Genomic DNA, 115,343 nt, shown 5'->3' on the forward strand with positions numbered 1-115,343 from the left:
GCGGCGCTGCCGCCTCGCGCGGGCCGCGCCGGCGCCCCGCGCGCGCGCGCCTGGCGGCTGCTGCTGGCCGCAGCCGCCTCGGGCGCTGCAGCGCTAGCCCTGCTGTGGCTCCTCAACGCTGTACTGCTGCCGCCGACGGCAGCAGCACAGCAGAGCCACATTGGGCGCGCGCTGCAGCTGCTCCAGGAGGGCCGTCTCGATCAAATCGCCAATATCATCCTGCGCAAGCTTCAGATGAATTGGCATTTGATCAACGTCTCGGCCTGGAGCAAAGTGCTGATCACCAGCCTAATTGTCATAGCTGTGATCGTGTTCCGCCCCCGCGGCGTATTCCGCGGATGGCAGGACCGTTACCCGTGGTATATGCACGGGTTCACGGCCAACACCGTGGGCGCCTTGGCGGTGCTCCTCGTCAATGACTCGGGTGTTGTCGCCGCAGCGACCTTGATCGTTTACGTCGCAGTCCCGATGCTGCTCCTCCAAATGGACGAGTCCGCTTCGACAACTCAGCGCTACTTGCCGGCACCACCTCCGGTGGAACCGGAATAGATCGAACTTGTCTTCTAGCTACTCAATTACTTTCGTAAATGTGTCGTACTAGCATCAGCTTGGTTCTAGTTGCCTACATGACATGGCTACCCTGCACCGAGCCTTCGCAGCGCACAAACACGTACACACAAAAGTTACTAGTCCAGGTAAGCCAATTCAACTTACTCGCGCCACAAAAAGGTTACATTATAAAACAGGGCGATTAGGTGAAATCCGATTGCCCTGTTTTTTATTATTTTGTTGAAGTAGTAAACTTAAAACTCCTTGAGTTTGGCAGCAGGTGACTGAATTGATAAAAGAGAAGGAAGCTGCGGATTGCGAGCTTGCAAATCTGAAAGGTGATTTTCAAGCGCTTCAGGAGCTCAAGGATGAGTTGCTCCGAAAACAGAGGGAAGACCATGAGCGGGAGCCCTACAACCGAACAAACCTAAGAATGAAAAGCAAAAAGAATAGGTGCCCGAAGGCGTCATTTGTACTCATGCTCTTCATTTTCGATTTGCAGGACTCGTGTGCTTGCCTGATCAACAAGTTGTTGTGTGGATTTCGCCAAATTCGTGTATAAATTATTAGCTTGTTGATTTTGAGCCCCTAATTCGAATTGTTCAAGCTAGCCTTAAAGCCGCTAGAGTTTTTATGCAGAACTTATGCGGATTTGAAAAAACCAGCGCCTTACGTGTTGACGCTATCCTAGCTTTTTTCATGCATCAGGAATCGGTTCAGATCTCCATAAATGATTTTGTCGGAGTATCTTAGATGATTTTGTTGTTTTTTTCGAAAGGGTTCACAGAATACCGGATCCGTTTTTTCACCGCTTGGTTTTCTGTAGCACTTATTCCCTGTGTATATATAATGCTCGGTAACGAAACTGCCGTCCCTAAGGACTGCAAATTGCGGTTTATTTAAAGCAAACAAATCATTTCCAAAACCTAAGCCCTGCACGGAATCGCTGCCCAACAAATGGAGTATTGTCGGCTTAAGATCGATTTGCCCGGAAACCACACTCATTTTTCTTCCCTTTACGCCGGGAATGTGAATAACCAGAGGAACTTGCTGCAGCTGTACATGATCAAAAGCGGTTAGCTTTTCTTTTCCCAGAAATTCAGCCATCGCTTTACGGTGTTTCTTTGATATTCCATAATGGTCCCCGTAAAGTATAAAGACTGAATTATCATACAACCCCGCAGCCTTAATTCTTTTGAAAAAGTGTTTTAAGGCTTCATCCGTATATCGTACTGTTTCTATGTAGTGATTTAACGTTTTTGATTTTGAATTATATTGCGGGATCAGCCTGTCCTCAGGATTCAGCTCAAAGGGATGATGATTCGTCAGCGTGATGAGCTTTGCGTAAAAAGGCTGCGGCAATGTAAGAAGCTTATCCATAGATTGCTCAAAAAAAGGAATGTCCTTAAGTCCCCACCCTACAGAGTTTTTTTCGGTAATGTTATAATCCTCTGCTGAAAAAAACCGCTCATAGCCTATGGTTTTGTACATTTGATCGCGATTCCAGAATGTCTTATTATTCCCATGCAAAACAACCGGGTAATATCCATTCTTTTTCAACTGCTTGGGTAGCGAGTAATAACTGTTTTGACTATGCGTAAAGAATACGGCTCCGCTTGGCAGCGGGTAGAGCATGGTATCGATGATAAATTCAGCGTCAGAGGTTTTGCCATGCCCCGTTTGATGATAAAACTGATCAAAATAAAAGCTGTTTTTTATAAGGTCGTTTAGGAAAGGTGTAATCTCCTGATCAAATATTTTCTTTTCAAGCACGAAACTTTGCACGGATTCCATTGAAATCAGAAATACATTACGCCCTTTAGCCAAACCGTACATTTTAGGATCCAAAACATCTTTGGGCGCAGACTCTACATAGGTTTTAACGATTTCCAAGTCTTTACTACCTGCAGAAACGATTTTAGCTTTTATCCTTGCCGTGATCAATGTATCACACACGAGATAGTTGAAAGCGCCGATATTTTTCACCACGATTTGGCGGTCGAAAGTACGGGTCAGTAAATCCGGACGAATCTTATCCACCATCTTCAAGTTTAACGAAAACAGAATAACGGCACACGTAATCATACAGATAATATGGGTTCGGCTGACGCCAACACTGCGTCTGTTACTACGATATATCAATATGAATAATATCATAGAATCAACGAATACAAGAAAATCCGACGGTCGCAAAAGATCCAATATGCTCCCTCGCAATTGACTTAATTGAGTAGACCGAAGCAATACCGTCAAGGTTATGAAATCATTGAAAAACCGGTAATAAAGCATATTAACAAAAAGGAGAAAACCAGACATCATGCTTACAATAAGAATTGCGATATAAGAACGGTTTCTTACAAACGCTAAGCTTAGACCTAGCATTACCAATATGGAGCTGACCGGGTTAATGAAAAGAATAAGTTCCTGATACCAACCTGAGACGGGAAGGTCAAAGTGAAAACGGTGCGTGAGGTATGTTTTTAACCAAATCATGAGTACAGCCAAATATAATAAAGCATGCTTTAACGCATGGCGTTTTAAATCCGGTAAGTATTTCAAAGATACTCTCCCCCTTAAAAGAACTAGCATTTAGGGTTGACATTTTTTCTCAAAATATGCAGCCTGCTTTATGGTAATCATAAAAAGGGACAGTTGGTGTCTCGTGACACTTCTGGAAGAGTATGTTATATCTCGCCTTAGGAATAATAACAGGATCAAGCTCCTAATGTTTACGGAGGGACCATGACCCAACAAACGATGCAGTCGACCGCAGAATCAAAAGCTATCGCGTTTGCATTATTGTTGATAGCCAGTTATGTATCACCGTTGTTTATCCTTGGTGAAAACGCACATATTAGAGTACATGATAATCTGGATTCGAATATTGCCTGGTACAAGGTTCTTGTCCAAAGCGGAGAATGGTTCGGCAGTGTGAATGCAACCATTCCTCAGCTTATCAACGGTTTACCGCGAAATGCGTTAGGTACCGAATTTAGCGGTATCGTGCTCCTTCACGCGCTATTCCCGTCGATGCTCGCTTATGCGCTTAGTCAAACCATCACGCGTATTATTGCTTTTATCGGAATGTATCTGCTTCTGAAAGCACATTTGGTGAAGGAGCCGGAAACTTGGCCGATCCGGGTTTTTGTGGCGGCCGCCTTTGCTATTACCCCGTTTTGGCCGTCCGGTATGCTGAGTACGCTTGGTCATCCGCTGGCATTATGGGCATTTTTGAATATTCGCTCGCGCCGATCTTCGTGGCGGGAATGGTTAACCCTCGCTCTTCTGCCGTTTTATGCGAGTCTAGTGCTTGGCTTTTTTTTCTTTTTGTTTGCCATCGGTGTGCTTTGGTTCAGGGATCTGATCGTCAAACGGGATTTGAATCCGGTTTTTCTAAGCAGTATTGCTTTTATGACCGGAATGTTTCTCTTAATTGACTACAGACTTGTTTATTCCCTTGTATTAAACGATGCGACAAGCCGCAATGAGTTTTTGTCTTCACGTTTAGGATTATGGCGGTGCGTACGACTCACATTTAAAAATTTCATTTATGGACACCACCATGTGGCAACCATTCATAGCTTTGTCATTTTGCCGATAACCATAACCGTTTTTTTCATAACCGCATTGCGAAAAAACCGGGATCGGACTGAACGGGCTTTTCTCCTTCTGCTTGTAATAAACCTTGGGCTTTCGACTTGGTACGCGTTCTGGTTTCACAAGGCATGGCAGCCGTTGAAGGAAGAAATCAGCCTGCTGAACACTTTTAATTTCGCGCGATTTCACTTTCTTCGCCCTTTAATCATCTATGCCGGGTTCGCATTGGGTTGTACGATCCTGTGGAGAATGGGGCGTTTAGGCAGACGGGTTGCGATTGGATCCCTCTCTCTTCAAATGATCGTGCTGTTTATGTCCAATGAGGAAATCGTATACCGCAGCATCAATGCTCCGACCTTCCGCCAATTTTATGCCGTCAATCAATTCACGGACATACGCGAAACAATCGGATTGCCGATGAACGAATACCGGGTAGCGAGTATCGGGCTGCACCCGGCTATTGCACAATATAACGGTTTTTACACGTTGGACACCTACAATAACTTCTATCCGCTATCATACAAACACCGATTTCGTCAAATAATAGCAAAGGAATTGGACAAAAACTCCAAGCTGAAAACCTATTTTGATACGTGGGGTGGAAGGTGCTATATATTTGTCGACGAACTCGGAAAGAAATATGACTACCGGAAGAACTCAAAGAAAAAAATTCGCCATTTGCAGCTCGATACAAACAAATTTAAAGAAATGGGCGGCAGGTTTCTATTCTCTTCCGTTCCGATAATGAATTCAAGCGCCAATCGTTTAAGACTGCTGAATGTATTTGATAACCGAAATTCCGCATGGCGTATCTACGTATACGAGGTGATTTAATAAATCTGGGAGGGAGGCTTGCTCTCGATGAAACTACCGGTACTCACGATTGTCGTCCCTTGTTATAACGAGGAGGAAGTGCTTGTACAAACGTTCCTGGAATTGCGCGGGGTTCTCAATCATTTAATGCAAGAGCAGCTAATAGCGTTAACCAGCAAGCTGTTGTTTGTAGACGATGGAAGCAAGGATCGGACGTGGTCAATGATTACAACTGAACATGCTAATCATCCGGAAATCACCGGCCTAAAGCTGGCCCGGAATTTCGGGCACCAAAAAGCGGTGCTTGCGGGTTTGGAAGCTGCGTGCGCTCACTCCGACTGTGTCATCTCAATCGATGCCGATCTACAGGACGATATCAACGTCATACGTGATTTTGTGCTCAAGTTCCACGAAGGCTTCGATATCGTTTACGGCGTACGCGCCAGCCGAAAAACCGATACTTGGTTTAAACGGGCATCGGCACTGGCTTTTTATCGGATAATGACCCGGATTGGTATCCGATTGATTCCCAATCACGCAGATTTCCGATTAATGTCCAAACGTGCAATATTGGAATTATGCCGTTACAGTGAGACGAATGTATTCCTGCGGGGTATCGTGCCATTAATCGGTTTCACGATGACGAAGGTTTATTATGATCGAAAAGAGCGTTTTGCGGGACGTTCTAAATACAGTTTAAGAAAAATGCTGTCATTTGCATTAGATGGAATCGCATCATTCAGCGTGGTTCCGATCCGTTTCGTAAGTTCTGTTGGTTTTGTTTTACTTATTGTGAGTATCGTTGCAGGTGCCTACGCACTCATTCAAAAGTGGTTCGGAGAAACAAAAGCAGGATGGACTTCACTCATGATCTCCATTTGGTTTCTGGGAGGTCTTCAGCTGCTCGGAATAGGTATTATTGGGGAATATATTGGAAAAATCTTTATCGAGGTCAAATGCAGGCCGAAATATGCGGTCGACATTGATTTATATTCCATTATGTTCGAGCCCGTTCTCCGTTCGCCAATTTCAGAAGGCGCTTCGTCAATACCAAGAGCATAATGCAGGTACGAGTCCTGCTATCCCTGCCATGGGCGCAGCTCAGTTGGGGTCCATTTACCTTGGACAGCGGCGCTGCCTGTAAAGCTGACTGTGGTGGGTTCGATTTTTTTGATTCCGGCGTAAAGAAGACCATCCCTTGGCGAGATAGCCTTCTAGCAAATGACGTGTACCCTAAGCTTGATCTATTAAAAATGCTCCACTTCCTGCGGTTTGCGTTTTCCCCAAGCCAGCTGATAGATGACTGACATGACAACCAGCGCCAGCAAAGTCGAGGTGAACAGGCCGCCGATAACGGTAATGGCCAAACCGCCGGAGATCAGGCTCGTCGACGAACCCGACAGCGCGACTTTTTATTTTGCAAATAAAGTGTTAGACCAAGTAAATAAAGTTCTAGACTACAAATTAAACAGGGTAAGCAATGAATCATCTTCCCTTCCCCAATATAAATTCCAACGTGGCCCGGAATGTCGTTTGAGGGGAACCTTTCAGGGACAAAGAAGAGCAGGTCGCCCTTACCGGGTGCTTGAGGCACCGTTACGGTTATGCGCCGAAACGTTTGGGATATGGTAACGACTTTCAGCCGTCGACCAAAGTCAACGGCTCCACTCCATCTAGCATACACTCCAAACTACCTACCCAACCAAACCCTCCCACTCCGCAAAAACTGACTCCAGCTGCTGTTTCGCTTCTTCCAGTTTGGTGGTAATATCCTGTACCATGACATAGTCGTTGTACACTTCCGGCTTGGTGAGTTCACTCTCAAAAGCAGCAATTTCCGCCTCCAGCCGGGTAATATCTTGCTCCAATTGCTCGACTCTGCGCTGACGGTTCCGCTCTTCGCGCTTTGCCTGCTTGTCCTGTTCATAATTGCCCGACTTTTCGACAGCGTCTGAAGCCTTGGCTGGCTTATCATTCGCTATTTTTTGCTGTTCTTCCGCCTTCAGCTCCTCAATCTCCTGCACTTTCTCCAAATATTCGTCGTAATTTCCCAGGAAATGATTCGCGCCGCTCGGGGTTAATTCTACAATCCGTTCCGCCATTTTATTCAGAAAGTACCGGTCATGCGATATAAAAAGCAAAGTGCCGTCGAAATCCATCAACGAAGCTTCCAGCACTTCCTTGCTGAATAGGTCCAAATGGTTCGTAGGCTCATCGAGAATCAGCACATTAGCCTTGAGCAGCATGAGCTTCGCCAGCGAGACCCGTGCTTTTTCCCCGCCGCTGAGCGCCGAAATGCGTTTCAACACATCTTCCCCGCTGAACAAGAAGTTCCCCAGCACCGTACGAATCCGAGCCTCCTCCAAATGAGGATAAGCGCCCCAAAGCTCTTCCAGCACCGTGTTAGTAGGATTTAACCCAGTCTGTTCTTGATCGTAGTACCCGATTTTCACGTTGGCCCCCCAACGGATACTTCCCGCAAAAGGCTCCCGCTGCCCAACCAGGCATTTCAATAGAGTAGACTTCCCAATCCCGTTTGGACCGATTAAGGCCACCGTATCGCTGCGTTTCAGATCAAATCCCACATGCTCGAACAGCTTCCGCCCGCCATCGAACACAACCGACAAATCCTGCACCGATAACACATCCCGGCCGGTCGTCTGCTCCACTTCAAAAGAGAAATGAGCCTTCTTCAACTCACCCATAGGCTTGTCCATCCGGTCCATTTTCTCCAGCGCTTTCCGGCGGCTTTGCGCACGTTTGGTCGTAGAGGCGCGGGCGATATTTTTCTGTACAAAATCCTCCAGCTTCGAAATCTCATCCTGCTGTTTCTCGTACATTTTCATTTCGATCTCGTATTCGGCCGCCTTCAATTCCATATAGCGTGTGTAGTTCCCGGCATAGCGTTTAGACTGGTGACGCTCAATTTCATATATCGTGCCGACTAACGCATCCAGGAAGTACCGGTCATGGGACACCACAAGGATCGCGCCGGGATAGGACCTCAAATACCCCTCCAGCCAAGTCAGCGTTGGAATATCCAGATAGTTGGTAGGTTCGTCGAGCATCAGTAAATCCGGTGACTGGAGCAAAATCCGCGCCAAAGCCAATCTCGTCTTCTGTCCACCGCTTAACGTGTGAATCAATGTGTCCGGAGCAAAATCCCCAAACCCCATCCCGTGCAGCACTCCCCGGATCCGCGCCTGAATTTCATACCCGCCTTGCTCCCGGAACCAGTCCGACTTCGCAGCATAGCGCTTTAAGGTTGCATCGTACTCTTTTTCATCGGCCAGCACTTCCGGTTCCGCCATCCGGGCTTCCAACTCCCGAAGTTCCTGCTCAACCGCAAGCAAAGGAGCAAACACATGCAGCATTTCATCCCAAATCGTCCTGTCCGATTGAAGCCCGCTGTTTTGCGCCAGATATCCGATTTTCGTTTCCTTGGCCTTAAACATCTCCCCGCTGTCGTAACTCATCTCACCCGCGAGAATTTTCAGGAAAGTCGACTTGCCCGCGCCGTTCACGCCTACCAGGCCGATCCGTTCCCGTTCCTGCACTTGTATCGATATATTCGTAAGTACGGTTTTGACGCCGTAACTTTTCTGTATGGCATTCGCTTGAAGCAGCATGCTTGGTTTTCCCCCTAATAAAATGCTTATATCTCAAGTTTACATGAATTTACGCCCGGTTGCGACAGCATTCGGCTTTAAAGTACAATACGGACAGGCTTTTCTCATGCTAAAATAAAACTATAACGATACTATCCGGACAGGAATGCACACGATGAGCGATTGGACTATAGACGAACTCAAAAAAATAACAAGAACCCGCATCCGAACCTTGCGCGCTTCCATGACAGCGGAGGAGCATGCCTCGAAATCGGAGGAAATTTGCTTACGTGTGATTAGGGATGTTGTGTCCATAATGAAGCCCGGTTCCACACTGTTTACTTTTATGCCCATGCCGGGCGAAGCGGATGTGACGGGGATTCTAGAGCATTGCTGGTCCAACGGAATCCCGGCTGCAGTGCCTAAGGTTGAGCCCTCGACCAGGGATATGACCTTTCATTACATTAATAGTTATGATGACGTACAAAAGGGACGCTATGGTATCCGCGAACCGTTGCCATCAACCCGGCTCGCCGAGCCGCTCTCAGCAGGTCTGCTGCTAGTGCCTGGATTGGCCTTCGACGCTGCGGGAAGAAGATTGGGGATGGGCGGCGGGTATTATGACCGTTTTATGGAAAAAGTAAAAGCTTCGGGCCTTCTATTTCCCGTGGCCGCACCGGCTTATGAACTGCAGCTGGTCGAAAAGGTACCTTTCGAAGCTCACGATCTCGTTGTGAATATGGTAATAACGGAAAGGAAATCCTACCATTTTCACAATTTCTCAACACCCGGTTGACAAGGCTGTTCGGGCATGAAACAATGTGGACAAAGTCACAAATTTTGTAGGAAGATTCTACAATGAAAGGGGACCGGGCTTATGGGTTCCGAACAGGGGTTCACGCATTTTAACGAACAAGGACGCGCCCGCATGGTGGATATATCGGAGAAAGAGATCACGAAGCGCGAGGCAACAGCCCGAACTACGGTAACGATGCATCCGGGAACGCTGGGTTTGATTAAGCAGGGAGGCATTGCCAAAGGCGATGTGCTTGCGGTTTCGCAAGTAGCCGGCATTATGGCAGCCAAGAAAACCTCTGACTGGATCCCCATGTGCCATCCGCTGCCGCTGACGGGTATCGATATTATTTTTGACGATAACGGGAATAACGAACTTTATATAGAAGCAACTGTGAGAACGACAGGGAAGACCGGGGTGGAGATGGAGGCTTTAACGGCCGTCTCTGCCGCTGCATTAACGGTCTATGATATGTGTAAAGCAGTTCAGAAGGATATGGTCATCGGGCCTACCCTGCTGACAGCCAAGTCGGGCGGCAAGAATGGGGATTATCGGCTAGGCAGCTGACATACGCATATCACTCACTTCGTAAACTTGCAGCTCGAATCTTCAGGGGAGGGAAAACGCATGAGTTGGAAAGTGGCTATTCTAACCGCCAGCGACAAGGGGTCGCGCGGGGAGAGGGAAGATACGAGCGCTCAAGTGATCCGCGAGCTTGTAGAAGAGGAACTTCAGGGCGAAATCGTAGAATACCGGATTGTGCCGGACGAAATGAACGAAATCAGCGCGGCGCTGATCGAAATGTCGGAGTATTATCAAGCCGATTTGATTTTTACAACAGGCGGTACCGGGCTCAGCGTACGGGACGTTACGCCGGAAGCTACCTTGAAAGTCATCGACCGGGAAGTGCCGGGCATGGCGGAAGCGATGCGCATGGCCGGGATGGAGAAGACGCGCCGGGCTATGCTCTCCCGCGGCATCTGCGGTTTGCGCGGGCAGACTTTGATTGTGAACCTGCCGGGCAGCCCGAAGGGCGTTGCCGAGAATTTGGCCGTCATTATGGATCAGCTGCCGCATGCGCTGCAGATTTTGACCGGGCGGATCGGGGAGCATTCTCATGAAGCGTGAGTCCATGCTGCGGGAAGTGAAAGTAGAAGACGCCATCGGCATGGTATTGGCCCATGACCTGACCCAGATTATTCCGGGGCAGTTCAAGGGCCGTCTTTTTCGTAAAGGACATGTCATCACCGAGCAAGATCTGCCGAACCTGCTGAACATCGGGAAAGAGCATATTTATATTTTGGATCTTCAGCAGGGATATCTGCATGAGGACGACGCGGCGCAGCGGATGGCTGAAGCGATCCAGGGGGCGAATATCGAGCTGTCGCAGCCCCATGAAGGGAAAGTGACGCTGAAATCGTCCATCCATGGTTTAGCCAAGATCAATAAATCTTTCATAGATGAAGTGAATGCTTTGGGCGAAATCGCCATGGCTACAGTGAAGACGAACACCGTTGTACAGCCGGGTCAGGCACTTGTCGGCACGAGGGTGATTCCTCTAATCGTGGAAGAGTCAAAGATATCGGAAGTTGAGAGACTAGCAGGGAACCACCGCTCCTCCTCGAGCCTTATCCAAGTAAAACCGTTTCAGCCTCTAAAAGTCGGACTTCTGACCACCGGCAGCGAGGTGTTTAAGGGCCGGATTGAGGACCGTTTTGGCCCGATCGTGAAGGAGAAAGTAGCTGCGTTCGGCTCTGAGGTGATAAAGCAGCGTTTCGCTACAGATGATCTCGGGCAGATTGCCGGGGAAATCCTCCGGTTTAAGGAGGAAGGCTGTCAGCTGATTCTTGTCACCGGCGGTATGTCGGTCGATCCGGATGACCGCACACCGGGAGCGATTAAGCAGACAGGGGCGGAGATCGTCAGCTACGGCACGCCCATGCTGCCCGGATCCATGCTGATGATGGCCTATCTCGACGGAGTCCCTGTAATGGGATTGCCCGGCTGCGTTATGCATGACCCCTATACTTCGTTTGACGTGCTGCTGCCGCGAATCTGCGCAGGCGAGATCATCGAACGGCCGGAAATTACGGAGCTTGGGTACGGCGGGATGCACGGTTGTTAACTGTTCATTGGTAAATTTTAATCGTTACAAAATCATGAAATCTATGTTTTTCTCCAGGAAATCGGATACAATGGGAGAATAGCAATGAATTTGAGGTTCATGGAGGAATTGATATGAGTAGCATAGGACCGACTGGTTTTATTTTATTGATAGTTGTAGCTTTACTGCTTTTCGGGCCGAACAAGCTGCCTGAACTGGGCCGTGCTTTCGGCAGAACGCTCCGCGAATTCAAGCAGGGCGCTAAGGACATTATGGATGACGATAACGAACCTCGCCGCCGTGAAGTCGGCCGCAATGATGTACAGAAGCTCGATGCTGAAGTAGTTTCGCAAGCCAGCCACAGCGAGAATACAAACAAAGACCGTAGATTACCGGAATAACTATAACCGATACTCCCCTTCCTTGAGACGATTACGACGGACGAACCCCGCTCGCCTGAGCCCGAGTTTGCCGGACGGTTCGCCTTGTCCGTGGAAGGGGATTGTTATGTCACGTGAAGAAGGCAGGTGAAAACATATGAGCCACATGGACGAAATGTCGCTGGTGGATCATTTAACGGAGCTCCGAACCCGGATCATCCGGGTACTGGCAGTGTTGGTATTGTCTATGATTGCCGGTTTCTTTGCTGCAGAACCGATTATTAAATATCTGATGGATTCGATTCCCGTCGGTACGATTAATTTGAACGCCCTTTCTCCATGGGACGGGATCAGCATGTATATGAAGTTTGCGTTCATCATTGCCCTCGTGATCACACTGCCGGTGATATTATACCAGGTGTGGTCGTTTGTCAGCCCGGGGCTTCGTCCGATCGAACGTTCCGCTACGCTGCGGTACATTCCGATTGCAGTGATCCTGTTTCTGGCTGGAATGGCTTTTGCCTATTTCGTCATTTTTCCGCTCGCTTTTAACTTTACATCTTCTGTAACCCGCAATTTGGAGTTAAATGAGATGTACGGGATCTCACAATATTTTGCCTTCATGTTCAATATTGTCCTGCCGCTGGCACTGCTGTTCGAGCTGCCTGTCGTCGTCATGTTCCTGACGAAGCTGAGGATCCTGAACCCGCGGGTCCTGCGCAAAATCCGGAAATTCGCTTACTTCATCCTGATCGTCGTAGCCACCGTCGTTACACCGCCGGACTTCATCTCCGACATCCTGGTCGCCATTCCGCTGCTGCTGCTGTACGAATTCAGCGTGCTCCTGTCCGGCATGATCTACCGGAAGCAGCTTGCCGAGGAACGCGAGTTTGAGGAAGAGTATGGGGAAGAGCAGCACCGCCATGAACAAACTCGCACGGGTCCGTCCCGTGGCGGAGATATTGTGAGCTAGATGGGAACCGCCTAGGTAATCATTTACGCTATTCTGCTGTGTGATTACGTTAAACTTGGTAAATTTAATGTCATGTAATAAAGTTCGACCGCGATTTTCCTTATCATGCTCTTACTCGTACACTATAAGGAAAAACGCGGTCGATGTTCTTCCAAGCACCTCCAAAAAACCACAAATAGAGTAATCAGACAACAGCACAAGGTAACTCATTACCGTAACACTTTATACAGCATAGAAACACACTAGCTTATTCTATTAAATCCATTATAATGTTACTAAGTGAAGCACACTGACCTCAACAGAGGAGCAGTGTGCTTTTTGTCATTCAAAGGAGGTCATACAATGCACCCATTAACCGAGGAATTTGTTCAAAAAATGGAACGCCAATTAACAGAACGAGGACAGTATCGTAACAAATTAGGCAAGGCTGAAATCATCTTTTTAGACGAATTATGGGGGCCGTTAATGAAATACAACTTCACCGGGCTGCAGGCGGAATATCCGTTTAAAGATTCTAAGAATGGGGAGCGCTTTGCCGATTATGTGTATGTTCGAAGCGGTGTGCGGTTAGTAATCGAGATAGACGGGTATACAACCCATGCACGAAACTTGTCTATTGGAGATTTTGAAGATCATTTGTCTCGACAAAACGAATTAATTCTCAGTGGATGGACCATCCTTCGTTTTGCTGCAACCCAGGTTTCACGAGATCCTATTACATGTCAGCGTGCGATATCACAAGCAATTGGTTACAGTTGGTCTCAAGCTCACGGAGAGATTTCCCATAACTCAGGACAATTGTGGGAAGCGAGAAGACGGTTAATCATCTTGCTGGCTTCCAGAAACGACGGACATATCGAAAGCAGACACCTCACCCAAGAATTCCACATCACCACCCGCACCGCCACCAACTGGCTGCGACGCTTCGCACAAGAAGGACTCCTACTCCCAGTCGCACCCAACAAACGGACAACCTCCTACCGCCTAAGCTAACCTAAGCATGTAACCAAGCATATCCCCCCAAATTTTGGACAGAATGATGAAGGTTGACCCGGGGCATCTCCCGTAATATGAAGATTTTTATAAAAAATGCCTATGGGCACTTGAAAACTGATGAGAAATTCCGTATTATAAAAATTGTTATTAGCACTTAACCGAATTGAGTGCTAACAAAATCCGACACACTTCACAAAACCAAATTAACCAAATTTGAAGGAGGCACATTTCTCATGATTAAACCGTTAGGAGATCGCGTAGTACTTGAAGCCGTTGCTAAGGAGGAAACCACAGCGTCCGGTATCGTTCTGCCCGACACAGCGAAAGAGAAGCCGCAAGAGGGTAAAGTTGTTGCCGTAGGCGCAGGTACTCTGAAAGATGGCGTACGCGTTCCTCTAGAAGTGAAAGAGGGAGACCGTGTAATCTTCTCCAAATACGCCGGTACCGAAGTGAAATTCGAAGGCCGCGAACTTTTGATTATGCGCGAAAGCGATATTCTTGCCTTACTTGGTTAATCGAACGTAACCTACTTAGGCACTGGAAAGCACACATAAGCTGTCCGACACGGCGGCTCACTATAATAATATAATTTAGGGAGGCATTTCCTCATGGCAAAAGAAATCCGTTTCAGTGAAGACGCACGCCGCTCCATGCTGCGTGGTGTAGATGCTCTGGCTAACGCAGTAAAAGTAACTTTGGGACCTAAAGGACGCAACGTCGTTCTTGAGAAAAAATTCGGCAGCCCGTTGATCACAAACGACGGTGTTACGATCGCCAAAGAAATCGAACTGGAAGATGCATTCGAGAACATGGGTGCTCAGCTGGTTAAAGAAGTAGCAACTAAGACTAACGATGTAGCCGGCGACGGTACAACTACAGCAACAGTTCTGGCTCAAGCGATGATCCGCGAAGGTCTGAAAAACGTTACTGCAGGCGCTAACCCAATGGTTCTTCGCAAAGGGATCGACAAAGCGGTTCGTGCAGCTGTAGAAGAACTGAAAAACATCGCAAAACCAATCCAAACTTCCCAAGAAATCGCACAAGTAGCTGCCATCTCCGCTGCTGACGATGAAGTCGGTCAACTGATCGCTGAAGCTATGGATAAAGTCGGCAAAGACGGCGTTATCACTGTAGAAGAATCCCGTGGATTCGCTACTGAGCTTGAAGTGGTAGAAGGTATGCAGTTTGACCGCGGATACATTTCTCCATACATGATTACTGACACTGACAAAATGGAAGCTGTTCTGGAAGATCCGTACATCCTGATCACAGACAAGAAGCTGACTAACATTCAAGAAATCCTGCCAGTGCTTGAGAAAGTCGTACAACAAGGCCGTCCTTTGCTGATCATCGCTGAAGATGTAGAAGGCGAAGCACAAGCTACTCTGGTAGTAAACAAACTGCGCGGAACATTCACTTGCGTAGCGGTAAAAGCTCCTGGCTTTGGCGACCGCCGCAAAGCAATGCTGCAGGATATCGCTGCACTTACAGGCGGCCAAGTGATTACAGAAGAGCTTGGATTGGATCTGAAATCCACTACTGTAGAGCAACTGGGACGCGCTCGCCAAGTTCGCGTAACTAAAGAAAACACCATCATCGTAGACGGAAACGGCCAACCGGCTGACATCTCCGCACGCGTAAACCAAATCAAAGCACAACTGGAAGAGACTACTTCCGAGTTCGATAAAGAGAAGCTGCAAGAACGTCTGGCTAAATTGGCTGGCGGCGTAGCAGTTATCAAAGTCGGCGCTGCGACTGAAACTGAGCTGAAAGAGCGTAAACTGCGCATCGAAGATGCTTTGAACGCAACTCGCGCTGCCGTTGAAGAAGGTATCGTAGCCGGCGGCGGTACTGCCTTGGTGAACGTATTTGCCGCAGTTGCTGCAGTTCAAGCAGAAGGCGACGAAAAGACAGGCGTTAACCTGATCCTTCGCTCCCTGGAAGAGCCGGTTCGCACGATCGCAGCTAACGCTGGTCTGGAAGGCTCCGTTATCGTTGAGCGCCTGAAGAAAGAATCCTCAGGCACTGGCTTCAACGCTGCTACCGGCGAATGGGTGAACATGATCGAAGCAGGTATCGTTGACCCTGCGAAAGTAACTCGTTCCGCTCTGCAAAACGCAGCTTCCGTAGCAGCTATGTTCCTGACAACTGAAGCGGTCATCGCTGATAAGCCAGAGCCTAACAAACCAGCTATGCCAGACATGGGCGGCATGGGTGGAATGGGCGGCATGATGTAATCCATCATTCCACTAAATAGAACCTTCCGTAAGTTATCTAACTTACGGAAGGTTTTTTTATTTTCTGCGAGTCCAATGGACTATAATTTCTCTTAAAAAATTTATCGAACCATGTCGAAATGCCGATATAGTTTATGAGACTATAGACATGGAGAGGAATGGAATTACATGAAGTGGTTTACCAACAGGAAATTAACATTTAAGCTGGCATTTATGATCGGATTGCTGCTGATCGTCGCTTTTGGCAGTATCATCGGGTTTAATTTGAATTTAATTTATAAGAACAGCGTTCGAATTGGAGAGTCCGATGCCAAAAACACAACGAGCCATCTGAGTGCCGATGTACAAGCGAATTTGACGCAAGTGGAAGAGAAACTGAATACCTTCCGGAACGTGATGAAAACTGCTAGGACAACAAATGCTTTAAGCAGGGAAGAGATTGTGCGGATGCTCCGGTCCGAGCTGTCGATGAATGATCAGCTGATCGCCGTTTATACGGTATGGGAACCGAATGCTTTTGACGGAAAAGATGCTAGTGAGGTGCTTAAACATCCTTACGATGATGCTACGGGGCGTTTTGTTCCATACTTATCGAGCGCCGGCGGACAAATCCGGGCCGAACCCACCCTGGACTACGACAAAGAAGGGGCGGGGGACTTCTACTTAATTCCGAAGAAAACCAAAGAAACCGTATGGATCGAGCCTTATATATATCCTGTGAGCGGGGTCGATACCTTAATGACTTCCATCGTGCTGCCGATTACGGATGTGAACAATAAATTTGTAGGTATTATCGGCGGGGACATCGCATTGAATACACTGCAGAAAAATATCGAGAAATTAAAGCCGAAAGGCGGCTACACGACCATGATTTCCGCAGGCGGACTCTATGTAGCGAACGGGTCTTCCAGCAAATTGATATCAAAGCCATACACAACTACATCTGCTAAGAAGGCACTTTGGACTGAAGTCAAAAAAGGCAAAGTCTCCGGTTATGCCAACGATATAGGGGGCAAAGACACACTGCGCGTATTCGTTCCCATTGCGATCAAAGGCGTGGATGCACCGTGGTACATAGAGTCCGTTATACCTAAAAAGAATATTTTAGATACGTATTATCAAAGCTTGGCGTTATCCCTGACCATTTCCATAATCGCTTTAGCTATTCTGGGGGCTGTCATCTTTTGGATCATTCGATATTTTGTGATCCGCCAGGTGCAAGAGGTCATTGTGATATCTGAAAATATGGCGAAAGGGGATTTTACAGGGAAGCTGATAGTGAAAAATGAAGATGAATTCGGCTTTATGGCAAGGCATTTCAATACGATGATTGACAACCTGCGCAACATGATCCGAACCTTAACTGAACACTCCATGTCTCTTGGTGCGACTTCTGAACAATTGACAGCAAGCGCGGAACAAACCGGTAAGGCAGCCGAAACGATTTCTTCCTCTATACAGGAAGTAGCGGCTAGTTCGGAAGCTCAGGAAAATGATGCCCGGGAGACGGCAAGGTCGATGAACGATATGGCCATCGGGATTTCACGAATTGCTGAATCAGCTTCGCTCGTTTCGGAATCCGCCAGCGATGTAACCGCCAAAACGACGGCAGGTAATACAAATATTCAACAAGCTATCGAACAAATGGAAGTGGTCAATCAAAATGTCCAAGAGAACACTGAGATTATTCAGAAGCTGAACGAGCAGTCGTCTGTGATCGGGCAGATTACCGATGTAATCAGCAATATTAGCGCTCAGACGAATTTGCTTGCTCTAAACGCGGCTATTGAGGCTGCACGTGCGGGTGAACATGGAAAAGGCTTTGCTGTTGTAGCTTCGGAAGTACGAAAGCTGGCGGAACAATCCGGCGATGCTTCTGCGAAAATTGCGAAAATGATTGAAGAAATTCAATCCGAAACCCGCAAAGCTGCGGCTACAATGCAGCAGGGAGCAGTTGAAGTTAGCAAAGGTGTCGATATTGTAGCGGTAAGCGGGGAATTGTTTAGAGCCATTTTGGACGAGATGAACCACGTAAACTCGCAAGTCCAGGAAGTCTCTGCAGCAGCCGAACAAATGAGTGCAAGTTCTGAACAAGTCCTTGCCACCGTGGAACAGTTCACCCACATCGCCCAAGGCACTTCCGAAAACTCACAGAACGTAGCCGCCGCCTCCGAAGAACAGTTAGCCACGATGGAGGAGATTACGGCCTCTACGGCACATCTGAACGACATGGTTCAGGAGCTGTTGGAAATGGTATCGAAGTTTAAGGTGTAAGAGAGATAGGAATACAAAAAAGCCCGGAACCAAAGGTTCCGGGCTTTCTCATTCACTTACTACTCGATGAAACCAACATTAGTCAGGAAGCGTTTCAGCATGGAAGCTGCTTCAGCACGTGTAGCGTTAGCTGTTGGGCTAATTTTGTTATTAGATCCAAGAACTACGCCAGACTTAACTGCTACAGCTACTTCAGCTTTCGCCCAAGTCAATTTCTTAGCGTCAGTGAAGGAAGCAAGTGCACTTGCTTGCTCAGCACCAGTAAGTTTCACTTCTTTGCCAGCGTAAGCCATCGCGCGAACTACCATTGCTGCCAGTTCTTGACGAGTGATCAGAGCGTCTGGTTTGAATTTACCTTTACCGTCGCCTACGATGATACCAGTTGCTGCAGCAGAAGTTACGTCAGCGGAGTACCATTTGCCAGCTACAACATCTGTGAAGCTGTAAGTGTTGGCAGCAACACCGTAAGTGTTAGTAGTTACGGAGTCAAGACCAAGGGAACGTACAACCAGTGCCGCGAATTCAGCACGAGTGATATTGCGGTTAGGAGCAAACGTGTCAGCAGCTACGCCTTCAACTACCAGCTTGTTAGCCAGTACTTCAACTTCAGCTTTAGACCAGTGTTTTGCAAGGTCGGAGAAAGTTTTGTTGGCTGTTACTACTGCATAAACGCTGTTACCAGTACGTTGGAACGTAGCTTCAGTTGTACCAATTGTGGAAGGAACGAATACCCATTTCTTAGCGGCAGCATCCCAACGAACAACAGTAGCGGACTTAGCTGTTCCGGAAGTAATAGCAATTGTGCGTTTCACATAAGTTTTGCCGAAAGAAGTTACATCAGCAGTCTTAGTTGCGCCTACAGCAGCGATGTTGAAGTCAACAAGCGCGCTTGCTGCTTTCAGACCTTGAGCTGTTGCAGCATCCAGACCTGCTTTTGCATCAGCATCGGACAGTTTCTTGATAGTCACTTTAATGGACTTCAGATCTTCGCCAAGCTTCTTAGCTAGAGCGTTGAAATCAAGTGCTGCCAGAGGAAGGATGTAAGAACCGTTAGCGTTTGTTACTACAAGAGTAGCGCCGGGGATCTTAGCAGCTTCTTTCAAAGCATCTACTGGAAGAGTAACGGAGTCACCGGAGAATTTCACAGTTACTTTCGTTACGCCGTTCTTGAATGCGTTAGTCAACTCGCTGGAAGTTACGTTGTCAGTAACAACGATTGTGCCAGGAGCAGTAGGTGGGATAATGATGATACCGCCGCCACCGTTGTTATTGGTAACCGAGATTTCTTTATAAACATCGGAATAGACGCTTTCATCTACAGTTTTCCAAATGAACGGGTTCAAGAGGATTTTACCTGTATTTGGAGTTTTGATTACGTCGTTAAAGGCGTAATATGTATTTCCATATACGGAATCTCCAACTTTACTAGCGTAAACAACGCCAAGAACATTTTTGTTCTCGTCATAAACGTTTACGTATACGGATTGACCAACTGATACATCACCATCAGTGTAATAAACAGTACCGCTGACTTTGTTAGTAACAGTATCGTATTTCACATCATCTTTAAAACCAGTTGCAGCAAAAGCAAGAACAGGCGCAAGCGCCGTAAGCAGCATTAGAAATGCTAGAACTCCGGAAGTCTTCTTAAGTAGTGCTTTGTTAAACAAGGTTGTTTCCCTCCTAAATGCCTTCTTTAAATTTTGTTTGCCTTTATTTACCATTATTTTCTTTCACCTCCTTCAATTGGTAAACATGATAATAATCAAAACTAATTCTACCACTATCAATATATAATTAACAACCCAAAATTTAGGTGTTAACTTAATAGTTCGTGATTATTTTACTAGATTAACTAGGTTTTGAATCTCTTGCTCTTCTTGCTTACGTGTATCTTCCGTAGTATTTGCAAGTAATGTATCATAGATTGCCGTGTCTTTTTGCCCAAGTTTGATAGTGGCAGCAAGATACCATTTAGCCATAACGCGGTTTAAACCATTTGTATAGTCCGTTGATAAGGAAGGTTTGATCAGATCAATAGCTCCCTGGTAGTTCTTATGGGTAAACTCTATTTTAGCTTTCGTTAAACTTAGAGAGGGAGTAATTCCGAATACCCGGCCTCGAAGCTGTTCCTTCGGCAGTTTTTCTAGTTCCTTAGTTTTTGCCTGCACCACATCCATGACTTCAAATATTGGCTTCAGCTTATCATTGTCAGGGTTACCGGTATTTTGAGTCTCTGTCAAATAGAAAGTAAATAAAGTTTCCGCTTTACGCTCATAGAGACTAATTTCCCAAGGGAAATCTACCAGACCTTTGTTTATTACATTGATTACTTTCTCTTGATCACCCACAAGTTGGGCCTGCCTATATGTACGTTCGAATAATAGACGGTCATGAGGCTCCAAAGGTTCCAACTTCTCAATTAATTTTTCGGCTTGTGCCAAATATTCGGCTTGCTGCGTTTGAGTGTAGGCCTGCTGAACGAAATCAATTTTAGTGTTTATAAAGTAAGGATTGGTTGGCTGGCGCTCAATTGCCTTGTCTAGGGGAACCATGATTTCTTGCAGCGGACGCTGTTGACTGACAAGACCCATAGCACTGCTGAACGTATTGTTCGCCGATAAGTTACTGATGAACATAAACATGAATACTACAGATAACAAACTGACAACTGAAGGATAAATCCATCTCACGCTAGGGTTGGATACTTTTTCCTTAAATGTATTCGGGAGGGATTTTGTTTTTGAGACCATGGCTCCTAAACTAATAAATAAAAGGCAGCCCATGTAAACATAGCTCATTTCAAAATCAATCACACTATGAACCAATAGAGTAACAGCAATGATATAAAATACGAAATGTAAATCCTTGAGAGGAGTATGTTTTTTGGCCTTCGTAAAGGCTTCATCTTCTTCGTTATTTAGGTAATTCTTCACATAGGTAAATATTACCCAGGCTAGAAACCCGAGAAACACCAGGAAGCCAACGATGCCTACTTCTACAAGGTACTGCAAAATGAAATTGTGCGCCTGTTTACTGGAATAAGGATTGTTCTGATATTTTTGATATAAAGCTGACCAACCGCCGCCGCCAGCTCCAAACACCGGATAATCTTTAATAATCTTTACTGCATCGCGATAAAAGGTTTCCCGTTCCAATACACTATGAGTATTAAAGTTAATAGACTGAATCCGAACTTGCATCGTCTCCGGCAGAACTTTGACAAACCCGCTGTTACCAAATAATAAGAAAATTCCGAGTCCTCCTAAAGCAACAGCCGCAATAGGAACACCGATCTGCGAATACTTAAGAGAAGATATACGCTTCAATTTACTCTCTAGCCATGGAGCTGCAAACTTTTGAATGGCAAAAGAGACAGCCGCCGCAACAACCGACATTAGGATTACACGCCACCAACCCGCAATAGATAAGGAGTTAATGATGGAATAAGTCTCAGCTGTTTTACCCTGAACAGTAGGTAGAACCTTATTAGCGATCTCAAGACCGATGGAAGTTATTTTAGAAGAGATTGCTACAGAGAGAATCCCGGCAACCGTAAGGTGAAGTATAAACAGTATCTGTCTATGTACAGTTAGAAACGGCAGGATCAACAGTATAATAAAAGGAGTTACAACGATACCGCCGCGGGATAAAGTCAGAAGAAAAGACAGCATTACAGGTACAAGCATGAAGCCATGAAACAGAATACTGGAAGCCTTCGTGGAACGAACCACCATAAATGCACCGCAGAACAATACGGCCATCAAGAATGCAGCATAAGCATTTGCATATTGAAATACCGACGTAAGACGGATCCCTTGCTCCAACATCACCGCATCACGATAATAATGATTACCGAAGAAAGTAAGCAGACCAAACCAGGTAACTACGTATCCGGACAAGATAAACATACGTTGGAGCAACGAGGCACCTAAGTGTCTCTGGGCAAAATAAAGTCCCATAATGAAGAAAATCGCATACATTACGTTGATATAAACAGACATGATCGCAAAGTGGTGAGAAGCTGCATTCATCAAACTGATTATATATGTTCCAGGGATTAGCCAAATGGCTATGCTAAACAAGTCCCTAGTAGAATGAAAATTCCAGTGATAGAAGAAGTACAATCCGACAAGCAGCAAAATGATGGAAGCCCAAATTAACGCAGAGAAAATCGGTTTCTCATACGACACGGTGTCCCCGTTAAATAATCCCGCGTAATAGGGAGCAATAAATAAGAAAAGTCCGATAAATCCCATGACACACCAATAAATAATCGATGACTTTTCTTCTACCGGCTTTTGCAATTCTGGACGGCCGGATCGGTAATCCAATGTTGTGTTCATAACAAGCCCCTTCTGGAAAAATTGTGATGAATTTCAAGTAAAAATTTTATCACAGATTGTCGGATTGGGGAAATAAAAAGAAGATATATTACCGTAAGTGACACAGGTAAAGCTAGCAGTAAGCTGACTTATAGTAGGAGTAGCTTTCATTATACAAACTTTTCCTAAAGTGGGATTGTTGACATGGTGCTTATATTGTCGAATAATAGAGGATGGCGCGAACTAGCTTAGGTTTTTAGGAGGCATTTATTATAATGCAGTTTATTTACGAATTAAAGAATAAAGAGAATTATCGGTTATTGTATGAGATGTCTAGGAAGGACCTTTATATTAAATACTCCGGTTCAAATTTGGGCCTAATGTGGGCTTATATTCAACCATTTTTAAGTATTTTAATATTTTGGTTTGTTTTTCAAGTAGGCTTTAAAAGCGCTCCCGTAGATGATATCCCTTTTATACTATGGTTTATTACAGCAATCGTTCCGTGGTTCTTTTTTTCTGATGCATTAGCAACTACTACTCCTTCTGTAGTTGAAAATAGTTATCTAGTTAAAAAAATCAATTTTAAAATAATATTAATGCCACTAATTAAAATATTTTCATCCCTAATAATACATATTTTCTTTATAATGTTTCTATTTATTATTTTTTTACTGTATGGATTTAACCCGGACCTATATACGATACAAGTTTTTTATTACTTACTATGCAGCACATTGTTGATTACTGGCCTCTCATTAATAACATCATCTTTAATGGTGTTTTTTAAAGACATTAGTCAGATTGTCTCAATGGTGCTGCAATTTGGTTTTTGGTTAACTCCTATCTTTTACTCTATAACCAATATTCCAGAGAAATATGTAACTTTTGTAAAGCTAAATCCATTGGTTTATATAGTAAATGGTTACAGGGACACATTCATTTACAAGAATTGGTTTTGGGAAGACACCAATCTTATGCTCTATTTCTGGGCAATTACAATTTTGATTTTAAGTTTTGGTGTTTGGATGTTCAAAAAGCTGAAGCCACATTTTTCAGATGTGTTATAAGGAGATTTAGAGATGAGTGAATACGCTGTAGAAATAGAGCGCGTTTCCAAGATTTACAAACTTTATAATAAGCCTTCTGATAGAATCAAGGATACATTTAACGTCAGAAAAAAGAAGTACTTCACGGAGTTCAAAGCACTGGATAATGTCTCCTTTAAAATTAAAAAAGGGGAAACAATAGGGATTCTAGGTAAGAATGGCGCAGGGAAATCAACACTTCTTAAAATGATAACCGGGGTTCTTCAACCCACTGCAGGCGATATAACTGTAAGAGGAAAAATATCTGCTTTACTTGAGTTAGGGGCAGGATTCAACCAGGAATTATCCGGCATGGAGAATATATTTTTGAATGGAACATTGATGGGGTTTACAACTGAGGAGATGGAAGCAAGATTAGACTCTATTTTAGGGTTTGCTGACATCGGGGAGTTTATCCATCAACCAGTAAAAACTTACTCCAGCGGTATGTTTGCAAGACTTGCATTTTCGGTAGCTATTAACGTTGACCCTGATATACTTATAGTCGATGAAGCATTGTCGGTTGGGGATGTCGCTTTTCAGACTAAATGCTTTAAAAAATTCAGAGAATTTAAAGAGCAAGGAAAGACAATTATCTTTGTATCACACTCTTTAGACAGTGTGTTAAAGTTTTGTACTCATGCCGTAATTATTCACAATGGAAAAAAAGTAGAAGAAGGGCAACCAAAAGCAATGGTTGACATTTTCAAAAAAATTCTGGTGAATTTGTACGATTTACAAGATGAATTAAAATTAAATAAAACAACGGAAATAAAGACATTCCAAGGAGAATGGAAAACCAAATTCACGCTTAATAAAGATGTATTGGAGTACGGCAGTAAAGAAGCCGAAATTGTTGACTACGGTATCTTTGACTCTCTTGAAAATCCTACAAACCGTGTTATTAGCGATGAAACGATACTAATAAAAATGAAAGTACATTTTCAGAAAGATGTGAAAGAGCCCATATTTGCTTTCACAATTAAAGATCTAAAAGGAAATGAACTTTCAGGCACTAACACCATGTTTCAAAATATTGATACCGATTTATACCTGGCTGGAGAAGAAGCAGAGATCGTATTTACGCAGAAATTAAATCTTCAAAATGGTATATATACTTTATCATTAGGCTGCACTGCATTTGATGAAAATAACCTGGTTGTTTATCACCGTTTATATGATGTATTGTCTTTTGAAGTGATGATATACAAAAATATCGTTGGAATTTATGACTTAAATTCTGATATTGAAGTGAAGAAGCAAACATAGCTATTAACTTATAGGCAGGTGTACTAAAAATGAAAGTAATATTACTGTCGGGCGGTTCAGGTAAAAGACTCTGGCCCTTATCGAATGATTCCAGATCCAAACAGTTTTTAAAAATGCTGCGTACTAAGGACGGCTCACTAGAGTCTATGGTACAGCGTGTATGGGGGCAACTAGAGAGATCCGGCTTATCTGAACATAGCTATATTGCGGCTAACAAATCGCAGTTGGATATTCTGCAGAATCAACTCCCAAAAAATCTAAGATACATTGTAGAGCCGGAAATTAGAGATACGTTTCCGGCTATTGCTTTATCAGCAACCTTTGTTCTGAGCGAGCTTGGGGCAGCGTTAGAGGAGACTGTAGTCATTCTTCCTGTTGATCCTTATGTAGAAGATGATTTCTTCGAAAAATTAAAAACTTTAGATGCTGTATTGCAACAATCCAATGCTGATCTCGCATTAATAGGTGTTAAGCCAACTTTCCCTTCTGAGAAATATGGCTATATTATTCCTGCTGGCAACGAGAACGCAGCCTATAGCAATGTGCTTAGTTTCTCAGAGAAACCAAATCAAGCAAAGGCAAATGAACTTATCAGTAATGGAGCATTATGGAATTGTGGAGTTTTTGCATTTAAATTAAGATATCTTATTCAAGAGTTGAATAAAAGAGGGATAGCTACAAATTACAGGGATTTATCGGAACAATATAAAAGTATGCAAAAAATAAGCTTCGATTACGAAATCGTTGAAAAAACCCAAAGTATTGTAGTTCAGAAATACGAAGGATATTGGAAGGATTTAGGAACTTGGAATACGTTGACAGAAGAGATGGATGCAGATTTGATCGGAAAGGGAATTGTATACGAAAGTGTGAACACCCATGTAATCAATGAACTCGATGTTCCTGTTGCGGTTATGGGTCTGCAAGATGTGGTTGTTGCTGTAAGTCCAGATGGAATATTGGTGTCGGATAAAGAGACCAGCCCCAAGATTAAGGATGCGCTCAATGGTTACTTGCAAAGGCCTATGTACGAAGAAAAGAGATGGGGTTACTATAAAATTCTTGACTATCGGACGTTAGACACAGGCGAAGAAGTTATAGTGAAGAGAACATTTATTAAAGCCGGCTGTAATTTAAGTACACATAAGCACGTAAGAAGAAATGAAGAGTGGACGGTTATCTCCGGTGAAGGTGAATTTTATTTAAATGACCAAGTTTTCCCACTACTTACCGGCACACATCTTAAAGTTACAGCTAATCATATTCACTCAGCAAGAGCCATAACTGACTTAGAAATAATTGAAATTCAGCGAGGCTTTGATATTAATGAGGGTGATATTATCAGGGAGTCATTGAACTGGCCTGTTAATGTTGTTGTTGGTGGATAGTTTATGAAGATTTCACCAAAGGTAACGATCCTGCTCTCAACATTTAACGGAGATGCTTATTTGGAACAATTACTTGATTCATTATTAAGCCAAGATTACGAAAACTGGAGAATGATTATCCGGGACGATGGTTCTTCTGATGAAACCTTGAGCATTGTTTCTAAATATAGTAAAGATTACCCTGATAAGTTCGAACTCAATATGATAGAGTCACGTAATGTAGGAGCTGCACAAAGTTTCGGGCTGTTGCTTAGCTATGCCATTCATGCAGAATACGTTATGTTTTGTGACCAAGATGATATCTGGCTTCCTAGTAAGATCTCATCAACTCTTAATGCAATGCAGCACGCCGAGCATGTTTACGACGGGCCTATACTTATTCACACGGACCTGACAGTTACAAATGCAGAACTTGAGAAAATCGACTCATCCTACTGGGCATACCAGAACATTAATCCATCAAGAGATAAACTAAATTATCTTTTAGTGCAGAATGTTGTAACTGGGTGCACCGTTATGATAAACCGGAAGCTTGTTCATTTGGTGAATCCTCTTCAACAAGGCGTAATCATGCACGACTGGTGGATCGCACTTGTAGCATCAGCTTTTGGAAAAATAGAGTATATAAAAGAGCCAACGATCCTTTATAGGCAACACTTGAAGAATGAAGTAGGTGCCTCAAGATATTCGGTACTAAAACAACTGCAAAAATATAAGATAGCTTCGAAGCGTATACTTATGTTAGTGAAACAGGCTATTATTTTTGAAGACACTTACTCATCTGTTTTAACTAAGCAACAATTACAGTTGCTTAGTACGTTTAGTAACATTATAAAGACTAATCGTCTACAAAGGGTCATGGCGATCATTAGGTACAGTTTGTTAAAGACGGGGTTTATTAGAAACTTCGGTTTCTTATTAATATTAATAATCATCAATAAAGAAGCACAGAAGGTGTATAATGAAATCCACTAAATGGCTACTGTTTTGGGTTATGATACTGATGGTTCTTTTATTGCCTGATGTAATTTATGCTGAAGCAAATGTGCCTTTAAAGGTAACCTATATTGAGAACACCACTCCAGCAAAAATGAGAGTAGGGAATCAAACCTTAATCAAACTAAAAATCATGAATACAGGAAGTGAAGTTTGGAATAAGGATGAGTATTTTATTTCTTATCATTGGCTGGCTACAGACGGTTCACCAGTGATGTACGAAGGTCCTCGGATTAAACTAAAGCACGATGTTATACCTGGGACGGATATACAAACTGACATACGGATCGTTCCTCCAGCAAAGGAGGGGGCTTATATCTTGCAATGGGATATGGTTCATGAAGGGGTCACATGGTTTTCTAAAATCAGCAAAGATAATACAGACCAATATCAAGTTACAGTTGTAAAAAACAATGTTAGAACATTTTGGTTTATTTTATTTGGTATCTTACTGCTATCCTATTTCTTTATTCTAAAAAAAATTAGTAAATGATGAGGTGCGATGATGAAAGGAATTATCCTTGCGGGTGGAACAGGTTCAAGGCTATACCCGCTTACAAAAGTAACGAATAAACACTTATTGCCTGTCGGTAAATACCCAATGATATTTCATTCCGTGGCTAAGCTTAAGGAAGCTGATATAACAGACATACTTATCGTAACCGGTAAAGATCATATGGGGGATGTGGTCAATTTATTGGGAAGCGGAACGGATATGGGAGTAAGCTTTACATATAAAGTACAGGATGAAGCAGGTGGGATCGCACAAGCTTTAGGCTTAGCAGAACAGTTTGTTTGTGGAGATCAAATGGTAGTTATCCTAGGGGATAACGTGTTCTCCGACTCTATCTCAGAATATGTAAGTAACTTTAGAAACCAACAACATGGCGCTAAAATCCTTATACAAGAGGTACATGATCCAGCAAGATATGGCGTTCCAAGTTTAGAAGGTGACCGGATCGTTTCTATTGAAGAAAAACCTAAGCACCCTAAAAGTAAGTATGCAGTAACCGGAATTTATATGTATGACAGCAGTGTATTTGAGATCATTAAAACACTGAAGCCATCAGGCAGAGGAGAACTTGAAATAACTGATGTTAATAACGCCTACATCGCTAATGCTCAGCTTTCATATGATATACTGCAGGGTTGGTGGACCGACGCCGGAACTCATGCCTCCTTATCGAAAGCTAATGAATTGGCACAAGAAATTAAGTTTGGCGACGAGTTCGGTAAATTAAAATTATAGGAGAGAATCACTTTGAATGTAATAGAAACTAAGCTCCCCGGAGTTGTTATTATCGAGCCTAATGTTTTTGGGGATCATCGTGGTTTTTTTATGGAGAGTTACACAAAAAGTAAATTTGACGCATCAGGCATTAATTATAATTTTATACAGGATAATCATTCGCTGTCAGTTGAAGCAGGTGTCTTGCGGGGACTCCATTACCAACTAGCACCTAAGGCTCAAACTAAGTTAGTCAGGGTAGCTAAAGGTGCAATATATGATGTTGCAGTAGACATTAGAAAAGACTCCCCTACCTTTGGTCAATGGGTCGGAGTTATTTTAAGTGAAGCTAATAAAAGACAGTTGTTGGTCCCTAAAGGGTTTGCTCATGGATTCTGTACCATCGTACCAAATACTGAAGTTCTCTATAAAGTAGATGAATATTACTCTCCGGAACATGATCGTGGATTGTTGTGGAGTGACTCAACTTTAGCCATTCAATGGCCGACCAGCAATCCTATTCTTTCTCAAAAGGATGAAAAACACCCGTCTTTACATGACGCGGAATTATTCTGATTGGAGGCAGTACATTGAATATATTAGTTACAGGTGGCGCGGGCTTTATTGGGAGTAACTTTGTACATTATATGCTAAATAAATACCCAGAATATCAAATTATAAACCTGGATGCACTGACTTATGCCGGGAACCTTGAAAGCTTAGTTTCCGTCAACCAACTTCCTAATTACCGGTTTGTTAAAGGCGATATTACTGATAAAGCCCAAGTTAATTCTATTTTTGAACAGGGTTTGGATTACGTTGTTCATTTTGCAGCTGAATCGCATGTGGACAGAAGTATTGAGGGACCTGAAGTTTTCACGGTCACGAATGTTATTGGCACACAAGTATTATTGGAGGCAGCACGATCTTTTGGGATTAAGAAGTTCGTTCATGTTAGCACTGATGAAGTTTATGGTACGCTAGGTGAAACAGGGTTATTTTCCGAGGAGACTCCGTTAGCGCCGAACAGTCCTTATTCAGCAAGTAAAGCGGGTTCTGATTTGCTGGTTCGAGCTTATCATGAAACATATCAACTCCCTGTAAACATCACCCGTTGTTCTAATAACTATGGACCTTATCAATTCCCTGAGAAGCTTATTCCGTTAATGATTTCAAACGCTCTTAACGATAAGCAATTACCTGTATATGGGGATGGATTAAATATAAGAGACTGGCTATATGTTGAGGATCATTGCAGTGCCATTGACCTGGTATTGCACAATGGAGTAATTGGTGAAGTCTACAATATTGGAGGGAATAACGAAAGAACCAATATTGATATTGTAAAAACAATTCTCCAGCAGTTGGGTAAACCTGAAACTCTTATACAATACGTTCAAGACCGTTTGGGCCATGATCGAAGGTATGGTATAGACGCTACTAAAATTCGGACACAGTTAGGCTGGGAGCCTAAGCATAACTTCGACACTGGAATTAAAGAAACGATCAAGTGGTATTTAGATCACCAGCAATGGTGGAATAGGATCCTTTCTGGTGAGTATAAGCAGGATTAAAAGGAGATTAAACTTATGAAGGTGCTTATAACTGGTGCTAATGGACAGTTAGGCAGAGAATTAGTTGAATATTTGAGTGGAAATAATGAAGTTCTTGGTTTTGGCAGGGAAGAGCTAGATATAACCTCACTTGAGAGTGTTTTTGAAATAGTTAAAAACGAAAGTCCAGAAGTAATTGTTCATTGTGCTGCATTCACAGCTGTTGATGATGCAGAGCAATACCCCGATTCGGCATATTTAGTTAACGCTGTAGGAGCAAGAAATGTAGCAATGGCCGCAGAACAACAGGGGTCTAAGCTTATTTATATAAGCACTGATTATGTATTTAACGGTCAAGCGACGAATCCCTATTGCGAATATGACAATACGGACCCACAGGGGATATACGGAAAGTCTAAGCGTGCTGGGGAAGTGAATGTTCAGACCCAATGCAGGAAGCATTTTATAGTAAGAACATCCTGGGCTTATGGGAAATATGGGAATAATTTTGTGAAGACAATGATTAGACTCTCCAAAGAAAAAGAAAATCTGAAGGTAGTTGCCGATCAAATCGGGTCACCTACTTGTATTGAAGATTTGTGTGAATTTTTATCGGAACTAATGAAAACTGAGAAATATGGTATTTACCATGCTTCTAACACAGGTGTATGTTCATGGTATGAGTTTGCACACGCTATATTTGAAGAGATAGCTGCAGATATAAGTCTGCAGCCTTGTGCAACTTCGGACTTCCCACGCCCGGCCAAAAGACCTGCATACTCGGTTATGGAACATAGAATGATTAGAATTAATGGCTTTAAAGAATTCAGACATTGGAGAGATGCTTTAAGTGCCTTTCTTAGTCAAAATATAGAAGAAGGCGAGAGGTGAAATAGTGTTTGAACAGCTTGGTAATGTCAAAATAAATTTATCTTATTTTACAGGTGAGAATAACTATAGCGATGGACCGATTGAAGATGAACTTTTGGAAATTGTCCAAAGCAAGAATGAGATAAATGTTTTGAAACATGATCACAGATGGCCCGTTCTATATCATTTATCGCCAACACGTGAAAATCTTTTAGAGTGGTTTGAATTCAATAAAGACAGCAGTGTGTTGGAAATTGGAGCTGGATGCGGTGCATTGACCGGTATTCTATGCCAGAGGGCACGTAGAGTAACCTGTGTTGAGCTCTCCCATAAAAGGTCATTAATTAATGCGACTCGAAATAATTATTCCAATTTAGAAATTATAGTTGGTAATTTAAATGATATTTCTTTTCATGAAAAGTTTGATTATATTACCCTAATCGGCGTATTGGAATATGCAGGTAAATTTACTGTCGGTGACCGGCCCTATCATGATTTTCTTGAGAAAATTCGCTCTCTCCTAAAACCGGGAGGAACCTTAATTCTTGCAATTGAAAATAGATTAGGAATCAAATATTGGGCCGGGGCAAACGAAGATCATACGAATGTCATATTTGACGGAATAGAAGGTTACCCTAATGATCTCGGGGTGAAGACATTCACTAAAAAAGAATTGTCTGATCTTATGGAAAATACCGGATTTAGTAAGCTTCAGTTTTATTACCCTTTCCCGGATTACAAATTACCTACTCAAGTTTTTGCGGAAGGACACATACCTGCTAAGCTTCAGATGCCTGAGAATGCACCGAACTATGACTCAGAACGTATAGTATTATTTAATGAGAAACTGGCTATTCAAAATTTGGTAAATGGTGGGATGGCTGAAGAATTTGCAAATTCATTTCTTGTAATATGCGAAAACTAAGGGAGACCTTGAGTAATGAGAACTATTTATGCGAAATACAATAGAGAACGACTTCCTAGATATCAGTTAGGGACTTATATATTAGAGGATATAAACGGAAAATACGTTAGAAAAAAAGCACTTACTCTTGAAGCAAAAACACACTTAGAAACGATATATTTGAATTATAAGAAATTAACTGTAGAATTCCCCGAATTCCCCATTGTTCCTACTTATAACTTTGATGAGTATCTCCAATTTGACTTTGTGAACGGCCCAAGTTTAGAGGAGATGCTTTATAACGGTCTTTTTAACAAGGACTACACAACCTTTAAAGGTTTATTAATAGAGTATATGGGGTTTTTGACCAAATCTAGCTTAGAGGATTTATCAGAAATAGACGAAACAAGGTTCTCTGAAATTTTTCAATGTAGCTTGTCTGTTCAAGGGTTAAAGTATACAAGACTCTCGAATATAGACTTAACATTTGATAACTTGATAATCTCCCAGAATCGTTTCGTAATGATTGATCTGGAATGGGTATTCGATTTCCCTATCCCAATTAACTTTTTGTTGTACCGGAGCCTACATTTCTTCTACTCTAAGCATTACGACGACAAAGTTATAAGTTTATCTGAAGTTTTAGCTGACATGGGTATTTCTGAAGAGCAGGTCGAGTTATTTGATCGGATGGAAAAAGGATTCCAAAGTTATGTAATGGGTACGGATTACAGTTATGCTTATGCAAAGCAATATCTTAAACCCACTCACACTTTAAATGATTTAAACCAACGCTTGATAGCATCTGAAATAAACAAAAGCCAAAACGAAAAAGAACATATTAAACTTCAAGTTGAAATTGAAAGACTTGAGAGGATTAATAAAGAATTTAACATTGGCTTTATTAAAAAACTCGATCAACAATCTCATTTGAAATCAAGAATTTCAGAGCTAGAATTACATAGCTTTAATTTGGAACTAGAATTGAATAGCCTGCTTAAGATGAAAACTGAATATGAAGAAGCCAGGGAATATTATGAACAAGCGGCGTCACATTCCAGGGACTATATAGATAAAACTAATCATTTACTGCCTAAAAGAAGCGTAAAAAAATTATTTGACTGGGGATTGGGTTACAAGCAGCATCTTCTCCTATTGCAACAGGAGAATCAAGCGTTACGATTGCAGATCGATAGCTGCAAGAAAGAACAGCAAATAAAGAGTTTGTCTCATGAATCAAACATGGTCCAATTGAAAGACCACATCGAGCATATGGAGAATAAACATTCAGAGTTGCTATTGAAATCAAATCACTTTGAAGTTGAGTTTGAAAAGCTTTCAAGATCTAATCACCAACATTATATCCTCTCTGAAGAGTTTAGAACACTTTATGAGAAAGAAAAGCTTGAAACACAGCATTATAAAATCTTGTTTGAGGAACTACAACAGAAGTACCATCTAGCAGTTGATGAATTGAAAAAATACAAGTAATTAGGGAGATTCTATGACTACTAAAGTTCTTGTGCTGAATCCATATATGCCAACTCTAGGCGGCGGAGAAAAGCACATGGGGTATTTGTGCAAATATATAGAGGATTACTATAATGATGTACAAATCGATATCCTTGTTCATAACTATAACAATGTTGATATCCATGCATCAGATTATATTACTATCGAAGATGTTAAGCGTCGGTTTGACCTAACATTGACAAAAACATCCTTACTTAAAATTGATTTAAAACATCCAAATTCGTTAAAAGAGCACTTCTATAATAAAAAGAAAATAGAAGATATTTCTGCTAGATACGACTTGTTTATAAACTTTATGTATCAGAGCAAGCATATCGGCAAAGCAAAGAAAAATATTTACTCTTGTATGTTTCCTGCAAAGAAATATGCCTTCAAAGAATGGCCCAAAAGATTGGCTGGAATGGTATTAGACTATAAATACAAGCAAAGCTATGATTGTTTCATGACAAATTCAAGTTTTACAAACCATTGGCAGCAGTATATTTGGAAAACCGGCAAAAGAAATAAGATTGTATATCCGCCCGTTTTCTCCGAAGAGACTTTAAAGAGTCGTAAATGGGGCGATAAGAAGAATATTATTTTATCCGTTGGCCGCTTTTTCGTTGGGGCTCATAATAAAAAACAGAATGAATTAGTAGATATCTTTATTAGGAATGCAGAGAAGTTTCCAGGTTGGGAGTTTCATTTAGCCGGAGCACTTTCGAACTACGAAGACGATCTCAAGTATGTCGAGATTATTCAAAATAAAATCAAAGGATACCCTATATATCTTCATCTGAATACACCATTCTCCAAACTCGAGGAGCTTTATTATAGTGCGAAGATATTCTGGCATGCGACTGGCTATCAAGAGCAGGATAATTTGTTCCCTGAGAAGATGGAACATTTCGGGATTACTACTGTAGAAGCGATGAGCTATGGTGTAATTCCTGTAGTTATTAATAAAGGCGGTCAACCGGAAATCGTGCAAGAGGGGAAAAGCGGATTTTTATGGGACTCGGAAGAAGAATGTATTCGTAAAACATTAAATCTTGTTAATAACGACGATTATAGACAGAGTTTAACTGAACAAACTTTTGAAAGATCTAAGAAATTTTCGATAGAAGAATTCTACTCAAGAACCAGAGAGGTATTAGATGGATTATAATATATCGATTGTAATTGTTAACTATAACGGCAAGAAATATATTGATGCATTATTTGACTCCTTTTTGAAGCAGGATCTTGCTGAACTCACATATGAAATTGTGTTTGTTGATAATAATTCGACAGATGACTCAATAAGCTATCTGGAGGATAACTATGCAGCCAGGTTCAATAATCTGAAAATTGTGAATTCAAAAGAGAACTTAGGCTTTGCAGGTGGGAACAATTTGGGGGTAGCTAATTCTTCTGGCGAATATATAGTTTTCCTCAACAATGATACTAAGGTAGAACCGGATTGGCTGCTTCAGTTATATGAATGTATTAGATCCCATAATGCCGGGATTGTTACTTCAAAGCTCATCTTTTTTTATGATTTTGTTAAGTTTAATGTACAAACTGCCGATAAATTTGAAATAAGTAATAGAGTTAGTATTAATGGTCATGAATATAAGCTAGATCCCAAGTTTTGCAAAAACATGTTAGTTTACGACGAACACTCAGTATGTTTTGGCCATTCTGAATTTTACTTACCACTACTTCAAGGCTCCGTTGATTATGATATTACTATCAATGCTATTGATGTAAATCAGGCCAAAGCAACACAAGCTACGTTCTCTTTAGGAGATGCTGCATTTGAAATTGGTAATAACATATTATTAACCGAGACTGATGTGGCTTCTCGTAAACTAAAGTTGCTACAAAATGTGGGTTCCGGCATCGATTCTAATTTCAACGGTTATGATATGGGGTTCTGTGAAGAGGACCATGGTCAATATGAACGTGTGTATGAGGTAGAGACGACTTGTGGCGCTGCCATGATGATGAAGAAGGATGTTTTCGAGAAGGTAGGCGGTTTTGATAATAACTTTTTTATGTATTATGAGGATACAGATTTAGCATTTCGAGTAAAAAGGCAAGGGATGAAATTGTTGTATTGTCCTACAGCAGTCGTTCGTCACATTCATACTGGCAGTAGTAAAGAGTGGTCACCTTTCTTTATTTTTCACGTGTATAGGAATAGGATGCTGTTTATATTGAAAAATTACAGCCGCAAAATATTTATAAAAGAATATTTAAAATTTATCTTTAGTATCTCTATAAATATAATAAGCAAGCAAAATAAAGAGATTAAAACTGCTAAATTGAATTCATTAAAATCTTTCATGAAGCTACTTCCTAAGTATTTGTAGGTTAATTATGTTAAAAAGGCTATCGAAAAATTGATATACTCGCCTATACTGTAGTCAGGTGAAATAATAAATCCTGTTACTGTAAGGGGAGTGTTTTTATGGATAAAGCAAAACATTCGAAGATGGGCATATCGCTGTTAAGGCTGCAACGAAAAAGGTTGGCATTTCGAAAACAAAACTGGCCAAGTCGAGACGATCTTATCGGGCGCATGGAAATAAGGGGCTAGAGGTTCATAATCGTAGTTATTCAGCTGAGCTTAAGATTCAAACGGTAAAAGACCATCTTGAGGGAGGATTGTCGCAATATTTGGTCATCGAAAAATACAATATTGCGAGTACCACTCAACTCGCTAATTGGATTAAGAAGTATAATGGTCATAGCAGCTTAAAAGCTTATTCAGGAGGAACATCAGCTATGACCAAGAGACGCTCTACAACGTGGCAGGTGAGAATTGACATTGTCTTGTACTGCCTTGCGAACGAACAAGACTACAAGAAGACCGCAAACCACTTCCAGGTTTCCTACCAGCAAGTATACGGTTGGGTCAAGAATTACCAAGCAGACGGCCAGGACGCTTTACAGAGGTCGTACCAATACAGCGGAAGAACAAAAGCTTGCTATGAAGAAGCTGGCATATGAAAACGAGCGCCTTCGTGCGGAGAATGCCTTCTTAAAAACGGAGAGCGACCTTAAGCCATGTACGGCGAGAGAACATTTATTTGGCTATTCAAGCCGATCAGCAAGTGGAAGCACTCAACATACAGCTTCTATGTTAGGTTGCAGGAATGCCGAGGTGCGCTATTATAAGTCTGATCGTAAGGCTAGCGCAGATGAAGAAGAGAACCGAGAACTGACGGAGATGATGATGGCGATGTACGAAAAGGTCGAGGGTATCTTCGGCTACCGATAATTAACACTACATATACGTCGCCAAACAGCTGCATTTTAAAGAGATGTTAGATCAAGCAGATATGAAACAGAGTATTCCCGAATGGGCTGTTGCATCGACAACAGGGCGATGGAATCCTACTGGGGGAGGATCACTTTTGATCAGCATAGGAAGGACATTGATTACTATAACATCTTTTTCTACAATTTCGAACGATTACAAAATAAACTAAACGGCCTATGTCCCATGGAATACAGGACGAAGGCCGCTTAAATGCTATTTATTTTTGTAAAGTCTACTTGACGGGGGGCAGTTCAAAGTCGTTATTTGGACGCCCTTTTTCTCAAACTGTAATACAAAGAGAAGCTATTCTTTAATAGGTTTGTGAACGTTATCAGCTGGAGTTCTCGTTATTATGAGCTACGTTACAGTGGAGTTTAAAGTACGTTTATAACGAAGTATTACCTGTATATAACGATAAACTGGCGCAAATTTACGCTGAAAGGTAAAAAGAAAACGGCCTGTTAGGACACCATAACTATGTACCTAATGGATTATTTAATGAGTGGAGCTTTTTATTCTTCTGAGTAGTGAGGGTAGCCGACAAATCCATGAAGTATTTTTCAACAAATAAGTACATAAAGAAGCCAAATGGTATAATAATTATAAAAGAAGCTACAAGCAAACGTAAAAAACTATCCAAACCCGTTACAGAGTTAATATAGTTTATTGAAGATAAATTCCCCATTATTGGAAGATGCCAAATATACACACTGTACCCGATAACTCCGAATACTCTCAAATAGGTATTGCTTAAAAAATTAGTGAGTTTTGAATTAAAGAAAAGAGCGTAAATAAATACTATTGCGAAAACAAGGTACAATAGAATATCGTAAGCGAAAGAAAATATATACCAACTAGCTCCCGTGTTTTTCTCAAATCTCCATTCATAGTAGGGGTAGCAAAGCGCAATGAAAAAGAAAGGTACAAGCCATATTAGAATTTTAACTATATTTAATAACCTATTTAGGTTCGTACTCATTATGCGAGATGTACAGAAAAAATAAAGACCAGCCAAAGCCATTCCGATAGCGAAATTATCAAAACAACCAATGATGTTATACTCAGTAATCATATAATATTTCCAATCAATTGCTGATGTATCAGGCACGTACAAATTAAAAACAATAATCCTATATAACAATACAATAATTATTGAGACTGGTAGCGCTATTATACTTCGCTTGCCTACAAACAATACACTTACAAAAGGCAATAAAATATAAAATTAAATTTCGTTTGCAAGCGTCCAAGTTACACCATTAATCATATACTCTGGAAAAAAACCTTGTAAGAATAAGAAGTTAATTAGCAGTGTTTTTACCCCTTGCGAAGATAATAATGATATCTGCGAGGTTAGTAGTATAGTTAAAATAATATAAACATAGTAAATAGGTATGATTCTTAAGGAACGCCTTATAATGTAATTTTTTATATTGGGCATGGATTTACTCTCATCATGACTTCTTACAAACGGTAAAAACAATAAGAAACCACTGAGGACGTAAAATAGGTCTACTCCGGCATGTCCCCAACTTATTAAAAAAGTTACATCGTGACCTGCATATATAAACTTACTACTACCCGACATCCCCCAAGCGTGATAAACAAAAACCATTAATACTGCAATAGCGCGTATCCCGTCTAATTGGGGTATGTGCTTACTTTTGTCCATCCCTAAAATCCTTTGAATTAGCTGAGCCAAAATATCTCCTCTTTCAATACGTTATGTACACAATAAGAATTTTTCGTATATTGGTAATTTCACTACCAATATTGAGTAGCCTTAAGAAGATTTTTACAAATATTTGTTTTTGTATAGTAACGCGTGCAAACGGTTAATATAGAAAACTTTAATATTGGACAGTATACTAATAATGATTATAGGCGAGATTACCCCGATAATTAGGAAATAAGGTAGCCCGGAATATAAAATTATTTTTTTTAATTCTATGGCCATAATTAAATGTAGATACATTATGTTTAATGAGTGTCTTCCTAAATAAGAAAATAGTCTAAACAATAATCCTTCCTTGCCTATTAAATAACTTATCAGAAATACTGTTCCAGTCCCAAAGAGAGGGATTATAGCATCTAATATAGTATTGTGATAACTGTGCTGTTTCAAATCTAGAAAGTATGAGAATTGTCCATTTTTAACGTTAGAAATAGTAAATAATAAACCAACCACGCATATAAGCCCTAAGGTAAGATTATTCATATGATTCTTCAAATAATATCCACAGGAGAAGAAGAATAGTGAGAATAATGACACGTCTATATTTAGAGGGATTTTAAGTTGGGGGAAAAATTTTGATTCAATGTGTGCTAAAATAAATAATAGAAATATTATAACGAGTCGAATCCAAGTTCTGGATGAAACCAGAGTTACAATATTGAAAAGTAACTGAGTAAATAATAGACAGGTAATGAACCATATCGGTGCATAATAACCATCTATATACCGACCACCGAGAACCACATTTTTAAGCTCTGTTATCATATCAAGATAATCGGAAGTAACAAATATACTCCTATAAGTATAAATTGATAGTATAAATAGGGCATAATATTTAACTTGGTCTTTACAGCGAGATGACCACCATAGTTTTAAATCAGTAATATTATTAACTTCTTTGTGAAATAATCCACTAAGTACAAAAAAAGCGGGCATATGAAACCAATAAATTAATGTATGGTAATCGGAATAAATTTGTATTGCTGCTGAATGAGCATAAACAACGAGTAATATTAATATGCCTTTAGATACATCCACCCATTCAGACCTCTGTTTACTTTGCATTATCCACCTCAGAAATTATAAATGATGCCTAATTATAACTTACAATGTTAATAGTTTAAATAATAAAATATCTTCACCGAACATCCAAATTAACAGAGACTTTTAATATACTGTCGTTTAATACACAATTTAGTAGTATAATGGATGCAACAAGACGTATCAGAGTGGTGAGTCCAAATGCTTAAGCTTAGCGTGATTATTGTGAATTATAATACGGCGGAACTGACGGTAGATTGTATCGCGTCGGTGCTGAAGTCCCGGATGGATAGTGAATACGAGATTATTTTGGTGGATAATGCCTCTTCGGACGGAACGGTTGCCAGGGTGAGAGAGCAGTTTCCTCAGGTTCGGGTAATCGTGAATGAGGACAATCTGGGGTTTGCGAAGGCAAACAATATCGGGATTAAGGTTGCCCAAGGGGAACATATTCTCCTGTTGAATTCGGACACGCTTGTGGAGACGAATACGCTGGACTATATGGCCAAATTCATGGATGAGAATCCGAAAGTGGGCGCAGCCGGATGTAAGGTGCTGTTACCGGACGGACGGTTGGATAAGGCATGTAAGCGCGGGTTTCCGACACCGTCGGCGTCATTCTACTATGCTTTCGGGTTCGCCAAATTGTTTCCTAAGGTGAAAAGGTTCAACCAATATCAGCTAGGTTATTTGAGCCCGGATGAGAAATATCCAGTGGATTGTCTGGTCGGAGCGTTCATGATGGTGCGGCGGGAAACGATCAATCAAGTGGGCCTGCTGGACGAAGAGTTCTTCATGTACGGTGAGGATATTGACTGGTGCTACCGCATGAAGCAGGCTGGATGGGAGATTTATTATAATCCCGCGGTGAAGATCCTTCATCTCAAGGGAGCCAGCAGCCGAAAGAAGCCGAAGAAAATTATTTATGAGTTTCACCGCGCGATGATTCTTTTTCACCGGAAACATTATAAGAATAAATATCCCGCGTTAGTCAACGGGCTGGTCTATGCAGGTGTAGGTACCAAATATTTGATGTCCCTGATGTTGAATCGTTTTGGGTCAGTGAGGTGAGAGAGCAATGGTTAGACAGAATCAGACAGTCTTTGCACAGCTGTATGCTGTTACGGATTTTATCGCCATCCAGGCGGTATTCGCGATATCCTACTGGCTGAAGTTCCAAAGCGGCTGGATTCCTTTCGAGCCTTCGCTTTCGTTCAAGCGGTACATGCTTTGGGCTATCGTCTATGGAATCGTGGCTGTAGCTACCGGGTTCCTGGTTGGTTTCTATACGTCTAAACGGCGTAAAAACTATGCTTTTGAGTTCTACAAGGTTATTCAAGTGAATGTCATCGGGTTGTTTGTGCTGCTAAGCATTCTCTTTGTTTACAAGGAAGTAGACGTGTCGCGTTCCTTCCTGCTGTTATTTATTATCAACAATATTCTTGCGTTAAGTTTCTATCGGTACTTACTGAAGGCCACCCAGCGAGGAATACGCCGCAAGGGTTATAATAAACAGTTTGTTCTGATTCTCGGAGCCGGTACGTTAGGCAAAAGATTTTACAACTCGGTCATTCATCATCAGGAGCTTGGCTTCGAAGTACTGGGCTTTCTGGATGATCATAAGACGGAGCATGATGCTGAAGATGGGAACTATAAGCCGATTCTCGGTACGATCGATGATCTGGAAGACTTGTTGAAAGTACATATGATCGATGAAGTCATCATCGCCCTGCCTTTGGATGCCCATAATAAATTTGGTCAGATTATCAATGTTTGCGAGAGGGACGGCGTGAAGACGCTGATTATTCCGGACTTTTTCGATTTCTTGCCTTCGAAACCGTTTTTTGATAACTTTGCAGGGATTCCTCTTATTAATGTAAGGGATATTCCGTTGGATGAGGTCAGGAACCGGCTGCTCAAGCGGGCATTCGACATTGTCTTCTCCCTGGCCGTGCTGATTGTGATTTCACCGTTGCTGCTTCTCATTGCTGTTGCTGTGAAGCTCGATTCGAAGGGGCCGATTATCTACAAGCAGGAGCGGGTAGGCCTTAACCGCCGAAACTTCCACATGTTTAAGTTCCGCTCCATGCGGACGGACTTCAACCATGTGTCAGAGACCGGCTGGACAGTCAAGGATGATCCGCGGTTGACGGGATTAGGGAAATTGCTCCGGAAGACAAGTCTTGATGAGCTGCCCCAATTTTTTAATGTATTGCGCGGCGATATGAGTGTGGTAGGCCCTCGTCCGGAACGCCCTTTTTATGTGGAACAATTCCGTGAGGATATTCCGAAGTATATGGTGAAGCATCATATCCGGCCAGGTATTACCGGATGGGCTCAAATGAACGGGCTGCGCGGTGATACCTCGATTGAGGAACGGATCAAGCATGACATTTTTTACATTGAGAATTGGACTTTTCTATTCGATCTTAAAATCATTTTGAAAACCTTTGTGAACGGGTTTGTAAACAAAAATGCATACTAAGGCTCCGGACTCCCGGAGCCTTTCGCACAACCGGAGGAGGATGCAGGATGATCGATATACATACTCATATTTTGCCGGGAGTGGATGATGGGGCGCAGACGCTGGAAGCTTCGCTGGACATGGTTCGTGCTGCTGCAGCAGAGGGGATTTCTGTCCTCATCGCTACTCCGCATCACGCTAATGGACGTGATTACAATGAAGCCGGTTTCGTAAGAGAACAAGTGGCTCTGTTAAATGAATCGATCCAAGCGGCTCAAATTCAGTTACGTATTGCGGCTGGACAAGAAGTGAGGCTTTATAACAATCTGCTTGATGATCTGGAGGCAGGTAAGTTGCAGACGCTGGATGATTCCCGTTATCTTCTTGTTGAGCTTCCTTCGTCGCGTGTTCCTAGAGAGCTGCCGGATGTTGTCTATGAACTGCTGCTCATGGGGATTGTGCCGATCATCGCTCACCCGGAGCGGAATGCGGAAATAGCGGCGAAACCGGAAACGATGCAGCAACTGGTTGATCAAGGCGCACTTGGCCAAGTGACTACACATTCTTTGCTTGGTACGTTCGGCAAAAAAATTCAGAAAAGCTCCTTTGATTTATGCCGTCAGAATCTGATTCATTTTGTTTCCTCGGATGCGCATAATCTTACACATAGACCCTTTTTGCTGCAAGATGCCTATGGTAAAGTAGCTGTAGAGTTGGGAGAAGGGTACGTCGCTTACTATAAGGATAATGCATCACGTATTTTATCCAATCAGCCGGTGGAGGCACCACATGTTGAGATGGCAAATGCCAAAGCATCCGGTTTTATGAGGAAGGTCCGCAGCTGGTTTAGTTAATCTGGTTTTGTGAGGGAACGGGCATGGATGACAAAGATAAAAAAACGGATCCGCTAAACAGCAGCCGTGGCATCATGACGGGGATTCTAGCAGGAATCGTGTTGTGGATTATCATACTAGCTGTAATCTATTTGTTTATAAGGTGAGGCAGATGGCAAAATCCGACATACTATTTCCATTTCCTATTATATAATTGGTCTATAGGGATAGGAGGTTGGAACAATGCCATTGTACAATTTCAGAGAGGTATGGACACCGTTGAGATTGCTTGGTATCCGGTTCTTTCAGGATGATGAGCAGAGATGGTGGCTCAAGATCGGATCGCGGACCCGCCGGCCTTTGCGTAGGTTTTGGGGATAGTCTGGAGTTAGAGTTTACTTCGTATATTTCATCGCACCGCTGCCTATAATGGTAAGACCAACCTGGTAAGTTGACTTATCTTATAGGAGGGGTCAGGCGTGAATGAGCATCAAACCTCAGACTCGGACGCAGGCTCGATCAGCCGGGGAATTGTTATAGGCGTTGCCCTTGGGATTGTGTTGTGGGCTATCATCCTCACTGCAGTTTGGAAATACTTGTTCTGATTATAAATAACCCCCAAACCTCTTGGATCCAAGGGATTTGGGGGTTTCTTGTGTTTCACAAGGTAGTTGAATTTCGTTGGTGTTATCGGGAAGCTGCGATCAATGCTTGTAATTCTTCCTGGGTAAAGCGGGACAAGATCTCGGCTTTAATCTGTTTCTTCTGTTCGGATGTCAGGCTGTCTTTTTTGCGGAATGCATCCATGTAGTGGACTACCTCTTTGGCGTTGAACTTACTCATGGCGTATTGGGTAGCTTCGTTCTTCGATTTAAAAGAGATCGTTCCGCTTTTGGAACCTCCGGCAGCTGGTTTTTGGGAATCATCGGTTTTGGAATTATTGTCGGCTGTTGTGTTCCCCTCTGCTTTGTCTCCTGCGGCTGCGTTCTCCGCTTCCTTTAACACGTCCTGAGCATCCGGGTCGTTAGCCAACTGATCGGCCATCTCCTGAATCTGTTTCTGTGTAGAAGGATCGTCCGCCATGTCTGTGATGACGGATGTGATCTTATTGGAGACATATATTTTACCGGCCCATAACCCCCCGCCAAGCAGAACGGCCAGCGATACCAGCGTGATCCATACTTTGGTGCTTCGTTTCATCTCAATTCCTCCTAATGTAAAATGCTATCTGTATATTATAAAGGAAATGAAAGGGTTGGGGAACTGACCGATAGACCTGTCTAGCAACATGTAAATTATGGCATGACTTTTGGCATTAGGCCATGAAATTTATCATGTTGAATGAGGTGAAGTGCTGCTTTTTACTTTGAAAATACATGACCTCCCGCAGGTTTGCTTAAGTTCTATTCTTGTTAAAATCCAATTGTAAGAAAAATAAGGAAACAAATGAGGATAGTACAAAACAAGAATCTACATTGGAGGGATTATTATGTCCGCAAGAAAATCAAGGTGGTTTGCCCTATTCGTGTCTATTACTATGATTCTGTCGCTGCTGCTGCTTTCAGCTTTCACAAAACATAACACGGGGCAAGAGGGCGGGGATGCAGCCGATCAAACCTCTGCAAAAAAAGCTTATTCCGATGAAGTACTTGTTAAAGAACTGCCAGGTTTCCAGAACGGTTACAGAAAGGTAAATGGAATCAAGATTCATTATGTGGAGGGAGGTAAGGGAGAGCCGCTGTTCCTTCTTCCAGGCTGGCCGCAAACATGGTATGCATTTCACAAAATTATGCCGGCTCTAGCAGAGAAATATCATGTTTATTCCATTGATTATCGCGGTATGGGCAGCTCCGGCAAGCCTGAAACAGGCTATGATAAGAAGACTATGGCTTCAGACATTTATGCGTTGGCTAAAGAGCTCGGCTATGAAAAAGTGAATATAGCTGGCCATGACATCGGGGCCACGGTTGCTTACGCTTTTGCAGCCAACTATCCTCAAGCCACGAAGAAACTAGCACTGCTGGACGCTTCTCATCCAAACGAGAACTTTTTGAAAATCCCGATCCTGCCTCCAAATGGCGTATACGATGAGAGTAATCCGGAACGTGCCAAGTTCTACTGGTGGTTTGCGTTCAATACGGTTCCTGAATTGCCGGAGCAATTGCTGCAGGGGAAACAGCTGGAGATCGCCTATAATTGGATGTACGATTACCTGGGTTATGACAAAACCGCCCTTTCTAAAAAGGAAAGAGAGATTTACATCGCCGCGTATGCCAAGCCTGGCGCGCTTCGTGCAGGCCATAACTGGTACAGAGCATTCAGGCAGGATATTGAAGATATGAAAACCTATCCTAAGCTGTCCGTACCGGTTCTCGGTATTGGGGGAGTGTCCGGTTACGATATGTTGAATTCATTTGTACAGGAACATGCAACGGACGGGAAAGCGGTGAAACTGGAGAAAACCGGTCACTGGATCTCGGAAGAAAATCCTCAGGAAACCATTCATCAGTTTACGGAATTCTTCAAGTAAACATAGAAAAGAAGCAGGATTGTTATATATATATCCACTAGGTTTAATTAACTATAGTTATAGGTATTTAGGTTTGGTTTTTCAGAACTTCTGCAGGAACGCTTCTTTGTTAACCAAGTTAAGGAACGGTTATTGCTGATTCTTCAGATAGGCGCCACGGAGCCGGCCCGGGGCGTACTTGACCTTCCTGAGGAGGAAAACAATGAAGAAGCGTGGAATCTGGTTGGCGGTTGCGGCATTGGTGTGTACGTTAGTAAGCGGATACTCAGCAGGTGCAGCGAACAACTACTCGTATTATTCTGTAGGCAGCACGGCGGATGTAACGAAGACGACGTCAGGCGGCATGGTGATCATGGGCGGAAGCACCGATGTGGATGCGGCGTTCCAATGGATGATTACTAAGTCGGGCGGCGGGGATTTCGTGATTTTGCGGACTACGGGCACAGATGCGTACAATCCTTACGTAAATGGCCTGGGCACTGTGAATTCGGTGGAAACGCTGATTGTAAAAAACAGAACGGGAGCCAACGACGATTTCATCTATAACAAAATCCGCAACGCGGAAGCTTTATTCATTGCAGGCGGGGATCAGAATACTTATGTGAATTATTTAAAGGATACGAAGGTCGAAACGGCAATTGCCGAGCTGAAAACGAGAGGCGTGCCAATTGGCGGAACGAGCGCGGGAGCTATGGTGCTGGGCGAGCATATTTACGATGCGCGGAACGGTTCGGTCTACTCCGACGAGGCATTGAGCGATCCGTATATCCGGTATATGACGTTCTCCAAAGACTTCAATAGTTTATGGAATTTGTCGGACACCATCGTTGATACTCACTTCGGCGCAAGAGACCGGATGGGGCGTTTAGTCGGATTTTTGGCCCGTAACATTGCGGACGGCTGGGCTCCGGGGAACGGAGCTAAGGGGATCGGAGTGGATGAGCAGACGGCTTTTGTAGTGGAGCCTAACGGAAGCGGGTATGTTCTCGGAAACGGCAGCGTGTATTTCCTGAAAACATCCCAGGCGGCAACGACTATTGCTTCCGGCACCCCGCTTGCCATCAGCGGAGTAGGAGTATACAAAATAGGGAGATCTTCCACCCAATCGTTTAACCTGAGCACTTGGACCGGCAGCGGCGGGACGTCCTATACGCTCAGCGCGGCGTCCGGTTCGCTGACATCGTCAAAAGGTTCTGTATATTAAAATGAGAGCTGCTCCTTCGGGGGCAGCCTTTTTTATTTTAGAATGGGGGAGTTTTGGTTTCATTTATGCATTTCTCCATTATAATTAGTTGCCGGTAAATGCGGTTGATCATCATGTGGAGCTTTGACAGGAAGCAGTGTCATGTTGATGTTATGTATAATCACGAAGAATAGAAATCCTGTTGGTTTTGGTCTTAACTGGATGTTGAAATAAAAGCCCAATTAGGTGGTTTAGGCCATTTTATAAAGATTTGAAGACATCAGACATAGTTTTATGTTATGTTATCTTACACAATTAAAATTCTCCTTCGTTTATGTGAAGGGATCGTAAAGTTGGCATGAATATTGCTGGTTAGATAAGTGACGATTTGGTGAACGTGATTTCAAAGTTGAAGGGCGGATGATACCATGCTAGCGGAAATGAGACTAACTCAAGAGCAAGCTATGAAGACGATCCTTACGGCGGAACTGCGCCAATCGGTGGCTATTCTCCAGATGCCGGGATATGAGCTGCTTCAGCATTTGCAGGAGGAAAGCAGGGATAATCCGCTGATCGAGCTGGAATATCCGTCAGAGCGGTTATTTTCCATGGGGGCATCCAAACGGGCTGGAAGCCGGCATGGGGAGGGCGGGTACGATCCGCTGCTTCGGGCCAAGGCGTCGGAAGAAACACTGGAGGCTCAACTGATCGGCCAGTTGAAGTGGCTGCAGCTGCGAAGCGACGTGTTTGAAGCGGCAGTATTTTTAGCGGGTAACATAAACGATCAGGGGTATCTGGACATCTCACTGGAAACGGCCAGCAGGGAAAGCCGATTTTCATTGGCTCTGCTGGAAGAGGCGCTTACCCGGCTGCAAGCTTTGGAGCCAGTCGGTGTAGGGGCTCGTACGCTGCAGGAATGTCTGCTGCTCCAAGTGCGGAGAGATGACCATGCACATCCGTTAGCGGAAATCATTATAGCCCGGTATTTGGAATCAGCGGCTTTCGGCAGATGCACTCAAGTTGCCCAGGAGTTACGGGTGTCCCCAACTGCTGTCGGCGAAGCGATGCAGTACATACGCACACTGGACCCCAAGCCCGGCTGCAGCTGCTGCCCGAACGACACGCACTACATTGTGCCGGATGCCTATATAGAGAAGCTGGACGGAACGTATACGATCCGGATGAACGAGAAATATTTGCCGAAGGTGACACTCAGTTCGTTCTATCACGGGTTGAAGTGGAATTTAGTCTGCAAGGAGACGGCGGCATTTTTGAAGGAGAAGGAAAAGTCGGCCGAATGGCTGCTGCGCTCTCTGGATCAAAGGAAAAAAACGTTGGTGCGTGTGATTGAAACGATTGTGGAAGAGCAGATGGCTTTCCTTGAGCGAGGGGACTCTTGGCTTCGCCCCATGAGTCTCAAGGTCATTGCGGAGAAGCTGGGCATGCACGAGTCTACCATCAGCCGGGCGGTATCGGGGAAATATGTGAAGCTGCCTGGGGGGATGTACGAGCTGAAGTACTTTTTCTCGGCAGGGTTGGCGACGTTTTCCGGCGAAGCTGCCTCTTCCCGCGGGATTAAAGCGCGCATCAAAGCGATGGTGGACAAAGAGGACCGGAAGAAGCCGTTGTCGGATCAACGGATGGCTGAGCTGCTGTTGGAGGAGGGCATCCACATCGCCCGGAGAACGGTTGCGAAGTATCGGGAGGAGCTGCGGATTCTGCCTTCCAGTGTGCGGAAGGAAGTGTAGGTTTTAAAGCCTCAGGGATGCAAGTTGGTAACAGATTTCGCTATGGTGCTGCCTAGTTACGCTAAAGTGTCAGTTACGGAGAGTAATCAGATTAAGAAGACAGCGATTTTCCTTGTCGGGCAGCTGCCGCCGCCTAATAAGGAAAATCGCTGTCACTGTTTCTGCAGAAGTGGTGAGTGGGATAGGTAGGGTCAAATGGTGCGGGCGGCGCATTATGGTGATGGATTTCCATGATATGCTGCCGAATTACTATATTTTCAGCGATATGGCGGGGAATAACGAAAATACAACCACGAATTACCATATTGCGTCGTGAAAACGTCGTATTATGGTAATTCATGGTCTTTTGCTAGGAGCTAGAGTTGAAAATGGGCTGTATTATGGTAATTTGGGTGCTAATTATGGTAATTGATTACTTTCAACGCTGAATGGGAGAAGCGGGGCAACTCGTCGCCTAAGTCACCGCCGAGAGCGGTACGCCCGAGGCGGTGAGCTTGTCGAGACCGGCCTGCGTCAGCTTGATGCCGGTCCGGCCGCGGCTGACGAGCAGGCAGCCCATCTGCTCGAGCAGCTCTACGCGGTGCCGGATCTGCTGCTCGGTGAGGGGCTTGCGGCTCTTGGCGGACTTGTCGGCAATCTTCTGCCTGCCGACAGGCTCGCCGGAGCGGTTGTACAGGTAGACGGTCTCCAGGATGAAGAGCATTTCCTCTTCATCCGACACCGCCGTCACCACCGCCTCGCCGCTTCCGGCTCCGCCGCCGTAGCCCCGCGCCCCCGAGCTGCCGCCCGGCCCCGGGCGCCCTCCGCCGGACGCACGGCCGTCCGAGCGGTAAAGCAGTTCCCCGCGCTCGCCCGCCGCGCTGCGCTGGAAGAAATGCTCCTCCGGGATGTCGTTCAACGTCACCGTTGTCCCGTCACAGACGGCAAGCATGTAATCCAGCGTATTCTTCAGTTCGCGGATATTGCCGTACCACTCATACTGTGTCAGCCGATGCAGCACTTCCGGCTGAATAACCACATTATCCCGGCCGCTCCCCCGGATAAAATGCCGGATCAGCCGGGAAATATCCTCTTTACGCTTGCGCAGCTCCGGCAAGTGCAGGTACAGCACTTTCAGGCGATGATACAAGTCCTCCCGGAACTTGCCCAGCTCAATCATTTTCAAGAGATCCTTGTTCGTAGCAGCGATGACGCGCACATCGATCGGGATGATTTTGCTGCCGCCGATCCGCATAATTTCCTTCTCCTGCAGCACCCGCAGCAGACGCGCCTGCAGCTTCAACGAAATGTCCCCGATCTCGTCAAGAAAGATCGTGCCTCCGTTGGCCTGCTCGAACAGGCCGGTTTTGCCGCCTTTTTTGGCCCCCGTAAACGCTCCGTCTTCGTATCCGAACAGCTCGCTCTCGATTAGATCCTCCGACAAGGCACTGAAGTTGATCGCAAGAAATGTCTGCTGGCCCCGGAGCGACTCGTTGTGAATCGCGCTGGCAAACAGCTCCTTGCCCGTCCCGCTTTCGCCCTCGATCAGCACGTTGAGATCGGTTTTGGCCAGCTTTTTGGCTACATCCTTTGTTTTGTTCAGCAGCGGACTGTCCCCGACGATATCCTGGAACGTATATTTGGCGACAAACCCTTTTTTGACGAGTTCCCGCCGGAGGGTGCGCTCCATTTTGATCGTCTCATGCATATCTTTGAACGTAACTACAATGCTGTCCTCCGTGGTCAGGTGCAGCCGTTCCACCATAAAATCGGTCTGGTTCAGCGTAAAGCACTGGCCCGTTCCGTCCACAGTAGTAGAAGTGATGTATCTGACCAGTTCGCCGTTCGTGATTACTTCGGACAACGGCCGCCCGATCGCGTAACGCGGGGACATGCGCAGCGCCGTTTCTAAAATTTCATTAAACACGGTAATGCGTCCTTTGCCGTCCACCGCCATAATCCCGTCATTCACTCCGTTCAGCACATGCTTGAAGTGGTTGTTCAGCTGACCGGTTTCGCTGATGGTTTGAGACAGCTTTTTGCTGAGCTCGATGATTTTGCCGGTAAAACGATTGGAAATTTCCCTTCCTACCTCGTCGGGCAGGCCGAACCAGCGGATGACGGTCGTGATGGTCGTGATGTCAATCAGCCGGGGTCCGATGTTAATCGTCTCCGTAACATATTCGGGAACCAGTTCAAATTCGCCGGGAGTAATGGCCAGGGGGACGCGCTGAAGGTTCTTTTTGCCGGGATAATAAGGAATATATTCGATATGATCAATGCCGAGCTCGATAAGGTTGGTAATGGACTCATGGACGGTTTCCGGAAAATCATTCACGTAGAGCGCTTTGGTGCCTTTGGGCAAATACAAAAGTTTATCGATATGTTCATAGTTCGTAATCCGGTCCGCGGTAAGGATGTGGCACCCTTCGCCGATGAACTCCGACACTTCGTCCTGAATGAGGTGGGTGGACAGCAGGACAAGCCGATTGCCGATCACGGCGGGAATGTTCTCTTCTTCCAGCGAGTAGCTCTCGACATCCACATAGTCCCCGATTATCAGCTGCAGCTGCGCGTGAAGCGTCTTCCGGGTCTCTTTAGTGCCAGTAAGTAAAGTTAAGGTGTGCGCGTTCATGAACGAGTTTCACTCCTCCGGATGCGTTTATGGGTGAACCAGTACTCAACCAATGATACCCATATCATAACAAAGTGTCAGGAAACCTATCAATCCTTTTTTTGTTGAAAAATGTATGCGCTTCATATCATCAGGTTTTAAACGGGAACGTGGTTTTGTGTTATGTATCCTGACGCGAGGAACAGTTGGCATCAATTTTGCTAATTACTCAAGTAGAAGAACTCTTGGCCCAGGGTCTCGGGTTTCTTGTCATAATTGAACTTTTTTGGGAGAAGGGGAGATGGGTTTTGAAACAACGCAAATGGCTGTCCGTACTGCTGGTGCTGATGCTTTCGGTGACATGGCTGTCGGCTTGCAGCAGCAACAACAACGCAAACACAACGGAGAACGCGCAAAATAAGGAGGGCAACAAGGCGGCGAACACGACCGAAACGAAGGACGCGGACGCAACCGCTGCAGAGCCTGCGCCTGAACCTGTGAAACAAACGCTGAACGTGGGGATTGAAGCGGAGCCGACCTCGCTGAACCCTTACAACTCGACAGACGGCAACTCGACCGGCGTCCAAGGCAGTATGTTTGAAGGGCTTCTCAAGCTGGACCAGAACATGAAAATTCAACCGTCTCTCGCTGCTTCCTATGAATTGAGTGCGGATGCCAAATCCATTACATTCACACTGCGTGAAGGCGTTACGTTCCATGACGGATCGAAGCTGACGGCGCAAGTGGTGAAGGACGCACTGGATTTTGTTCGCAACAAGGATAACCAGCAGGCCCGTGCAAGCTTTTTCAGTTTCATTGAAGACATTAAGGTTACGGACGACCTGCACCTGACGATTACTTCCAAAGATCCGAACTCCGCTATGGCTGCTTACATGACGCATTCCGCAGGTTCCATCATCTCGCCGCTGGAGCTGGACAAGAAGAAGAAAGACCCGAACTACAACCTCGACCGCACTCCGGTAGGTACCGGCCCGTTCAAGTTTGCGGAGTGGAAGGACGGCCAGTATGTGAAGGTGGTTCCTTACGACGGCTACTGGGATAAAGAACATACGGCAAAGCTCGAAAGCATCGTGTATAAACCGGTAACGGAAGCAAGCACTCGTGTGAACATGCTGAAAACCGGTGAACTGGATCTGGTGAAAAATGTTCCTTCCCTGAGCGCGAAAGAGCTCGAAGGCAACGCTGACCTAGACATCGCCAAAACGCCTTCCATGGACGTGTACTATGTAGGTGCGAATATCAAGAAGAAGCAGTACAGCAAAGTCGAAGTGCGCCAGGCTATGAACTATGCTATCGACAAAGATCAGCTGATCGCGCAGGTGGAGAACGGGTACGGCCGTATTGCAGACTCTGCGATTGCACCGAACGTGGTAGGTTACTCCGCGCAGACTCCATATGCGTATGATGTGGAAAAAGCGAAAGAACTGATGAAGAAGGCCGGTTTTGAAAAAGGCTTTGACGCTACGCTTTGGACCCGGAACGAAACGGAATTCATCGCTATTGCAGAAAACGTGTCCATTCAATTGAGCAAAATCGGCATTAACGCCAAAGTCGTTCCGCTGGAATCCGGTACAATGTTCGACAAGCTGGATGCAGGCAAAGAGCTGGATATGTTCATCGGCCGCTGGTCGCCAGGTACTGGCGAAGCAGACTGGGGACTTCGTCCGAACTTCCACTCCACACGTATCCCGCCGAACTATAACAACAGTAACTTCTACATCAACAAAGAAGTAGATAAGCTGCTGGACGAAGCCTTGGCTACTCCGGATGCAGCGAAAGCGCAGGAAATGTACGCAAAGATCCAAAAAATCGTATACGACGATGCGGCATGGACGTTCCTGTTCGAACCGGAATCCATTATCGGAAAACGCAAGAGCGTGGGCAATGTCGTTATTATTCCTAACGGTTATATCGATTTGAACAACGCAGTGAAGCAATAAGCTGTTCCGGCCGGGCGGTCTGGCGTTACGGGGTATGAAGCCTCTTGCGGTACGGCCGCCTGTGCGCCGGTTATCTTGAAATTTCAGAAAGAAAGTAGGGAGTCGGTTGCTGGTATATCTCGTAAAACGCGTTTTTGGCATCATCCCGATTCTTCTCATCGTCTCCATCCTGTCCTTCATGCTGATTCGTCTGACGCCTTCGGATCCGATCCGGATCATTTACGGCAACGACCTGGATAAAGCCACATATGAGAAGTATAAAAAACTGGAAGGCTTCGACGATCCGCTGATCGTGCAGTACGGCAAATATCTGTACGGTATGGTTACCCAAGGCGATTTCGGCACGTCCTACCGGACGAAGTCGGATGTAGCCGGGCAGCTGCTGGAAAGAGGCTGGTCTACGGTAGTGCTGACTATGGCTGCGATGGTATGGGCGATTGTGTTCGGCCTGCTGGCGGGCATTATTTCCGCAACAAAACGAAACTCGATATGGGACCGGTTGGGGATGGTATCGACCATCACGGCGCTCAGCGTACCCGAATTCTGGTTCGGTATGGTGCTTGTTCAAGTATTCTCCGTTCAGCTGGGCTGGCTGCCGTCGGGCGGAGCCGGGAGCTGGCAGCATCTCATTCTTCCTTCGTTGACGCTGGGACTCGGCGTAGCGGCTGTCATCGCCAGGTTTACCCGGGCGAGCGTGCTGGAAGTCATGAGGGAGGATTACGTCCGGACGGCCCGTGCCAAAGGGCAAAAAGAAAGCGTTGTCGTATGGTCGCACGTCCTGCGCAACGCACTGATTCCCGTCGTTACGATGACCGGGCTTCAGTTCGGCTTTCTGATCGGCGGGGCATCCGTCGTGGAGAGTGTCTTCGCTTATCCGGGGTTGGGCGCCTTGCTAGTCGATTCGATTTCCAGCCGGGACTATCCGGTCGTACAGGCGCTGATTCTGCTCTTCTCGTTTCAGTTCCTGATTGTCAATCTGCTGGTGGACATCAGCTACGGGCTGTTGAACCCGCAAATCCGTTATGAATAAAGGAGAGCCTACATGAAACCAACTGCAACTTCTCCTTCCGGGCAGGGGGTCCCCTTAGCCGGGGCTGCTGTCCATAAGAAAGATCAAGAGAAAGTGTATACGCCTTTCGGGGCGTTTCTACAGAAGTTTCTGAAGCAGCGGCTGGCGGTGACGGCAGGGATCGTGATCCTGCTGATTGTGCTGGTCGCCGTCTTTGCGCCGCTGCTGACGCCGTACGATCCGTCGCGTCCGGTGACGGATCAGTATGCTGAGCGCGGGATCGACGTGTCGTCTTTGGGCGCTTGGAAGGCCAAGGTGCTCGGCCGGATGAGCGACGGAACGACGGTGAAGGAGATCCCGCAGCTGACCGCCGAGAGCGGCAAGCGGGAAGTGGCCCGTCCGCAGGCGGAAGCCGGCGGCATCATGGTGCAGGCGGTGACCCGCGGCGATACGGCGATTGTGATCCGCAGCGGACAGGTGTCCGCTGTGGTAGAGGTCGGCGTATCGACGGAGGAGCGTGCACCTGTGCTGTCGCAGCTGACGCCGGCGGGACCGGCGGCGCCGCTCGAGGTTGGCGGCACCGCGAAGCTTGCGCTGAGCGGTGTGCTGACCGACGGCAGCCGCCTGGCCGATACGGCGGCTGTAGAGGGTTGGGCCGCCGATGCTTTCGGCAAGGGCGAGGCGGAGAAGCCCGCCGACAACGGCTTCGTGACGGCGGATACGGCGAAGGCCGCGCCTGGCGTGGCGTATGCTTCGCTTACGCCGCAGGTGGTCAGCGTGGCGCCGGACGGAACGGTGTCGGCGCTGCGCGAAGGGGCCGGAACGGTCAAGGTGACCGTAGGCGATGTATCATCGCTGGTGACCGTTCCTGTTGGAGCGGCGGCCTCTGCGGAGCCGATGCTCGCAGGTCTTGGGCTGCCGCAGACGTACGCGCAGCTGGAGGACCTGCATAAGCATCAGCCGCCGTCCGAGCGCCATTGGTTCGGTACGGATCATGCGAACCGGGATATTTTCAGCCGGATTATTGCGGGAACCACGCAAACACTGATCATCGGTTTTGTGAGCGTGTTCATCGGGGCGGCGCTGGGCGTGCTGTTCGGCTTGTTGTCCGGCTATTACGGCGGGCGGCTGGATACGCTCATTACGCGCGGAGCGGATATTTTGCTGTCGTTTCCGGGTATGCTGCTTGCGATCTTCGTTATCGCCGTGCTGGGGCCGGGGACCGTGAACGTGATTTTGGCGGTCGCTACCTTTACGGTTCCTATTTTCACCCGCATTGTGCGGGGCAGCGTGCTGTCTTTGAAGCAGATGACCTATGTGGAAGCGGCCCGTTCGATCGGCGTGAAAAATTCGGTGATTATTCGGCGCCATATTTTTCCCGGTACGGTATCGGTTATTATGATTTATCTGACGATGCGGGTGGGGAGCGCGATTCTGATCGGAGCGGGCCTCAGTTATTTGGGACTTGGAGCGGACGTTACGGCTCCGGAGTGGGGCGCGATGCTGAATGCCGCCAAAAATAACAGCCAGGGCCTGTTCTTCCCGATTCTGTTTCCCGGTCTTGCGATTCTGGTGACGGTGCTGTGTTTCAACATTCTGGGCGACGGACTGCGGGATGCGCTGGATCCGAAACTGAAAGACTAGGAGGCGGTAGCGATGACGGAACATGTGCTGGAAGTGGAAGGCCTGGAAGTGACGATGTCCGGGGGCGGCAGGGAATTTCATGTCGTGAACGGCGTATCTTTTCATATTCAAAAAGGAGAAACGCTGGGAGTCGTCGGCGAGTCCGGCTGCGGCAAAAGCATGACGTCCCTGTCGGTGATGCGGTTGATTCCTGCGCCTCCCGGGCGGATCAAATCGGGGAGCATCCGCTTGAAGGGAAAGGATTTGCTAAAGCTGAGTGAGCGCGAGATGCGGAACGTGCGCGGCAACGAGGTGTCGATGATCTTTCAGGAACCGATGACTTCGTTGAACCCGGTGTTCCGGATCGGCAAACAGCTGGACGAAGCCATACTGCTGCATCAGAACGTGCCGAAGGAGGAAGCGAAACGCCGTTCGATCGAGATGCTCATGACGGTTGGTATCGCCCGTGCGGAACAAATCTACAAGAGCTTTCCGTTCCAGCTGTCGGGCGGGATGAGGCAGCGTGTCATGATTGCGATGGGCTTGGCATGTAAGCCCGAACTGCTCATTGCGGATGAGCCGACAACTGCATTGGATGTGACCATACAGGCGCAGATTCTGGATCTGATGAAGCAGCTGAAGGAAGAAACCGGAACATCGATTATGCTGATTACGCATGATCTCGGTGTCATCGCCGAAATGTGCGACAGGGTCATGGTCATGTACGCCGGCGAGATTGTGGAAGAGGCCTCGACGGAAGGACTGTTCGACCGTCCGATGCATCCGTATACCCGGGGATTGATGCAGTCGAAGCCGGATCTGGATGAGGAACGGGAGAGCCTCTATTCGATCCCCGGCCAGGTGCCTCCGGCGGGCACGATTCTGGAGGGCTGCCGATTTGCGCCCAGGTGCGAGCTGGCTCAGGATATATGCCGGCAGAACCATCCGAAGCTGGAAGTTTCCGGTGAGGGGCACCGTGTCCGCTGCTGGCTGGCCGGGGAAAGTGCGCTTGGGGAAATTGCAGCGGGAGCTGCCCCCGTTTCAGGAGGGACTTCATCATGACGAACGACAATCTTCTGCTTCATGTAGAAAATTTAAAAGTATATTTCCCGATCAAAAGCGGTTTTTTTCAAAAGACAACGGGCTATGTGAAGGCGGTAGACGATGTCTCCTTCCAATTAGCGAGAGGAGAAACGCTGGGGATTGTAGGCGAGTCCGGCTGCGGCAAATCGACGACGGGCCGTGCCGTCATGCAGCTGATCAAGCCTACATCCGGTACGGTGCTGTTCGAAGGGGAAGAATTGTCCGGCCTGGGGACAGAGCAGCTGCGGGCTAAGCGGAAAAATATGCAGATGGTGTTTCAGGATCCCTATTCCTCGCTGAATCCGCGGATGACGGTGGAGAACATTCTGAGGGAGCCGCTGGAGGCGCACCATGCCGGCAGCCGTGCGGAGCAACTGAAGCAGATCACTGAAGTGATGGAGCTGTGCGGCTTAAATTCGAAGCAGCTGCACCGGTACGCGCATGAGTTCTCCGGCGGTCAGCGCCAACGGATCTGTATTGCCCGTGCGCTGGTGCTGCGGCCGCAAATTGTAGTGGCCGACGAGCCGGTATCGGCTCTGGATGTTTCCATCCAATCTCAAATTATCAATTTGATGACAGATTTGCAGAAGCAGCTTGGCGTCAGTTTCTTGTTCATCTCGCATGACTTGGCCGTGGTGAAGCATATCAGCCACCGGATCGGCGTGATGTACCTGGGCAGGATGGCGGAACTCGCTCCAGCCAAGGCCTTGTACGAAGAGCCGCTGCATCCGTACACACAATCGCTGCTGTCGGCCATTCCGCGTTCGCATCCTAGATCGGGCAAGGAGCGGATCGTGCTGCGCGGCGAGGTGCCTTCCCCGGCGGATCCGCCGAAAGGCTGTGCCTTCTCAACCCGCTGTCCGCATGTGATGGACCGGTGCCGGGAGGTTCTTCCGCTAATGACGGACATGGGTGCCGGGCGCTCGGTTGCCTGTCATTTATATGGTTAACTCACATTTCCGTTTTAAACTAAAGGAGGTCCCGCATGCAAGAACCATTGGTCGCTGTCAAAAGGGGACCCTACACGGAGAGCGTTCATCACGGACACATTGCGGTAACGGATGCGTCCGGACGGCTGCTTTATTCTGTCGGAGATCCCCGCAGAGTTACGTTTACCCGGTCGGCTTTGAAGCCTGTCCAGGCACTTCCCCTGGTGCAGTCGGGGGCTGCCGAGCGTTATTTGATGACGGACAGGGAGCTTGCGCTATGCTGCGGTTCCCATAACGGAGAAGATATTCATGTCCATGCGGTGAGAGGAATTTTACACCGTTTGGGTTTAGGTGAGGAAAAGCTGCAGTGTGGCGCTCATTTGCCGTATGATGTGCAAAGCAGCCATGACCTTCTGCGGAGCGGGGGACATGCCTGCACGGTGCATAACAACTGTTCCGGCAAACATGCAGGCATGCTCGCGCTGGCTAAATTTCTACAGAGCGATACCGGCACGTATCACTTACCTGATCACCCCGTACAAAGGATGATCGCGGGTGCCTTGTGCGAAGTAACCGGGCTGCCGGAGGACCAGCTGATTACCGCCGTTGACGGCTGCGGAGTGCCTACGTACGGCATGCCGCTGGACCGGCTGGCCTTAATCTATGCGCGCCTGGCTCGGCCGGAATCGATGGAGTCTTCGAACAGGCTGCAGCAGTCGTTATCCCGCATAGCCGGAGCAATGACGTCACATCCCGAAATGGTGGCGGGAAGAGACGTCTTATGCACGGACCTGATGCGCGTTTCCGGCGGAGAAGTGGTAGCGAAAGCGGGCGCGGAAGGCGTCTACGGCATCGGCCTGGTCAAGGAAGGGCTGGGCATTGCCGTGAAGATCGAAGACGGGCAGGCTAGAGCGGCCTACCCTGCGGCGGTAGAGACGCTGCATCAGCTTGGATTTTTGAATGAAGAACGCAGACAGAAACTAATAGGTTACCATCAGCCGGCTGTAACCAACCGGTTAAACGATATTGTCGGCGCCATCGAGCCTGTATTTCAGCTGAGAAACCGCAAAAGTGCCATGTAAGTTTGGGTAGGGACGAGGAGTGGGGAGAAAATGCTGAAGAAGCCGGAAGGGCCGAGGCTGCGGCAGCTGCGGTTGCTATGGAACAAGTGGAGTGTCCGGATGGAGAGAGCTGCTATACACGGGAGAACCGGGCCGCGGGGCTCCATCCGGAACAAGATCATCATGCTGGTTAGTATCGCTGTGCTCGGCTTGCTTTTGCTGGGCGCAGCGGTTTTTTACACCCAAGGGGAATATAGCAAGGCCGACAAGAAAGTCCGCCAGGTAGGAGAGGCCAGAGAAGCCGGCGGCCGGATCCGCGAATTGCTGCGGGAAGCGAAGCTGGCACAAGAGGAGCTGCTGGCTTCCATGGACCCGGGCCGGGGGACAAGGCTCAAGGAAAGTATCGCGGACATTGATGAGATGGTTGGCCAAATCAGGACTACGGAGGACCTTTCCGTTGCACCCGGGCAGTTGGAACAGCTCCGTACAGATAGTAAAGCCTATGGAACTCTGGCGGAAGCATTGTTGAAACAAGTGCAGGATATGAACGCGCTCATTACGGATATGGTATATTCGGCTACCTCTTTTGAGAATACGGTTCGTGCAAATAATCAGCTGGAGCTTCTCGCCGGTATGCTGCATTTGCGCGGCATGGAGAAGGAATTTCTTTGGAGGCGGGACCAGGCGGTCAGGCAGCCTTTTGCTGCAACATTGAATGAGATGAAGAGCCGGATCGGTTCCTCCGGTCTGTTGGAGGCAGAACGATCTATTCTTCTTCGGAATCTTACCAAGTATGGTAAGGGTTTTGAGAGTGTTACCTCCTTGGCCGAAGAGCAGTCCATCAATAACAAGTCGCTTTTCGAATTACAAAATCGCATGGATCAGCTGGCGGGCACATTGAATCAGGGACTCCAATCCGATGCGGCGAGGATCGAACAGAAGAAGGCCAAGATGCTGTCTTCCTTACAAATGTTGCAGGTTCTGCTCCTCCTTCTGGCTTTAATTCTTATGGCAGGTACGGGCATGGCCATCATCCGATCTGTCTCGCTGTCGATCGGTTCCTTGCGCGGCAGCGCCCGCATGATCGGGCAGGGGGATCTCCGGCACCGGGCATCAGGCGTGAAGGAAGCGGAGCTGCAGGAACTGGCTGATACGTTCAATGAAATGGCAGGCAAAATGTCCGGAGCTCTCCGGGGTGTATTGGATGCTTCAGCTCAACTCTCTGTTTCGTCCAATACGGTAACCTCTTCATCAATTCAGGCCGAGCAAGTGTCGGAACAAGCCAATGATCTGATCCGGAGGATCGCGGAAGGTGCGGTAGAACAGGAACACAGGCTGAATGAAGGCATGGCTTGGCTGAACCGGATTCATCATCAGCTGGGTCAGGTGCACCAAGCGGCCGATAGTATTGCCCATCAGGCAGCGGCGACCGAGGAGAGCGGGCGAAGCGGTCTTGCGGAAATGGAAGCGCTCCGGGAAGTGCATGATGCGTACCGGCAGGTAGGCGAGCAATTTGTACAGGATATTAAAGATACTTCCGGCTCTGCCTCCGAAATCAACCGTATGGTCGCGACCATCGAGGAATTATCCAATATGATTAATCTGATTGCAATGAATGCGGCTATAGAAGCTGCGCGTGCCGGGGAACATGGAAGGGGCTTTGCCGTCGTTTCCGCGGAAATTAAGAAACTGGCCAGCCGGAGCAAGCTGGAGCTGCAAAGCATCCGCTCCTCTGTAGGAGTCATGGAGTCCGGGATGCGGAAGCTTCAAACAGGGGTCCAGCATCTGGAGCAGCATGGCCGCAGGCAAGGGCTTGCGGTGGAGCGGACAGGCTTGGCATTGGGGACCATTGCCGCCCAGATGGAGAAGGTGTCTTCCGATTTGGGCCTGATGCAGAGTTCTTTTCAGGAAGTGTCAGACGCTGCCCGTTCGCTGGTGGCGGGCATGCAGGAAGTGGAGCTTATTTCTCGTGAATCCGCCGCATCGTCATCCGAAATCGTATCGGTAAGCGATATCCAGCGGCAATCTATCCAGTCGATCCGCAAAGAGGCGGAACAACTTCAGAAGCTGTCCGAGCAGCTGGTGACGGCTTCTTCGAAATTTCAGCTGTAGCCCAAAAGGACCTCCGCCGGGTAATCCGGTGGAGGTCCTTTTTTACATTATTAACCAATTGCTTGTAACGAAGCGTCATGCGCCGCCTTCTTCAATCCCGATAGATGCGAATGGAGTCCACATACAGCGCACCCGGTTGGGCGATCGGCTGTGCAGCTTCCACATAGATGGTCAGCAGTTCGCCTTTCCACAGCGGATTCACGGTCGGATCGATCGTGTAGGTCGTAAACCCGTCGTCACGGGCCGTCATCGTGAATGGCACCGTGCCCGTAAAAGCATCGGAGAAGGGTGCCTGATCATAAAGATTGATGGCGCCTTCCCGTACGTTCGACTTGTAACGGAAGCGCAGAAGCCAGTCGGTGATGTCCGTGTCGTTTTTTACCTTGAGCTCGATCTTCTGGCCGGGCTCCGCGAAGAAGTAGGCGGACCAGTTCTGGGACATGATGCGCGGGAGCCCCGTCTCGAAGCGGGCTTCCATCACACCACCGGCGATCGGGAATAGACCGGGTTTCGCCGGATTATAGAAAGCGTCGTACGTATAATCGAACTGCCAGGAAGCGAGCGTCTTCGGCTCTGTTACGGCGATATCGCCGATCTCGATCGCCCCGCTATAGCCGTGTCCGGTAACCGGTTCAATAACGAGCTGGTCGATCACTCCTTGCCAGTTCGCATTGCGTCCGATCGGGAACGCATAGGTGCGGTATTCGGCATCATTGGCCACAACCGGCACCAGAACGGACTGTTCGGGCTTCCAGACGCCTGCCGACTTCCAGGATACTTTCGCCATTGGCGAGCCGGTGCCGTTCTTCAGGCGGAAGGAAATCAGCTGCGCCTTTGAGGCGGCAAGCCGAAGCTGGTCCGGCGAGGTCAGCGACTTGACGCCGAATTGCAGCTCCGCATACAGTCGCCCTTCCGTAATTTTGGCCTGCTTGAAGCCGTTTTGCAGCGTCCAGCCCTGCAAACCGTGGTCCCCCGATTCGCTGAATGTCCACCCTTGAACCGTCATCTCGGGCGTCGGATGAGTGGCCATCTTCACCGCCTGCTTACGGACAAGAGCAAGCGGAGAAACGATCGGCTGACCGTCAATCTTGCGCACTTGAACCTTGTCGCCGGCTGCCGATTCCAGTTCCATTCGGTATACCCCTTCGGTTTGCGGCATGAAATGAATCCGTACGGCCGACTTTCCGGGAACAGGGGTAAAGGTCTGCGCTTCGCCGGCTGCCGACCACTGGTCCGTGCCGAGCTTCTTGTACAGCCTGAAGTTGAAAGCCGTGCCGGGCTTTACGCCCTCGATCTCGACGTCGACGCCGTTGAAAGGCCGCAGACTTTCGAATACCGCAGCCAGGGAGTCGGTGCGTTCGACCGTCACTTTGCCGGTGCGTTCGGAGCGGGCCGCCTGCTCCGTCACGTACCGATTCACCCGGTAAGCTAGGCTGCCGTCCGCCGCCTTGTACCAGCCGACGGATCCCTCCGGCCGATCAAGCACGATCCGGTAAGTATCGGTCTCCAGCGTGCCGGGGACAGGAATATGGAACCAGTCTTTATCCGCTGGATAAAAGTATTCCTTGGAGGTCACAGCCTTGAACGTGCCGCCGATCTTCTTATAGATCGTGCCGGTCAGGCTATTGGGCTCGTTATTCGCAGTCCAGACCGGAATTTCCACAGAGCTTACGGCTGTTCCCGGCGCAACGGTAAACTCCATGCTGAGGCTTTCCGTCAGCACTTCGGCTTCGCTGCCCGGCAGGCTGGAAGCCGCTTCTTCCTCCCGCCACTCGCCGGCAGGCACGAAGTTGATCTCGGCATAGCGGATCGCTTCTGTGCCGTCGCCCAAATCGTCGATGATCAGATCGTTCTGAACATCCTTGCCGCTATTGCGGGGCGAATCGGCCCAGTCGGTATCATGGAATACGGCCGTCTTCCACTGGCCGGTGCCGGTTTTCTGCACAGTGCCGAGCGTTTGCCAGGTGCCGTCGCTGTTATGGTACAGCGACAGGCTGAACCGGTCGGTGCCCTGATCGAAATAGTCGACACTGATCGTCGTGCCGTACATCGTGTTATACTGCTGGCGATCGTCCACATCGAACAGGATGCGTGAATTGCCCGCTGCGGTTATGACCGTCTTCTCGCCGTTTAGCGTTGTAAAGACCGGCGTGGCGCCCGGTGCGTCATATTGGCGCAGACCTTGCCAGATATTGCGGATCTTGACTAACCGCGTCATCCGCGCCTGCTCGCCGGAGAAGTCGCCGAGTCTGGCATACAATTTGGTGAAGACCGCCCGCCCCATCTGCTCGTGCGCATAATGGTAATAGGGGTTCACCTCTTTGGAGGCCACATCGTAAGGGAACATATACAGGCCGTCCACACCGTCCAGCATGGCGCGGTTGATGAACGAGATCGGATGCCCGAAGAATTCGTTCGTATTTTGTCCGATCGACGAGCCCGCTTCATAAATTGTTGGAATGCCAGGTTTGTGGCGCATGCGGTTCATCATATAGGAAGCATCCGTATAGGCATCCCACGTATCGTAGAGCTGGCTCATGCCGTTCTGCTTGATGCCGATGCCGCGTTCGACGGCGAGCTGAGCCACACGGCGGTAGATGAAGTTACGGTTGGTCTGCTCATGCAGGCCGTAGGCCATTTGGATCAGAAGCTGTTTTTCCGGAAAATACTTCTTGTACAGCTCCATACACCAGCGGATATGCTCCAGATACATGTCCTTGTTATAGCCGAGCGACAGCCACTGCGGATCGAGCGTGCCCTTCACATCATTGTCGAGCATTACTTCTTCCCAACGGCCGACGCCGCCGACGATGATGCGGTTGACGCCGGGATGGTTTGCGTAGCGCTCCGCCATCGCGCTGACCAGCTTCTCATATTTTTCCCGGAATACGGGATCAAAATAGTTGGGGAAGCCCGGAATCCTCAATACTTTGGGCGAGGCAAGCGGAACGGCATTGATATGGTCGAGCACGAGCGAACCCGGGCCGTCCATGCCCCAGACGATCTTGTAGGCGCCGGTCTTTCCCTGAAGATGGAAGGTGGCCGTCTTCGTGCCGGAGTCGCCCGCGGCGAGCGTCCACGAGTAAGAGATTGCCTCGCCAGCCGGATCGGCCGGCACAGCTTTCACCCACACTGTCGAGTCGGCAAGCGCCTTGACGTCAAATTGAACGGAGTACGAAAGGGGCGGCGTGATCGAATATACTGAAGATAGAAACCCGGGATGGCCTTCTTCCTCCGACTCCACGGCAAGCGACCTGCTGCCCGCAAGCACCAGGGACGGATCTTCCGTAAGAAGAGCAGGGGAAGACAGGGTATACCGATTGCGGCTCTGCTCAAAATCATCCCACTGGCCGTCGATAATGCGGCGGACATTGTACTTCCCGAACAGCCATTCCGGCGTTACGTCTGCGAGATTGTCAGCCGTGGCAAGGGCCAGCGTCACTTTCTTGCCCTGACTCGACCAATTGCGGATGCCTTCATCCATCAGTGTCCAGTTGTAGACACCTTCCACATGCTCGATCATATCCCAATGCGCGGCAACCTCCACCGTCGCAATGTCGGGATTAAGAACCCCTGCTGTCGATTCATAGGTGAACGTTTGGCGGGCCATATTCACGAAGCCGTGATCGGGCAGGCTTTCGACCGGAACCGCCGAGAATCCTTGGTTGCCTGCCGCTCTTGATTGAGGCGGAACAACCACCGACATCAAAACCGCCAAGGATAATGCCATGCCTGACCATGTTCTGCTGAATTTCACGAAATCAACTCCCGTAAAAAAGTATGGCCGGATTAGCCCGGCACCAAGTTCATTGTAATTTTGAATGTAACCGCATACAATCGTAATTCCTTGTGCTTTGGGTTGGATTTTGTGATGTGTACGATCTATAGCATCCGAGAGAGACAAAAGAACTTATCCCACTTATAGTTGTACGCGATTTCGACCGCATGGATGGAAGGTTTTTCTTACATATTCAGATGCAAGTGCTATCTCTTGTATTCAGCCGATTCGTACAAAACTGCGGCCGGAATGTACTAATGAAGGGAGTGCGGCTGTGGTACGATGGCAGGGAATTGTGATGAATTGCGATGTGAAGGAGGATTTTGCGAAATGGCGGTTTCTATACAGTTGGACGGAGGGCTGACCGAGCTGTTTGCTCCGGCTCCGGGGGAATTTTATAATTACGCGCCTTGTGTGGTTCAGACGGATGAGAACACAAAGTATGTCTTTTATTGTACGAACAAGGATTCCGGTATCATAGTGGATTACATTGGCTGGCGCAAGGGGACGAGAACGGACCAAGGATGGATATGGAGTGAGGAAACCCATGCGCTGGGGCCGGGTGACACCGGCTGGGACTGCATCCATGTATGTGATCCTGATGTGCTGAAGGGCGAGTTTTTGTATGAGGGGCATGTTTACGGGTGGGCATTATTCTATCTTGGCTGCGACCGGCTGGATTGCAATCATAACCAGATCGGGATGGCTTTTGCGGATTCCATTGAAGGGCCATGGGTAAAATTCAGCGGTAACCCTGTTGTTTCCGGAGCGGAGCTATATTGGGGCACCGGGCAGTGTTCCGAAGTTTCCCTAGATCGGAAGGGGAAATTCAAATTGATTTACCGGGACGCGGACGCTGCCGGTCATTATTATAAGGCGGCGGACTGCGACTTTTCCGACATGAGCAGTTATTTGGTGGGCGAGCCGGTTACACTGGGTCAGAACGGCATGCCAGCCGTGGATTTATGCATGTCGCATGTCGCTTACGACCCAATCCGGAACTTATATTATATGATGGCGGAAAAAGATTGGGACGGCACCGTCCGCTGCTGCCGCGAACTGGTTGTATCGGCGGTTGCTGCGGAGGCGTTGGACGGCACCGTTCCGTCCGAATGGACGACGCTTGCCGTGCTGACTGAGCAGATCACGGGCAAATACGGCAATCACAACCCCGCCATAGGCCGCGATCCATACGGATATATTGTAAACCCGGATGAGCTGGACATGTTTATCTCTTCAGGAGAACAGACTTATATTTGGTCGTTCCGAATCTGTGAGATTACAGGAAAATTGCAGGGTTGATGAAAACAACATGAATTTTTGTACAAACGCAGGAAATACCCTAGGGGGTATCCTGATCCAAAGAGTTCGGCTGCGCGGATTCAAACAAGGTAGAGGAAATATGCTATATTTAAGCAAAACAAACGTCACTTATGCAAAAAAAATTACTTCTCTATAATTTCATGAATGGCTGTCGATCCTCTGCAGTTCAACTGCTGATTTCCCCTCCTTCCATTCTACCGATTACCCTTAATTTGATGGTATTATGGTGGGGAGTCTGCCAAGGAGGTTGCAGGATATGCGAATTCTAATCGTCGAAGACGAGCATTTTGTTCGTAAGGGATTAATACATACAGTGGATTGGAGTGCTTACGGGTTTGAAGTTGTCGGCGAAGCGGACAATGGAGAGAAAGCGCTCCAGTTTTTAGCGCAGACCCAAGGAGGAGCGGATATCGTCTTTACCGATATTGCTATGCCGATCATGAGCGGAATCGAGCTGATTCGGGAGCTTAAAAGATCCTATCCGGCTATCCGTTTTGTCATCTTGACTTGTCATCAGGACTTCCACTACGTGAGAGAGGCGCTGCAGCTGGGTGCAATTGATTACTTAATTAAAACACAACTGGAGGACCGCATGTTTGAAGATGCTTTACAGCGAATCAGGCTGCGGCTTGAAGAAGTGAAAGGCGAATTTGTTCCTCTAATGCATGAGGAAAGAAAGTGGAGCATTGTATTACTGGAAAACAACGAGTTATTCAGGGGAACCTCTACCTATCCTTCGCTTGAAGCAATACTGGAGGAAACACGTGATAACGGGGCAACGATCATTGCTACCGATGAGCCGGTTGGGATCATCCAAGCTAAGGACCGGAATTTCTTGAGTCAGTACTTTTATTCCCGTCACTATTCTAAACGAGTATGGCTGTGGTCTTCTTCTCCAGAGGGAGACATGGATGTTCATTGGCAGCGAATTGAGTCAGAGTGGAAAAGCTTAAAATGGATTTTCTCCGACCTTGAGTGCAATGAGTGGTTTCGTCTTGTGGAGAGGCAGCGGCCCGAGAAAGACAAGCTTATTCAGTTGATTGAAAATACGCTTGCGGCGTTTGCGCTGGTTAGGTCAGAGCATGATGTGAACCCCGGCATTGCGGAAGGAGATCCCCTATTATTTTGGCATGACATGAAAAAACGAGTCAGCGGCCATTTTCTTCGTTCGACACTGCAGTCCTATACCAAGGACATCTGCCTTAGCATCTATAAGGCACTAGTTCTAATGTATGAACGCTGCAGCGACCCCCTTAATCAAGAAAGTGTAGCCCATCATGTGGGACTAAGCCGAGGATATTTTGGGCAGATTTTCCGGCCCATTACGGGAAGCTCTTTTCATGAAATGCTGACGATGTTCCGGTTGATGACGGCCGAACGCCTGCTTAAGGAGTCGGATGAACTGGTTTATAACATCTCAGAGCAGAGCGGTTTCAAGGACGAAAAATACTTCAGTCACCTGTTCAAAAGGAATCGGGGGCTTTCACCTTCGGAGTATAGGCTGAGGCATCGCAGGAGCGAACAAACGATTCCTACGCGGACAAAATTATGATAAAGCTGCGCAACAAATTTCAGTTCTACACCCTGCAGAGCCGCATTATGGCGATGCATCTCGTCACGCTTCTTGTCCCTATTGTTCTAATCGGCGGTATTTCATATTACTCTATCACCCTCGTTCAGCAGAACAAAATCGAGCGAGGGGTTCAAACCCATCTAAACGAAGTGCGGAATAAGCTGGAGAATGTGCTTGACAATATTGGTTATGTCTCAAAGCAGCTTGCCTTTGACGGAGATATCGGCCAACGGATGGAGCGTTACCTCAACCCGAATACGCCTTCTTTGGACAAGATCAACATCAAAAATGACATTGAGTCGAGACTTTCTCTCCTAACATATTCTAACCCCTCAATCGGAACCATGTTTTATTATATACCCGGTAATCAGTCCATACCCGACAATCAGCGTATACTTTTCTCTACATTACTTGTGAAGACGGACGCCGATCCGCTTGCCAATCCGGTGCTTGCGAGGGATTACCGCAGAATCCTCTACGGCCCCCACAAGAGTATGTATAAATACAGTGACCCTTTGGTTTTTTCAGTCATGGAGAAGCTGGAATCCATCAGCGGTATTCCCGAAAGCTATATTTATATCGAGACGAATTACAAAGTGCTCCAAACTCTTTTCTCAAACAGCGAGTACGGTTACCCAACCTGCAGCCTTATTCTGGACGGAGACGGCAAGGTGATGTATACGAGCAATCCTGACATGGTCCAGATCGGCGAACGGATTAATCCGAATTCAGAGCGTATTGGTGAGGGAGCCGATAGAATGCAATTATTTGTAGCACCCGGCAGCGGAGATTTGTACGTTGCCGAGCTGATCAGTCTGAAGGAACTGAACCGCGAACAATTTTTGTGGACTATTCGCTTTGCCATTATCAGTTCTTTGTCTATTCTGATCTGCCTGCTATTATCCTGGCGTTTATGGAAAATCATAGCCGACAAGCTTAATTTGTTCAAAAGAGAGATTATGCTGCTGGGCAACTATCAGTTCGATCGCCCGTTGACCCTCATTCATGTTTTGGAATTTGACGATCTAATTAAGAAGTTCTACACCATGCGTGAGCGTATTATGGAGCTTGTATCAGAAGTGGAGGAGAAGGAGAGGAACAAACGAAGACTGGAAGTGGAGAAGCTGAAGCATCAAATCAATCCCCATTTTATTCACAACACACTGAATACGATTCAATGGATTGCCCGAATCAACCGGCAGGATGAAATTGTGAAGCTCGTGTCGATATTCACGCGCATTCTTCATTATAACCTCGGTAAAGACGGGGAGATCGTAACGGTGCGCGAGGAACTCAATGCCTTGAACGATTACATTGCGCTCCAGCAAATTCGTTACGATCATCGGTTTCAAGTCGTTCTTGATGCGGACGAGGACACACTAGATCTGTGTATCGTCCGCTTTTTGATACAACCAATTGTGGAAAATGCCATGTATCATGCATTTCAGGAAAGTGACGGGACCATAACCGTAAGACTGTATGGCGACGATGATTCGCATTTCTTCATTGAAGTAAAAGATGACGGCATTGGAATGTCGGCAGCTACAGTTGAACAATTACTGGAGAGGGAAGAAGGGGAACGGAAAACGGGACTGGGTATCGGACTTCGATTTGTCAACCGTACCGTGAAGCAGTATTTCGGCGAGGAGTATGGACTGGAAATCAGAAGTGAGCAGGGCAAAGGAACTGTCATCAGCCTGCGAATTCCCGCCACACAAGCTCTACGGAGAACCGGCGGCGGAGGGGGACAATCGACAGCTGACCCATTGGATTAAGCCGTAAATGAGTGGCGATTCTCCTATCCCTTCCGCTCAGTTCTCTCTCTATGAGTAGGTGCTGCTGCGTGTAAACTGAATACGTAATCGACAAAGAAAGGTGAAAGGGGTTATGAAATGAGGAACAAACAAATGAGGCAATTCATGGCCATGGCCATGACCATGGTTGTCTCGTTAACCATTCTGTCCGCATGCAGCGGCGGGAACAACACTAATAACGCTTCGAATGCAGATGGGGAGCAGGGAAAGACGGGCACCAACCAGACAGTCAATTCGCAAAATCAGACTAACGAGGCCAATAAGCCGGCTGATCCGATGGCACCGTATGCAGAAACGGTATCCTTCACAACAGTAAGGGCTATTGATCAAAACCCGAAGTTCCCTGACGCCAATGTATCATGGGAGAAAAATCCCGTTCAGGATTACATCGAGAAGGCTTTAAACATTAAGGGGGATTTGCTTTGGACGGCTCCATCCGATGGAGAACAATATACCAAAAAGCTTGCACTGGATATTGCCAGCAACCAGCTGCCGGATATTTTTTATATAACGGGGAGCAATTCTCTGGCACTGCTAAATCAGCTTGTTAAGGGAGACATGATCGAGCCGATGGGTCAATGGCTTGATCAATACGGGTCAGACAAGGTGAAGGGCTATTATCAATCCAATCCAAATGCATTTCAGAATGTGATGTATGGCGGCAAAATGATGGCCCTTCCCGGTGCGGGCAGCGTCTCTAATCCTATGCTGGTATGGGTTCGGGAGGATTGGAGGAAGAAATTGAACTTGCCTGAGCCAACGACAATCGAAACTCTGCGTGAGAATGCGCTGGCGTTTACGAAGAACGACCCGGACGGTAACAAGAAGAACGACACCATCGGCCTGGCTGTGCAGAAAGATGCTTATATGGCCCAGGCGTTCGATCTTCATACTTTCGATGCGATTACCTGGTCAAAGCGGGCTTTCCCGATGTCATGGATTAAGGGGCCCGACGGTAAGGTAACTTACGGAGGCATACAACCGGAAGCAAAAAACGTCCTCGCCATCCTGAGGGACATGTACCAAGATGGTTCGCTTGACCCTGCATTCGGACAGAAGGACGGAGGAAAAACAACGGAAGATGCTGGAGCGGGCAAAGTCGGAATGGTATTCCAAGCCTGGTATGCGCCATATTACCCGTTGGGCAACACGCTCCGCAACGATCCTACTGCTGAATGGAAGCCTTACGCGCTGCTAAGCGATGACGGCAAGCTGGTCCATACGAATAATCCGGCTGACACAAGCTTTCTTGTCGTACGCAAGGGATTCAAACATCCGGAGCTGGCTGTCAAGCTGATGAACCTGAATACGGAAATCGGTGAATTCATGGTACCGGAGCTGCAAGACTGGTACGATGCGACGACTAAGGCGGGCACGAACTTCAGCGGAACTTACCCGCAATATATCAACTTCGGAGTCGGCAATCCGACAGACATCCCCGACAAGATTCGTTTGTATAAAGACATCGCAGCAGGCAAGGCCGATCCCGCGACACTAGACGGCAAGAAAACCGGGGACTGGAATGCAATCAAATATGAATTGGATAACCCGTGGGAAGCTACGCTGAAGAAATGGGATTCGATGAGTAAGGAAGATCAGGAGACGGCACTAAACAACCATATCGGATATGTAGCTTGGATGGAAGGCGCGGCAACGTCATGGGGGACTCACCCTGAGGAAACGCATCCAAATCTATTTACGGGTCAAACAGAGACAATGAAAACCCGATGGGAGAATTTAAAGACGTTGCAGACGCAGGCGTATTTCGAAATGATTCTGGGCAAGGAATCTATTGACCTGACATTTGACAAGTTCGTATCGGACTGGAAATCCCAAGGCGGAGATCAGATTACCCAAGAGGTTCAGGCGGAAATCGACAAGCGTTAAATAGGCATAGACCGGCATCAGGGCGGCGCCATCAGACAGCGCCGCTCTAATGCCGAAATTATTCGGCCGGATTGGTGGAGACATAGATGAGCAGACTTCTGTTCCGATTTTCAACCCTTCAATATATGCTGATGCTCCTTCCAGGGCTTGTCTTGCTGGCTCTTTTCAGTCTCAAGCCCATGCTCGGCATTCTGATTGCTTTTCAGAGCTATATCCCGGGTAAAGGCATATGGCATTCGCCTTTCGTCGGGCTCGACAATTTCAAAGTGCTGTTCAGCAGCAGCTACAGCTGGCAGGTTATTGAAAATACGATTATCATCTCTTTGGCCAAGATGATTGCATTTTTAATTATTCCTGTTTTATTTGCACTCATGCTGAACGAGTTGAAGTTAGTTTATTTTAAGCGCATGGTTCAAACTATTGTCTATTTGCCTCATTTTCTGTCCTGGGTCATAATCGCCGGCATCCTGAAGGATATGCTGGGGCTGGATGGGTTGGTGAATCAGTCGGTCATCATTCCATTGGGGTTCGAGCCTATATCTTTCCTTGGCAGCAATCTATGGTTCCGGCCAATTCTTATATCTACAGATGTATGGAAGGAATTTGGATTCTCGGCAATTGTATATTTAGCTGCGCTTACGAACATTAATCCGACATTATATGAAGCTGCTGAGATGGACGGGGCTTCCCGTTTACAGAAACTATGGCATATCTCGCTTCCTGGCATCTCGAGCACCATCGTTCTGCTAGCGACGCTTAGTCTTCAAAATGTCCTTAACGCAGGCTTTGATCAGATATTTAATCTGTATAATCCTACGGTTTATTCTTCGGGCGACATTTTGGATACATATATCTACCGCGTCTCCTTTGAACAGGTCAATTATGAACTGGCAACTGCGGTCGGGCTGTTTAAATCCGTCATCAGTATGGCACTTATCGTCACGGCCTATAAGCTGGCATCCCGATTTGCCGGATACCGTATTTTCTAGAAGGGAGCTTGGTTATGGGTACTGGCTTTATGAGAACTGTTCGTACGTTCGATGTCATTAATATACTGTTCCTATTGTTTATCTCATTGGTGTCCTTTGTTCCAATTCTTCATACTATAGCGCTATCTCTCAGCAAATCGTACATGGTCGAAGCCGGCATGGTCGGTTTCTTTCCGAAGGGATGGAACATTCATGCTTACGAGAGACTTCTCGATGATAAACAATTCCTGGTCTCTTTCTGGGTTTCGGTCAAGCGTGTTGCGCTCACTGTCGTATCCAGTTTTATCGTAACGCTGCTACTCGCTTTTCCCCTCTCACGGGATCCAAAGCAATTTATCCTTCGCAACCCGGTCATGTGGCTGCTCATATTTACACTGTTGTTCAATGGGGGCTTGATTCCCTTCTATATGACAGTTAGGGATCTGGGCCTGTACGATACGATGGGTGCCCTTGTATTGCCCATGATCGTCAATGTATTTAACGTCATTCTTGTCGTCAACTTCTTCCGGAGCATCCCCAAGGAGCTGGACGAATGTTCTAGCATGGATGGGGCGGGGCCCTTCCGCATGCTGATCAGCATATATCTACCCTTATCGCTGCCGGTTTTGGCAACTATATCCTTATTTTCCATCGTAAATACTTGGAACGAGTATTTGTTTGGACTCATATTTACAAGGAGTCAGGAACTGATGCCGCTGCAGACGTATTTACAGACCGTATTCGTGAAGCTGGACCCGACGCGCATGACGATCGAGCAGATCAAGGAAGCGGGTCTCATATCCAACAAATCGCTAAATGCAGCCAAAATCCTATTGTCTTTGCTTCCAATTTTCATTGTATATCCGTTCATGCAACGATTCTTTATCCATGGGATTGTGCTGGGCTCAGTCAAAGAATAAGTTCGGGACCGTTCCTGTGAACGGTCCTTTTCTATGGCAACGCAACCTGTGCCTGGTAGGGAATATGGCAGTTGAACCGTTCTTGGGAGTCGATCTTGACTTGAATGGATGCCAGTTATCGGAGGTGAATCTTGTATTCGTCCCTCCTTGATACAAATTATGCTGTGCTAAGATAAATTTGTTCTTCTGAATCTTATAGTCTAAAGAGAGGAGGGAGTCTTGAATGGCCTGATCAGAAAGACGTTCAATCCAGGTAAGAAACGAGATGGATGAGGAAAGGAAGTAGATGATGGATGAAGAAGAAAAGGCTGATGATATTTCTGACGGTAATGATGATAGCAGTTACCTGCCTAACGGGATTACAATCAACGAGTGCGGCTGATGTGAACCGGGCAACCGGCGGAACGGTAACGGCCGGGGGAGAGAACGCCCCTAATGAAAGTGCGGCTAAGGCATTCGATAGCAACGTGAATACGAAGTGGCTAAATTTCCAGGCAACAAGCTGGATTCAATACCAATTCACGGGTGGAAATGCATACACAATCAGCAAATATACCATTACATCAGCCAATGATCACCCGGAACGCGATCCGGCCAGTTGGACGCTTAAGGGCTCGAATGACGGATCCTCATGGATATCACTCGATACCAGAAGCGGTGTGAACTTCAGCGGTCGACTCGAGAAACTCACCTTCACTTTCAGTAACTCAAATTCCTACAAGTATTACAGACTGGACAACATGAGCAATCATTCCGGAACGATTCTTCAACTGGCGGAAATCGAATTCATAGACTCAGGGGCTGGAGGTAGCGGGGTCGCAACCGCGCGAGGGGAGAATGCTCCGAATGAAACCGCGGCTATGGCATTCGACGGCAATGTTAATACGAAATGGCTGGATATGAGTGCAACGAGCTGGATCCAATACCAGTTCGCTGTCGCAAAAACGGTTAAGCAATATACGATTACTTCGGCTAATGACGATCCTGGACGCGACCCGTCGAGTTGGACGCTTAAAGGCTCGAATGACGGAGCTTCTTGGACCTCTCTGGACACAAGAAGCGACGTGAACTTCAGCAGCAGATTCCAGAAGCTGACCTACACGATCTCGAACTCCACGGCCTACAAGTATTACAAGCTTGACAATATCTACAACCACAGCGGTTCAATTACTCAATTGGCGGAAATCGAACTGCTCGACACCGCATCCGGCACGGGAAAATTCCAAGTGTCTGGATCTAAAATACTGGATCCTGCGGGAAATGAATTTGTTATGAAAGGGATTAATGTGAATGGCCCGAGGTGGCCGTATACACGGGAAACGACGCCGGACGCAGGTCTGATTGCGGACACCTGGAAATTCAATGCGGTTCGTGTCAACACTATGCCCCGCATGGAGCAGCACGGTATTGCAAACAACCTGGATTTGGATGCAATTGTGAATGCCTACACGGCTAAAAATGTCGTTGTCATCATCGAGAACCACGACATCTACGGCACATGGGCTGAAGATAATGTGACATATGACTCCAGTGGAAACCGTATTCCCTCGGTAACCGAAATGAAAAACTGGTGGATTGAGATTGCAAATAAATATAAAAATAATACGTATGTCTGGTTTAATATTGCCAATGAACCAGGTACCGGGAGCTATACGAATGTGAACTCCATCGCCAAATGGAAGTCATTCCATGACACGATTACAAGCGGCATACGTAACACCGGGGCAACCAATGTGATTATGCTGGACGATCATAATTGGGGGCAGGCCAACGGCTATCATAACGGCACAAGTGATAGCGCTGTCATTACGCACGGAAGCTACTTCACGCAAACATATACAAATATGACGTTCTCTCTTCATATGTACGGCCTCTGGGCTAATAGCTCCTCGCGGCTGTCTGCTTACATTACAGATGCCAAAAACAAAGGCTTGTCGGTTGTCGTCGGGGAATATGGAGCAGGAGACGGCTCTTCCGCGCTTTCTGTAGAATCCATGTTTAATTATGTTATCCCGAATAAAATCGGCCGTATTGCCTGGCATTGGTCGAGCGAGCTGGGTGATACTTACAATTTAACAACCGGCTCTCAAAACGGTGGCGGCTATGAAATCAATCAGACGAACGGAACCAAACCATCGAATTTAACTTGGTTCGGCGGACTCGTGTGGGACGACAATCACGGTTCGCTCAGCGCCCCGATTGCAGCTAATCCATATCCGATTATGGAAAACGGAAACTTCGATAACGGTATGAATGGCTGGAATAACTGGGGAGGCGCTTCTGTAACGAACTCCAATCTGGTGATCGCATCGGGAAATTCAGGAGGTTCAGGGCAGCAAATCCAGCTTCGTCCCAACACCACCTACAAAATCAGTGCTTGGGGAAAGCAAAGCGCGGATACATCAGACAGTACAGTCGTAGGCATTAAGTATATGGTGAACGGCAGCTACACACAGAAAGAGCTTTATTTCAATCAGTCGACCGGGGTATCCAAGGAGTTGACCTTCACTACGCCGGCTGACTTCTCAGATATTTGGTTGTTTGTATGGAAGAACAATTCGACCGTCAGTTTTCATGGTGATAACTTTCAGATCACCCAGCAATAAAACATAAACGAATTCCGGGCAAGTCAATTCCCAGCTGGGCTGCTGCGGCAGCCCTTTTTAGTATGAAAATATGCTCTGCTGAGTCTAGTAATAAAGATTATGACTACGTTTGTTTGGCTCGTATGGGCTAACGAACTGGATACACGCTATTTTGCTCAAAATCATGGTTTGGAAATTGTACCGAATCGGTATATCGTTATTTGGTGAATTTGAGCGTACAATGCGGCAAAAAAGGACAAATAGCGTGTTTGTAGATTCGATATAAAAGCCGGGCCCCTGGGGCACCGGCTCATCTCATAAATTGCGCAACAACACCTTAGCGCTTCACAAACTGCCAGCGCTGTGCCGGGTGGTTGTTGTCCTCCCACAACCATACGTTCGTGCCGGCTGTAGTGCCTGCTCCTTGGGCATCCATCATCAGGTTGGCATGGACATTCTTTACTTCGTAGTAGCCTCCGCCTACGCCGGAGAATACCCAACGCTGTGCATTATGCCCGTTATCCTCCCACACCTGAATGTTCGTTTCCTTCACAGTGCCGGCACCGGCATTATCTAACGCTTTATTGGCGCTAATATTAATGAGCTTATAGTTGCCGCCGCCCATATCGTTGATTCGCCAAGCCTGCGCATCGCTGTTATTATCCGCCTGCAGCTCGACATTTCCGTTAGAAGCCGCGTGCAGCGCGAGCCCGCTGTTCTGATTGATCACCTCATAGATCGATCCGGACTCGATGCCGGCTGCCAAAGGCGCTCCGGCTCCGTTCGACAACGTGCCTGTCATTTGCCATAGATCATAGCTCCACAGCGAGTCGCAATTGGAGCAGCTGTCTGTAAATACGGCACGGATGGAACTGGAAGACGTTAATCCGCCCCAAATATCACGGGCCAAACCTCCGTTATGATTGCGGGCAAACCCCGTCTGTCCCGGCGTAATGTAACCTACCCGCTGCCAGCTTCCGCCGCCGCTCCATACATTGGCTCCGGGGATGCTTACAATTTCCAGGCTGTCCCCGATAAAATTAGGATCGCTCGTCGGGTATGGGTGCATTTCCCGAATGGCGAAAAAGCGGTCGCGGGAACCGTCATATGCGATATCGTAGTTGTTCAGATAATCCGCATTCCCATCCGTACCTGTCAATCCAGAAGTAGTAAGCTTCAGAGGAGACCCAATCGAAGGTGCGGACATGTTGTTCAGGTTAATATCCCGGCGCCACGCACCGAAGTCGCCGCTCTCCGTTCCTGTGTAGAACAGGAGCACGCGGCCGTTGCCGTCGACGCTGGTAGCAGTCGGCTGGCCTACACCCCAAGTATTATCCAGCGGATGTGTAACGATCGGATTCGGATACCTCACCCAGGTATTGGCCGAGAGATCGTTGGAGAAAGCGACGCCGATCTGGTTATTGCAGCTGCAGGCATGGTCGTTGCCAAGGTAGAACATGGCATAATTATAGAGAGTGCCGTTGTAATTAAATTTGCCGCCAATAACCGAAGGGTCGCAAATGTGGAAATCGTCCCAAGCGCCGTTCGGCCCGGAAACCAGCACTTCCTTGGATTCCACAACGGATCCGTTCACCCTTTTGGTATAGTAAATGCTGTCATGCACATCCCCGCTGATCTTATTATGGCAGGTGTAAATATGGTCTGTCATACCGCTGCTGACAACCGATGGGGCGTAGGTGTAGATGTTTCCTGACGGGTCATACACGGATTGAAGAGACGAGCTGTTCCAGGAAATAGCCGCCTCCGCCGTCTGGAATGGGAACCCCAGCAGCGTAAACAACAGCGTAGACAGCAGCAGAGCTTTCCAAATCTTGATTTTCATAATAAACCTCCTATGCGTATTTGGATTTACAGCCCGATGCAAAATGTACACGCTTACAAAAGGCTGCATAACCAAAATACACCACACTCCTTCTGGGAAACTATCAGGATTTGGCGATTCCTTTATAGATTTTGATCAGCATGTTGTTGACGATACTGGGTTGGGGTCAAATGAACGGCCTTTTTAAACAGGAAACTGAATTGGGGCAGGCTGCCAAACCCGCACTCGAAAGCAATATCCGTAATGGGGGTGGCGGAGTGAAGCAGCATTTTCTTGGAGCAGTCGATGCGTGCCTGAAGCAGGTATTGATTCGGAGAGGAACCGGTTGACTGTTTGAATAAACGGCGGAATTGATCATAGCTGCAGTCCAGGCTTGCCGCCAGTTTCCGCATATCTACCAAACCGGTGCAGAATTGCTCGATGTGGCTTCGGGCATAAGCAATTTTATGACTGCCTGCCTGATGTCCGGAAGCGGCTGTCCGCCGGCCCAAAGCGGCAATCAGGGAGATCAGCCCGCCCTGCAGGGCGTAACTCTGGAAGCTGTCCTTGACGGCTGTTTCGGTGTGCATATGCAGAAGTAGATTCAGAACGGTGCCGTCCCCGTCCTCGAACAGCCCGTTACCCAGCCGGATCGGATGGTTGCCGTACCGGAAACAAAGAAACAGGACTTCCGTATCGATACTGCGGATTTCGTCATGCTTACAGCCGGGAAGAATGACCGCATACATGCCCGATTTATAGGGATAAGGGCTGCCCTCAATACGCGAAACGCCTTCTCCGGACAGATAATAAACAATTTCAATGCCGGCATGAATATGCTCCTCGATCCGGGTGCCGGCTTTGCGGACGGTACGGTGCAGGAAATCGAACGAACACTGAATCATATACAGGCCTCCCGTCGGCTGCCGTCAATTGGTGGCATATTGATGCTTGGAAATTCTCGGCACTTTATGGGGCGGAGCGACCCGTTCCGGCTGTGTCCGCTCATCGATACCGATCCGGTAGCCTTCGCGGTATTGGCCGGGCGTGATGCCGACCTCGCGTTTGAACAGCTTGCAGAATTGGGCGTCGGTAGAGAAACCGGATCGGCTGGCAATATCGGAAATGGACAGATCCGTATTTCCAAGCAGATCGCAGGCGCGCTCAATCCGTTTGGACAACAGGTATTGCTGCGGGGAAACTCCGGTTTCCTCTTTGAACAGATGGCGAAACCGGTCATAACTATAGCCGGAATCCTCGGCAAGCTGTCCCAAGTTTAACTTCTGCTGAAAGTGATCGTCAATGAAACGCCGGAATGACAAAAGCTTTTTGCCCCGGGCTTGGAGTGACCACATTTCATGCATGCGCCGGGATAATTCCACGGCAAGCTGTCCGGTTAAACAGTCCAGCATCATGGATTGGTGGGTTCGCTTCGTGCTGAACTCCTCGTACAGCACATGCAGCAGATTGAGAATCAGGTCGTCTTCATCCTGAAACATCCCTTCCGGCAGCATGAGCGCATGGTCGTCGCAGGAAAAGCCGAAGAAGATCACATCCGTGTCTTCCGTCCTCCGCTCATCGTGCATCGTGCCCGGGCGGATGACGCAGTAGCTGCCGGGACCGAATTGGTATGTATTTTCCCCGATTTCGGTCTCGCCCTTGCCTTCGAGATAATAAACCAGCTCGAAACAGTTATGCGAATGGTGAGCGATGTACATTTGCTTTCCCCGAATAGAGCGGAATATGAATTCAAATTTCACGAAAAGTCCCCCTTCGCAAGAACTTAGCCATTTCGTACAATAGATCGGCCAAAACGTTATAAAAGCGCTTTCTCAAACAATGATATGCTAAAAGCATCCCGTAGGCAACCCTCCTTTCAGATGTGGTAACGGTAACATAGGAGAATCGAAACGGGCCTAATAGATTGAATTGACTTTCTTGCTATACATTCATGATTGCGTTTACACAATGGACACTCTTTCTTTGTGTAACCGGTACCCTATCTCCTGACGATAATAGAACGAAGGTTTGATGCTATGGCAACGATTAGAGATGTAAGCAAGCTGGCCGGATGTTCCGTGGCTACCGTTTCAAGGGTGATCAACCGGAAAGGGTATGTGCATAAGAACACGGAAGAGGCCATCAAGTCCGCCATGAAGGCACTGAATTACTCGCCGGACAGGATTGCCAGAAGCCTCGCAGGCAAAGGGTCGTTAACCGTGGGACTGGTCATTCCCGACATCCTGAATCCGTTCTTCCCTCAACTGGCGAGGGCCATCGAAGATGTGGCCAGCGATAACGGTTATAACGTGATTCTCTGTAATACGTCCAACGATCCGGCCAAAGAGCGAAAATGCCTGGATGTTCTCATCAGCAAACGGGTAGACGGCATTCTGCTGGCATCTTCCACGATACTTCCGGAACAGATTTTGGAGCTGCAGCGCAGCGCGATCCCGGTAGTGCTCATCGATCACCAGTTTCCCGAGATTCCGATTCTCTCCATCGTGGCGCGCAACCGCGAAGGCGGAGCTATAGCGGTGAGGCACCTTCTGGAAGAGGGCTGCCGCAAGATCGGACATATCCGGGGACCGCTTCACGTAGCCGCTTCTTTGGATAGATGCCTCGGTTACGAGGACGAATGCGGATCGGAGCCATGGTTCATACCAAGCCTGATCGCCCAAGGGGACTTTCATTCGGAAGGCGGATTTCGGGCCATGCAGGAACTGATTTCCCGGCATCCCGATATAGACGGCGTTTTTGCCGGAAACGACCAGATGGCCATCGGGGCATTACATGCGTTATATAAGCTTGGCATCGAGGTTCCGCAGCAGGTAAAGCTCATCGGTTTCGACGGTATAGCTTCCAATCGGACCGTACCCCAGCTTTCTACTGTTTCCCAGCCGATTTATACGATGGGTTCACAGGCGATGGAATATCTGCTTCGCTTGATCGCAGGGGAAACGCTTCCTCAACAGGTGCATGAATTCGAGGTTCAGCTGGTCATTAAAGAAACTACTAAGGCAGAAGGGAGGATGGCCGTACAATGAAAAAAACAGGCATTATGAACAGGGAGTTGGCCCGATTGATTGCATCGCTCGGCCATACGGACCGCATCGCGGTCGTCGACAGCGGATATCCGATTCCTCCTTCCATTCCGTCGATCGACCTATCGCTTCGCAAAGGTTACCCCGGGATTGCAGAGACCATCGAGGAAATTGCGAAAGAACTGGAGGTCGAGGGAATTACCTATGCGGAAGAGTCCGACAGCCATTGCCTTGCTTTAATTGCGGAGGTACAGGCGATATTCCCCCAGGCGGAGGCCAACCGGATAGCGCATGCAAGCTTTAAAGAGCTGGTAAAAGAGTCGATCGCCGTCATTCGGACCGGGGAATGCATTCCGTATTCTAACGTAATTCTTCATGCGGGCGTAGCATTTTAGCTGCATTATGATGAGAGGGGTGATGTTCCGGCGCAAAAAAAAGCAACTAACTTATGCGCTTCATGCTGGCGGCGATTGAGCAGAATCGCAGGCACAGCGGCATCAAGTCAGTCACTTAGGTAATGCATCCTTATTATGGTACAACAAGTCAGGGGTTACAGCAAGGCACAGTTTTGGCAATGGTAAACCAAATTGTCCGGGAGGTCCACAATGAGAACAAAAAAACAATGGCTCAGCCTGCTGATGATCACGGCACTGCTCGTTTTGTCTGCGTGCAGCGGAAATAATACAGGCTCGAACGCCGGTACGAATAATGCGCCTGATAAGTCGGAGACCGACACAGGAACAGCGAACAGCGGAAATACACCTGGGGAAACCGGGAATTTGGACCCTGTTAAAGTCGACTGGTATATCAATCTTTCCTGGTGGAAGTACTCAGGCGAGTGGGGGAAAGACAAGTTTTCCCAATATGTGAAAGAAAAGTTCGGGTTGGACCTGAATTTTATTACCCCGGCTACGGATGATGGACAGAAGCTGTCCGCCATGGTTGCTGCCAATGAGATTCCGGATATCGTGACGGTGGAAGGCTGGAAGAACGACCAGCGGTTCCTGATCAAGCCGGGCTTGGTGCAGCCGATGAACGATCTGATCGCCAAGTACACGCCGGAGTTCAAGCCTTATGAGGACATTTTCAACTGGTATAAGGAACCCGACGGCAAAACCTATGGTCTCCCGAACTATGCTTACTCCAAAGAACTGATCAAAGAAGGCGAGAAGCTGGAGCCGAACACCTCCTTCACCTTGCGCAAAGACATCTACGATCAGATCGGCCGGCCTGACATTTCAACACCGGAGCAATTTATAGCGGCTTTGGAAAAAGTGAAAAATGAAGTGAAATCCTACGACGGCAAGCCGTTGATCCCGCTGCAGCTGTACGACGGCATCGATAGTTCGGCGAACTGGCTGTCCCAGTATTTCTCCACTCCGTTCGAAGACAAGGACGGCAACTGGGTGGATGTGCGGATGCACGAGAAGTACTACCAAGGTCTCAAGCTGTTAAACGAAGCGTATAACAAAGGCTTGATTTCCAAGGAGAACTTCTCCGAAACCCGCGACCAGATTAATGAAAAAGTAGCCAGCGGACGTGTATTCTCGATGTTCACAGCATCGCAGGACTTCGGAAACCAGATGCGCACGTTGTATAAAGCGGATCCGAAAGCTTTGTACGAAACTTTTGTTATCAAAAATTACGACGGCGATAAGCCGTACCTGCAGGATCTCCGCGGTTTCGGCTGGTTGTATACCATGGTCAGCAAAGATACGAAATATCCTGACCGGATTATGAAGTTCCTGGCGTTCCTGAACAGCAAAGAAGGCCAGTATATGACGGCTTTCGGCTGGGAAGGCGAGACGTACACGAAGAATGCAAGCGGACAGTTCGAATGGACGGAAGCTTACGATGCAGCGAACAAAGACGGCTCCGCAGCCGCCAAATGGGGAATCGGATTTAATCTTCAACAGGATTGGCTGACCGTCAAGGATTTGTATGCTCCTTCCAAAAATCCGGAAGATGTCTACATCAACGATATGAAGAAGCCGCTGCTTGAACATAGCTATGACTTCAATGCGAACAACAACCGTATCGATCCGGCCGATCCGCGCTGGAATCAGATGAACCAAATCAAGACACAGCTCGAACTGGAATGGAAAAAACAGCTTCCGCAAATCATCATGGCTAAAACCGAGAGCGATATGAAGGCGAAATACGACCGTGCCGTTGCTCAAATGAAGAAAATCGGCTGGGATAAATGGTATGCGTTCCAAAACGAAGGCTTTAAGAAAACGAAAGAAATTTTAGGATATCAGGTTGGCTGGCCAGGAAACGCGAAGTAGCTTGGTATAGAGAAGGCTGCTGCCCAGATTGATGCGGCGGCAGCCCTCTTTTTCAGAGAAAGGATGAGTTTCATGCAGGCATCGAAAGCAGGCTTCCTTAGAAGATGGCTGGGCCAATGGCAGATCCAGCTGATGGCACTGTGCGGGATTGCGTTCATTCTCGTATTTTGTTATCTGCCCATGATCGGGATTGTGATGAGTTTTAAGCTGATGGATTATTCGTATAACCTGACCAAGGATTTTTTTATCGCGCCATGGGTGGGGCTTCAATATTATCTGGAGTTTTTTAACGATTATCAGTTTGTGGACATTTTGAAAAATACGCTGTTTATGAACCTTCTGCAGCTGGTGTTCAATTTTCCGGCACCGATTCTGTTTGCTATTCTGATCAGTGAAGTGTTCCATACGCGTTTCAAAAAAATTGTGCAGACGATCACCTATTTTCCTCACTTTCTGTCGTGGATCGTGTTTGGCGGGATCGTGATGAACTTGATCGCTCAGGAAAGCGGCGTTGTGAATCCGTTACTGATGTTTTTTGGAGTGATTAACGAGCCTATCGACTTCATGGGGGATCCGAACAAATTTTGGGGACTTGTGGTGGTAACTTCCCTGCTGAAAGGGTTGGGCTGGGGTTCGGTGATCTATCTGGCGGCCATCATGTCCATTGATACTTCCCTTTACGAAGCAGCGACACTTGACGGGGCCAGCCGAATTCAGCGGATACGCCATATTACGATTCCCTCGATCTCGGGGACGATCATTATTTTCTTCCTTTTATCGTTAAGCAACCTTCTGAATTCGTCGTTTGACCAAATTTGGGTGTTCCAAAGCCCTCTGAACCTGGAAAAAAGCGAGGTAATCGATACCTATGTCTATAAAGTGGGTCTGACGCAAATGCGTTATTCCTACACCACCGCCGTGGGCGTTTTTAAATCCGTGATTGCTCTGATTTTGCTTGTGTCGGGCCACTATATCAGCAAACGGCTGGCTGGACGCGGGTTGTTTTAAGAAGGGAGAGAGACTGATGGTCGGTATGAAAAAGTGGGATACGTTCAGTATTGTGAATTATGTGTTTTTGACTTTGTTTTGCCTGCTGACACTGTATCCGATCATTTATGTAATCGCCGGCTCGTTTAACGAAGGAAATGATTATATGCGCGGTGGCGTGTATTTCTTCCCGAGAGTATTCAGTTTGGCGAGCTATGAGATTGTGTTTAACGATGACCGCCTATATACGGGGTTCTTCATTTCCATTTCACGGACTGTAATTGGAACGGTGACTAGTGTTCTGTTTACGGCAATGGTTGCTTACGCGATGTCGCGCAAAACGCTGATGGGCCGGAACGCGTACTACTGGTTGAACCTGATGACGCTGTTCTTCAGCGGCGGACTGATTCCTTATTTTCTAGTATTAAAAAATCTGCATCTGCTGGATTCGTTCCTGGTATATATTATTCCGACGTTATTTTCGGTATTTAATATGATCATCTTTCAAGGCTTCTTCCGGGAGATTCCCGAGGAGCTGCATGAATCGGCTACGGTGGACGGTGCCGGCGATTTCCGAATTTTTCTGCAGCTATTCATTCCGCTGTCGATGCCGGTGCTCGCTACAGTGGGCATGTGGAACGCGGTTTGGCACTGGAACTCTTTCTTTGACGCCATGCTGTTTACGAACAGCGAGAAGCTGATGCCTCTGCAGCTGTATCTGATGAAACTGATTAAGGAAGCGGATGTGCTGACGGCGACAAGCAAATATGTACCGCCTCAGGCGATGAAGAATTTCAGCGTACAGACGGTACGGATGGCGGCCATTGTGGTGAGTACGGTTCCTATCCTGTGCATCTACCCGTTCATGCAGCGGTACTTCGTGACGGGGATTATGGTCGGTTCGCTGAAAGGATAACGATATTAATAGAAGAGATAAGTATAGGATGGAGAAAAGCCGGTTGGAGGGACGGGAATGGCGGAGGACACGGCAGTGAGGGCCCAAGAAGAGGCTGCTATAGAGAGAAAACTGAATTGGGCCCATACAACGAAAGTGTATACCGAGCATTTGTGGGATCACGGGAAGTTGTGTGCGAACCCTCATAAAGGCTGGTATATGCATTATTACGATAATAGTATACATCGGTACTGGAACACGATCGAGCCAGGCGATTACCTGGAGGATTTTCCGGGCATGGACCATCTGTACCTACGGCTGGCTTGGAGCTATTTGGAGCCGGAAGAGGGGAAGTTTGACTGGGAGATCATAGACCGTGTGATCCGGGAGTGGACGCCGCGCGGCTACGGAATCAGCTTCCGTATCAGCTGTATGGAGGCAGGGGTTGACCAACCGTTCGCGACACCGCGATGGGTAATGGAAGCGGGAGCCAAGGGGGAGTTTATCGTACCCTGCTACTCCTCTGAGCATAAAGAGGGACAGCTGAACTGGGAGCCGGATTACGGGGATCCAGTGTTTCTGGAGAAGCTGGAACAGTTTCACCGTGTGTTTGCCGCCCGTTACGCCGCAGAGCCCTGGTTCCGTTATATTGACATCGGAAGCTATGGCGTTTGGGGGGAAGGGCACACGATCTGCTCGTCACAGCGCGACTGGCCGGCAGAGGTCATTAAGAAGCACATCGATCTGCATCGGCAGGTTTATCCAGATGCGCTGGTCGTAGTGTCGGATGAGCTTATTAACATGCGGATCTATACGACGGAGGATCACGAAGATACCGCGGATGAATTGCAGCGGTACGTGTTGGACAACAAGCTGGGACTTCGTGACGATACGATCAGCGTGCCCGGTATCCAACGGGAGACTTCGTTCCACCATTTGCGGAGTGCCGAGCTGTATGAGTATTTTTGGCGGGACACCCCGGTGAACCTGGAGCTTCATCACTATGAAGATGCGCTGGCCCGCGGCGGCTGGGAGGACGGCGTACCGTTAACCGGGGCGTTGAGGGAGTCACATGCGACCTATCTTGGGTTCCATGGCTCGCCTGGGGATTTCCTCAAGGATAACCCAAAGCTTGCCGTGGATTTGGCCAACCGGGCAGGATACTGGTATTTCATCAAATCCGTGGAACATTCCCGCCGGCTTGGTCCGGACGGAGAATTGAAGCTGCGGCTTGTGTGGGAAAACCATGGGGCCGCCCCTAGTTACCGCAGTTTTGGACTAACGGTAAAAGTAGAGCTTCTAGATGAAGGAGCAGGAGCTTGCGGACCGGCAGGCGGCGGGGGCCGGACTTATCACCGGGAACATGTTCCAATGTCCGGAAATCTGAATTGGCTGCCGGGCGGCATTAAGGATGAAACTTACAGGCTCCGCCTGCCGGAAGCATTCCGGGGCCGTACTTGTTCGCTGAAGGTGAGACTGCTGGACGAGGGCGGCCATGAGCCGGTGCTCATAGAGCTGGGCTTGACCGATCGGGTTAGAGATGAAGAAGGATTTTATCAAGTTACCGTGATGGAGTTTATTGGAGGTTAAATGGATGTCAGAACTAGTGCATGTGGGGCAAAGTGCAGAACTAGTGCAAGTGGGACAAAATGAAGAACTATTGGAGCAAAATGAGTTGTACGTTCCGGCCGCACCGGTTCGGATATTGTTGGATACGGATATCGGGCCGGACTGCGACGACGCCGGCGCCGTAGCGGTGCTGCATGCGCTGGAGCGGGCGGGCGAAGTGAAGATTGCCGGGATGATGCATTGCACTTCCAGCCGTTGGGGAGCGGGCTGCCTGGATGCGTTGAACGTTTATTATGCCCGGGAGGGTATTCCTGTGGGGACCCTGAAGGAGCCGGGGTTTTTGGATGATGATTCCGTTCACGCCAAATACAACAAAGGCATCACCCTGCAGTACCCGAACCGGTACCGGGAGGAAGAGGCTCCCGATGCAGTTGCCTTGTACCGCCAGCTGTTAGCGGAAGCACCCGATGGGGAAACAGTGATCGTAGCGATCGGGCCGCTGCCGAACTTGCAGCTGCTGCTGGAAAGCGGTGCGGATGCTTATTCCCCGCTGTCCGGTTTGGAGCTGGCGGCCCGGAAAGTGAAGCATCTGATTGTGATGGGAGGCCACTTCCCGGAAGGGGCGGAGTGGAATTTCCAGATGCACCCTGCTTCGGCTGCTTATGTATGTGAGCATTGGCCTACTGCGATCACTTTTACCGGGTTTGAAATCGGTATAGATATCCATACCGGAAGCCGGCTGTTTACCGATCTGCCGGCCGAACACCCGGTACGCCAAAGCTACGCCTGGTATGTCGGCGAAGGCGGGACCAGGCACAGCTGGGACCTGACGGCCGTGTTGTATGCGGCCCGCGGTTACGAATCTTATTGGGAACTCGTGCGGGGGCACATCAGCGTAAACGCTGAAAACGGCGCAAACACATGGCAGAATGACCCGGCCGGCCGCCACGGCTACCTGAAAGTGAAGCTGGCCCCGGAACAAATAGCGGAATTGTTGGATGAGCTGATGTTGTAAATGATAAAAGGCTATGCGCAGTATGCGGCATAGCCTTTTTGGTGCCTGCATTCGAGAGCAAGCAGAGAGTCGTGCCGCTAACGAATCGTAGGCACGCTATTTCATGCGAATTAGGCGATATTCAAATGTAACGAACTCAGCTTACTTCGCCGCCGTGCCCCTTTTGCCGGCGGTGCCGGTGGCCTTAGCGAACTCCTCGCGGACGTCCTGCAGGCACAGCGGCTGCTCCAGCAAATCCAGGCCCGTCCAGGCGAGGGCCTTGGCGCCCATCAGCAGCGCATGCTGGCCGCGCTCGTCGCCGGCTGCCTCGCAGAACTCAGCCGTATGGCCTCCGTACGGGCTGTCCGGCATCTTAATATACGGGTGGATGGCCGGGACCACCTGGCTAACATTGCCCATATCGATCGAGCCGTGATCCAATCCGTGCTTGATCTCCTCCGGCGCGACACCAAGGGCAACCAGATTGCCTGTGAACAGATCGGATAACGCTTCGTTGGTGACCAAATTGTCGTAACCGAGCTCATAGTTGGAAATCTCCAGCCTGCAGCCGGTAGCCGCCGCTGCACCCCGTGCGCAGTTTTTTACTTTTTCGACAGCATCGGGAAGGGTGGATTTGGAACCGGTGCGAACGTAAAACTGGATTAAGGAGTAGTCCGGCACTACATTTGCGGCTTCGCCGCCTTTTTTGATGATGCCATGGATTCTCACATCGGAGCGCAGCTGCTGCCGGAGCGCATTGATGCCGTTGAATGTTTGAATGGCCGCGTCCAAAGCGTTCACGCCCAGGTAAGGCTGGGAGGCGGCATGTGCCGTTTTGCCGTGGAACTCGAACTGGATCGCTTCCATGGCGAGGGATTTGCCGCTGCGTTCGTAGACGGATGCCGGATGCGCCATCATCGCCGCATCAATTCCCTCGAAGTAGCCCTGCTCAGCCATCGTAACTTTGGCCCCGCTAGTCTCCTCTGCCGGGGTCCCGAAGACGGTGACAGTCCCGCCGATTTGGTCCAGCGTTTCGGCAAGCGACATCGCCGCAGCGACGCTCATCACTCCGATCAAATTATGCCCGCAGGCATGCCCCAGTCCCGGCAGCGCGTCGTACTCGGATAAATAGGCAATATGCGGACCGGGCTTGCCGGAATCATATACAGCCCGAAACGCGGTTTCCAAACCCGCAGTCCCCCGCTCTACTTGAAAGCCATGCTCCTCCAATATCCCGCTCAGCAATGCCGAAGCTCTATACTCCTGGTGGCCCAGTTCCGGATTCTCCCATATCGTTCTGCTCGTTTCCCGCCACAACTCTGCTTTCTGTTCGATCCATTGGGCGGCACGGCGTTTCTCTTGACTCATCGTTGTCATCTCCTTGTTTTAATCTCTGGATGTTATGGTGCTTTTCCTCCTCATGTAGCAAGAAGAGTGCCATAAATTTGGGGCTAAGAGTGGCATTATTTTTGCTAAAAAAAGAATACACAAGCTCCTATACCCGATAACTTGATCAAAAGGCGATGTCTAGTTGGTTATGAGTGTAATTGGTTGTTTACTGGTGATCTCAAAGGAGGAAAAGAAATGCAGCAAGCTGTAAAATCGCGTTTCAAAACAACTATGGCTGTTCTGCTGACGGCAGTACTTTTATTCTCGGGGATGGGTTCAATGACACAAGCGGGAGCGACCGGGGGAGGAACCATGCAAGATGCAATGGAAGCTGTAAACAATGCAGAAGGAGCAGTCGGGGTGTTCGCGGTATTGAATACGCTTGGACTGCCCGGTTGGGATGAATTGTCCGGTACGGCACAGGAAGAGGATGTATCCTACGCGCTGCTGGATTGGATCGACGAGTACGGTGCGTTCACGGATGCGGCCGAGTTTGAAAAAGTAGTCAAGCTAGGTTTGGCGGTTGGGGGAGCTAACGACAAAATTTACGATAAAGAACCGCCGGCAGAGCTGGTCTGGCTGCTCGGGGAATTCGGCATTCCGGACTGGGACGCGCTGGATGAACAGCAGCAGACCGCGACTGCCCATGTGCTGCTTTTGAGCGGAAACAGCAAATCGGGCTTGTACTCAACCGTGTTCCGGTTTCTGACGGTTTGGGAAGCGGCGCTGGCATCGGTGCAATCGGCTGCGGCCCAGGCGCCGGTTGTTGAGGACGGAGCGGTGAATGTGCCTATGCAGGCAACCGGAGTTCCGGTTCCGGGTCAAGGGGAGGCGCTTCGCTGGGCTTCGGACAATCCGCGCAGGGCGGAAGCTGATCCTGTAACAGGTGCCGTTAATCCGCTGCGATACGGTGATGTGACCATATCTTACGTACTTTACAACACTGCTGACAAATCCATTAAAAACTACGGATCCAAACAAATCCATATCAGCGATCCGGTCGCTCCGGAGGGAACGGTATATCCGCCAACGGAAGGGTATATGGAGCACTTCTACATTGTATTCTCGGAAGAACTGGAGGAGACTGTTAAGGATTTGACTGCACCCGATGATCTTTTTGAAAAAGTGGAAGTCATCGGAACTGACGGCACGCCGTCAGATTATCCGCTTGCGGAGGGTTCTGTAACGTGGCCCAGGGCCGATATTGCCCGCATCACCTTACCGGATTTGAAACTTGCGCGCGGGGAGAAGCTGAAGCTGACTTATGCCGAGGCTGTACGTGATTTTGGAGGGAACCGTGCTGTGCCTACGGAAACGGCCGCCGCTTCTGCAGACACGGACGGACCGGTCGCCCGTGTGGCGCTGCCGGATACGGGAGTAGCGGATCATGTTTATGTTCACTTCAGTGAAGCGATGAGTCCGGAAACGCTGGCAGCCGTGGCGGGAACCGAGCTGTTGGCTTCGGCCGAACTTCGGGCGGGCAGCGAGGTGATTCCGGTCACGGTATCCGCTGAGCCGGGGTCGGTAACCTGGGCTGTTTATGGCGGTGAGATACCTGCCGCAGCGGTTGCCATCGATCCTGTAACCGTGCCTGCCGGAGGTGTGTTCAAGCTTCAGTTTACGGACAGAGTCAAAGATTACTATAGAAACGCAATACAGCAGGGGACTGTTGTGCCTATAGGCGGTGCGTTCGATATTGAGAACGGCCCTCTGCATCAGGTGATCCGCAAAGCAGCAGGCGGGCGGCTCCCTGTCATTGCACATGTCATGTCTTCCCGAAGCAGCTTGAACGCCGCGGAAGATGAATTCTATGAAGACACGAAAACAGCGGTATCCTATGAAAAAGAGTGGATTCAACAGGGCTTCGAGCCGGTGTTCGTTCCGATTCATTCGGACAACTACGAAACTGCCTCGGTTGATCCTGAAGTAATCAAAGCGATCAGCGGTGCTTCCGCTGTATTCATGGCCGGCGGGGATCAGGCGAAACATGCCCGTGCGTTCCTAACGGATGAGGGAGCCGACTCTCCCGCATTGGCGGCGATTAGAAACGTATTTTACGGCGGCGGCGCCATCGGAGGTTCCAGTGCAGGGGATCACATTCTCAGCGATATCATGCTGGGCGGCGGCGACAGCTATTCCGATTTGAAGCGTAATGACATGATCCGCAACTCGATTGCCGAGACATGGATCGGATCAAAAACGGATTCGGAGTCCGGACTGCTGCAGGGCTTCGGATTCCTGCCGGCGGATGTCATTTCGGACTCGCATTTCGATGCGCGGGGCCGCTTGGGCCGTCTTTTGGTATCCATGCGCGACTCCGGCAAATCATGGGGGATCGGCGTAGATGAGAATACAGGGTTCAGCTTGAGCGGGAACGTTGGGACCGTTACTGGCACGGGAGCCGTGTTCGTCATTGACGGAACCGAAGCAGTCTATGGGCCCGCCGGTTCTGAAACGCCATTCCATGCGGAAGGCTTCACCTTACACTACTTGACCGAAGGGGATCAGTTTAACCTGCAGACCAAATCAGTAATCACGTCGAAGCCGGCTGCAGCTGCCAGCAGTTCTGTCACTCCAACGAGCACTGATGTGTTTGGCGAGTATGAAACGACAGGTTTGCTCAAATCGTTAGCGGACAGTACGAAAAGCAAAGCCTATGGCGTGAGTGCGGAAAGTGAACCGAGGTTTTTGCTGACATTTGCCAAAAATGCGGAGACGCGCAGCTACAAATCCGGCGGGCTGTATACAATCACCGGAGTGGAGCTTGCAGTAGGGACAGGGGAACTGCCGGCGGATCCGGGACCGGGAACAGATCCTGGGACTGATCCAGGAACAAATCCGGGTACCAATCCTGGCGGGACCACTGGTAGTGTACCGGAAACGAAGCACAATGTGACCACAACGAAGGACCCGGTCAGCGGGAAAACAGCACTCACCGTCGACGTGAACAGCGATCTGCTGCTAAAAGCAATCCGCGAAGCTGCGGCCTCCTCGACTGTGAAGCAAGCGGTTGTAGACAGCGCAGCCGGAGCGGAAGCCGAGCGCATTGCGTGGAATGTCCCGTCCGGTGTTCTTACTGAGGCCGGCAAAGCCGGTGTGTACGTGGTTTTGAAAAGTGCCGGCGCGGATTTGTTCATTCCTGCTGATTCCCTTGGAACGCTGCAGAATACTCCGGTGTCCTTTGTGCTGGAAACTGTAGATGTTCCGGGAGTTGCCCTGCGGAAGCCGATTGCCGCCTATCAGCTCACGGTTCTTACCGGCGGTAAGGAGCTCGCATCATTTGCTAAACCAATCAAAATAGAACTCAAGTATAAGCCTTCCGATAGCAAGGAACACAGCCGGATTGCAGCCTTACTAAAAGGCGGCGAAGGCACGTTAGGCGTAAACTCTGCAGGTTGGACTGCGGTGTATTCTCCTGCAGGCGAAGCCAGCTGGCCGGTATTTTTGACTAAATACGGAGCGGCAGCCCTGATGAAATACGAAGGCATTTTCGGGGACGTTGCGGATGAGTCTTGGGCAGCAGGCGACATTATGTATCTGGCCGCTCACGGTGCCGCAGCCGGAACAGGGGATGGCCGCTTTGCTCCGGCAGATCCGGTTACCCGGGCGGAATTCGTGACTATGCTTGCTAAGGCATTAAATTTGGTGAAGCCGAAACAAGCTCTTGCTTTTGGGGATGCGAAACCGGAAGCCTGGTACGCAGAAGCAGTTGCAGCTGCTGTGGAGGCCAATCTGGTAACAGGAACCGGCGCCGATCAATTTGCTCCGCAGCGCGAAATTACCCGCCAGGAGCTGGCCGTACTTCTTACACAGGCGCTGAAGCATGCAGGCAGCAACAGTAAAGTAAGTACAACTGCTGCATTCAACGATGCAGGCGACGCGTCGGGCTGGGCGGAGGAAGCGATTCGTCAAGCCGCTGCCGCAGGCCTGATTTCGGGTTACCCGGACGGCAGTTTCCGTCCGCAGGCCCCGGCTGCCAGAGCGGAGGCTGCTTCGCTGGTGAAAAGATTGCTGGACATTTTGAACGGATAAAAGATTCACACTGAGGTAAAGGGGCAGCGCTAAAGCGTCTGCTCTTTTTCCTTTTTGGAAATTTCAGAAAGTACAAATGTTCACGTTATATCCGATTCTGAAATTTCTCCGGAATGAAACGAACTGCACGCCTAGAAAGACGGCGCCAGCCGTTTCACCTTGCGGAAGAAGTTTCCCTATGAATTGTTTCAGCACCTTGGCCAAGGCTTAATTAATTGCAGATGGGTACGGGAGTTAGAGCAGATGAAGGAGTGGATGAAGATGAAGGAGCTGGACCAGACGAAAGAAACCCGGGTCAACCTTTGGAAAAGCGTAAGCGGATTAACGGACGGGCAGCTGAATACGGAAGCAGTGGCAGGAAGTTGGACTATAGGGCAGGTGCTGGAGCATTTGTATTTGATGGAGACGATCATCGTCCGCACATTGGAAAAGGCGCTGTCATCCCCTGAAGATCGCCCGACGGATAAAAAGCCATACGAAGTGACCCTCGACCGCAGCCGGAAACTTTCTGCTCCTGACGGCCTTGTGCCTGCAGGGCATTTTCAGTCTTTGGAAGATGTAAAAATGAAGCTGAATACTTCACGGGAAGCGCTGGACAAGCTGCTGGCGGACTACAGCGGTGTGGATCTGAGGAAGAAGTCTCATCCTCATCCGGTGTTCGGAATGATGGATGCAGCGCAATGGGTGGATTTTATCGGTTATCATGAGCAAAGGCATACGCAGCAGATTGAAGAGCTGAAGCAGGCATTGCTTGCGGGGCAAAAGAAAATGTAAGCAGAAATCAGCCTTAACAGGGAAAACAAACAGCCGGGGAGCCTTGCAGACGGGATCTGTATAGGCTTTTTGTTTTGGATTTGACATGTGGGGGATCGTACTTTATAATTTAGATTGTATAAAATATAATTTAACAAAATACATGTTACCGGGAGGATTCACAATGAGCATTTATACCTATGAAGCGACAACAATTAAGGGAGAAAAGGTTTCCTTGGAGCAGTTCAAAGGGAAGGTTGTTATCGTGGCCAACACAGCAAGCAAATGCGGATTTACTCCTCAATATGAAGGACTGCAAAAGCTTTATGACAAGTACAAGGACCAAGGCTTGGTCATTCTGGGCTTCCCAAGCAACCAATTTGGCGAGCAGGAGCCGGGCAGCAACGAGGAAGTCAGCGAGTTTTGCCAACTGAACTATGGCGTGACATTCCCGATGTTTGAGAAAACGGACGTTCGCGGCGAGACTAAAGAACCGTTGTTTGCTTATCTGGTACAGAAAGCTCCGTTCAAAGGCTTTGACGTGTCTGATCCTAACGGTCAGAAGATGCAAAGCTTCCTTTCCGAGAAGCTGCCTCACATTCTGGAAGGCGACGACATCAAGTGGAATTTCACCAAATTCCTGATCGGCCGTGACGGCGAGAGCGTACAACGGTTCGAGTCCAACGTGAACCCGGCGGATATGGAAACAGCAATTGAGGCATTGCTGTAATAGATGTAATATAAAAAAAGGCACTGCGGATCTGTTGAGATCTGCGGTGCCTTTTTTGCTGCGGCCAGCCAGCTTAAGCCAGTTGCTGGGAAAGGATGTCCAGCGGACCGCCCTCTGCAGCTTCGTTCTGCAGGTCATATACGGAGATAGGGAACATCGGCAGCCCGTAGTAGTAAGGCGTAATAGCATAGAGTTGGTAGTATACGACAAGAGATTTGTCAGCTAAATAGTAGTCTTGGTCAGGGGCTACTCCGGGGAAGTTCCCGAGCAGCTGAATGTCTCTTTGCTTGATTTGTGCGGATACGATCGCGGAAAGTTTGGCAGTGTAAGCGGAGCCGGGCTTGAACAGGTCGCCAAGGCTGTACTTCCGTCCGGTCCGCACGTTAAACGTCTGCGATTTAGCCAACGTATTGCCGTGAGCCATCGGCGAGGAGTAGGCGTAGCTGCTGAGTATATGACTGAAAATGGCGCGCTCGTTTGTCTTAATTTCATAGTTGCCGATCGACTCCGGATTGGAGCCGGATAAGTATTGCTGCTGATATCGGAGCAGCTGCTGGGCGAGCTGCCGGATCTGATTGTTGATCTGCACTTGGACGGATGTACTCTTCAAGCCGGTTAAGGCAGGATAATGATACACGCCGCCAGGCGCCTGCAGCGTACGTGTTTCCGTTTGCACGGGAAATTCATAATTGGGCATGGTCCGGGTTCCTTTCGCGGGGGTTATCGTAGCCTATGCCGCCGGTTTGGTAGTGGTGCCAGTCCTGGTTTTTCCCGGGATTTTTGTATTAGTAGGTATTATTGCATGTATATTTCTATTGAAAAGTAGGTACTGTAATCTGCGCTTAAAGTCATAAAAATACAAGAAATCCATCGAATCATGTCTAAATATGAGACTTTTTTCCTTGTTTATTATATCATTCTATGTTATATTTTGGAGGAATTAAATCTATTATTTTCCTTATACATACGAAAAAGGCAAACCTGCTGAAAGGCAGGGACGCAAAGCCGTGGGTCTAAAGTTCTATCTTTGATAGGACCAGGATTGCCAGGTTGCCAGGGTGTATTGTAGGTGCTCATTCGGCATCCACCTTTGGTGTGATGTCTTTTTTTATGCATAAGGGAGCGACAAAAGGAGGACCACCATGGTCTGGAGAAAAAGCAGCAAGAAAGCAGTTTTTACTTTGTTCCTCATTCTATCTCTAGTAATTTCAAATGTAGGGATTGTTTATGGGCAAAGCGCATCCGATGTAAAACCAAATTGGGCGAAAGATTCGTTAACCCGTTGGTTGGACCAAGGATTGATTTCCGTAGATGCAAGCAAGAAGGTTAGGCCAGACAGCAAGGTAACCCGTGCGGAGATGGCAGCCTTAATAAACCGGGCGTATGGATTTACCGAAAAGTCCGAAGATAATTTCAAGGATGTTTCCCCGAAACGGTGGTATTATGCCGAAGTTGCTAAAGCAAAAGCAGCGGGATATTTATCAGGAAGTCAGGACGGCGCATTTAAACCCGAGTCCATTGTAACTAGGCAAGAAGCGGCCAAGATGATCAGCGATCTGATGAAATTGGATACGTTGAAAGCAGAAGGCGCTTTGTACGGATTCAAAGATGCAGACAAAATACCTAATTGGAGCAAACCTGCATTACAAGCAGTCAAAGCGGCAGGTTACATGAACGGATATTCCGATCAAACCATTAGGCCAAACCAACCTATCACACGGGCAGAAGCAGTAGTTATGTTAGATAAAGCTGTCGGCACACGAATCTCTACACCAGGGAATGTCGGACCGGAAACTGCAAAAACGATCCAAGGGAATGTTACCATTACTAAAGCGGGCATTACATTAAAAAATACTGTCATTGAAGGTGATCTGAACCTAACTGCAGGGATCGGCCAAGGTGAAGTATACCTCGATAATGTAACGGTTAAAGGCAGAACGATCGTAGCCGGCGGCGGTGAAAACAGCATTGTCGTTAACAATTCCACCTTAAATGTCACGATTGTAGATAAGGTTGCAGGAAAAGTTAGATTGTTTGCTAAAGGCAGCACTGTAATCCAGAATACGATTGTAAGATCTGCTGTTAAATTGGAATCCGACAGCAAGGAGCAAAACAAAGGCTTTGTGAATGTCGAACTTAGAAATAAGACCGTTGGGCAAAATGTCCAGCTGCAAGGACAGTTCACTAAAGTAACTGTAGTAACAAAGGTGACAGTAGAAGTGCTTGAAAAAACCGTAATCGGCGACCTTGAGCTTGCATCTGGTGCGGGGGAAAGTGCTGTATCTGTTAAGGATAGCGCCACATTGCTGAAAGTTGTATTAAATGCAGCCGTTTCAATTAAGGGAACTGGTACAATCAAGTTTGTTCTTGTAAATGTTAACGGTACAACCATTGAACTGAAGGTTGAGGCTTATGAGTTGGGCAACGTCTCGGTAACGATCACGATTAATGGAACTGTTGTAGTGAAAAATCCGGATAAACCGGGAACAAGTGTGCCTCAACAGCCTGCGAATCCAAATCCGAATCCGACTCCAAACCCGAATCCGGACGAAGAGCTGCCTGATCTTCCCGAGGCAGAAGGGATTTTCATTGTCGGTGATAAAGCTTACTCGTATATTTCCGGGGAAGTAGACTACAACCCACTTGAGATTTATCTTATTGATCCAGTGAGTGAGAGTGTTTACGAGACTACTTATTCGGAAGCCTATGGCCCTATTGGGGAATTCTCTATTAATGCCGGCTCTATTCCATCTACTGAGTATGTAGCAAGTCTAGAAAATGAGGATTATTATGCACTGTATGATGTTCCTCTGTTAGGATCCGAGTCCGTAAATGATGTTGTCTACGGACATGTATACTATGACGGTTTGGAGAAAATTAGCTATAAAATTAATAACTATACCGTAACTGATTTATCTGCCCAACTGCCTGCGAATGCTAAACCTCTGGCTAATGGTGATCAGATGACCCTGTTATTCGGAGATAACTTAACATTAGTAGCTTTGTGGAATGCGGCCGAAAATAAATGGGAACTGAAATCTATCAGCAGCGGATTAAGTTTAAGCGCACCACTGAATGTGAAGGCACAAACTGTAACCGATACGGATATTAATGTTACATGGAATGAAGTTCTTGATGCAGATTATTACTACATCTATTACAGCAATGCAGAAAATGGTATCTATACGCCTGTACTAGATCAGGAAAATAAGAAAGCTAAAATTACAGGCACTAGTTATCTTGACACGACCAATCTTCCTAACACTAGAAGGTACTATAAAGTGACAGCTGTGGTTGATGAGATTAGTTTGGAGTCTGCTAACAGCAAGGTTGCATTTGCGACAACATATTACAACAAGCATACAGCTCTAAACTTCACCGTAACAGACAGTGTGTATGATCCTGATTTTCCAATCATTTATATGACGGACAGAGCAGGTCAGAAAGTACACGCTTTCAATTATGAAACAAAAGAGCTGAAATCACTTGCAGTCAGCCTGCCGCCGGAAAGCATTACTTATGCTAATGGTGAACTGTATGTTGCGTTGCTCAAGATGGAGCATAACTCATATGCTTCTTCAGAGAGTGGAGCTATTGCAATTATTAATACTTCTAGTCTTGCACTAACTCAGACAATTGATATTGATCTAGACCCATATGATATTGCATTGGACCGCAAAGGTTATATCTATGTTTCGTCAGGTTCCAAACAGTGGACGACCATTAAGTCATTCTCTAAACTCGGGTTTCAGGTAGGAGAGAGCAAGATTAGGCAAAAAAGCTATATTCTTATGAACTCAAAGTTAGATCCAAATTTAGACAGAATATATGCAATCACAACCGATACTTCGCCGCGTGATATCAGTGCTTACAATATTACCAACGCAGGTACGTTTGTTGAGCCTTTTCATCCTGGTGGATACGATTCACCTTACCACGGCGATCATGCCATGACCGTATTAATGAAACTCTCCCCGGATGGAAAGTATCTGTTCAACGGGGCGGGAACCATTTTCCAAACTGCCAGCGTCAAAGCAGACGATATGAAGTATGTAACAAAGTTAACCACTGGATTTAGCGATGTGGCTTTCGATATCGCGAATAATCAATTATATACAATCAATAACACCAACGTAGTCGTATATAATTACAATGAATTGAAACCAACGGGAATCTATCACACCGATGGAGTAGGAAGCGGGTTATTCGAAGCAAAGAACCAGCTGATAGCCATTTCCGTACTTGGCGGCAAAACGATTATTGAGTACATCAAGAAATAAGAGGAATACGAGCTCTAACCTAAAGGCACCTCGGGCGCGCGAGCTCCTGAGGCTGCCTTTTTCATACAAATCGGGCATAGTTGAAGGAAAGGAAGCGAACATATATGAAGAGATGGTTATCGTTTTTGCTAATGGTAGCATTAATGATGCCTGTTACTTCCGTATTAGCGGAAACAGGTCAACAAGGTTATAGCTTTAAGGACGAGATGACAAAAGTCAATGTTTCAATGAAAGATGTGACATCTTTCAGCTTGTTGGAAGATTATTTGGCATACGAAAAAATGGAGAATAACACGACCCACATTTACCTTCAGAACCTGCAAAACGGTGAAATCAAAAAACTCACTTCGGACCAGAGTTATAAAAGCTCTCCAGTCTTATCCCTTACCCCGCGGGGGCTAATTGTATTGTGGAGCCAAAGCGGATATCCGGATAAAGAAGGATTAGTCATCTATGACGTCAACAGTCAGACCTCAAAATTGCTGTTGAAGGGGAGTTTCCCACAGTTAAGTGCAGAAGGTTCGTTGATTGCCTGGAGAGCCAAGGAGACCGGCTTTATCCAAATTTACGACATAGCAACAGGGGCCAAAGAAACATTAGCCAAAGGTTCTTATCCAGCGCTGAAAAAAGGGATCTTGACTTACATGAATGATAGAGGGCAACCGGCATTTTACCTTACGCAAACCAAAGAAACACGTATGCTTAAGAGTGCAGCGAGTTTTATAGATTCCTATGCGTTTACGGGAAGATATATTCTGGCCAAAAAGGTGATTCGTGAAACCATGTCGTTTGAGAGGTTTGATCTGCAAGAGCCAGAGCAAGTCGGTCAAAAGCTGAGTAAAGAAAGAGAAAACGCTATTACCAGACTCTATACAGGAGAAAGTTACGGAATTTGGGTAACGAAAACGGCTGACGGTAATGCAGAGCTCACTGGATCAGATCTTCTGTTTAAAGAATCATTCCCGGTTGCATTGCAGCCAACACCTGCTCAAAATATATTAGGCTTCCAAAAAGATGTACTGTATTATGTGGATAACAAAGGCACTCTCGTGAAAAGAACGATTGTACCTCCGGCTGACCGTTCCATTCGCAATGAGGAACCTGTAAATGTAATGCTTGATGGCAGTCTTCTGTCCTTAATAAATCCCTCTCAGTATAGTAAGGGTAAGTATTTTGTAGATGGTATCGCTGTACTTGAGAAGTCGGGCTTTAAAGTTAACTGGGATATGGGAACAAATCAACTTCGGGTTGAAGGTAATGACAAAGTCATGACGCTCACGGCGGATCAGAACACGATGATGGTCGACAACAGCCAAATTCAATTGGAGTCCGCTCCGATGGTTCGTTTTAATACTTTTTATATTCCAATCGAGGTACTAGACCACACAGGAACCAAGAAAGTTAGCGTTAAAAGAGACAAAGTTACGAAGATGTTGACCGTTTACATTCGTCCTTATGATACAGCTGACACTTTATATCACGAGAACGGTAGAATCAAATATAAGGGGCAGCTGGTGAACGGAATCAGACAGGGAACAGGCACTTCGTACAATGAAGAGAACGGCGGCAAGGAATACAGCGGTGAGTGGTTAAACGATAAAATGCACGGAAAAGGGACTATGTACAGTTTCTCGGGCAAATCGGTATTTTTCGAAGGCAACATGGAAAACGGGATGCAGCTGGAGGGAACTGAGTTCTACACAGGCACCCAAATTCCTCGTTTTAAAGGTAAGTACAGAAGGGGGCTTCCGTGGGAAGGCACGGGGCTTAATTTATACCCGGATGGTACAGCCTTTGCTTACCAGTTGAAAAGCGGTGCAAAGAACGGCAATGCTGTATTGTACAATTCTAACGGGACGATCAATCGGGTATTGGTTTATAAAAATGACATTGCTATTCAAGGTACATTCTATAAAAACGGTAAAGTAGTGTATAAAGGCAAAACGGATGAATACGGGGAACCTATCATAAAAGGAACTGTGAAGAAATAATCCTGTCAAGAGGTAAACCTTAAACAAATTCTCATCTTTTTCTAATAAACTCTGTAAAGTCCTTGGCAAATACAGGTTTCGGGACTTGTTGGTAAATGGTGGGCGATTCGTTCTGTGGTAAAGTGGGTACAGGCAAATCCCCATCACAATCACAGGGAGGACATCATGAAAACACATCTGAAAAAGAAAATTGGAAAAACGATGCTGGCTTTGGCGCTCGCCTTATCCGTGGGAGTGGGAAGCGAGGCTGCATTTACACCGCATAAGGCAGAAGCAGCCGTCTCGAAAGCGAGCCAAATTATAGCGACAGGCAAAAAATACCTAGGGGTACGCTATCAATTTGGAGCGCCTACCGGAAGCACACGCAGCTTTGACTGCTCTTCGTTCACTCAATACGTGTACAAGAAACATGGCATTAAGCTGCCGCGTTCGTCCAGAGACCAGGCTAAATCCGGGCGTTATGTATCCAGAAGCAACCTTAAGCCGGGCGATTTGATCTTCTCAGATACGAACCGGGACGGACGTATCAATCACGTATCGATCTATATCGGCAATAACAAGCTGCTTCATACATACCGTGTCGGCGTTGGGGTAACCATTTCCAAGTTCTCTGGCAGCATTTGGAGCAAAACTTATAAGACTGCCCGCCGCGTCATCTAACGGCAGGAACATAACCGAAAAAGCACATCACAGCCGGAAGCGGCGTGTGATGTGCTTTTTCTTATTTTTGCAGCAGTTCCACTGCAGTGATCACTTTCTCCCGCGTGTCCAGATCGACCGGCCGGCCGTGCGCCAGCTCGAGCGCCCAAAGGACGGCCCCTGTAGCCGGTGGTACATGCAGCAGAATGAAGTTGCATTGTTTTGAAGTAAGCTGTTTCACATAGGCTTTATACGTTTCCACCAGTACCGGGCTTTCCACCTTCACCCATATTGAGCCGGCGAGGATGATATCGACTTCAGGCCCAAAGTCCAGGTTATGCAGGCATCCTGCGGTGGAGTGAGCCAGCTGTTTTGCGGAGTTGTCGAGAACTGCCAACGCGGCAGGATCTTCGCGGTCCGCACAAGCGAACAGGATCTGAATCAACGGTGTGTAGGGGAGGGTTTTGTTCAAAATCCCTTCCCAGGCATACTCCATGAAGACTTCTTTGCCGGGTACCTGCAGCAGTTCCATCACAGGCCCCGTCATTGCGGTTTCAGGTCCCAGCCGATAAAAACTGTCATAAACGGCCCGCAGCGCTTTTCTGGCCAAGTAGTATCCGCCGGCCTCATCCCCGGCCAGTTCGCTGCCGATGCCGCCGACCTGCAGCCGCCGGCCGGTTGGCGAAATGCCGCCGGTTGCATGGCCGGAGCCGTTAATGGTGCAGATGCCGTATCCTTTGGGAGTTCCGGCTTTGACACCGAGGAAGGAGTCGTTATCGACGGCATAATTCGTAAAGCCGATCTGCTCGACCACTTCGTTCAGGCGGAGCTTTTGCGACGGAATGTCCGCACCGGCCAAACCGAACGCACCGGCAGCGACATGTTCCAATGTCAGCTGATTGCGTCCCAGTAAAAGGCTGATGTTCTCGTTCATGACACGCAGCGAGCTGGCATAGCCATCGGCAAACTGCTCATGGCTGCATGTGCCCGTACGAATGTGGTCTACCGCTTTTCCTTCCAGATCGAAAAGGAAGTAATCGGTCTTGCTGTTGCCGCCGTCGACGCCGATGACGTAGTTTTTGCTCATGGAACTATACCGTCCTAACTGCCGGGAAAAATTGCGGCAAATACTCCTTGTGCGCCTCTTTCAGTTCCTGGAAGCAGTCGTGTGCCGAGTTGTAGTCGCCCACCAGCGGGTTCATCAGCAGGGCCCTCATAGCCGCATCTTCACTTCCGGTCACAGCAGCGGCAACGGTTTCGCGCTCGTATGCTTTTACCATCCGCATGTAGTCGATGATGTGGCGGTTGTCGAAGCCCGGTACCGGAACAGGTTTGGCCCCGTCCTTGCCGATTACCGCACATACTTCCACTGCGTCGTTATCTTCCATGAACTCCAGGGCGCCGTTGTTCAGCAGGTTCACGACATGAACTTCCTGTTTGTCGTTATAAATGGCATCTACCAGACTGATGGCCACTTCGGAGTAGTTGGCGCCGCCGCGGCTGGAGAGCAGTTCCGGTTTAGAGTGAAGCTCCGAATCCTCATATATGCCCAATAGCTCTTCTTCGATTTGTATACATTTTTGTCCGCGTGTCAGTTCGCTTTCACTTAGAAGCTTCAGCTTCTTCTCTTTAAAATAGTAGTATTCTAGATAAGAGGACGGGATGGCTCCTACCATCTGTACCAGCTCTTTGGAGAAGCCGGAGGATGGAATGTTCTTCATAGCTTCACTGTTCAAGCCCATATCCAGCGCGGATTTCAGATAATCCGTCCCGTTCTCCTCAATGGCCGTAATCCAGCTCAAATGGTTCAGTCCCACATACGTAATATCGGGTTGGTTGAGATCTAGTGTTTCGCGGATGCTTTTGAACATATTGTACGGAACGTTGCACAGCCCCAGCATTTTCACCTTGGAGTGGTTAAGCAGCGCCTCCGTGATAATGCCCGCCGGATTGGAGAAGTTGATCAGCCATGCATTCGGGCATAGCTCTTCCATGCGTTTGGCAATTTGCAGCATGACCGGGATCGTTCTCATCGCTTTGAAAAAGCCGCCGATGCCGCACGTTTCCTGGCCGATAAGGTTATACTTCAGGGGAATGGTCTCGTCGAGCACCCGTGCAGGCAGTTTGCCTACGCGCATTTGGGCCAGGACAAAGTCTGCATCCGTAAGTGCCGTATCCAGGTTGTCGGTTTTTACGACGCGGCAGGAAAGGCCCGCTGCTTCGATCATCCGCTCGCTCAGATTGCCGACAATGGACAGCTTTCTTTCATCAATATCCATTAGAACGAGCTCGCTGATCGGCAGAACGTCCTTGCGTTTAATCATGCCTTCAATCAGCTCGGGAGTGTAGGTGCTGCCTGCGCCGATAATTGCTATTTTCAACTTGGTATTCATGATCGGATCACCCTTCCAGTCATCATTCAGTTTATCGTAAACGCTGTCATACTGATATTATATGATTATAGCACTACGATCTCAAAAATGTAATAAAATTTTATATAAATTATAATTTTAGAAATAAAATTTCCATTATCGCACTTTTCTGATATGATAGTTCATAGATTCACATTGTTTTTCTGGAAAAATAAGCTTATGATGAAATTGAAAATTATAGGATAAGTAGGGAATGTTCATGTCTATTCATGATAATATTTTGATCAAAATCCGTGATATGAAGGAAAGTCTGACCCCGGTCGAAAAGTTGGTGGCCAACTATATTTTGGAGCATCTGGAGGATATTCCGCATCTGTCGATCAAGCAGCTGGCGCAGCTGACGAACACAAGTGACGCTTCGGTACTCCGGTTCTGCAAAACGTTGGGATACAGCGGCTACCGCGGCTTTATTGTGAGTATTTCGGCTTCACTGGGTTCCATGGACGAGGCGGAGAAGGATCAATACACCGATATTCAGCCGGGCGACGAACTGCCTGTCATTATTTCCAATATATCTCGCAACAATATGAAATCGATAGAGGATACGATGCAGGTCATTGACAAGGGCGAGATTGCGCGTGCGGTTCAGGTGCTGCGGGAGAGCAAGCGGATCGCGTTTTTTGGTATCGGGGCTTCCGGTTTGGTAGGTATCGATGCGGAACAGAAGTTTTCCCGGATTAACAAAATGTGCCACACCTACACAGACGGCCACAGTCAACTGACAGCGGCTACGCTGCTGGAGAAGAATGATGTCGCCATCTTCATTTCGAATTCGGGCCGGACGGGGGAAATCTTGGACTCGCTGGAGATTGCCAAGAAAAATGGAGCCTGCATCATCGCCATTACGAAGTACACGAAGAGTGAATTAGCCGACAAAGCCAACATTGTGCTGAGCATTTCCACTCCGGAAGTGACCATCCGCAGCGGCGCAATGGGTTCGCGGATCGCTATGCTGACGGTGATCGATATTTTGTTCGCCGGCGTCGCCAGTGCGGAGTACAAAAACGTGAAGAAGTACCTGGCGAAGACGCACGATATTATTGCCAGTAAGCATCGGAATTAAAGCAGTGTTGCAATGTTGAGCGTTTGGGCTCCCCCGGGCCCATTGTGGAAAGGCACCTTCGGTGCCTTTTTTTGTTGTTATAGTCTACCGGAAGGCGGCTATGTCGGGTGAACCTCTCCATTTCCATTGCCGGAAAGTAACATCATGAGTGTGGCGGGCCGGAGGGCAGCTAGGATGCGGGCAATTTGGCCCTCCTTGGTCACTTCGAGCGAAATGTAGGGTAAATTCTGCCCCTTCACCCGCTATTAGGAGCGAAGTGGGTTGAATTAAGGTGTCTCTGATTCTCTAGCCAACCGGGCGTTGAATCTAGCAGCGAAACTAGCACCCACCAAGCCCCACAAAACCCATGCCAAATGGCGCATGATGGGTCTTGCTGTCTGTTTTTCAAAATAAAAAATCATAGATTTACTCCATAATAAAATAAAGTTTCAAAAAGTATTGACCATTTTGAAATAATTCGTTACGATAAATGCATGAAACAAACAACAAGAACAGGAGGATAGGCTATGGATGAGTATCTATCAGGATTAACAACTGAAGAAATCAACATGCAGACGTTCCAGATAGATGAATGCTCCACGGAACAAATGCTGCAGCTCATGCACGAGCAGGATGCCAAGGTTCCCGGCGCAGTGGCAGCGGAAATTCCGCAGATCACGGTGGCGGTCGACATGCTGCACCGCGTGCTGAAGAACGGCGGCAGAATGTTCTACATCGGAGCCGGCACTTCCGGCAGGCTCGGTGTACTGGATGCATCGGAATGTCCTCCTACCTTTGGTACCGATCCGAACATGGTGCAAGGACATATCGCCGGGGGAGACGAGGCATTACGAACGGCGGTGGAAGGGTTTGAAGACAACGCTGAGGAGGGGATCGCACTCATCGAGCGGTGCGGCGTAACAGATAAAGATGCCGTCATCGGAATTACAGCCAGCGGAAGCGCACAGTTCGTCATTTCCGGCTTACAGAGAGCCAGAGAGCTCGGTGCCGTAACGATTGGCGTAGTGAACAACAAGAATTCGAAGCTTGAACCCGTATGCGACGTATGCATCGCACCGGTTGTAGGGCCGGAAGTCATCATGGGTTCCACCAGGCTGAAAGCGGGCACGGCACAGAAGATGGTGCTGAACATGCTGACCACCACCGTGATGGTAAAGTTAGGCAAAACATACAATAACCTGATGGTAGACTTGAAAGCTAGCAACAAGAAATTGTATGATCGTTCTGTTCGTATTATCAGATCAGCTACAGGGGTCAATTATGAAACCGCTGCCGCGCATTTAGAGAGCGCTTCCAACAATTGCAAACTAGCGATCATGATGATCAAAACAGGGCTCAGCGCCGAAGCTGCGGAGCAAGCATTAAAACAATGTGACGGACACTTGAAAACAGCGATTAGCAAGTTTCAGAAAGTCGTATAGAGAAAACATTCCATTGGGAGGTCTTTATTCATGAAGAAGAACAAGCGCGTATTAACATCCGTTTTTGCCGCAACCATGGCTTTCTCCGTCCTTGCAGGCTGCGGAAACTCCGCAGACAACAACGGGAACAATGCAGCTCAGGGTAACGCTGGCGGAAATACTCCGAAAGCAGATGCGAAAGACACCATCACTGCGCTTCTGCCGCCGGTTTCCCCGAAATATCAAGAGAAACTTGAGCAGATTGCTAAAGATTTTAACGCGAAATACCCGAACCTGACGCTGAAAATCGAACCGGCCAGCTGGGAAGATATGACGCAGAAGCTGGATACCCAAGTGAACGCGGGCAGCCCGCCGGATATTGCCTTTATGGGTTCCGAAAGCATTGCTAAATATGCGGATCAAGGCATGGTCATGGACATTACGGATGCTGCGTCGCCTGACATGATTAACGACTTCGAAAAAGCTCCTTTGGAATACATGAAGAACGGCGACGGGCTGTACGGCTTCCCGGCCTACATGGAAATCCATGCACTGGGCGGCAACAAACAGTTCCTTGAGAAAGCTGGAATCGATTACAAAAAGGTGCAGCAAAACGGCTGGACTTACGATGAGTTCCGCGAAGCCGTCAAGAAAGGCGTAGTAACGGAGAACGGCAAAACCCGCTACGGTTTTGTATTCGCTGTCAAAGGGGTAGCTGCTAAGGATTACCTGGGCATCATGGCGAAAAATGCAGGCATGCCTCATCCATTTACTGAAGATAACAAATACGCTTATACCAGCAAAAACTATCTGGGCCTCCTGAAAGACCTGCGCCAGCTGATCGACGACGGTTCCATGCCGAAAGAGCTGAGCTCGGTAGATGCCGGCAAACGCTGGAACATGTTCCTGACGGGCCAGACGATGATTACAGGTAAAGGGCTGGCGACGTTTGAGAACTCTGCGAACCAGAACAATGCGAAGCTGGAAGCCAAAGATGCAAGCGCTGTAAAAGACAGCATTCCGGTGGATTACATCGTTCTGCCTGCTCCGACATTCCAAGACGCGAAGATCTCCACAGCAGCAGTGGTGGATGGCTACGTAACGTTCCGCGGCAAAAAAGAGCCGACAGCTGAGCACAAAGCAAACGTTGTTAAAGCGGCGTACTTCCTGGCCAGCGGCAAAGTGTCGGCAGAAACGAACAGCGAGCTGATGGTTCAGCCGATCACAGCAAGCGCCAAAGAAGCGGCAAAAAGCATGACTGTAGAGCGCAACCCGGATAACGTAGCGGCAGTAGAGTTTATGTTGAAAAACGCAACGCCTGCACGCAAGGACATTCCTGCTGAGCTGAGCGCGAAAGCGATCAAGCTGGAAACCGAAGTCATCGTGCCTAAATTCCAGGCGCTGATTGCAGGCGAGATCAAACCGGAAGACATGTATGAAGCTGTGAAACAAGCGGCTGTAGCTGCCTTCGGCGAAGACGGGATCGTGAAAGACTGACAATCGAACAAAGCATACGGTAATCCTTCGGATAGCCCTGTACCCTGAGCGGCTATCCGAGCTTTTTACCTCACAAAACTGAAGTTTCGAAACGGGGTAAGACATAATGAATACGGTGGTTAAAGCAAGAAAAAGAAGCAGGCTGGAATCAGACGGTGCCTGGGGATATGTGTTTATCGCGGTGGCGCTGACAGCTTTCGCCCTGTTTACCGCTTATCCTTTTGTGAGTGCATTTATTATCAGTTTACAGAAATACAAACCTTTGGGCTCTACTTTTATTGGATTGGACAATTACACGGCTACCTTTAAAGACGCGCTGTTTTGGAAATCGATGCGGAACACAGTGGTATACACGGTACTGACAGTGCCTGTGAATCTGTTCATCTCGTTTGCGATTGCCATTCTGGTGCTGCCGTTCAGCAAGAAGACACAATCGTTCTTTAAAGCCGTTTACTATTTGCCTGTCGTGGCATCGGGTGTCGCTCTGTCGGTCGTATGGCTGTGGATTTTTGACGCTCTTCCAGGCGGGATACTCAATCAGGTTATTCAGTTTTTCGGCCTTCCGAGCCAGAATTGGCTTGGAGCAAGTAAAACCTCCATGTTCTCTCTAGTGCTGATGTCCTGGCTTTCCAGCCATGGCACAAGCATCATTATTTACCTTGCCGGCCTGCTGGGCATTGACGAGACGTATTACGAGGCGGCGGAACTGGATGGGGCTAACTTTTTGCAAAAAGTATGGCATATCGTTATTCCGAGCCTGAGACCGGCGACGTTGTTCCTCTTAGTAACAGGGGTCATCGGATCGTTCCAGGTGTTCCAGAATGCTTACCTGATGACAGGCGGCGGTCCGGACAATGCCACTACGATGGTAGGTTTGCTCATTTTCAACAATGCGTTCACTTACTTCGAGTTCGGCAAAGCAGCAGCCCAGTCGCTCGTACTGGCTTTCATTATCGCAGTAGTTTCCTTTATCCAGTTTAAATACGCTGGCAAGAACGTCGAGTATTAAGAGGGGGATTCCAAATGGCATTATACAGCAATCATACCGGAAGACCCCGGGTCCGATATACACGGAATGCGATTATTTTTACAGCTTTGCTTTTGTTCGCCTTGGCTACGATTTTTCCGATTTACTTCATGGTCGTTTCTGCTCTTGGCGATCCGGTGGAAGCGGGTGCGGTCACGTACTCTATCCTTCCTAGTAAATTTACACTGGCATCGTTCAAATTCTTTTTTGATTATAGCGATTACTCGTACCGGTGGATTTTGAACTCCCTGATCGTAGCCGTTTCGGTTACGGTATCCAACGTAGTGTTTGCAAGCATGGCAGGGTTTGCGTTCTCCAAATTGAAATTCCGGGGCAAAAACATCCTGTTCGGCATCCTGCTCGTCTCGATGATGATTCCTTATCAGGTAACGCAAGTTCCGCTGTATATTTTGATGGTAAATGTGTTCGAATTGCAAAATACGTACAGCGCGCTCATTCTGCCGGGGATTGTAACGGTGTATAATATCTTCCTTGCGAAGCAGTTTATGAGCAGTATCCCGAATGAAATTCTGGAAAGCGCCAAGATGGAAGGGTGCAATCAGTTCCAGATTTATATGAAAATGATTCTTCCGCTATCCAAAACCGTACTGGCGGTCATGGCGATCCTGACGTTCATGGACAGCTGGAATACGTTCTTCTGGCCGCTGCTCATCACGAATTCGATGGAAATGCAGACGATTCAGGTCGGATTGAAAAATTTCCGCTTCGCGAACACCACCTATATCGCTCCGATGATGGCGGGCGCTGCGATTTCGGCCTTGCCGATGTTCGTCCTGTTCTTCAGCCTGCAGAAGTACTTCCTGGAAGGCGTGACGGTAGGAGCCGTTAAGGGCTAAGCGGTACATGAAGCAACTGAATAGTTATTAGTACGAATGACTGTGACAAGGTGCTTGTCGCAGTCATTTTGGCAACAGGCGGGAGGCAGCGATGGTCTACAACGGGATCGATAAAATTGGGCAGTATGCTCACCTGTTTAAAGGAAAGCGGTTAGGCTTGATTACGACGCCTACAGGTGTGAACAGGGAATTTAGGTCGACGATTGATATATTGAACGAGAAATTTCATCTAACGGCGCTATTTTCTCCTGAACACGGAGTCCGGGGGGATCAGGGAGCGGGAGCTTATGTAGATTCTTACCTTGATCCGGTTACGGGTGTGCCTGTGCACAGCCTGTACCGAAAAGATTCGAAGCGGCTGACGGATGAGATGCTGAATGATGTGGATTTAGTCGTTTACGACATTCAGGACGTGGGAACCCGGTATTATACGTTTATTTATACGATGCTGCATGCGCTGGAGGATTGTGCGGGGGCAGGCAAGGAATTTGTCGTACTGGACCGGATCAATCCGCTGGGCGGGGCAGCGGTCGAAGGGAATGTGCTGAAACCGGGGTATCAGTCGTTTGTAGGCGGTTATCCGTTGTGCATGCGTTACGGGTTGACGGCGGGGGAGGTCGCCTGTATGGTGAACGACCGGATGAAATGGCGGGCACAGCTGCAGATCGTCCGCTGCCAGGGTTGGGAACGGACAATGCTGTTTCCGGACACGGGACTGCACTGGATTATGCCGTCAATGGGCATTCCAAGATTTGATACGGCTTTGGTTTATCCCGGAACCTGTTTGTTCGAAGGTACGAATCTGTCTGAAGGAAGAGGAACAACGGCCCCTTTTGAGATGATCGGCGCGCCGTTCCTGGAAGCGGAGAAACTCGCAGAGGAAATGAACGGGAAAAGACTGCCGGGCGTTGTATTCCGTCCCGTGTATTTCCGTCCTTCCTTCTCCAAGTTCCAAGGGGAGCTGTGCAGCGGGGTGCAGCTTCATGTGCTGGATCGGCAGTCGATCCGGCCGGTGGAGACCGGAGTGGAGCTGTTGTTTACGGTGAAGCGGAATTATGAAGAGTTCTCGTTCCTGCCGCCGGTGAAGGACGGTTCGCGGCCTTTTATCGATCTGCTCGCCGGGGACCAGATACTGAGGGATGACGGGATAGACGTCCCCGGATTGCTGGAAGGGTTCCGTGCGGAGAGCCGGGAGTTCGCTCTGGTGAAAGAGCAGTATCATCTGTATTAAAACTGATTGAAGCAGAATGTTGAATTGAAGGATGTGCGCATATGATTAGCTATGTGGCGGGTATAGACGGCGGAGGAACGAAGACTGCGGTGACTCTAATGGATGAGGCCGGCAACACCGTCCTTACGTTTACGTCCGGGGGCATGAATTATAACGGGATGGATGCGGCCTCAGTCCGCAGTAACCTTGGAGAAGTATTTGCCACGGTGGCGGACTTTACAGGCGGCCTCGAGCATTGTGTGCAAGTATGCATCGGGGCGGCCGGAGTGAGCAATCCTGACGTCATTCCCCGTCTGGAAGCGGACGTTCGTGCTTGCGGATACCGTGGGAATCTGCTCGTAGTCGGAGATCAGGAAGCCGCTTTATTCGGTGCGCATATGGGCGCGCCGGGCATCATTCTGGTCGCCGGTACCGGTTCAATCTGTTATGGCCGCAACGCGGCGGGTGGTACGCACCGTTCCGGTGGATTCGGGCATCTCATCGACGATGAGGGAAGCGGGTACAGCATCGGGCGGGAGCTGTTATCCGCCTTGGTTCGGCACGAAGACGGACGTATCCCGGAAACCGTGATCAGCCGGCTGGTTTATGAACGGCTTCAGATGGGTTCGGTCAAAGAAGTGATCGGTTACGTGTACGACCGGCAGAGACACAAAAGGGATATTGCCGCATTGGCACCGGTTCTGTCGGCGGCCTGTGAGATGGGCGACCCAACGGCGCTGTCGATTGCGCTCAGGAGTGCGCAGGCATTGTTTGAGCTGACTGTGCCTGTAGTGGAAAAGCTGTCTTTGCAGGAAGGGCGTCTTGCCATGACAGGAAGTGTGCTGTTGAAAAATACAACGATACGGGAAACGTTTGTTCAGCTGCTCAGGAGCAAGTATCCTTTGCTGCACTGCGGGATGCCGAGAAAGGACGCTTCGAGCGGGGCCGCGCTGATGGCTTGGACAAGACGGGGAGGAATGACAGATGGAGTTTAAGCATTGGTCGTTAGAGCAGAAGATCGGGCAGATGATCCTTGGCGGTTTTGAGGGCACGGAGCCGACGGAGCATGTGCGGACGATGATCAGGGATCATCATATGGGCGGTGTCATTTATTTTGCCCGTAATGTGAAAGATCCGGCACAAGTGGCTGCGCTCAGCCGCGACCTGCAGAGCCTGGCATCGGAAACGGGCCAGCCTCCTTTGTGGGTTTCCATTGATCAGGAGGGCGGTATGGTAGCCCGGATTACGGAGGGTGTGGCGCTCATGCCGGGCGCGATGGCGCTGGCAGCGGGCGGTTCCGCGGAGGATGTATATGAAGCATCCAAAATCAGCGGTACCGAGCTTCGCGCACTTGGTATCAACCTGAACTTTGCGCCGGATATGGATATCAACGTGAACGCGCTGAACCCGGTCATAGGGGTCCGTTCGTTCGGGGAACAGCCGGAACGGGTTGCGGAATTCGGTGTGCAGGCGCTGCGGGGCTACCAAGATGCGAATGTTGTGGCAACCGCAAAGCATTTCCCGGGACATGGGGACACCCATGTCGATTCCCACCTGGATTTGCCTGTTATCATGCACAGCAGCGAGCGGATCCGGTCGGTGGAGCTGGTTCCCTTTGTGAAAGCCATCGAAGCTGAAGTGGATGCGATCATGTCGGCGCATATCCGGTTTCCAGCGTTCGATGACAGCGGCCTTCCCGTAACGTTATCGCATGCGGTGCTGTCCGGCTTGCTGAGGGAGGAACTGGGCTACAACGGCATCATTATGACGGATTGCATGGAGATGAAAGCCATATCGGATCATTACGGTACCGTGAACGCTGCAGTTATGGCTGTGGAAGCTGGCGCGGACCTGGTGCTGATCAGCCATTCGTTCGAGCTGCAGGCGGGAGCCGCGGCTGCACTGGCGGAGGCGGTCCGCAGCGGAAGAATCAGCGAGGCACGCATTGACGAGTCGGTACGGCGTTTGCTCGCACTGAAAACTAAGCGCGGCTTGGCTGACGAGGCGGGAGATTTCAGCCGGATTGTAAATTCGGCGGAGCACCGTAAAGCCGCGGTAAGCTTTAGTGAAGCGAGCGTGACTCTCGTGAAAAATTCGGGCGGCCTGCTGCCACTGTCTGACAAGCGGACGCTTGTGCTTTCCATCGAACCGGCTGCGGTTTCATTGGTCGACGAGTCTTATGAGGGCCGGGTTACCTTAGGAAGCGCCCTTGCCGCACAAGGAGCGGAAGTAAGGGAAATGGTGATTCCCCTTACGAAAGCGGGCGAGATTTCTAAAGAAATCATGGAAGAAGCAGCCCGGTATGAGCAGATCGTTGTGGGGACGTACAACGCCCATTTGCATAAAGATCAGATTCAGCTGGTACAAGAACTGATGGCTCTCGGAAAGCAGCCGGTCATAGCAGCGCTTCGCAATCCGTATGATTTGCAGGCGTTTCCGGATGTACCGGCCTATGTATGCCTATATGAGAGCAGGCCTTTGGCTTTACAGAGCGCAGCCAAGCTGTTAACGGGACAACTCGTTCCGCAGGGAAAATTGCCTGTGACCTTAACCAATTCGTACCCTGCCGGATGGGGAGTGACCTCTTTTGATCGCTAATATCCTCCAAAAGCCTGCGAGGCTGATCGTGGGTCTGATGTCCGGCACGTCCCTTGACGGCATCGATGCCGCCTTAGTTCGGATCCAGGGCCGGGGGATCGATTCAAAGGTGGAGCTGCTTCACTTCTTATCGGTACCGTATGAGGAGGAGCTCCGCGAGAAAATAAAGGAGCTTTGCTCGGAGGAGCATTCGAGTTCTCCGAAAATCAGCGGCATGAACTTTTATCTGGCTCAGCACTGGTCCGAAGCAGTGAAAGAGGTAGTCCGGGAAGCGGGGCTTTCCATGGCGGATATCGATCTCGTCAGCTCGCATGGACAGACGATCTGGCATATGCCCGAAGCGGATCCGCTCAATCCGTACAGGCCGAAATCCACGCTGCAGATCGGCGATCTATCCGTGCTGTCCAAAGCAACGGGGATTTTGACGGTCGGGGATTTCCGACCGGCGGATATGGCCGTTGGCGGCCATGGCGCGCCGCTTACGCCTTATGCCGATTATATTATGTTCCGGCACAAGGAAAAAGGCAGAATCCTGCAGAATATTGGAGGGATCGGCAATTGCGCTTCGATTCCGGCCGGCGCGGCGCCGGAGCAGATCATTGCTTTTGACACAGGACCGGGCAATATGATCATAGACCAGGCTGCGTATGAGCTGAGCGAAGGCAGGCTCTCTTACGACCGCGGCGGCGAATGGGCCTCCCAAGGCAAGGTTGATGAGGGATTGCTGGGTGAGATGATGAAGCATCCGTACTTGTCCAAACCTCCTGTGAAAACGACCGGACGCGAAGAATTCGGCAAAGAATATGCGTCCGGCTGGATCCGGCGGGCAGTGGAGAAGCAGCTGGCGCCACAGGACATCATGGCAACGTTCACCGCCTTTACGGCGAGGACGATTGCCGCGAGTTACCGCGACTTTATTCTTCCCGGGACCCGGATCGATGAAGTGCTGGTTTCCGGCGGAGGCGCACATAATGCCGCGCTGATGAAGATGCTGGCCGAACTGCTGCCGGAACAGAAAATTATGGCTTCAGACGAAGCCGGGGTGTCTGGGGATGCGAAGGAAGCTGTAGCTTTTGCTGTCTTTGCGGATCATTATATTCACGGTGTGCCCAATAATCTGATATCCGCAACGGGTGCCGATAGGCCTGCGGTCATGGGAAAGCTGGCTTTGCCATGGTAAGAGCCGTTGGACGGAAACAGGAACCTTTTTGCATGAAGGAGAAGGACGAAGATGGACAGTAATGTTAAACAATTGCTCCGCGGTATCGTGGGCGATGCCTATTTCAAAGACGATGCGCAGTCGCTCGTGACGCATTCCTATGACGGGACCCCTATGCTGCAGTCATTGCCCGACGGGGTCATCTATCCCAAGAATACGGCTGAAGTTTCGGAGATTATGAAAGTGCTTCATAAACACCGGATACCCCTTGTCAGCCGTGGGTCGGGGACGAATTTATGCGGCGGCACGGTTCCGGTTGAAGGCGGTGTCGTGATGGTGATGCACCGGATGAATGCAATTTTGGAGGTCGATACCCAAAACCTGACGGCCACCGTACAGCCCGGAATCATTACTAAGCAGTTCATTGAACATATTGAAGGGCTGGGCCTGTTTTATCCTCCGGATCCGAGCAGTATGGCGATCTCCACAATCGGGGGCAATATTGCCGAATGCTCCGGGGGGCTTCGCGGCTTGAAATATGGAACGACCAAAGATTATGTGATCGGGCTGGAGTGCGTTCTGGCCGACGGGCAGATTCTGCGGACGGGCGGGAAGTTGATGAAGGATGTGGCAGGCTATGACCTGACCAAACTCCTGATCGGATCGGAAGGCACGCTGGCGGTCATTACCGAAGCGACGTTGAAACTGATTCCCCCTCCTAAATCCAAAAAGACGATGCTCGCCATGTACACGGACATTTACGGGGCTGCCCGGACAGTATCCAGCATTATTGAGAACCGGATCATTCCGGCTACCCTGGAGATCATGGACAATCCTACGATCCGGGTGGTGGATGATTTCGCGAAGCTGGGTCTGCCGCTGGATATGGCCGCCATTCTGCTGATCGAGCAGGACGGTGAACCCGAACTGGTGGAGCGGGACATCGCCAGAATTTCAGAGATTTGCCGGGAGGAACAGGCGGCAAGGATCAGCATAGCCGAGACGCCGGAAGAAGCGCTGAAGCTGTTGACGGCAAGACGGAGCGCGTTTACCGCATTGGCCCGGCTGCGTCCTACAACGATTCTGGAGGATGCAACCGTACCGCGCTCCAAAATAGCGGACATGGTACTGGAGATCAACCGGATTGCTGAGAAGCACAACGTT

At 48.0% G+C, this 115,343-nt stretch carries 90 protein-coding genes, 1 pseudogene and 1 riboswitch (1 of these 92 running past the window's edge); of the genes and pseudogenes, 74 read left to right on the forward strand and 17 right to left on the reverse strand.

Going from position 1 to position 115,343, the window contains the following annotated elements; translation table 11 throughout:
• Window positions 1-549, forward strand: a pseudogene (locus tag ACFSUF_RS16630) (hypothetical protein); the annotation flags it as partial.
• Window positions 550-1,236: 687 nt separating this feature from the next.
• On the opposite strand, the gene ACFSUF_RS16635 reads toward ACFSUF_RS16630, so the two are convergent.
• Window positions 1,237-3,108 carry an LTA synthase family protein gene (locus tag ACFSUF_RS16635; RefSeq protein WP_377604477.1) on the reverse strand — a complete coding sequence of 624 codons (1,872 nt, stop codon included), beginning with the start codon at window positions 3,106-3,108 and terminating at the stop codon, window positions 1,237-1,239.
• 183 nt (window positions 3,109-3,291) lie between these two features.
• On the opposite strand from ACFSUF_RS16635, the gene ACFSUF_RS16640 reads away from it, so the two are divergent.
• Both ACFSUF_RS16640 and ACFSUF_RS16645 read left to right on the forward strand, forming a co-directional pair.
• Window positions 3,292-4,980 carry a DUF6044 family protein gene (locus ACFSUF_RS16640; protein ID WP_377604479.1) on the forward strand — a complete coding sequence of 563 codons (1,689 nt, stop codon included), beginning with the start codon at window positions 3,292-3,294 and terminating at the stop codon, window positions 4,978-4,980.
• Window positions 4,981-5,007: 27 nt separating this feature from the next.
• Window positions 5,008-6,021 carry a glycosyltransferase family 2 protein gene (locus ACFSUF_RS16645; RefSeq protein WP_377604481.1) on the forward strand — a complete coding sequence of 338 codons (1,014 nt, stop codon included), beginning with the start codon at window positions 5,008-5,010 and terminating at the stop codon, window positions 6,019-6,021.
• A 316-nt stretch (window positions 6,022-6,337) separates the two neighbouring features.
• Here the strand turns inward: ACFSUF_RS16645 and ACFSUF_RS16650 are convergent, their stop codons facing one another.
• A complete protein-coding gene (locus ACFSUF_RS16650; protein WP_377604483.1) occupies window positions 6,338-6,643 on the reverse strand; it encodes an NlpC/P60 family protein in 306 nt (101 codons plus the stop codon).
• A 10-nt stretch (window positions 6,644-6,653) separates the two neighbouring features.
• On the reverse strand, window positions 6,654-8,588 hold the full coding sequence (locus ACFSUF_RS16655) for an ABC-F family ATP-binding cassette domain-containing protein (protein ID WP_377604485.1): 1,935 nt from the start codon (window positions 8,586-8,588) through the stop codon (window positions 6,654-6,656).
• 154 nt (window positions 8,589-8,742) lie between these two features.
• Between ACFSUF_RS16655 and ACFSUF_RS16660 the strand changes: the two genes are divergently transcribed.
• The 10 genes from ACFSUF_RS16660 (at window position 8,743) to ACFSUF_RS16705 (ending at window position 18,327) form a co-directional block, all read left to right on the forward strand.
• A complete protein-coding gene (locus ACFSUF_RS16660) occupies window positions 8,743-9,363 on the forward strand; it encodes a 5-formyltetrahydrofolate cyclo-ligase (RefSeq protein WP_377604487.1) in 621 nt (206 codons plus the stop codon).
• 81 nt (window positions 9,364-9,444) lie between these two features.
• On the forward strand, window positions 9,445-9,930 hold the full coding sequence (gene moaC / locus ACFSUF_RS16665) for a cyclic pyranopterin monophosphate synthase MoaC (protein WP_377604489.1): 486 nt from the start codon (window positions 9,445-9,447) through the stop codon (window positions 9,928-9,930).
• A gap of 60 nt (window positions 9,931-9,990) precedes the next feature.
• A complete protein-coding gene (locus ACFSUF_RS16670; RefSeq protein WP_377604491.1) occupies window positions 9,991-10,491 on the forward strand; it encodes a MogA/MoaB family molybdenum cofactor biosynthesis protein in 501 nt (166 codons plus the stop codon).
• Window positions 10,481-11,488, forward strand: coding sequence for a molybdopterin-binding protein (locus ACFSUF_RS16675; RefSeq protein ID WP_377604494.1), 1,008 nt, complete (start codon window positions 10,481-10,483; stop codon window positions 11,486-11,488). The genes ACFSUF_RS16670 and ACFSUF_RS16675 overlap by 11 nt, the downstream gene beginning before the upstream one ends.
• A 113-nt stretch (window positions 11,489-11,601) precedes the next feature.
• Window positions 11,602-11,868, forward strand: a complete 267-nt coding sequence (locus ACFSUF_RS16680; RefSeq protein WP_377604496.1) for a twin-arginine translocase TatA/TatE family subunit — start codon at window positions 11,602-11,604, stop codon at window positions 11,866-11,868.
• A 136-nt stretch (window positions 11,869-12,004) separates the two neighbouring features.
• A complete protein-coding gene (tatC, locus tag ACFSUF_RS16685) occupies window positions 12,005-12,820 on the forward strand; it encodes a twin-arginine translocase subunit TatC (protein ID WP_377604498.1) in 816 nt (271 codons plus the stop codon).
• 342 nt (window positions 12,821-13,162) lie between these two features.
• Complete coding sequence (locus ACFSUF_RS16690) at window positions 13,163-13,813, forward strand: DUF559 domain-containing protein (RefSeq protein ID WP_377604500.1); 651 nt, start codon at window positions 13,163-13,165, stop codon at window positions 13,811-13,813.
• A 236-nt stretch (window positions 13,814-14,049) separates the two neighbouring features.
• Window positions 14,050-14,331, forward strand: a complete 282-nt coding sequence (gene groES / locus ACFSUF_RS16695) for a co-chaperone GroES (protein ID WP_377604502.1) — start codon at window positions 14,050-14,052, stop codon at window positions 14,329-14,331.
• Window positions 14,332-14,424: 93 nt separating this feature from the next.
• Window positions 14,425-16,053, forward strand: coding sequence for a chaperonin GroEL (gene groL / locus ACFSUF_RS16700; RefSeq protein WP_377604504.1), 1,629 nt, complete (start codon window positions 14,425-14,427; stop codon window positions 16,051-16,053).
• 168 nt (window positions 16,054-16,221) lie between these two features.
• A complete protein-coding gene (locus ACFSUF_RS16705; RefSeq protein WP_377604506.1) occupies window positions 16,222-18,327 on the forward strand; it encodes a methyl-accepting chemotaxis protein in 2,106 nt (701 codons plus the stop codon).
• A gap of 59 nt (window positions 18,328-18,386) precedes the next feature.
• Here ACFSUF_RS16705 and ACFSUF_RS16710 read toward each other — a convergent pair whose 3' ends face one another.
• Both ACFSUF_RS16710 and ACFSUF_RS16715 read right to left on the reverse strand, forming a co-directional pair.
• Window positions 18,387-20,051, reverse strand: coding sequence for an S-layer homology domain-containing protein (locus tag ACFSUF_RS16710; RefSeq protein WP_377604508.1), 1,665 nt, complete (start codon window positions 20,049-20,051; stop codon window positions 18,387-18,389).
• 114 nt (window positions 20,052-20,165) lie between these two features.
• Complete coding sequence (locus ACFSUF_RS16715; RefSeq protein ID WP_377604509.1) at window positions 20,166-22,673, reverse strand: O-antigen ligase family protein; 2,508 nt, start codon at window positions 22,671-22,673, stop codon at window positions 20,166-20,168.
• Between the two features lie 254 nt (window positions 22,674-22,927).
• Between ACFSUF_RS16715 and ACFSUF_RS16720 the strand changes: the two genes are divergently transcribed.
• The 16 genes from ACFSUF_RS16720 (at window position 22,928) to ACFSUF_RS16795 (ending at window position 36,980) form a co-directional block, all read left to right on the forward strand.
• Window positions 22,928-23,722 (forward strand): ABC transporter permease, encoded by a 795-nt coding sequence (locus tag ACFSUF_RS16720; protein WP_377604511.1) that lies wholly within the window; start codon window positions 22,928-22,930, stop codon window positions 23,720-23,722.
• Between the two features lie 12 nt (window positions 23,723-23,734).
• On the forward strand, window positions 23,735-25,009 hold the full coding sequence (locus ACFSUF_RS16725; RefSeq protein ID WP_377604513.1) for an ABC transporter ATP-binding protein: 1,275 nt from the start codon (window positions 23,735-23,737) through the stop codon (window positions 25,007-25,009).
• Between the two features lie 29 nt (window positions 25,010-25,038).
• Window positions 25,039-26,397, forward strand: coding sequence for a sugar phosphate nucleotidyltransferase (locus tag ACFSUF_RS16730; RefSeq protein ID WP_377604515.1), 1,359 nt, complete (start codon window positions 25,039-25,041; stop codon window positions 26,395-26,397).
• 3 nt (window positions 26,398-26,400) lie between these two features.
• Complete coding sequence (locus ACFSUF_RS16735) at window positions 26,401-27,372, forward strand: glycosyltransferase family 2 protein (protein ID WP_377604517.1); 972 nt, start codon at window positions 26,401-26,403, stop codon at window positions 27,370-27,372.
• A complete protein-coding gene (locus ACFSUF_RS16740) occupies window positions 27,359-27,886 on the forward strand; it encodes a hypothetical protein (RefSeq protein WP_377604519.1) in 528 nt (175 codons plus the stop codon). Before ACFSUF_RS16735 ends, ACFSUF_RS16740 begins: the two co-directional genes overlap by 14 nt.
• Window positions 27,887-27,898: 12 nt before the next feature.
• Window positions 27,899-28,642, forward strand: coding sequence for a sugar phosphate nucleotidyltransferase (locus tag ACFSUF_RS16745; RefSeq protein ID WP_377604765.1), 744 nt, complete (start codon window positions 27,899-27,901; stop codon window positions 28,640-28,642).
• Between the two features lie 12 nt (window positions 28,643-28,654).
• The gene (rfbC, locus tag ACFSUF_RS16750) at window positions 28,655-29,197 is read left to right on the forward strand and encodes a dTDP-4-dehydrorhamnose 3,5-epimerase (protein ID WP_377604520.1); all 543 of its coding nucleotides are present in this window, start codon (window positions 28,655-28,657) and stop codon (window positions 29,195-29,197) included.
• Between the two features lie 14 nt (window positions 29,198-29,211).
• Entirely contained in the window at window positions 29,212-30,195 is a 984-nt protein-coding gene (rfbB, locus tag ACFSUF_RS16755; RefSeq protein ID WP_377604521.1) for a dTDP-glucose 4,6-dehydratase, read from the forward strand.
• A gap of 15 nt (window positions 30,196-30,210) precedes the next feature.
• Window positions 30,211-31,065, forward strand: a complete 855-nt coding sequence (gene rfbD, locus ACFSUF_RS16760; protein ID WP_377604523.1) for a dTDP-4-dehydrorhamnose reductase — start codon at window positions 30,211-30,213, stop codon at window positions 31,063-31,065.
• A gap of 4 nt (window positions 31,066-31,069) precedes the next feature.
• Window positions 31,070-31,969, forward strand: a complete 900-nt coding sequence (locus ACFSUF_RS16765) for a class I SAM-dependent methyltransferase (RefSeq protein ID WP_377604525.1) — start codon at window positions 31,070-31,072, stop codon at window positions 31,967-31,969.
• Between the two features lie 15 nt (window positions 31,970-31,984).
• Window positions 31,985-33,439, forward strand: coding sequence for a hypothetical protein (locus tag ACFSUF_RS16770; RefSeq protein WP_377604527.1), 1,455 nt, complete (start codon window positions 31,985-31,987; stop codon window positions 33,437-33,439).
• A gap of 13 nt (window positions 33,440-33,452) precedes the next feature.
• Window positions 33,453-34,628, forward strand: coding sequence for a glycosyltransferase (locus tag ACFSUF_RS16775; RefSeq protein WP_377604530.1), 1,176 nt, complete (start codon window positions 33,453-33,455; stop codon window positions 34,626-34,628).
• Window positions 34,618-35,817 carry a glycosyltransferase family 2 protein gene (locus ACFSUF_RS16780; protein WP_377604532.1) on the forward strand — a complete coding sequence of 400 codons (1,200 nt, stop codon included), beginning with the start codon at window positions 34,618-34,620 and terminating at the stop codon, window positions 35,815-35,817. The genes ACFSUF_RS16775 and ACFSUF_RS16780 overlap by 11 nt, the downstream gene beginning before the upstream one ends.
• Before the next feature lie 415 nt (window positions 35,818-36,232).
• Window positions 36,233-36,457 (forward strand): helix-turn-helix domain-containing protein, encoded by a 225-nt coding sequence (locus tag ACFSUF_RS16785; RefSeq protein WP_377604534.1) that lies wholly within the window; start codon window positions 36,233-36,235, stop codon window positions 36,455-36,457.
• Window positions 36,438-36,728 (forward strand): hypothetical protein, encoded by a 291-nt coding sequence (locus ACFSUF_RS16790; protein ID WP_377604536.1) that lies wholly within the window; start codon window positions 36,438-36,440, stop codon window positions 36,726-36,728. Before ACFSUF_RS16785 ends, ACFSUF_RS16790 begins: the two co-directional genes overlap by 20 nt.
• 108 nt (window positions 36,729-36,836) lie before the next feature.
• Complete coding sequence (locus tag ACFSUF_RS16795; RefSeq protein WP_377604767.1) at window positions 36,837-36,980, forward strand: IS3 family transposase; 144 nt, start codon at window positions 36,837-36,839, stop codon at window positions 36,978-36,980.
• A gap of 1,015 nt (window positions 36,981-37,995) precedes the next feature.
• On the opposite strand, the gene ACFSUF_RS16800 is transcribed toward ACFSUF_RS16795, so the two are convergent.
• Window positions 37,996-38,472, reverse strand: a complete 477-nt coding sequence (locus ACFSUF_RS16800) for an acyltransferase family protein (protein WP_377604538.1) — start codon at window positions 38,470-38,472, stop codon at window positions 37,996-37,998.
• A 93-nt stretch (window positions 38,473-38,565) separates the two neighbouring features.
• A complete protein-coding gene (locus tag ACFSUF_RS16805; protein ID WP_377604540.1) occupies window positions 38,566-39,570 on the reverse strand; it encodes an acyltransferase family protein in 1,005 nt (334 codons plus the stop codon).
• A gap of 177 nt (window positions 39,571-39,747) precedes the next feature.
• Here ACFSUF_RS16805 and ACFSUF_RS16810 point away from each other — a divergent pair, with 177 nt between their 5' ends.
• From ACFSUF_RS16810 to ACFSUF_RS16830, 5 genes are all read left to right on the forward strand, one after another.
• Complete coding sequence (locus ACFSUF_RS16810) at window positions 39,748-40,617, forward strand: glycosyltransferase family 2 protein (RefSeq protein WP_377604542.1); 870 nt, start codon at window positions 39,748-39,750, stop codon at window positions 40,615-40,617.
• A gap of 7 nt (window positions 40,618-40,624) precedes the next feature.
• Complete coding sequence (locus ACFSUF_RS16815) at window positions 40,625-42,031, forward strand: undecaprenyl-phosphate glucose phosphotransferase (RefSeq protein ID WP_377604544.1); 1,407 nt, start codon at window positions 40,625-40,627, stop codon at window positions 42,029-42,031.
• Window positions 42,032-42,078: 47 nt separating this feature from the next.
• Window positions 42,079-42,864, forward strand: coding sequence for a tyrosine-protein phosphatase (locus ACFSUF_RS16820; RefSeq protein WP_377604546.1), 786 nt, complete (start codon window positions 42,079-42,081; stop codon window positions 42,862-42,864).
• A gap of 222 nt (window positions 42,865-43,086) precedes the next feature.
• Window positions 43,087-43,224 carry a hypothetical protein gene (locus tag ACFSUF_RS16825; protein ID WP_377604548.1) on the forward strand — a complete coding sequence of 46 codons (138 nt, stop codon included), beginning with the start codon at window positions 43,087-43,089 and terminating at the stop codon, window positions 43,222-43,224.
• Window positions 43,225-43,322: 98 nt separating this feature from the next.
• Window positions 43,323-43,448, forward strand: a complete 126-nt coding sequence (locus ACFSUF_RS16830) for a hypothetical protein (protein ID WP_377604550.1) — start codon at window positions 43,323-43,325, stop codon at window positions 43,446-43,448.
• An 82-nt stretch (window positions 43,449-43,530) separates the two neighbouring features.
• On the opposite strand, the gene ACFSUF_RS16835 is transcribed toward ACFSUF_RS16830, so the two are convergent.
• Window positions 43,531-44,043, reverse strand: a complete 513-nt coding sequence (locus ACFSUF_RS16835) for a hypothetical protein (RefSeq protein WP_377604552.1) — start codon at window positions 44,041-44,043, stop codon at window positions 43,531-43,533.
• 289 nt (window positions 44,044-44,332) lie between these two features.
• Here ACFSUF_RS16835 and ACFSUF_RS16840 point away from each other — a divergent pair, with 289 nt between their 5' ends.
• From ACFSUF_RS16840 to rpoN, 3 genes are all read left to right on the forward strand, one after another.
• Entirely contained in the window at window positions 44,333-45,373 is a 1,041-nt protein-coding gene (locus ACFSUF_RS16840) for an alpha/beta fold hydrolase (RefSeq protein WP_377604554.1), read from the forward strand.
• A gap of 202 nt (window positions 45,374-45,575) precedes the next feature.
• The gene (locus tag ACFSUF_RS16845) at window positions 45,576-46,577 is read left to right on the forward strand and encodes a cyanophycinase (RefSeq protein WP_377604556.1); all 1,002 of its coding nucleotides are present in this window, start codon (window positions 45,576-45,578) and stop codon (window positions 46,575-46,577) included.
• A gap of 407 nt (window positions 46,578-46,984) precedes the next feature.
• Window positions 46,985-48,304 carry an RNA polymerase factor sigma-54 gene (gene rpoN / locus ACFSUF_RS16850; protein WP_377604558.1) on the forward strand — a complete coding sequence of 440 codons (1,320 nt, stop codon included), beginning with the start codon at window positions 46,985-46,987 and terminating at the stop codon, window positions 48,302-48,304.
• A 454-nt stretch (window positions 48,305-48,758) separates the two neighbouring features.
• On the opposite strand, the gene ACFSUF_RS16855 is transcribed toward rpoN, so the two are convergent.
• Window positions 48,759-50,918 (reverse strand): sigma-54 interaction domain-containing protein, encoded by a 2,160-nt coding sequence (locus tag ACFSUF_RS16855; protein ID WP_377604560.1) that lies wholly within the window; start codon window positions 50,916-50,918, stop codon window positions 48,759-48,761.
• Between the two features lie 287 nt (window positions 50,919-51,205).
• On the opposite strand from ACFSUF_RS16855, the gene ACFSUF_RS16860 reads away from it, so the two are divergent.
• From ACFSUF_RS16860 to ACFSUF_RS16890, 7 genes are all read left to right on the forward strand, one after another.
• Window positions 51,206-52,858, forward strand: a complete 1,653-nt coding sequence (locus ACFSUF_RS16860; RefSeq protein ID WP_377604562.1) for a glutathione ABC transporter substrate-binding protein — start codon at window positions 51,206-51,208, stop codon at window positions 52,856-52,858.
• 106 nt (window positions 52,859-52,964) lie between these two features.
• Window positions 52,965-53,888 (forward strand): ABC transporter permease, encoded by a 924-nt coding sequence (locus ACFSUF_RS16865; protein WP_377604564.1) that lies wholly within the window; start codon window positions 52,965-52,967, stop codon window positions 53,886-53,888.
• A 12-nt stretch (window positions 53,889-53,900) separates the two neighbouring features.
• Window positions 53,901-55,511: an ABC transporter permease subunit gene (locus tag ACFSUF_RS16870; RefSeq protein ID WP_377604566.1), complete on the forward strand. Its 1,611-nt coding sequence runs from the start codon at window positions 53,901-53,903 to the stop codon at window positions 55,509-55,511.
• Window positions 55,512-55,523: 12 nt separating this feature from the next.
• Window positions 55,524-56,552, forward strand: coding sequence for an ABC transporter ATP-binding protein (locus ACFSUF_RS16875; protein ID WP_377604568.1), 1,029 nt, complete (start codon window positions 55,524-55,526; stop codon window positions 56,550-56,552).
• On the forward strand, window positions 56,549-57,523 hold the full coding sequence (locus ACFSUF_RS16880; protein WP_377604570.1) for an ABC transporter ATP-binding protein: 975 nt from the start codon (window positions 56,549-56,551) through the stop codon (window positions 57,521-57,523). Before ACFSUF_RS16875 ends, ACFSUF_RS16880 begins: the two co-directional genes overlap by 4 nt.
• 35 nt (window positions 57,524-57,558) lie before the next feature.
• Window positions 57,559-58,584: an asparaginase gene (locus tag ACFSUF_RS16885; RefSeq protein ID WP_377604572.1), complete on the forward strand. Its 1,026-nt coding sequence runs from the start codon at window positions 57,559-57,561 to the stop codon at window positions 58,582-58,584.
• A 30-nt stretch (window positions 58,585-58,614) separates the two neighbouring features.
• Complete coding sequence (locus ACFSUF_RS16890; RefSeq protein WP_377604574.1) at window positions 58,615-60,675, forward strand: methyl-accepting chemotaxis protein; 2,061 nt, start codon at window positions 58,615-58,617, stop codon at window positions 60,673-60,675.
• A gap of 91 nt (window positions 60,676-60,766) precedes the next feature.
• Here the strand turns inward: ACFSUF_RS16890 and ACFSUF_RS16895 are convergent, their stop codons facing one another.
• On the reverse strand, window positions 60,767-64,579 hold the full coding sequence (locus ACFSUF_RS16895) for a hypothetical protein (RefSeq protein ID WP_377604576.1): 3,813 nt from the start codon (window positions 64,577-64,579) through the stop codon (window positions 60,767-60,769).
• A 204-nt stretch (window positions 64,580-64,783) separates the two neighbouring features.
• Here ACFSUF_RS16895 and ACFSUF_RS16900 point away from each other — a divergent pair, with 204 nt between their 5' ends.
• The 7 genes from ACFSUF_RS16900 (at window position 64,784) to ACFSUF_RS16930 (ending at window position 75,544) form a co-directional block, all read left to right on the forward strand.
• A complete protein-coding gene (locus tag ACFSUF_RS16900) occupies window positions 64,784-65,755 on the forward strand; it encodes a hypothetical protein (protein WP_377604578.1) in 972 nt (323 codons plus the stop codon).
• Window positions 65,756-66,032: 277 nt separating this feature from the next.
• On the forward strand, window positions 66,033-67,328 hold the full coding sequence (locus ACFSUF_RS16905) for a response regulator transcription factor (RefSeq protein ID WP_377604580.1): 1,296 nt from the start codon (window positions 66,033-66,035) through the stop codon (window positions 67,326-67,328).
• Complete coding sequence (locus ACFSUF_RS16910; RefSeq protein ID WP_377604582.1) at window positions 67,325-69,124, forward strand: sensor histidine kinase; 1,800 nt, start codon at window positions 67,325-67,327, stop codon at window positions 69,122-69,124. The genes ACFSUF_RS16905 and ACFSUF_RS16910 overlap by 4 nt, the downstream gene beginning before the upstream one ends.
• 117 nt (window positions 69,125-69,241) lie before the next feature.
• Window positions 69,242-71,050 carry an ABC transporter substrate-binding protein gene (locus ACFSUF_RS16915; protein ID WP_377604584.1) on the forward strand — a complete coding sequence of 603 codons (1,809 nt, stop codon included), beginning with the start codon at window positions 69,242-69,244 and terminating at the stop codon, window positions 71,048-71,050.
• Window positions 71,051-71,136: 86 nt separating this feature from the next.
• Window positions 71,137-72,039, forward strand: coding sequence for an ABC transporter permease (locus tag ACFSUF_RS16920; protein WP_377604586.1), 903 nt, complete (start codon window positions 71,137-71,139; stop codon window positions 72,037-72,039).
• 14 nt (window positions 72,040-72,053) lie between these two features.
• On the forward strand, window positions 72,054-72,938 hold the full coding sequence (locus ACFSUF_RS16925; protein ID WP_377604588.1) for a carbohydrate ABC transporter permease: 885 nt from the start codon (window positions 72,054-72,056) through the stop codon (window positions 72,936-72,938).
• Window positions 72,939-73,231: 293 nt separating this feature from the next.
• Window positions 73,232-75,544 (forward strand): cellulase family glycosylhydrolase, encoded by a 2,313-nt coding sequence (locus ACFSUF_RS16930; RefSeq protein ID WP_377604590.1) that lies wholly within the window; start codon window positions 73,232-73,234, stop codon window positions 75,542-75,544.
• A gap of 316 nt (window positions 75,545-75,860) precedes the next feature.
• On the opposite strand, the gene ACFSUF_RS16935 is transcribed toward ACFSUF_RS16930, so the two are convergent.
• The 3 genes from ACFSUF_RS16935 to ACFSUF_RS16945 all read right to left on the reverse strand — a co-directional run bounded on the left by ACFSUF_RS16935 (window position 75,861) and on the right by ACFSUF_RS16945 (window position 79,105).
• The gene (locus tag ACFSUF_RS16935) at window positions 75,861-77,366 is read right to left on the reverse strand and encodes an RICIN domain-containing protein (RefSeq protein ID WP_377604591.1); all 1,506 of its coding nucleotides are present in this window, start codon (window positions 77,364-77,366) and stop codon (window positions 75,861-75,863) included.
• Window positions 77,367-77,488: 122 nt separating this feature from the next.
• Window positions 77,489-78,250, reverse strand: coding sequence for a helix-turn-helix domain-containing protein (locus ACFSUF_RS16940; RefSeq protein ID WP_377604593.1), 762 nt, complete (start codon window positions 78,248-78,250; stop codon window positions 77,489-77,491).
• Window positions 78,251-78,274: 24 nt separating this feature from the next.
• Complete coding sequence (locus tag ACFSUF_RS16945; protein ID WP_377604595.1) at window positions 78,275-79,105, reverse strand: helix-turn-helix domain-containing protein; 831 nt, start codon at window positions 79,103-79,105, stop codon at window positions 78,275-78,277.
• Between the two features lie 276 nt (window positions 79,106-79,381).
• On the opposite strand from ACFSUF_RS16945, the gene ACFSUF_RS16950 reads away from it, so the two are divergent.
• The 7 genes from ACFSUF_RS16950 (at window position 79,382) to ACFSUF_RS16980 (ending at window position 87,143) form a co-directional block, all read left to right on the forward strand.
• On the forward strand, window positions 79,382-80,392 hold the full coding sequence (locus ACFSUF_RS16950) for a LacI family DNA-binding transcriptional regulator (protein WP_377604597.1): 1,011 nt from the start codon (window positions 79,382-79,384) through the stop codon (window positions 80,390-80,392).
• Complete coding sequence (rbsD, locus tag ACFSUF_RS16955; RefSeq protein WP_377604598.1) at window positions 80,389-80,784, forward strand: D-ribose pyranase; 396 nt, start codon at window positions 80,389-80,391, stop codon at window positions 80,782-80,784. The genes ACFSUF_RS16950 and rbsD overlap by 4 nt, the downstream gene beginning before the upstream one ends.
• Window positions 80,785-80,994: 210 nt before the next feature.
• Window positions 80,995-82,677, forward strand: a complete 1,683-nt coding sequence (locus ACFSUF_RS16960; protein ID WP_377604600.1) for a hypothetical protein — start codon at window positions 80,995-80,997, stop codon at window positions 82,675-82,677.
• Window positions 82,678-82,749: 72 nt separating this feature from the next.
• Window positions 82,750-83,685 (forward strand): ABC transporter permease, encoded by a 936-nt coding sequence (locus tag ACFSUF_RS16965; RefSeq protein ID WP_377604602.1) that lies wholly within the window; start codon window positions 82,750-82,752, stop codon window positions 83,683-83,685.
• A 16-nt stretch (window positions 83,686-83,701) separates the two neighbouring features.
• Window positions 83,702-84,580 carry a carbohydrate ABC transporter permease gene (locus tag ACFSUF_RS16970; RefSeq protein WP_377604604.1) on the forward strand — a complete coding sequence of 293 codons (879 nt, stop codon included), beginning with the start codon at window positions 83,702-83,704 and terminating at the stop codon, window positions 84,578-84,580.
• Between the two features lie 57 nt (window positions 84,581-84,637).
• Complete coding sequence (locus ACFSUF_RS16975; protein WP_377604606.1) at window positions 84,638-86,149, forward strand: beta-galactosidase; 1,512 nt, start codon at window positions 84,638-84,640, stop codon at window positions 86,147-86,149.
• 4 nt (window positions 86,150-86,153) lie between these two features.
• The gene (locus ACFSUF_RS16980; RefSeq protein WP_377604608.1) at window positions 86,154-87,143 is read left to right on the forward strand and encodes a nucleoside hydrolase; all 990 of its coding nucleotides are present in this window, start codon (window positions 86,154-86,156) and stop codon (window positions 87,141-87,143) included.
• A gap of 141 nt (window positions 87,144-87,284) precedes the next feature.
• Here the strand turns inward: ACFSUF_RS16980 and ACFSUF_RS16985 are convergent, their stop codons facing one another.
• Window positions 87,285-88,490, reverse strand: coding sequence for a M20 family metallopeptidase (locus ACFSUF_RS16985; protein ID WP_377604610.1), 1,206 nt, complete (start codon window positions 88,488-88,490; stop codon window positions 87,285-87,287).
• A 216-nt stretch (window positions 88,491-88,706) separates the two neighbouring features.
• On the opposite strand from ACFSUF_RS16985, the gene ACFSUF_RS16990 reads away from it, so the two are divergent.
• The 3 genes from ACFSUF_RS16990 to ACFSUF_RS17000 all read left to right on the forward strand — a co-directional run bounded on the left by ACFSUF_RS16990 (window position 88,707) and on the right by ACFSUF_RS17000 (window position 94,026).
• Window positions 88,707-92,543 carry an S-layer homology domain-containing protein gene (locus tag ACFSUF_RS16990; RefSeq protein WP_377604612.1) on the forward strand — a complete coding sequence of 1,279 codons (3,837 nt, stop codon included), beginning with the start codon at window positions 88,707-88,709 and terminating at the stop codon, window positions 92,541-92,543.
• A gap of 243 nt (window positions 92,544-92,786) precedes the next feature.
• Window positions 92,787-93,317 carry a DinB family protein gene (locus ACFSUF_RS16995; RefSeq protein WP_377604614.1) on the forward strand — a complete coding sequence of 177 codons (531 nt, stop codon included), beginning with the start codon at window positions 92,787-92,789 and terminating at the stop codon, window positions 93,315-93,317.
• Between the two features lie 163 nt (window positions 93,318-93,480).
• The gene (locus ACFSUF_RS17000; protein WP_377604616.1) at window positions 93,481-94,026 is read left to right on the forward strand and encodes a glutathione peroxidase; all 546 of its coding nucleotides are present in this window, start codon (window positions 93,481-93,483) and stop codon (window positions 94,024-94,026) included.
• Between the two features lie 73 nt (window positions 94,027-94,099).
• Here the strand turns inward: ACFSUF_RS17000 and ACFSUF_RS17005 are convergent, their stop codons facing one another.
• Entirely contained in the window at window positions 94,100-94,723 is a 624-nt protein-coding gene (locus tag ACFSUF_RS17005; RefSeq protein ID WP_377604618.1) for an RsiV family protein, read from the reverse strand.
• A gap of 267 nt (window positions 94,724-94,990) precedes the next feature.
• A riboswitch (cyclic di-GMP riboswitch) is annotated at window positions 94,991-95,084 on the forward strand.
• 84 nt (window positions 95,085-95,168) lie between these two features.
• Between ACFSUF_RS17005 and ACFSUF_RS17010 the strand changes: the two genes are divergently transcribed.
• From ACFSUF_RS17010 to ACFSUF_RS17020, 3 genes are all read left to right on the forward strand, one after another.
• Entirely contained in the window at window positions 95,169-98,306 is a 3,138-nt protein-coding gene (locus ACFSUF_RS17010) for an S-layer homology domain-containing protein (protein ID WP_377604620.1), read from the forward strand.
• Between the two features lie 104 nt (window positions 98,307-98,410).
• Window positions 98,411-100,297: a stalk domain-containing protein gene (locus tag ACFSUF_RS17015; protein WP_377604622.1), complete on the forward strand. Its 1,887-nt coding sequence runs from the start codon at window positions 98,411-98,413 to the stop codon at window positions 100,295-100,297.
• 165 nt (window positions 100,298-100,462) lie between these two features.
• Window positions 100,463-100,957 carry a C40 family peptidase gene (locus ACFSUF_RS17020; protein ID WP_377604624.1) on the forward strand — a complete coding sequence of 165 codons (495 nt, stop codon included), beginning with the start codon at window positions 100,463-100,465 and terminating at the stop codon, window positions 100,955-100,957.
• Between the two features lie 61 nt (window positions 100,958-101,018).
• On the opposite strand, the gene ACFSUF_RS17025 is transcribed toward ACFSUF_RS17020, so the two are convergent.
• Window positions 101,019-102,023, reverse strand: coding sequence for an N-acetylglucosamine kinase (locus ACFSUF_RS17025; protein ID WP_377604627.1), 1,005 nt, complete (start codon window positions 102,021-102,023; stop codon window positions 101,019-101,021).
• 4 nt (window positions 102,024-102,027) lie between these two features.
• A complete protein-coding gene (locus tag ACFSUF_RS17030) occupies window positions 102,028-103,329 on the reverse strand; it encodes a 6-phospho-beta-glucosidase (RefSeq protein ID WP_377604629.1) in 1,302 nt (433 codons plus the stop codon).
• Between the two features lie 238 nt (window positions 103,330-103,567).
• Here ACFSUF_RS17030 and ACFSUF_RS17035 point away from each other — a divergent pair, with 238 nt between their 5' ends.
• From ACFSUF_RS17035 to ACFSUF_RS17080, 10 genes are all read left to right on the forward strand, one after another.
• On the forward strand, window positions 103,568-104,431 hold the full coding sequence (locus ACFSUF_RS17035) for a MurR/RpiR family transcriptional regulator (protein WP_377604631.1): 864 nt from the start codon (window positions 103,568-103,570) through the stop codon (window positions 104,429-104,431).
• Between the two features lie 506 nt (window positions 104,432-104,937).
• Window positions 104,938-105,852, forward strand: coding sequence for an N-acetylmuramic acid 6-phosphate etherase (gene murQ, locus ACFSUF_RS17040; protein ID WP_377604633.1), 915 nt, complete (start codon window positions 104,938-104,940; stop codon window positions 105,850-105,852).
• Window positions 105,853-105,882: 30 nt separating this feature from the next.
• Complete coding sequence (locus ACFSUF_RS17045) at window positions 105,883-107,328, forward strand: ABC transporter substrate-binding protein (protein ID WP_377604635.1); 1,446 nt, start codon at window positions 105,883-105,885, stop codon at window positions 107,326-107,328.
• 106 nt (window positions 107,329-107,434) lie between these two features.
• Window positions 107,435-108,337 (forward strand): carbohydrate ABC transporter permease, encoded by a 903-nt coding sequence (locus ACFSUF_RS17050; protein WP_377604637.1) that lies wholly within the window; start codon window positions 107,435-107,437, stop codon window positions 108,335-108,337.
• A 14-nt stretch (window positions 108,338-108,351) separates the two neighbouring features.
• A complete protein-coding gene (locus ACFSUF_RS17055; RefSeq protein ID WP_377604639.1) occupies window positions 108,352-109,212 on the forward strand; it encodes a carbohydrate ABC transporter permease in 861 nt (286 codons plus the stop codon).
• A gap of 91 nt (window positions 109,213-109,303) precedes the next feature.
• Window positions 109,304-110,443, forward strand: coding sequence for an exo-beta-N-acetylmuramidase NamZ family protein (locus tag ACFSUF_RS17060; RefSeq protein WP_377604642.1), 1,140 nt, complete (start codon window positions 109,304-109,306; stop codon window positions 110,441-110,443).
• 41 nt (window positions 110,444-110,484) lie between these two features.
• Window positions 110,485-111,417, forward strand: coding sequence for an N-acetylglucosamine kinase (locus ACFSUF_RS17065; protein WP_377604644.1), 933 nt, complete (start codon window positions 110,485-110,487; stop codon window positions 111,415-111,417).
• A complete protein-coding gene (nagZ, locus tag ACFSUF_RS17070) occupies window positions 111,407-113,020 on the forward strand; it encodes a beta-N-acetylhexosaminidase (RefSeq protein ID WP_377604646.1) in 1,614 nt (537 codons plus the stop codon). Before ACFSUF_RS17065 ends, nagZ begins: the two co-directional genes overlap by 11 nt.
• Window positions 113,010-114,200: an anhydro-N-acetylmuramic acid kinase gene (locus tag ACFSUF_RS17075; RefSeq protein ID WP_377604648.1), complete on the forward strand. Its 1,191-nt coding sequence runs from the start codon at window positions 113,010-113,012 to the stop codon at window positions 114,198-114,200. Before nagZ ends, ACFSUF_RS17075 begins: the two co-directional genes overlap by 11 nt.
• A gap of 51 nt (window positions 114,201-114,251) precedes the next feature.
• A protein-coding gene (locus tag ACFSUF_RS17080) for an FAD-linked oxidase C-terminal domain-containing protein (protein ID WP_377604650.1) crosses the window boundary here: on the forward strand, window positions 114,252-115,343 show its 5' portion. The gene runs 321 nt beyond the window's last position; only the first 1,092 of its 1,413 coding nucleotides appear in the window; the start codon lies at window positions 114,252-114,254; its stop codon lies off the right edge, out of view.

It is taken from the genome of Paenibacillus gansuensis (assembly GCF_042684925.1).
Lineage (GTDB): Bacteria > Bacillota > Bacilli > Paenibacillales > DY6 > Paenibacillus_N > Paenibacillus_N gansuensis.

Bases quoted from the DNA above. Each gene is read 5' to 3' on its own strand.
- ACFSUF_RS16655 (WP_377604485.1), bottom strand. From the start codon at position 8,588: ATGCTGCTTCAAGCGAATGCCATACAGAAAAGTTACGGCGTCAAAACC.
- ACFSUF_RS17025 (WP_377604627.1), bottom strand. From the start codon at position 102,023: ATGAGCAAAAACTACGTCATCGGCGTCGACGGCGGCAACAGCAAGACC.
- ACFSUF_RS16745 (WP_377604765.1), top strand. From the start codon at position 27,899: ATGAAAGGAATTATCCTTGCGGGTGGAACAGGTTCAAGGCTATACCCG.
- ACFSUF_RS16805 (WP_377604540.1), bottom strand. From the start codon at position 39,570: ATGCAAAGTAAACAGAGGTCTGAATGGGTGGATGTATCTAAAGGCATA.
- ACFSUF_RS16730 (WP_377604515.1), top strand. From the start codon at position 25,039: ATGAAAGTAATATTACTGTCGGGCGGTTCAGGTAAAAGACTCTGGCCC.
- ACFSUF_RS16835 (WP_377604552.1), bottom strand. From the start codon at position 44,043: ATGAAACGAAGCACCAAAGTATGGATCACGCTGGTATCGCTGGCCGTT.
- ACFSUF_RS17060 (WP_377604642.1), top strand. From the start codon at position 109,304: ATGGTCTACAACGGGATCGATAAAATTGGGCAGTATGCTCACCTGTTT.
- ACFSUF_RS16995 (WP_377604614.1), top strand. From the start codon at position 92,787: ATGAAGGAGTGGATGAAGATGAAGGAGCTGGACCAGACGAAAGAAACC.
- ACFSUF_RS16820 (WP_377604546.1), top strand. From the start codon at position 42,079: ATGATCGATATACATACTCATATTTTGCCGGGAGTGGATGATGGGGCG.
- ACFSUF_RS16690 (WP_377604500.1), top strand. From the start codon at position 13,163: ATGCACCCATTAACCGAGGAATTTGTTCAAAAAATGGAACGCCAATTA.
- ACFSUF_RS17045 (WP_377604635.1), top strand. From the start codon at position 105,883: ATGAAGAAGAACAAGCGCGTATTAACATCCGTTTTTGCCGCAACCATG.
- ACFSUF_RS16715 (WP_377604509.1), bottom strand. From the start codon at position 22,673: ATGAACACAACATTGGATTACCGATCCGGCCGTCCAGAATTGCAAAAG.
- groES (WP_377604502.1), top strand. From the start codon at position 14,050: ATGATTAAACCGTTAGGAGATCGCGTAGTACTTGAAGCCGTTGCTAAG.
- ACFSUF_RS16890 (WP_377604574.1), top strand. From the start codon at position 58,615: ATGCTGAAGAAGCCGGAAGGGCCGAGGCTGCGGCAGCTGCGGTTGCTA.
- ACFSUF_RS16790 (WP_377604536.1), top strand. From the start codon at position 36,438: ATGAAGAAGCTGGCATATGAAAACGAGCGCCTTCGTGCGGAGAATGCC.
- ACFSUF_RS16990 (WP_377604612.1), top strand. From the start codon at position 88,707: ATGCAGCAAGCTGTAAAATCGCGTTTCAAAACAACTATGGCTGTTCTG.
- ACFSUF_RS16645 (WP_377604481.1), top strand. From the start codon at position 5,008: ATGAAACTACCGGTACTCACGATTGTCGTCCCTTGTTATAACGAGGAG.
- ACFSUF_RS16680 (WP_377604496.1), top strand. From the start codon at position 11,602: ATGAGTAGCATAGGACCGACTGGTTTTATTTTATTGATAGTTGTAGCT.
- ACFSUF_RS16910 (WP_377604582.1), top strand. From the start codon at position 67,325: ATGATAAAGCTGCGCAACAAATTTCAGTTCTACACCCTGCAGAGCCGC.
- ACFSUF_RS16740 (WP_377604519.1), top strand. From the start codon at position 27,359: ATGAAATCCACTAAATGGCTACTGTTTTGGGTTATGATACTGATGGTT.
- ACFSUF_RS16845 (WP_377604556.1), top strand. From the start codon at position 45,576: ATGAAGAAGCGTGGAATCTGGTTGGCGGTTGCGGCATTGGTGTGTACG.
- ACFSUF_RS16810 (WP_377604542.1), top strand. From the start codon at position 39,748: ATGCTTAAGCTTAGCGTGATTATTGTGAATTATAATACGGCGGAACTG.
- tatC (WP_377604498.1), top strand. From the start codon at position 12,005: ATGAGCCACATGGACGAAATGTCGCTGGTGGATCATTTAACGGAGCTC.
- groL (WP_377604504.1), top strand. From the start codon at position 14,425: ATGGCAAAAGAAATCCGTTTCAGTGAAGACGCACGCCGCTCCATGCTG.
- ACFSUF_RS16920 (WP_377604586.1), top strand. From the start codon at position 71,137: ATGAGCAGACTTCTGTTCCGATTTTCAACCCTTCAATATATGCTGATG.
- ACFSUF_RS16735 (WP_377604517.1), top strand. From the start codon at position 26,401: ATGAAGATTTCACCAAAGGTAACGATCCTGCTCTCAACATTTAACGGA.
- ACFSUF_RS16905 (WP_377604580.1), top strand. From the start codon at position 66,033: ATGCGAATTCTAATCGTCGAAGACGAGCATTTTGTTCGTAAGGGATTA.
- ACFSUF_RS16915 (WP_377604584.1), top strand. From the start codon at position 69,242: ATGAGGAACAAACAAATGAGGCAATTCATGGCCATGGCCATGACCATG.
- ACFSUF_RS17000 (WP_377604616.1), top strand. From the start codon at position 93,481: ATGAGCATTTATACCTATGAAGCGACAACAATTAAGGGAGAAAAGGTT.
- ACFSUF_RS16780 (WP_377604532.1), top strand. From the start codon at position 34,618: ATGGATTATAATATATCGATTGTAATTGTTAACTATAACGGCAAGAAA.
- ACFSUF_RS16840 (WP_377604554.1), top strand. From the start codon at position 44,333: ATGTCCGCAAGAAAATCAAGGTGGTTTGCCCTATTCGTGTCTATTACT.
- moaC (WP_377604489.1), top strand. From the start codon at position 9,445: ATGGGTTCCGAACAGGGGTTCACGCATTTTAACGAACAAGGACGCGCC.
- ACFSUF_RS16660 (WP_377604487.1), top strand. From the start codon at position 8,743: ATGAGCGATTGGACTATAGACGAACTCAAAAAAATAACAAGAACCCGC.
- ACFSUF_RS16960 (WP_377604600.1), top strand. From the start codon at position 80,995: ATGAGAACAAAAAAACAATGGCTCAGCCTGCTGATGATCACGGCACTG.
- ACFSUF_RS16885 (WP_377604572.1), top strand. From the start codon at position 57,559: ATGCAAGAACCATTGGTCGCTGTCAAAAGGGGACCCTACACGGAGAGC.
- ACFSUF_RS16870 (WP_377604566.1), top strand. From the start codon at position 53,901: ATGAAACCAACTGCAACTTCTCCTTCCGGGCAGGGGGTCCCCTTAGCC.
- ACFSUF_RS16950 (WP_377604597.1), top strand. From the start codon at position 79,382: ATGGCAACGATTAGAGATGTAAGCAAGCTGGCCGGATGTTCCGTGGCT.
- rbsD (WP_377604598.1), top strand. From the start codon at position 80,389: ATGAAAAAAACAGGCATTATGAACAGGGAGTTGGCCCGATTGATTGCA.
- ACFSUF_RS16770 (WP_377604527.1), top strand. From the start codon at position 31,985: ATGAGAACTATTTATGCGAAATACAATAGAGAACGACTTCCTAGATAT.
- ACFSUF_RS16925 (WP_377604588.1), top strand. From the start codon at position 72,054: ATGGGTACTGGCTTTATGAGAACTGTTCGTACGTTCGATGTCATTAAT.
- ACFSUF_RS16785 (WP_377604534.1), top strand. From the start codon at position 36,233: ATGACCAAGAGACGCTCTACAACGTGGCAGGTGAGAATTGACATTGTC.
- ACFSUF_RS16985 (WP_377604610.1), bottom strand. From the start codon at position 88,490: ATGAGTCAAGAGAAACGCCGTGCCGCCCAATGGATCGAACAGAAAGCA.
- ACFSUF_RS16720 (WP_377604511.1), top strand. From the start codon at position 22,928: ATGCAGTTTATTTACGAATTAAAGAATAAAGAGAATTATCGGTTATTG.
- ACFSUF_RS17030 (WP_377604629.1), bottom strand. From the start codon at position 103,329: ATGAATACCAAGTTGAAAATAGCAATTATCGGCGCAGGCAGCACCTAC.
- nagZ (WP_377604646.1), top strand. From the start codon at position 111,407: ATGGAGTTTAAGCATTGGTCGTTAGAGCAGAAGATCGGGCAGATGATC.
- ACFSUF_RS17010 (WP_377604620.1), top strand. From the start codon at position 95,169: ATGGTCTGGAGAAAAAGCAGCAAGAAAGCAGTTTTTACTTTGTTCCTC.
- ACFSUF_RS16965 (WP_377604602.1), top strand. From the start codon at position 82,750: ATGCAGGCATCGAAAGCAGGCTTCCTTAGAAGATGGCTGGGCCAATGG.
- ACFSUF_RS16710 (WP_377604508.1), bottom strand. From the start codon at position 20,051: ATGGTAAATAAAGGCAAACAAAATTTAAAGAAGGCATTTAGGAGGGAA.
- ACFSUF_RS16970 (WP_377604604.1), top strand. From the start codon at position 83,702: ATGGTCGGTATGAAAAAGTGGGATACGTTCAGTATTGTGAATTATGTG.
- ACFSUF_RS16815 (WP_377604544.1), top strand. From the start codon at position 40,625: ATGGTTAGACAGAATCAGACAGTCTTTGCACAGCTGTATGCTGTTACG.
- ACFSUF_RS17005 (WP_377604618.1), bottom strand. From the start codon at position 94,723: ATGCCCAATTATGAATTTCCCGTGCAAACGGAAACACGTACGCTGCAG.
- ACFSUF_RS17050 (WP_377604637.1), top strand. From the start codon at position 107,435: ATGAATACGGTGGTTAAAGCAAGAAAAAGAAGCAGGCTGGAATCAGAC.
- ACFSUF_RS16975 (WP_377604606.1), top strand. From the start codon at position 84,638: ATGGCGGAGGACACGGCAGTGAGGGCCCAAGAAGAGGCTGCTATAGAG.
- ACFSUF_RS17035 (WP_377604631.1), top strand. From the start codon at position 103,568: ATGTCTATTCATGATAATATTTTGATCAAAATCCGTGATATGAAGGAA.
- ACFSUF_RS16935 (WP_377604591.1), bottom strand. From the start codon at position 77,366: ATGAAAATCAAGATTTGGAAAGCTCTGCTGCTGTCTACGCTGTTGTTT.
- ACFSUF_RS16775 (WP_377604530.1), top strand. From the start codon at position 33,453: ATGACTACTAAAGTTCTTGTGCTGAATCCATATATGCCAACTCTAGGC.
- murQ (WP_377604633.1), top strand. From the start codon at position 104,938: ATGGATGAGTATCTATCAGGATTAACAACTGAAGAAATCAACATGCAG.
- ACFSUF_RS16640 (WP_377604479.1), top strand. From the start codon at position 3,292: ATGACCCAACAAACGATGCAGTCGACCGCAGAATCAAAAGCTATCGCG.
- ACFSUF_RS16980 (WP_377604608.1), top strand. From the start codon at position 86,154: ATGTCAGAACTAGTGCATGTGGGGCAAAGTGCAGAACTAGTGCAAGTG.
- ACFSUF_RS16880 (WP_377604570.1), top strand. From the start codon at position 56,549: ATGACGAACGACAATCTTCTGCTTCATGTAGAAAATTTAAAAGTATAT.
- ACFSUF_RS16705 (WP_377604506.1), top strand. From the start codon at position 16,222: ATGAAGTGGTTTACCAACAGGAAATTAACATTTAAGCTGGCATTTATG.
- ACFSUF_RS16675 (WP_377604494.1), top strand. From the start codon at position 10,481: ATGAAGCGTGAGTCCATGCTGCGGGAAGTGAAAGTAGAAGACGCCATC.
- ACFSUF_RS16855 (WP_377604560.1), bottom strand. From the start codon at position 50,918: ATGAACGCGCACACCTTAACTTTACTTACTGGCACTAAAGAGACCCGG.
- ACFSUF_RS16725 (WP_377604513.1), top strand. From the start codon at position 23,735: ATGAGTGAATACGCTGTAGAAATAGAGCGCGTTTCCAAGATTTACAAA.
- ACFSUF_RS17015 (WP_377604622.1), top strand. From the start codon at position 98,411: ATGAAGAGATGGTTATCGTTTTTGCTAATGGTAGCATTAATGATGCCT.
- ACFSUF_RS16795 (WP_377604767.1), top strand. From the start codon at position 36,837: ATGGAATCCTACTGGGGGAGGATCACTTTTGATCAGCATAGGAAGGAC.
- ACFSUF_RS16940 (WP_377604593.1), bottom strand. From the start codon at position 78,250: ATGATTCAGTGTTCGTTCGATTTCCTGCACCGTACCGTCCGCAAAGCC.
- ACFSUF_RS17055 (WP_377604639.1), top strand. From the start codon at position 108,352: ATGGCATTATACAGCAATCATACCGGAAGACCCCGGGTCCGATATACA.
- rfbD (WP_377604523.1), top strand. From the start codon at position 30,211: ATGAAGGTGCTTATAACTGGTGCTAATGGACAGTTAGGCAGAGAATTA.
- ACFSUF_RS17020 (WP_377604624.1), top strand. From the start codon at position 100,463: ATGAAAACACATCTGAAAAAGAAAATTGGAAAAACGATGCTGGCTTTG.
- ACFSUF_RS16670 (WP_377604491.1), top strand. From the start codon at position 9,991: ATGAGTTGGAAAGTGGCTATTCTAACCGCCAGCGACAAGGGGTCGCGC.
- ACFSUF_RS16930 (WP_377604590.1), top strand. From the start codon at position 73,232: ATGAAGAAGAAAAGGCTGATGATATTTCTGACGGTAATGATGATAGCA.
- rpoN (WP_377604558.1), top strand. From the start codon at position 46,985: ATGCTAGCGGAAATGAGACTAACTCAAGAGCAAGCTATGAAGACGATC.
- ACFSUF_RS16825 (WP_377604548.1), top strand. From the start codon at position 43,087: ATGCCATTGTACAATTTCAGAGAGGTATGGACACCGTTGAGATTGCTT.
- ACFSUF_RS16900 (WP_377604578.1), top strand. From the start codon at position 64,784: ATGGCGGTTTCTATACAGTTGGACGGAGGGCTGACCGAGCTGTTTGCT.
- ACFSUF_RS16875 (WP_377604568.1), top strand. From the start codon at position 55,524: ATGACGGAACATGTGCTGGAAGTGGAAGGCCTGGAAGTGACGATGTCC.
- ACFSUF_RS17065 (WP_377604644.1), top strand. From the start codon at position 110,485: ATGATTAGCTATGTGGCGGGTATAGACGGCGGAGGAACGAAGACTGCG.